The 115,343-nt window shown below is 33.4% G+C and carries 104 protein-coding genes and 1 tRNA gene (1 of these 105 only partly in view); 42 read left to right on the top strand and 63 right to left on the bottom strand.

Annotation, left to right across the window (positions count from 1 at the left end):
• Positions 1-1,375 carry the 3' portion of a phosphoenolpyruvate carboxylase gene (locus DKT72_RS11985; protein ID WP_111308979.1) on the top strand. 1,217 nt of this gene lie to the left of the window's left edge, so 1,375 of the gene's 2,592 nt are visible here — the last part of the coding sequence; the start codon falls outside the window, past its left edge; the stop codon is at positions 1,373-1,375.
• Positions 1,376-1,463: 88 nt separating this feature from the next.
• Here DKT72_RS11985 and DKT72_RS11980 read toward each other — a convergent pair whose 3' ends face one another.
• The 7 genes from DKT72_RS11980 to DKT72_RS11950 all read right to left on the bottom strand — a co-directional run bounded on the left by DKT72_RS11980 (position 1,464) and on the right by DKT72_RS11950 (position 7,924).
• On the bottom strand, positions 1,464-1,802 hold the full coding sequence (locus DKT72_RS11980; protein WP_111308978.1) for a P-II family nitrogen regulator: 339 nt from the start codon (positions 1,800-1,802) through the stop codon (positions 1,464-1,466).
• A gap of 140 nt (positions 1,803-1,942) precedes the next feature.
• A complete protein-coding gene (locus tag DKT72_RS11975) occupies positions 1,943-3,166 on the bottom strand; it encodes an ammonium transporter (RefSeq protein WP_111308977.1) in 1,224 nt (407 codons plus the stop codon).
• A gap of 23 nt (positions 3,167-3,189) precedes the next feature.
• The gene (locus DKT72_RS11970) at positions 3,190-3,528 is read right to left on the bottom strand and encodes a P-II family nitrogen regulator (RefSeq protein ID WP_111308976.1); all 339 of its coding nucleotides are present in this window, start codon (positions 3,526-3,528) and stop codon (positions 3,190-3,192) included.
• 158 nt (positions 3,529-3,686) lie between these two features.
• The gene (locus DKT72_RS11965) at positions 3,687-4,928 is read right to left on the bottom strand and encodes an ammonium transporter (RefSeq protein ID WP_111308975.1); all 1,242 of its coding nucleotides are present in this window, start codon (positions 4,926-4,928) and stop codon (positions 3,687-3,689) included.
• Positions 4,929-4,954: 26 nt separating this feature from the next.
• Positions 4,955-5,293 carry a P-II family nitrogen regulator gene (locus tag DKT72_RS11960; protein ID WP_111308974.1) on the bottom strand — a complete coding sequence of 113 codons (339 nt, stop codon included), beginning with the start codon at positions 5,291-5,293 and terminating at the stop codon, positions 4,955-4,957.
• 164 nt (positions 5,294-5,457) lie between these two features.
• On the bottom strand, positions 5,458-6,744 hold the full coding sequence (locus tag DKT72_RS11955) for an ammonium transporter (RefSeq protein WP_111309005.1): 1,287 nt from the start codon (positions 6,742-6,744) through the stop codon (positions 5,458-5,460).
• 109 nt (positions 6,745-6,853) lie between these two features.
• The gene (locus DKT72_RS11950) at positions 6,854-7,924 is read right to left on the bottom strand and encodes an outer membrane beta-barrel protein (protein ID WP_111308973.1); all 1,071 of its coding nucleotides are present in this window, start codon (positions 7,922-7,924) and stop codon (positions 6,854-6,856) included.
• A gap of 475 nt (positions 7,925-8,399) precedes the next feature.
• Between DKT72_RS11950 and gltB the strand changes: the two genes are divergently transcribed.
• The 6 genes from gltB to DKT72_RS11920 all read left to right on the top strand — a co-directional run bounded on the left by gltB (position 8,400) and on the right by DKT72_RS11920 (position 17,746).
• Complete coding sequence (gltB, locus tag DKT72_RS11945; protein ID WP_220628120.1) at positions 8,400-12,899, top strand: glutamate synthase large subunit; 4,500 nt, start codon at positions 8,400-8,402, stop codon at positions 12,897-12,899.
• 7 nt (positions 12,900-12,906) lie between these two features.
• A complete protein-coding gene (locus DKT72_RS11940) occupies positions 12,907-14,373 on the top strand; it encodes a glutamate synthase subunit beta (protein ID WP_111308972.1) in 1,467 nt (488 codons plus the stop codon).
• 79 nt (positions 14,374-14,452) lie between these two features.
• Positions 14,453-14,746 (top strand): hypothetical protein, encoded by a 294-nt coding sequence (locus DKT72_RS11935; RefSeq protein ID WP_235841697.1) that lies wholly within the window; start codon positions 14,453-14,455, stop codon positions 14,744-14,746.
• Between the two features lie 86 nt (positions 14,747-14,832).
• Positions 14,833-16,431: a SulP family inorganic anion transporter gene (locus DKT72_RS11930; protein ID WP_111308971.1), complete on the top strand. Its 1,599-nt coding sequence runs from the start codon at positions 14,833-14,835 to the stop codon at positions 16,429-16,431.
• A 7-nt stretch (positions 16,432-16,438) separates the two neighbouring features.
• Positions 16,439-17,068 carry a carbonic anhydrase family protein gene (locus DKT72_RS11925; protein ID WP_111308970.1) on the top strand — a complete coding sequence of 210 codons (630 nt, stop codon included), beginning with the start codon at positions 16,439-16,441 and terminating at the stop codon, positions 17,066-17,068.
• 24 nt (positions 17,069-17,092) lie between these two features.
• Positions 17,093-17,746 carry a DUF2490 domain-containing protein gene (locus tag DKT72_RS11920; protein ID WP_111308969.1) on the top strand — a complete coding sequence of 218 codons (654 nt, stop codon included), beginning with the start codon at positions 17,093-17,095 and terminating at the stop codon, positions 17,744-17,746.
• A 34-nt stretch (positions 17,747-17,780) separates the two neighbouring features.
• Here the strand turns inward: DKT72_RS11920 and fbp are convergent, their stop codons facing one another.
• Complete coding sequence (gene fbp, locus DKT72_RS11915) at positions 17,781-18,785, bottom strand: class 1 fructose-bisphosphatase (RefSeq protein WP_111308968.1); 1,005 nt, start codon at positions 18,783-18,785, stop codon at positions 17,781-17,783.
• A gap of 119 nt (positions 18,786-18,904) precedes the next feature.
• Here fbp and DKT72_RS11910 point away from each other — a divergent pair, with 119 nt between their 5' ends.
• The 3 genes from DKT72_RS11910 (at position 18,905) to DKT72_RS11900 (ending at position 22,582) form a co-directional block, all read left to right on the top strand.
• Positions 18,905-19,384 carry a GNAT family N-acetyltransferase gene (locus tag DKT72_RS11910; protein ID WP_111308967.1) on the top strand — a complete coding sequence of 160 codons (480 nt, stop codon included), beginning with the start codon at positions 18,905-18,907 and terminating at the stop codon, positions 19,382-19,384.
• 1 nt (position 19,385) lies between these two features.
• Positions 19,386-20,636 (top strand): aspartate kinase, encoded by a 1,251-nt coding sequence (locus tag DKT72_RS11905; RefSeq protein WP_111308966.1) that lies wholly within the window; start codon positions 19,386-19,388, stop codon positions 20,634-20,636.
• 113 nt (positions 20,637-20,749) lie between these two features.
• Positions 20,750-22,582 carry a GNAT family N-acyltransferase gene (locus tag DKT72_RS11900; protein WP_162623307.1) on the top strand — a complete coding sequence of 611 codons (1,833 nt, stop codon included), beginning with the start codon at positions 20,750-20,752 and terminating at the stop codon, positions 22,580-22,582.
• On the opposite strand, the gene DKT72_RS11895 is transcribed toward DKT72_RS11900, so the two are convergent.
• The 6 genes from DKT72_RS11895 to DKT72_RS11870 all read right to left on the bottom strand — a co-directional run bounded on the left by DKT72_RS11895 (position 22,579) and on the right by DKT72_RS11870 (position 25,692).
• On the bottom strand, positions 22,579-22,998 hold the full coding sequence (locus DKT72_RS11895; protein WP_111309001.1) for an arsenate reductase ArsC: 420 nt from the start codon (positions 22,996-22,998) through the stop codon (positions 22,579-22,581). The genes DKT72_RS11900 and DKT72_RS11895 overlap by 4 nt on opposite strands.
• A 112-nt stretch (positions 22,999-23,110) precedes the next feature.
• Positions 23,111-23,605: a DUF6428 family protein gene (locus DKT72_RS11890; RefSeq protein ID WP_111308965.1), complete on the bottom strand. Its 495-nt coding sequence runs from the start codon at positions 23,603-23,605 to the stop codon at positions 23,111-23,113.
• A gap of 55 nt (positions 23,606-23,660) precedes the next feature.
• Entirely contained in the window at positions 23,661-23,984 is a 324-nt protein-coding gene (locus DKT72_RS11885) for an ArsR/SmtB family transcription factor (RefSeq protein WP_111308964.1), read from the bottom strand.
• A 79-nt stretch (positions 23,985-24,063) separates the two neighbouring features.
• A complete protein-coding gene (locus DKT72_RS11880) occupies positions 24,064-24,396 on the bottom strand; it encodes a TM2 domain-containing protein (protein WP_220628119.1) in 333 nt (110 codons plus the stop codon).
• Positions 24,397-24,462: 66 nt separating this feature from the next.
• A complete protein-coding gene (locus DKT72_RS11875) occupies positions 24,463-25,224 on the bottom strand; it encodes a sulfite exporter TauE/SafE family protein (protein WP_111308963.1) in 762 nt (253 codons plus the stop codon).
• Between the two features lie 12 nt (positions 25,225-25,236).
• The gene (locus DKT72_RS11870) at positions 25,237-25,692 is read right to left on the bottom strand and encodes a DUF1801 domain-containing protein (protein WP_111308962.1); all 456 of its coding nucleotides are present in this window, start codon (positions 25,690-25,692) and stop codon (positions 25,237-25,239) included.
• A gap of 166 nt (positions 25,693-25,858) precedes the next feature.
• Between DKT72_RS11870 and DKT72_RS11865 the strand changes: the two genes are divergently transcribed.
• Together DKT72_RS11865 and DKT72_RS11860 are read left to right on the top strand one after the other, a co-directional pair.
• Positions 25,859-26,959, top strand: coding sequence for a glycoside hydrolase family 43 protein (locus DKT72_RS11865; protein ID WP_220628118.1), 1,101 nt, complete (start codon positions 25,859-25,861; stop codon positions 26,957-26,959).
• Positions 26,960-27,172: 213 nt separating this feature from the next.
• Positions 27,173-28,102, top strand: a complete 930-nt coding sequence (locus tag DKT72_RS11860) for a PD40 domain-containing protein (protein ID WP_111308961.1) — start codon at positions 27,173-27,175, stop codon at positions 28,100-28,102.
• A gap of 195 nt (positions 28,103-28,297) precedes the next feature.
• On the opposite strand, the gene DKT72_RS11855 is transcribed toward DKT72_RS11860, so the two are convergent.
• The gene (locus DKT72_RS11855) at positions 28,298-29,242 is read right to left on the bottom strand and encodes a nicotinic acid mononucleotide adenyltransferase (RefSeq protein ID WP_111308960.1); all 945 of its coding nucleotides are present in this window, start codon (positions 29,240-29,242) and stop codon (positions 28,298-28,300) included.
• 131 nt (positions 29,243-29,373) lie between these two features.
• Here DKT72_RS11855 and DKT72_RS11850 point away from each other — a divergent pair, with 131 nt between their 5' ends.
• Positions 29,374-30,375: an NAD(P)H-dependent glycerol-3-phosphate dehydrogenase gene (locus DKT72_RS11850; protein ID WP_111308959.1), complete on the top strand. Its 1,002-nt coding sequence runs from the start codon at positions 29,374-29,376 to the stop codon at positions 30,373-30,375.
• Positions 30,376-30,453: 78 nt separating this feature from the next.
• Here DKT72_RS11850 and DKT72_RS11845 read toward each other — a convergent pair whose 3' ends face one another.
• From DKT72_RS11845 to DKT72_RS11810, 8 genes are all read right to left on the bottom strand, one after another.
• Positions 30,454-30,849: a hypothetical protein gene (locus DKT72_RS11845; protein ID WP_111308958.1), complete on the bottom strand. Its 396-nt coding sequence runs from the start codon at positions 30,847-30,849 to the stop codon at positions 30,454-30,456.
• A gap of 18 nt (positions 30,850-30,867) precedes the next feature.
• Positions 30,868-31,458 carry a TetR/AcrR family transcriptional regulator gene (locus DKT72_RS11840; RefSeq protein ID WP_111308957.1) on the bottom strand — a complete coding sequence of 197 codons (591 nt, stop codon included), beginning with the start codon at positions 31,456-31,458 and terminating at the stop codon, positions 30,868-30,870.
• A gap of 12 nt (positions 31,459-31,470) precedes the next feature.
• Positions 31,471-32,886: an efflux transporter outer membrane subunit gene (locus DKT72_RS11835; RefSeq protein WP_111308956.1), complete on the bottom strand. Its 1,416-nt coding sequence runs from the start codon at positions 32,884-32,886 to the stop codon at positions 31,471-31,473.
• 4 nt (positions 32,887-32,890) lie between these two features.
• Positions 32,891-36,028, bottom strand: coding sequence for an efflux RND transporter permease subunit (locus DKT72_RS11830; RefSeq protein WP_111308955.1), 3,138 nt, complete (start codon positions 36,026-36,028; stop codon positions 32,891-32,893).
• Positions 36,029-36,040: 12 nt separating this feature from the next.
• A complete protein-coding gene (locus DKT72_RS11825) occupies positions 36,041-37,174 on the bottom strand; it encodes an efflux RND transporter periplasmic adaptor subunit (protein ID WP_111308954.1) in 1,134 nt (377 codons plus the stop codon).
• A gap of 10 nt (positions 37,175-37,184) precedes the next feature.
• Entirely contained in the window at positions 37,185-37,682 is a 498-nt protein-coding gene (locus DKT72_RS11820) for a GbsR/MarR family transcriptional regulator (protein WP_111308953.1), read from the bottom strand.
• A gap of 123 nt (positions 37,683-37,805) precedes the next feature.
• Complete coding sequence (locus tag DKT72_RS11815) at positions 37,806-38,825, bottom strand: phenylalanine--tRNA ligase subunit alpha (RefSeq protein WP_111308952.1); 1,020 nt, start codon at positions 38,823-38,825, stop codon at positions 37,806-37,808.
• A 98-nt stretch (positions 38,826-38,923) separates the two neighbouring features.
• Positions 38,924-39,280, bottom strand: a complete 357-nt coding sequence (locus DKT72_RS11810) for a hypothetical protein (protein ID WP_111308951.1) — start codon at positions 39,278-39,280, stop codon at positions 38,924-38,926.
• A 58-nt stretch (positions 39,281-39,338) separates the two neighbouring features.
• Here DKT72_RS11810 and DKT72_RS11805 point away from each other — a divergent pair, with 58 nt between their 5' ends.
• Entirely contained in the window at positions 39,339-39,878 is a 540-nt protein-coding gene (locus tag DKT72_RS11805; RefSeq protein ID WP_111308950.1) for a CvpA family protein, read from the top strand.
• Here DKT72_RS11805 and DKT72_RS11800 read toward each other — a convergent pair.
• Together DKT72_RS11800 and DKT72_RS11795 are read right to left on the bottom strand one after the other, a co-directional pair.
• Entirely contained in the window at positions 39,865-40,212 is a 348-nt protein-coding gene (locus DKT72_RS11800) for a DUF6686 family protein (protein WP_111308949.1), read from the bottom strand. The genes DKT72_RS11805 and DKT72_RS11800 overlap by 14 nt on opposite strands.
• Before the next feature lie 38 nt (positions 40,213-40,250).
• The gene (locus DKT72_RS11795) at positions 40,251-41,156 is read right to left on the bottom strand and encodes a DUF6607 family protein (RefSeq protein ID WP_111308948.1); all 906 of its coding nucleotides are present in this window, start codon (positions 41,154-41,156) and stop codon (positions 40,251-40,253) included.
• Positions 41,157-41,260: 104 nt separating this feature from the next.
• Here DKT72_RS11795 and DKT72_RS11790 point away from each other — a divergent pair, with 104 nt between their 5' ends.
• The 3 genes from DKT72_RS11790 to DKT72_RS11780 are packed head-to-tail and all read left to right on the top strand — an operon-like array spanning position 41,261 to position 44,427.
• The gene (locus tag DKT72_RS11790; RefSeq protein WP_111308947.1) at positions 41,261-43,345 is read left to right on the top strand and encodes a TonB-dependent receptor plug domain-containing protein; all 2,085 of its coding nucleotides are present in this window, start codon (positions 41,261-41,263) and stop codon (positions 43,343-43,345) included.
• 12 nt (positions 43,346-43,357) lie between these two features.
• Positions 43,358-43,975 carry an HmuY family protein gene (locus tag DKT72_RS11785; protein ID WP_111308946.1) on the top strand — a complete coding sequence of 206 codons (618 nt, stop codon included), beginning with the start codon at positions 43,358-43,360 and terminating at the stop codon, positions 43,973-43,975.
• 2 nt (positions 43,976-43,977) lie between these two features.
• Complete coding sequence (locus DKT72_RS11780; RefSeq protein ID WP_111308945.1) at positions 43,978-44,427, top strand: DoxX family membrane protein; 450 nt, start codon at positions 43,978-43,980, stop codon at positions 44,425-44,427.
• A gap of 33 nt (positions 44,428-44,460) precedes the next feature.
• Here DKT72_RS11780 and DKT72_RS11775 read toward each other — a convergent pair whose 3' ends face one another.
• The 9 genes from DKT72_RS11775 to DKT72_RS11735 all read right to left on the bottom strand — a co-directional run bounded on the left by DKT72_RS11775 (position 44,461) and on the right by DKT72_RS11735 (position 54,351).
• A complete protein-coding gene (locus tag DKT72_RS11775; protein WP_111308944.1) occupies positions 44,461-45,087 on the bottom strand; it encodes a carbonic anhydrase in 627 nt (208 codons plus the stop codon).
• 38 nt (positions 45,088-45,125) lie between these two features.
• The gene (locus DKT72_RS11770; RefSeq protein WP_111308943.1) at positions 45,126-45,875 is read right to left on the bottom strand and encodes a tetratricopeptide repeat protein; all 750 of its coding nucleotides are present in this window, start codon (positions 45,873-45,875) and stop codon (positions 45,126-45,128) included.
• 1 nt (position 45,876) lies between these two features.
• Entirely contained in the window at positions 45,877-47,649 is a 1,773-nt protein-coding gene (locus DKT72_RS11765) for a BatD family protein (protein WP_111308942.1), read from the bottom strand.
• A gap of 85 nt (positions 47,650-47,734) precedes the next feature.
• Positions 47,735-48,553, bottom strand: a complete 819-nt coding sequence (locus DKT72_RS11760; RefSeq protein WP_111308941.1) for a tetratricopeptide repeat protein — start codon at positions 48,551-48,553, stop codon at positions 47,735-47,737.
• Between the two features lie 86 nt (positions 48,554-48,639).
• Positions 48,640-49,683 carry a vWA domain-containing protein gene (locus DKT72_RS11755; protein ID WP_111308940.1) on the bottom strand — a complete coding sequence of 348 codons (1,044 nt, stop codon included), beginning with the start codon at positions 49,681-49,683 and terminating at the stop codon, positions 48,640-48,642.
• A 22-nt stretch (positions 49,684-49,705) separates the two neighbouring features.
• Positions 49,706-50,713, bottom strand: a complete 1,008-nt coding sequence (locus tag DKT72_RS11750; RefSeq protein WP_111308939.1) for a vWA domain-containing protein — start codon at positions 50,711-50,713, stop codon at positions 49,706-49,708.
• On the bottom strand, positions 50,713-52,398 hold the full coding sequence (locus DKT72_RS11745; RefSeq protein ID WP_235841696.1) for a BatD family protein: 1,686 nt from the start codon (positions 52,396-52,398) through the stop codon (positions 50,713-50,715). The genes DKT72_RS11750 and DKT72_RS11745 overlap by 1 nt, the downstream gene beginning before the upstream one ends.
• Before the next feature lie 7 nt (positions 52,399-52,405).
• Positions 52,406-53,272 carry a DUF58 domain-containing protein gene (locus tag DKT72_RS11740; RefSeq protein ID WP_111308938.1) on the bottom strand — a complete coding sequence of 289 codons (867 nt, stop codon included), beginning with the start codon at positions 53,270-53,272 and terminating at the stop codon, positions 52,406-52,408.
• Between the two features lie 77 nt (positions 53,273-53,349).
• Positions 53,350-54,351, bottom strand: a complete 1,002-nt coding sequence (locus tag DKT72_RS11735) for an AAA family ATPase (protein ID WP_111308937.1) — start codon at positions 54,349-54,351, stop codon at positions 53,350-53,352.
• Positions 54,352-54,629: 278 nt separating this feature from the next.
• On the opposite strand from DKT72_RS11735, the gene DKT72_RS11730 reads away from it, so the two are divergent.
• Both DKT72_RS11730 and DKT72_RS11725 read left to right on the top strand, forming a co-directional pair.
• Complete coding sequence (locus DKT72_RS11730) at positions 54,630-55,382, top strand: SDR family NAD(P)-dependent oxidoreductase (RefSeq protein WP_111308936.1); 753 nt, start codon at positions 54,630-54,632, stop codon at positions 55,380-55,382.
• Between the two features lie 33 nt (positions 55,383-55,415).
• Entirely contained in the window at positions 55,416-56,549 is a 1,134-nt protein-coding gene (locus DKT72_RS11725; protein ID WP_111308935.1) for an ATP-binding protein, read from the top strand.
• Positions 56,550-56,703: 154 nt separating this feature from the next.
• On the opposite strand, the gene amaB is transcribed toward DKT72_RS11725, so the two are convergent.
• Positions 56,704-58,257 carry an L-piperidine-6-carboxylate dehydrogenase gene (amaB, locus tag DKT72_RS11720; protein WP_111308934.1) on the bottom strand — a complete coding sequence of 518 codons (1,554 nt, stop codon included), beginning with the start codon at positions 58,255-58,257 and terminating at the stop codon, positions 56,704-56,706.
• A 226-nt stretch (positions 58,258-58,483) separates the two neighbouring features.
• Here amaB and DKT72_RS11715 point away from each other — a divergent pair, with 226 nt between their 5' ends.
• The 4 genes from DKT72_RS11715 to pbpC all read left to right on the top strand — a co-directional run bounded on the left by DKT72_RS11715 (position 58,484) and on the right by pbpC (position 67,656).
• Positions 58,484-64,054, top strand: coding sequence for an Ig-like domain-containing alpha-2-macroglobulin family protein (locus DKT72_RS11715; protein WP_111308933.1), 5,571 nt, complete (start codon positions 58,484-58,486; stop codon positions 64,052-64,054).
• A 48-nt stretch (positions 64,055-64,102) separates the two neighbouring features.
• Complete coding sequence (locus tag DKT72_RS11710; protein ID WP_111308932.1) at positions 64,103-64,891, top strand: hypothetical protein; 789 nt, start codon at positions 64,103-64,105, stop codon at positions 64,889-64,891.
• 11 nt (positions 64,892-64,902) lie between these two features.
• Positions 64,903-65,214, top strand: coding sequence for an antibiotic biosynthesis monooxygenase family protein (locus tag DKT72_RS11705; RefSeq protein WP_111308931.1), 312 nt, complete (start codon positions 64,903-64,905; stop codon positions 65,212-65,214).
• Positions 65,215-65,304: 90 nt separating this feature from the next.
• On the top strand, positions 65,305-67,656 hold the full coding sequence (pbpC, locus tag DKT72_RS11700) for a penicillin-binding protein 1C (protein WP_111308930.1): 2,352 nt from the start codon (positions 65,305-65,307) through the stop codon (positions 67,654-67,656).
• 4 nt (positions 67,657-67,660) lie between these two features.
• On the opposite strand, the gene DKT72_RS11695 is transcribed toward pbpC, so the two are convergent.
• The 3 genes from DKT72_RS11695 to DKT72_RS11685 are packed head-to-tail and all read right to left on the bottom strand — an operon-like array spanning position 67,661 to position 69,278.
• On the bottom strand, positions 67,661-68,194 hold the full coding sequence (locus DKT72_RS11695) for a YciI family protein (RefSeq protein WP_111308929.1): 534 nt from the start codon (positions 68,192-68,194) through the stop codon (positions 67,661-67,663).
• A gap of 17 nt (positions 68,195-68,211) precedes the next feature.
• Positions 68,212-68,679 carry a CYTH domain-containing protein gene (locus tag DKT72_RS11690; RefSeq protein WP_111308928.1) on the bottom strand — a complete coding sequence of 156 codons (468 nt, stop codon included), beginning with the start codon at positions 68,677-68,679 and terminating at the stop codon, positions 68,212-68,214.
• Positions 68,676-69,278, bottom strand: a complete 603-nt coding sequence (locus tag DKT72_RS11685) for a DUF2238 domain-containing protein (protein ID WP_111308927.1) — start codon at positions 69,276-69,278, stop codon at positions 68,676-68,678. Before DKT72_RS11685 ends, DKT72_RS11690 begins: the two co-directional genes overlap by 4 nt.
• A 77-nt stretch (positions 69,279-69,355) precedes the next feature.
• Here DKT72_RS11685 and dinB point away from each other — a divergent pair, with 77 nt between their 5' ends.
• Positions 69,356-70,453 (top strand): DNA polymerase IV, encoded by a 1,098-nt coding sequence (gene dinB / locus DKT72_RS11680; RefSeq protein ID WP_111308926.1) that lies wholly within the window; start codon positions 69,356-69,358, stop codon positions 70,451-70,453.
• 186 nt (positions 70,454-70,639) lie between these two features.
• On the opposite strand, the gene DKT72_RS11675 is transcribed toward dinB, so the two are convergent.
• Positions 70,640-71,236, bottom strand: a complete 597-nt coding sequence (locus DKT72_RS11675; RefSeq protein ID WP_111308925.1) for a riboflavin synthase — start codon at positions 71,234-71,236, stop codon at positions 70,640-70,642.
• A gap of 65 nt (positions 71,237-71,301) precedes the next feature.
• Between DKT72_RS11675 and pdxA the strand changes: the two genes are divergently transcribed.
• The 9 genes from pdxA to DKT72_RS11630 all read left to right on the top strand — a co-directional run bounded on the left by pdxA (position 71,302) and on the right by DKT72_RS11630 (position 78,802).
• Entirely contained in the window at positions 71,302-72,366 is a 1,065-nt protein-coding gene (gene pdxA / locus DKT72_RS11670; protein WP_111308924.1) for a 4-hydroxythreonine-4-phosphate dehydrogenase PdxA, read from the top strand.
• Positions 72,367-72,507: 141 nt separating this feature from the next.
• Positions 72,508-73,050: a YceD family protein gene (locus DKT72_RS11665; protein WP_111308923.1), complete on the top strand. Its 543-nt coding sequence runs from the start codon at positions 72,508-72,510 to the stop codon at positions 73,048-73,050.
• 10 nt (positions 73,051-73,060) lie between these two features.
• Positions 73,061-73,264, top strand: a complete 204-nt coding sequence (gene rpmF / locus DKT72_RS11660) for a 50S ribosomal protein L32 (protein WP_111308922.1) — start codon at positions 73,061-73,063, stop codon at positions 73,262-73,264.
• 180 nt (positions 73,265-73,444) lie between these two features.
• A complete protein-coding gene (locus DKT72_RS11655; protein ID WP_111308921.1) occupies positions 73,445-74,446 on the top strand; it encodes a beta-ketoacyl-ACP synthase III in 1,002 nt (333 codons plus the stop codon).
• Between the two features lie 30 nt (positions 74,447-74,476).
• Positions 74,477-74,959, top strand: a complete 483-nt coding sequence (accB, locus tag DKT72_RS11650; protein WP_111308920.1) for an acetyl-CoA carboxylase biotin carboxyl carrier protein — start codon at positions 74,477-74,479, stop codon at positions 74,957-74,959.
• 86 nt (positions 74,960-75,045) lie between these two features.
• Positions 75,046-76,398, top strand: coding sequence for an acetyl-CoA carboxylase biotin carboxylase subunit (gene accC / locus DKT72_RS11645; protein WP_111308919.1), 1,353 nt, complete (start codon positions 75,046-75,048; stop codon positions 76,396-76,398).
• 140 nt (positions 76,399-76,538) lie between these two features.
• Positions 76,539-77,651 (top strand): NAD(P)/FAD-dependent oxidoreductase, encoded by a 1,113-nt coding sequence (locus tag DKT72_RS11640; RefSeq protein ID WP_111308918.1) that lies wholly within the window; start codon positions 76,539-76,541, stop codon positions 77,649-77,651.
• A gap of 1 nt (position 77,652) precedes the next feature.
• Entirely contained in the window at positions 77,653-78,351 is a 699-nt protein-coding gene (gene mtgA, locus DKT72_RS11635; protein WP_111308917.1) for a monofunctional biosynthetic peptidoglycan transglycosylase, read from the top strand.
• Positions 78,341-78,802: a 3-oxoacyl-ACP synthase gene (locus DKT72_RS11630; protein ID WP_370445574.1), complete on the top strand. Its 462-nt coding sequence runs from the start codon at positions 78,341-78,343 to the stop codon at positions 78,800-78,802. Before mtgA ends, DKT72_RS11630 begins: the two co-directional genes overlap by 11 nt.
• Here DKT72_RS11630 and DKT72_RS11625 read toward each other — a convergent pair.
• The 10 genes from DKT72_RS11625 to DKT72_RS11580 all read right to left on the bottom strand — a co-directional run bounded on the left by DKT72_RS11625 (position 78,799) and on the right by DKT72_RS11580 (position 92,028).
• Positions 78,799-79,704 (bottom strand): ABC transporter ATP-binding protein, encoded by a 906-nt coding sequence (locus DKT72_RS11625; protein WP_111308915.1) that lies wholly within the window; start codon positions 79,702-79,704, stop codon positions 78,799-78,801. The two genes, DKT72_RS11630 and DKT72_RS11625, sit on opposite strands and share 4 nt — an antisense overlap.
• Positions 79,705-79,777: 73 nt before the next feature.
• Positions 79,778-81,199 (bottom strand): TolC family protein, encoded by a 1,422-nt coding sequence (locus DKT72_RS11620; RefSeq protein ID WP_235841695.1) that lies wholly within the window; start codon positions 81,197-81,199, stop codon positions 79,778-79,780.
• A 19-nt stretch (positions 81,200-81,218) separates the two neighbouring features.
• The gene (locus DKT72_RS11615; RefSeq protein WP_111308913.1) at positions 81,219-84,467 is read right to left on the bottom strand and encodes an efflux RND transporter permease subunit; all 3,249 of its coding nucleotides are present in this window, start codon (positions 84,465-84,467) and stop codon (positions 81,219-81,221) included.
• 25 nt (positions 84,468-84,492) lie between these two features.
• Positions 84,493-85,575 carry an efflux RND transporter periplasmic adaptor subunit gene (locus tag DKT72_RS11610; RefSeq protein ID WP_111308912.1) on the bottom strand — a complete coding sequence of 361 codons (1,083 nt, stop codon included), beginning with the start codon at positions 85,573-85,575 and terminating at the stop codon, positions 84,493-84,495.
• A gap of 142 nt (positions 85,576-85,717) precedes the next feature.
• Positions 85,718-86,116 carry a hypothetical protein gene (locus DKT72_RS11605; RefSeq protein WP_111308911.1) on the bottom strand — a complete coding sequence of 133 codons (399 nt, stop codon included), beginning with the start codon at positions 86,114-86,116 and terminating at the stop codon, positions 85,718-85,720.
• Between the two features lie 228 nt (positions 86,117-86,344).
• Entirely contained in the window at positions 86,345-88,501 is a 2,157-nt protein-coding gene (locus tag DKT72_RS11600; RefSeq protein WP_111308910.1) for a prolyl oligopeptidase family serine peptidase, read from the bottom strand.
• Between the two features lie 87 nt (positions 88,502-88,588).
• A complete protein-coding gene (locus DKT72_RS11595; RefSeq protein ID WP_111308909.1) occupies positions 88,589-89,578 on the bottom strand; it encodes an aspartate-semialdehyde dehydrogenase in 990 nt (329 codons plus the stop codon).
• Between the two features lie 224 nt (positions 89,579-89,802).
• Positions 89,803-90,210 (bottom strand): large conductance mechanosensitive channel protein MscL, encoded by a 408-nt coding sequence (gene mscL / locus DKT72_RS11590; protein ID WP_220628116.1) that lies wholly within the window; start codon positions 90,208-90,210, stop codon positions 89,803-89,805.
• Between the two features lie 68 nt (positions 90,211-90,278).
• Positions 90,279-91,388: an alanine racemase gene (gene alr / locus DKT72_RS11585; RefSeq protein ID WP_111308908.1), complete on the bottom strand. Its 1,110-nt coding sequence runs from the start codon at positions 91,386-91,388 to the stop codon at positions 90,279-90,281.
• Positions 91,381-92,028, bottom strand: coding sequence for a thymidine kinase (locus DKT72_RS11580; protein ID WP_111308907.1), 648 nt, complete (start codon positions 92,026-92,028; stop codon positions 91,381-91,383). The genes alr and DKT72_RS11580 overlap by 8 nt, the downstream gene beginning before the upstream one ends.
• 198 nt (positions 92,029-92,226) lie before the next feature.
• Here DKT72_RS11580 and DKT72_RS11575 point away from each other — a divergent pair, with 198 nt between their 5' ends.
• From DKT72_RS11575 to DKT72_RS11550, 6 genes are all read left to right on the top strand, one after another.
• Positions 92,227-92,964: a DUF8457 domain-containing protein gene (locus DKT72_RS11575; protein WP_111308906.1), complete on the top strand. Its 738-nt coding sequence runs from the start codon at positions 92,227-92,229 to the stop codon at positions 92,962-92,964.
• A 3-nt stretch (positions 92,965-92,967) separates the two neighbouring features.
• Positions 92,968-93,642 carry a 16S rRNA (cytidine(1402)-2'-O)-methyltransferase gene (rsmI, locus tag DKT72_RS11570; RefSeq protein WP_111308905.1) on the top strand — a complete coding sequence of 225 codons (675 nt, stop codon included), beginning with the start codon at positions 92,968-92,970 and terminating at the stop codon, positions 93,640-93,642.
• 27 nt (positions 93,643-93,669) lie between these two features.
• The gene (locus DKT72_RS11565) at positions 93,670-94,014 is read left to right on the top strand and encodes a HopJ type III effector protein (protein WP_111308904.1); all 345 of its coding nucleotides are present in this window, start codon (positions 93,670-93,672) and stop codon (positions 94,012-94,014) included.
• An 831-nt stretch (positions 94,015-94,845) separates the two neighbouring features.
• A complete protein-coding gene (locus tag DKT72_RS11560) occupies positions 94,846-95,268 on the top strand; it encodes an OsmC family protein (RefSeq protein ID WP_111308903.1) in 423 nt (140 codons plus the stop codon).
• A gap of 28 nt (positions 95,269-95,296) precedes the next feature.
• The gene (gene recJ, locus DKT72_RS11555; protein ID WP_111308902.1) at positions 95,297-96,991 is read left to right on the top strand and encodes a single-stranded-DNA-specific exonuclease RecJ; all 1,695 of its coding nucleotides are present in this window, start codon (positions 95,297-95,299) and stop codon (positions 96,989-96,991) included.
• A gap of 33 nt (positions 96,992-97,024) precedes the next feature.
• Positions 97,025-98,290, top strand: coding sequence for an MFS transporter (locus tag DKT72_RS11550; RefSeq protein WP_111308901.1), 1,266 nt, complete (start codon positions 97,025-97,027; stop codon positions 98,288-98,290).
• Here DKT72_RS11550 and DKT72_RS11545 read toward each other — a convergent pair.
• On the bottom strand, positions 98,287-99,039 hold the full coding sequence (locus tag DKT72_RS11545) for a UDP-2,3-diacylglucosamine diphosphatase (protein ID WP_111308900.1): 753 nt from the start codon (positions 99,037-99,039) through the stop codon (positions 98,287-98,289). The genes DKT72_RS11550 and DKT72_RS11545 overlap by 4 nt on opposite strands.
• A 27-nt stretch (positions 99,040-99,066) precedes the next feature.
• Positions 99,067-99,519: a 6-pyruvoyl trahydropterin synthase family protein gene (locus DKT72_RS11540; protein WP_111308899.1), complete on the bottom strand. Its 453-nt coding sequence runs from the start codon at positions 99,517-99,519 to the stop codon at positions 99,067-99,069.
• 113 nt (positions 99,520-99,632) lie between these two features.
• Here DKT72_RS11540 and DKT72_RS11535 point away from each other — a divergent pair, with 113 nt between their 5' ends.
• Positions 99,633-100,274, top strand: coding sequence for a 2OG-Fe(II) oxygenase (locus DKT72_RS11535; protein ID WP_111308898.1), 642 nt, complete (start codon positions 99,633-99,635; stop codon positions 100,272-100,274).
• Positions 100,275-100,400: 126 nt separating this feature from the next.
• Here DKT72_RS11535 and DKT72_RS11530 read toward each other — a convergent pair whose 3' ends face one another.
• The 8 genes from DKT72_RS11530 to DKT72_RS11500 form a co-directional block, all read right to left on the bottom strand.
• The gene (locus DKT72_RS11530; RefSeq protein ID WP_111308897.1) at positions 100,401-101,336 is read right to left on the bottom strand and encodes a 2-hydroxyacid dehydrogenase; all 936 of its coding nucleotides are present in this window, start codon (positions 101,334-101,336) and stop codon (positions 100,401-100,403) included.
• Positions 101,336-102,709 carry a magnesium transporter gene (mgtE, locus tag DKT72_RS11525; protein ID WP_111308896.1) on the bottom strand — a complete coding sequence of 458 codons (1,374 nt, stop codon included), beginning with the start codon at positions 102,707-102,709 and terminating at the stop codon, positions 101,336-101,338. The genes DKT72_RS11530 and mgtE overlap by 1 nt, the downstream gene beginning before the upstream one ends.
• Before the next feature lie 11 nt (positions 102,710-102,720).
• Positions 102,721-103,515 (bottom strand): 16S rRNA (adenine(1518)-N(6)/adenine(1519)-N(6))-dimethyltransferase RsmA, encoded by a 795-nt coding sequence (rsmA, locus tag DKT72_RS11520; RefSeq protein WP_111308895.1) that lies wholly within the window; start codon positions 103,513-103,515, stop codon positions 102,721-102,723.
• A gap of 68 nt (positions 103,516-103,583) precedes the next feature.
• On the bottom strand, positions 103,584-103,907 hold the full coding sequence (locus DKT72_RS11515) for a DUF4286 family protein (RefSeq protein ID WP_111308894.1): 324 nt from the start codon (positions 103,905-103,907) through the stop codon (positions 103,584-103,586).
• Positions 103,908-103,945: 38 nt separating this feature from the next.
• Positions 103,946-105,700, bottom strand: coding sequence for a tetratricopeptide repeat protein (locus DKT72_RS11510; protein ID WP_317048438.1), 1,755 nt, complete (start codon positions 105,698-105,700; stop codon positions 103,946-103,948).
• Positions 105,701-105,890: 190 nt separating this feature from the next.
• Positions 105,891-106,013, bottom strand: coding sequence for a hypothetical protein (locus tag DKT72_RS18615; protein WP_262510074.1), 123 nt, complete (start codon positions 106,011-106,013; stop codon positions 105,891-105,893).
• A gap of 163 nt (positions 106,014-106,176) precedes the next feature.
• Positions 106,177-107,448 carry a serine--tRNA ligase gene (gene serS / locus DKT72_RS11505; protein ID WP_111308892.1) on the bottom strand — a complete coding sequence of 424 codons (1,272 nt, stop codon included), beginning with the start codon at positions 107,446-107,448 and terminating at the stop codon, positions 106,177-106,179.
• Positions 107,449-107,532: 84 nt separating this feature from the next.
• The gene (locus DKT72_RS11500) at positions 107,533-108,468 is read right to left on the bottom strand and encodes a bifunctional riboflavin kinase/FAD synthetase (RefSeq protein WP_111308891.1); all 936 of its coding nucleotides are present in this window, start codon (positions 108,466-108,468) and stop codon (positions 107,533-107,535) included.
• A gap of 169 nt (positions 108,469-108,637) precedes the next feature.
• On the opposite strand from DKT72_RS11500, the gene DKT72_RS11495 reads away from it, so the two are divergent.
• Entirely contained in the window at positions 108,638-111,412 is a 2,775-nt protein-coding gene (locus tag DKT72_RS11495; protein ID WP_111308890.1) for a zinc-dependent metalloprotease, read from the top strand.
• Between the two features lie 5 nt (positions 111,413-111,417).
• On the opposite strand, the gene pth is transcribed toward DKT72_RS11495, so the two are convergent.
• The 3 genes from pth to DKT72_RS11480 all read right to left on the bottom strand — a co-directional run bounded on the left by pth (position 111,418) and on the right by DKT72_RS11480 (position 113,753).
• Positions 111,418-111,984 (bottom strand): aminoacyl-tRNA hydrolase, encoded by a 567-nt coding sequence (gene pth, locus DKT72_RS11490; RefSeq protein ID WP_111308997.1) that lies wholly within the window; start codon positions 111,982-111,984, stop codon positions 111,418-111,420.
• A 136-nt stretch (positions 111,985-112,120) separates the two neighbouring features.
• Positions 112,121-112,747 (bottom strand): 50S ribosomal protein L25/general stress protein Ctc, encoded by a 627-nt coding sequence (locus DKT72_RS11485; protein ID WP_111308889.1) that lies wholly within the window; start codon positions 112,745-112,747, stop codon positions 112,121-112,123.
• A 64-nt stretch (positions 112,748-112,811) separates the two neighbouring features.
• Positions 112,812-113,753, bottom strand: a complete 942-nt coding sequence (locus tag DKT72_RS11480; RefSeq protein WP_111308888.1) for a ribose-phosphate pyrophosphokinase — start codon at positions 113,751-113,753, stop codon at positions 112,812-112,814.
• A 145-nt stretch (positions 113,754-113,898) separates the two neighbouring features.
• Between DKT72_RS11480 and DKT72_RS11475 the strand changes: the two genes are divergently transcribed.
• Positions 113,899-113,978 (top strand) — tRNA-Leu (locus DKT72_RS11475).
• A gap of 113 nt (positions 113,979-114,091) precedes the next feature.
• Here the strand turns inward: DKT72_RS11475 and DKT72_RS11470 are convergent.
• Positions 114,092-115,234, bottom strand: coding sequence for an ImmA/IrrE family metallo-endopeptidase (locus tag DKT72_RS11470; protein ID WP_111308887.1), 1,143 nt, complete (start codon positions 115,232-115,234; stop codon positions 114,092-114,094).
• Positions 115,235-115,343 lie beyond the last annotated feature (109 nt).

Genomic DNA, 115,343 nt, shown 5'->3' with positions numbered 1-115,343 from the left:
AACTAACCTCATCGATATTGATGTTTTTGAAGATGAAATGGTTAGCAACACATTAAAAACCATTAAATCCCTGAAACAAATACAAGAATCCAATGGAGAACAAGGTGCCAATCGTTACATTATAAGTAATAACCAAACCGCTCTTAACATGATGCAGCTATTTGCTATGCTTAAAATGGTAGCCTTTGATGATGCCTTACCCGTAGATGTGGTACCTCTTTTTGAAACAATAACCGACTTAGAAAATGCACCAAAAGTCATGGAGCAATTGTATTCAAATCCTGTGTATATGGCTCATTTAAAAAGTCGCGGCATGAAACAAACCATCATGCTTGGTTTTTCTGACGGCACAAAAGATGGCGGTTATTTAATGGCAAACTGGGGCATTTATACCGCTAAAGAAAAGTTAACTGAAATGTCTAGAAAATATGATATTACAGCTATATTTTTTGATGGGCGTGGTGGCCCTCCAGCTAGGGGTGGTGGAAAAACACACCAATTTTATGCATCGTTAGGACCAACTATTGAAGACAAAGAAGTACAGCTTACTATTCAGGGACAAACCATAAGTTCTAATTTCGGGACACATGATTCATCACAATACAATTTAGAACAATTGATTAGTTCTGGTATTTTTAATCGTATGGCAAAAGACCAACATGCTATGTCTGAAGATGATAGAGTGGTGATGAATGATTTAGCCGAAATGAGTTACGAAGCCTATAAAGATTTTAAAAATCATCCCATGTTTATTCCTTATTTGGAGCGTATGAGTACTTTAAAATATTATGCTAAAACTAATATTGGTAGTAGACCTTCAAAACGAGGCAGTTCAGACAAACTGGTGTTTTCAGATTTAAGAGCCATTCCTTTTGTAGGTTCTTGGAGTCAATTAAAACAAAATGTACCTGGTTTTTATGGTGTGGGAACAGCTTTAAAAGCTTATGAAGACAAAGGGGAATTCCATAAAGTAGAACACCTTTACAATAACTCAAAATTCTTTAAAACATTATTGGAAAACAGTATGATGGCATTAACAAAATCATTTTTTGATTTAACCATGTATATGTCTAAAGACGAAGAATTTGGCGTATTTTGGAAAATTATTTACAATGAATACCTTACAACCAAATCTTTATTGTTAAAGCTTACTGGATATAAAGAACTTATGGAAAATGAGCCTTCTGGTAAGGCATCTATTGAAGTTAGGGAATCTATTGTACTTCCATTATTAACCATTCAACAATACGCATTGAAAAAAATTCAAGAATTAAATAAAGCTGACGTTAAAGACACGGCAATGATCGAGATTTATGAAAAAATCGTGACGCGCTCTTTATTTGGTAATATTAATGCTAGTAGAAATTCCGCGTAAATTAAAATACTATCATATTTAAAATAAAAGCTGTCTAAAAAATTATGTTAGACAGCTTTTTCGTTATAAAACTTTATACAATACTTAGTTATCTTAATGTATCGCCGCCTTTTTCCCCTGTTCGTATGCGGTAAGTTTCTTCTACATGTGACACAAAAATTTTTCCATCACCCACATCGCCAGTCGCTGCAGATTTAAGAATGGCTTGTATAGTTGCTTCTTCAAAATCATCATTTACCACAATGGATAAATATCTGCGTTGAATATCGCTCGTACTATAAGATATACCTCTATATACATGACCTTGCTTTTCATTACCAATACCGGTAACATCCCAATAAGAGAAAAAATTCACCCCAACTTCATGCAAAGCTTCTTTTACCAAACTAAATTTAGATTTTCTAATAATTGCTTCAATTTTCCTCATAATGACTTCATTTAAAAATTCACGTCAAAATTAAATAAAATATTGGCAGTATTTTTAGACTAATCTATTTTATAATTAAAAAGAGAAGCTTTGCCAAACGACAAAGCCTCTCTTTTAATGTTTCTATTTAATAGTATGGATTAATGCTCATTTAATCTAAAATCAGGATACGCATCCATACCATGTTCATGGCCATCCAACCCTTCTAATTCTTCTCTTTCAGAAACACGAATACCCATAGTTATTTTAAGTACATACAGTATAATGAACGAAGACACAATGCACACTACGGCATAACAGGCAACCCCTATCAACTGTATTAAAAAAGTATGTTCAGGGTTTGTAGAAAACAACCCTACAGCTAAAGTTCCCCAGACACCACAAACAAGGTGTACGGCAATAGCTCCAACAGGATCATCTAATTTAATTTTATCGACAAACGCTACGGCAAATACAATAAGAATTCCTGCAATGGCACCTATTAATACCGCACTTGTTGGAGTTACTACATCGGCACTTGCAGTAATACCAACCAAGCCTCCAAGAATACCATTTAAAAACATGGTTAAGTCAAGATTTTTATCTTTAATAGCCGATGCTAACATGGCTACCACACCCCCTGCAGCTGCTGCCAAACAGGTTGTTACTAATACTAAAGATGTTAGAGCCGGATCTGCAGAAAGGACAGAGCCACCATTAAATCCGAACCATCCTAACCATAATATTAACACTCCAGCTGTTGCTAAAGGCAAATTATGTCCAGGAATAGCCTGTGGTTTACCATCTTTAAATTTACCTATTCTAGCTCCGAGCAGCCATACGGCCACTAATGCTGCCCATCCACCAACAGAGTGAACTAATGTAGAGCCCGCAAAATCATAAAAGCCCATGTCTTGTAAAAATCCACCTCCCCATTTCCAAGAACCAGCGATTGGATAAACCAATCCTACATAAAAAACCGTGAATATCATAAAAGGCACAATTTTAACACGTTCTGCCACGGCACCAGAAACAATAGTTGCCGCTGTCGCTGCAAACATGCCTTGAAATAAGAAATCTGTCCAATAAGTATAGCCCTCATTGTAGGTTAAATCTAAAGCACCTTCAGCTGTTAAAGGCGCATTTAAACCAAATCCTGAAAACCCTAAAAAGCCATTAAATTCTCCAGGGTACATTAAATTAAAGCCTACTAGACAATATAAAAGCAGTCCTATAGTAATTATAAAAATATTTTTAAAAAGAATGTTTACTGTGTTTTTTTGTCTTGTTAATCCAATTTCCAAGAACGAAAATCCTAGATGCATAAAAAACACAAGAGCCGTACAGATCATCATCCATACATTATTAGTTGTTAGTAATTCCATAATGGTTATTTAGTTAATTAATATTATTTTAAAGTGTCCCCTCCTTTTTCTCCAGTTCTAATTCTATAGGTCTCATCAACTTGCGATACAAATATTTTACCGTCACCTACTTCGCCAGTACCAGCTGAATTGATAATAGCTTTAACGGTAGCTTCTGCAAAATCATCATTAACAACAATGGATAAATGTCTACGCTGAATATCACTCGTACTGTATTTAATACCTCTATAAACATGTCCTTCTTTTTCATTGCCCAAACCAGTCACATCCCAATAAGAAAAGAAATTAACCCCAACAGCATGTAAAGCCTCCTTTACCTCTCTATACTTGGATTTTCTAATAATTGCTTCGATTTTTTTCATGATACCATATTTAAAATTAGAGGCCAAAAATATAAAAATTAATTTAAAACACTTTTTAATTCAAGGGGTCTATTGTCAAAAAATGATAAAACAACAAAAGGACCCCTAAAAATTTAGGGATCCTTTTATAAAAAACACTTTATTTATTGAATATAATATTAATGCTCGTTTAACCTGAAATCTGGATAAGCTTCCATACCATGCTCATGCATATCAAGACCATCAACTTCTTCTTTTTCAGAAACCCTTAATCCCATGGTTTTCTTAAGGATAAATAATATAATGAATGATGTTACTATAGCCCATGCAGCAATTCCAAAGACTCCAGCAGCTTGAACTCCTAGTTGATGAAATCCACCACCATACAACAAACCTCCATCCGTAGCAAATACCCCTACAAGCAATGTACCAACGGCACCGCAAACTCCATGTACAGAAACAGCACCCACTGGATCATCTATTTTTAATTTTTTATCTACAAACTCAATTGATAAAACAACTAATATCCCACAAATAACACCAATAGCTGTAGCACCAAAATTGTCAACAGCAGCACAGCCAGCAGTTACACCAACTAATCCAGCCAGCACTCCATTCAATGTCATAGACGCATCTGGTTTTCCATATTTAATCCAAGTAAAAAACATAGCCGCAAGAGCACCCGCTGCACCGGCCAAATTGGTGGTAATTATAATGTTAGAAACCGCATTTGCACTATCTCCTGAAATTGCTAACTGAGACCCCCCATTAAACCCGTACCAGCCTATCCAAAGAATGAATACACCCAATGCTCCAAATAATATACTGTGCCCAGGGATGGCATTTGATTTACCATTTGTATATTTTCCAATTCTTGGTCCGACTAAAGCTGCGGCAACTAAAGCAGCCCATCCACCAACAGAGTGCACCACTGAGGAACCCGCGAAATCAATAAACCCCAAATTTGTTAACCACCCATCACCTTGCCATACCCAATGCCCTGATACTGGATAAATAAGCACTGTCATTAGCAAAGAAAACACCAAGTAAGTTGTAAATTTAGTTCTTTCTGCAATAGCCCCAGACACTATGGTTGCTGCCGTTGCACAAAACACTGTTTGGAAAAACAAATTATGCATTTCCCCTGCATCATTAAAAAATAATTTTGGCGTCCCTATAAATGTACTTATATCATCACCGTACATAAGCGAATAACCTATTAACCAAAACCCAACAGATCCAATACAAAAGTCCATTAAGTTTTTCATGATAATGTTTACTGTATTTTTAGATCTTGTAAAGCCCGTTTCTACCAATGTAAACCCTGCCTGCATAAAGAAAACCAATGCGCCTGCAATTAATATCCACATAATATCTAGCACACCATTAATGTCTGCCATTCCTTTTACTACTTCTTCCATGATTAAATATTTTTAATGATTGATTATTATTTTAGGGTGTCTCCACCTTTTTCACCTGTTCTTATTCTGTAACATTCTTGCACATCGGATACAAAAACTTTACCGTCACCCACTTCTCCCGTTCCCGCAGAACTGATAATAGCCTTTACAGTAGCTTCTGCAAAATCATCATTAACAACAATAGACAAATATCTACGTTGAATATCACTAGTACTATATGATATCCCCCTGTAAACATGCCCTTCCTTTTCATTTCCCAAACCGGTTACATCCCAATAAGAGAAAAAATTAACCCCAACAGCGTGAAGCGCTTCTTTCACTACACGATATTTAGATTTCCTAATAATTGCTTCAATTTTCTTCATAATAAAATAAAAAATTTAATATTAATTTAATCCGTTATAATTTCAATTCAATTAATTTTTAGAAGCTAGGTTTGGGAGCCCTAAAATTCATTCTTTTATAGTCCAAAAAAGCCTTATTAAAAATTAATAAGGCTTTTTTTGGATTCTTGTATATAATTAAGAAATTATTCCATTTCTCTTTGTCTTTTTCCTGGATAAGCAATAGTTCCATGTTCAGAAATATCAAGACCCGCAATTTCTTCAGCTTCAGTTACTCTTAATCCACATATTTTTTTCAATATGAATAAGAAAATGAATGATGTACCAATTGCCCATGCAGCATAAGCTAAAACTCCAATAGCTTGAGCTCCTAACTGAGCAGCACCACCACCATTAAAAATACCAATACCAGTATCACCATCTATTCCCCAAAGACCAATTACTAAAGTTCCCCAAGCACCAGCAATACCGTGTACAGATATAGCACCTACAGCATCATCAATTTTTAATGTTTTTTCAACAAATCCAATAGCATATACAACAAGAATACCACCTATTAAACCTGCCAACACAGCCCCACCTTCGCTCATATTACCACAACCAGCAGTAATGCTAACAAGACCAGCTAAAGCTCCATTTAAAGTCATTCCTAAATTTGGTTTGCCGTTTTTAACCCAAGTTAACAATAAAGCACCGCAAGCACCAGCAGCAGCAGCTAAATTAGTTACAAGTACAACTTGGGAGGCAGCTATGGCATCATCACCACCCCAAGCTAATTGAGAACCACCATTAAATCCGAACCAACCTAACCAAAGGATAAACACACCTAAAGTAGCATACATTTGGTTGTGTCCATGCATTTCAATTGGCTTACCATTAAGGTACTTACCAATTCTTGGTCCTACCATCCAAGCAGCAACAAGTGCAGCCCATCCACCAACTGAGTGAACAATTGAAGACCCTGCGAAATCGATAAACTCAGCAGGCATAATACCATCTGTATTGTTTAACCATCCACCATTCCATTCCCAACCACCAGCGATTGGATAAATTAAAGCGGTCATTATTATACTAAATATGGCATAGGTAGTATATTTAGTTCTACCTGCAATAGCACCTGAAACAATAGTTGCAGCGGTTGCAGCAAATACCGTTTGGAAGAATAAATCGGCAGCACCTTGAGAGAAAATAAATCCACCCCAGTGAAAGAATCCGCCACCCATATCAGCGCCATACATCAAAGAATATCCAACGAACCAAAAGGCTAGCGAACCTACTGCTACATCTAGGAAGTTTTTCATGGCGATGTTAACAGCATTTTTAGAATCCGTCATTCCAGATTCAACCAAGAAAAATCCTGCTTGCATAAAGAATACCAAGATACCAGAAATAAGCATCCATAGCATTCCCATATCGCCTTCAATAGCGGCAGTGTCCTGCAGTAAGATAAGGGGAGTGTTTAAAATAGACATAATCATTTAGTTTTAAGGGTTAGTTAAGAGAATAAAGCAATCTGTTTATGTCGGCAATTGCTTTATCCCCTTTGGAAAATTAGTTTTTGAATCTTTCTGTTTCTTAGAATTAGAAAGAGTATATAGCAGCTAATACAAATGAGCCTAAACTTTTTGTAGGAGCTAAATCGTTATCAATAAATGCATCATCAGAAGCTGAATCTAATCTAATCTCTGGTTTTATAGTTAAGTTATCAATAGCAAAACTCCCTGTTAAAGTAGCAGCAATTACAGATCCATCCCCATTGGCATCATATCCTCCAATTGCTCCTGCCCCAAAATCTGTTTCAGAGAAATATTCCGCTCTTAAACCAAGCGTAAATGTATCAGACAATCCTACTTGTGGATATAAAGCAACCCCATAAAATGAAGGATCACTAGGAGCATCGTACACTAAATAAGCCGCATTAATTCCTAAGAAAAAAGAATCAGACACATCAAATCCACCTGTAAAATCAAATTCAGTGAAAGTAGGGTCTACTAATACATTTAAAAATTGACCAGAATATCCTAATTGTGCACCGAATGCATAATCACCAGTTGCATTATACTCAGTGAAATCTGTATTGTTCATTACTCCTAACATTAAACTAAAATCTTCAGATAAAGTAAAATCTGCCTTTAAGCCTGTATGACTAAATGGTCCGTAAGAAAACAAATAGGATGTACTGTAGTTAAAGTTAGCCACAGGAGAAATAACTTCATATCCTAAAAAGGTATTAAAGTTACCCAAAGTCAATTTAACACTTTCACTCACATTCCAATAGGCATATAATTGGTTTATAATATTCCCTGTACCTGCGAAAGAAACACCTCCATCCGCATTAACATATGGTGTACCATACATTGGAGAATTAAAAATAGCATCCGTACCTCTTGGCCCAAATACCAAATCTGCAACAAAACCTACTTTTTCGCCCTCGTAAGAAGCAACCACATTTGCCATACCTAAAGCAAAACCAGGCAAATTAGCAAATGATGATCCAGGCGCAATAGCGTTTTCATCATTAGGAGCTGTAAAATTAGCTCTATAGTAAGCATCTACACTCCCACTAAGAGTAAATTTCGGTGCTTCTGGTTCTTCTTGAGCAAATAAAGCCGTTGCAACAAAAAGCATTGAAAGAGTAATAATTTTTTTCATAATGTTTGAATTTTGGTTATTAAATGTTTAAAGTTTGAGTTAATATTTTATTCTAGCACTGACGTAAAACTATACAAAAAAGTTTTAACCCCTTAAAAAAAAGGGGGTAACATGATTACTTTTATCAATATTAGAATTTTTACCCTATTTTTTTATAGGTATGTTGGTAAATTTTATTTTTTCTGCATTTTTCACAACTTCATTATTTTAATTATTAATAAGGTTTTAAGATGTTTAATTGCATTATTTCTATTAAAAGGCTGTTTTGTTGATATTAATTCATAAATCCTTAAATTATATTAATTATTAGCAATTGAATATTTATTAAAATATCTCTTAATAATTGATATAATACTATTTTTATAATGAGTTAGCTTCTAAAATCGAAATAATGAAATATGCATTGTTATTATTTAAAATCTAGTGCATATCTTCGCTAATCGAGTCACTTTTTAAATCAAAATATTTGTTGATTATGCTGAAGAAACAAGGAATGTATTTACCTGAATTTGAACACGATAATTGTGGAGCAGGTTTTATTTGTAGTCTTAAAGGAATTAAATCTAATGATATTATACACAAAGCATTAGAAATTCTTGAAAAACTAGAACACAGGGGCGCGGTAAGTGCTGATGGCAGAACTGGAGATGGCGCTGGTATTTTAATTGATATTCCCCACGATTTTTTTGTTGCTAATTGTAAATTTAAACTTCCAGAAGCGGGCAGCTACGCCGTTAGTAATGTGTTTTTACCTAAAAAGATAAATCAACAAGTATATTCAATTGGTATTCTTGAAAAACATATCAAAGAACAAAGCCTAAAAGTAATTGGCTGGAGAGATGTGCCTCTTGATGAATCTGTATTAGGTGAAATTGCTGCAAAAACGCAACCGGCCGTTAAACAGATATTTGTTGGAAAGGAAAATGATGCTCAAGATGAATTTCAGTTCAACTTAAAAATATTTATTGCTAGAAAAAAAGCCGAACACGAAATTTACAGTTCTAAGCTTTCGGAAAGTTCTTATTTTTATCTCCCTAGTTTATCAACCAAGATTATTATATATAAAGGCCTCTTAGTTCCTGAGGATATTAAGCTTTTCTATAAAGATTTAAACGATCCATCTTTTGTAACTAGATTGGCTTTAGTTCATCAACGTTTTTCAACCAACACATTCCCAACTTGGGATTTGGCGCAGCCCTTTAGATATATGTGCCATAATGGAGAAATAAATACCTTAAGAGGGAACATTGCCCGAATGTTTTCGCGTCAGGAACTCATGGAAAGCAAATGGTTTGGTAGTGAAATAAAAAATATTTTACCTATTGTACTCCCAGGAAAATCAGATTCAGCTTCTATGGATATGGTGGTGGAATTATTAATAATGACTGGTCGTTCTTTACCAGAAGTTATGATGATGCTTGTTCCAGAAGCTTGGGAGAAAAACCCTGACATGTCTGAGCCTAAAAAGGCATTTTATGAGTTTAACTCTTGCCTAATGGAACCTTGGGATGGCCCCGCATCTATACCATTTACTGATGGAACTTTTATTGGAGCAGTTTTAGACAGAAATGGTCTTCGCCCTTCTAGATATACTGTAACCAAAGACGGTTATGTAATCATGTCTTCAGAAACTGGAGTGATTGAAGTAGAACCAAAAAACATACAACATCATGGTAGATTAGAACCAGGAAAAATGTTTTTGGTAAACATGAACGAAGGCCGTATTGTTAATGACGAAGAGATAAAAGAAAATATTGCTTCAAAGCATCCTTATAAAGAATGGTTGGACAACAATTTAGTGCATCTTAGAAACATTCCTTATAATGATTGCCCTGTATTCTTCAACGAAGAAAACTTAACAAAAAGACAGGTTATTTTCGGATATACAGAAGAAGATATCAATACGATTATTTTACCAATGGCAAAAAGTGCTTACGAGCCTATTGGGTCTATGGGTACAGATACACCTATTGCTGTTCTTTCTGAAAAACCTCAATTAATTTATAACTATTTTAAACAATTATTTGCTCAAGTTACCAATCCGCCTTTAGATGGAATTCGTGAAGAGTTGATAACTGATATTAGTTTAACATTGGGTAGTGACACTAACATTTTTGATGTTAATGAAAAACATGCCAGAAAATTAAAGATTAAAAACCCTGTAATCTCTAAACAAGATTTAGACAAAATAAAAAGCTTTACTAAAAACGGTTTTAAAGCTACCTCTATCTCCATTTTATACGATGTAAAAAGAGGTCATAATGGTTTAGAAGAAGCTTTAGAAAAGGTTTTAGATGCTGTTTCAAAAGCTATTGATGAAGGATCAAACATTGTAATTTTATCTGATAGAGATGTTAACAAAAACCAAGCACCAATACCAGCACTATTAGCCTGTTCATTTGTAAACAGTGCTTTAAGAGGCCTCGGTAAACGTTCTAAAGTAAGTATTATTGTTGAATCTGCTGAGCCTCGTGAAGTTCATCACTTTGCTTTATTATTCGGCTACGGTGCAAGTGCTATTAACCCATATATGGTTAATGAAATCATTGAAGATAAAATCAATGAATTTGATGCCACAATAGATGCTGAAAAAGCTGTTGAAAACTACAATAAGGCTGTCGGGAAAGGTATCTTAAAGGTTATGAATAAAATAGGAATCTCAACCCTTAATTCATACAGAGGTTCCCAATTATTCGAATGCATTGGTATCAATACGAACGTAGTAAACAAATATTTCCCAAATACAGCAACCAGAATTCAAGGGATTGGTTTGCATGAAATTGAAAAAGAGATTAACAAACGCTATTCAAACGCCTTTAAAGAAAGAGAGATTGCTGCTGATTTAGATTTAGAAGTTGGTGGGCAATACAGATGGAGACGTAATGGCGAGGCACATATGTTTAATCCATTAACCATCGCTAAACTTCAAGAATCTGTAAGAGACAATAAACCGACGTCTTTTAAAGAATATTCTGATTTGGTAAACAATCAAGCTAAACAGTTAATGACTATTAGAGGCCTGTTTGAATTTACAAATTATGACCCTATTTCTATTGATGAAGTTGAACCTTGGACCAACATCGTAAAGCGATTCAAAACAGGTGCTATGTCTTATGGCTCTATCAGTAAAGAAGCCCACGAGAATTTGGCAATTGCCATGAATAGAATTGGTGGTAAAAGTAATTCCGGCGAAGGTGGAGAAGATGAAGAGCGTTTTTACAAAGATGCCAATGGCGATTGGAAAAACAGTGCTATCAAACAAGTAGCATCTGGTAGATTTGGAGTGACCTCAAATTACCTGACCAACGCTTCTGAAATACAAATTAAAATGGCTCAAGGAGCTAAACCTGGGGAAGGTGGACAATTACCGGGTCCAAAAGTAAATCCAAGTATTGCTAAAACCAGAAATTCAACACCTTATGTTGGGTTGATTTCGCCACCACCTCATCATGACATCTATTCTATTGAAGATTTATCACAATTAATATACGATTTAAAATCAGCTAACAGAGAAGCTAGAATTAACGTAAAATTAGTATCAGAAGTTGGTGTTGGTACTGTTGCTGCTGGTGTTGCTAAAGCAAAAGCCGATGTCGTATTAATTTCTGGACACGATGGTGGTACTGGAGCGTCTCCTTTAACCTCTTTAAAACATGCGGGATTACCTTGGGAATTAGGTCTAGCCGAAGCTCAACAAACTTTGGTAATGAACAACTTAAGAAACCGTATTGTTGTTGAATGCGATGGTCAATTAAAAACAGGTAGAGATGTAGCCATTGCATGTTTACTAGGTGCCGAGGAATTCGGTTTTGCTACCGCACCTTTAGTAGCTTCTGGCTGTATTATGATGCGTGTCTGCCATTTAAATACCTGCCCGGTTGGTATTGCAACTCAAAACCCAGAATTACGTAAAAAATTCAAAGGGCAACCAGAGCATGTCGTTAACTTCATGTACTTTGTGGCTCAAGAACTAAGAGAAATTATGGCTCAACTCGGCTTTAAAACCGTTGATGACATGGTAGGACAAGTTCATAAATTAAATAGAAATAAAACGATACAGCACTACAAAGCGTTAGGAATTGATTTATCCCCTATTTTATATCAAGTGCCCGTCTCAAAAGACACGGTACTTTACCAAACAGACCAACAAGATCATCAGTTAGAAAAAGCTTTGGATTTTAAAATTATAGACCAAGCACATCCTGCTATTTTCAGAAAAGAAAAAATAGTTATAGATTCTAAAATAACCAATTTAGATCGTGCTTTTGGTGCTATTTTAAGTAACGAAATATCAAAAATTTACGGAGCACAAGGCCTACCTGAAAACACCTTAAAAGTTAATTTCACAGGTTCTGCTGGTCAAAGTTTTGGAGCTTTCGCTACCAATGGATTAACTTTAGTAGTGAGTGGAAATACAAATGATTATCTTGGTAAAGGGTTATCTGGTGCCAAATTAATTGTTAAAGTACCTGAAGAAGCAACTATTGTTCCAGAAGAGAATGTTATTATTGGCAATGTTGCTTTATACGGAGCTACGTCTGGTGAAATTTACATAAATGGTAAAGCTGGCGAACGTTTTTGCGTAAGAAACTCCGGCGCAAAAGCCGTTGTTGAAGGTATTGGAGATCATGGATGTGAATACATGACAGGTGGTATGGCTGTTATACTTGGAGAAGTAGGTAGAAACTTTGGAGCTGGTATGAGTGGTGGTATTGCTTTTATATACGACTCAAAAAACACATTCAAAAAGAATTGTAACGCTGATGGTTTAAATTTAGACCCCGTTACCGAACCTGCGGACATTGTAGCATTAAAGGAATTAATTGAAAATCATTATAATTATACTTTAAGTCCTTTAGCGCAACGTATTCTTGAAAACTGGGAAACTGAATTACCTAAATTTATAAAAGTCCTTCCAGAAGAATACAGACAGGCTTTAATAAGATTAGAAAAAGAAAACCTTATAACACTTTAATAAAGATATGGGAAAGATCACGGGATTTTTGGAATATGAAAGAGAGGTTGAACAGTATGATGCTGTAGAAAACAGACTTAAAAATTATAAGGAATTTACCATTCCTATGGATGAGAAGTCCTTGAAAAATCAAGGAGCTCGTTGTATGGATTGCGGTATTCCATTTTGCCATAGTGGTTGTCCATTAGGGAATTTGATTCCAGATTTTAATGACAACGTGTATAAGGGTAAATGGAAAGAGGCTGCTAAAATATTGCATTCAACTAATAATTTTCCAGAGTTTACAGGAAGATTATGCCCTGCACCATGTGAAGAAGCATGTGTGTTAGGTATCAATGAAGACCCTGTAACAATTGAAAATATAGAAAAAAACATTGTTGAAACCGCTTTCAAAGAAGGTTGGATTACTGCAAATCCACCGCAAACCAGAACAGGAAAATCTGTAGCGGTTATTGGTTCTGGTCCTTCTGGTTTAGCTGCCGCTCAACAATTAAACAGGGCAGGGCATTTAGTAACTGTTTTTGAACGCGACGCCAAAGTTGGTGGTTTATTACGCTATGGCATTCCAGATTTCAAAATGGAAAAACATGTTATTGATAGAAGAATTGCGGTTTTAGAAGAAGAAGGGATTACTTTTAAAACAAATACTCATGTTGGTGTAGATATAGATGCAAAAACATTAAAAGAAGAATTTGATGCTATTGTACTTTGTGGTGGCGCTACGGTAAGAAGAGGGATGCCAATTAAAGGTTCCGATCTAAAAGGTGTGCACCAAGCTATGGACTTCTTGAAACAAAACAATAAACGTGTTGATGGTATTACCGAGTTTGATGAAGTTTTAACAGCCAAAGATAAAAACGTTATTGTTATTGGGGGTGGAGATACAGGTTCAGATTGTATTGGTACCTCTAATAGACATGGTGCTAAATCGGTAGTTAATTTTGAAATTCTTTCTAAACCAACTACAGGAAGACCTGCTAATCAACCTTGGCCTTATTGGCCTATGCGTTTACGTACTAGTTCTTCGCATAAAGAAGGTGTAGAACGTTTCTTTAGTATTTCTACCAAAGAATTTTTAGGCGATAAAAATGGTCATTTAAAAGGTTTGGTTACGACTGAAGTGGAATGGATTTTTAAACCTGGCGAAAGACCTGAATTAAAAGAAATTCCTGGAACTGAGAAAACTTGGGATTGCGAATTAGCTTTATTAGCTTTAGGTTTTACTGGTGCTGAAAAAACCATAGCGGAACAACTTGGTCTAGAAATGGATTTTAGAACCAACATTCAAGCGTCAACTAAAGACTATGCAACCAATGTGCCTGGTGTTTTTGCTGCTGGTGATATGCGACGCGGACAATCATTAATTGTTTGGGCTATTTCTGAAGGAAGACAAGCAGCACATCATATAGACACCTATTTAATGGGATATTCTAATTTGCCTTTAAAAGACAACAACGATTTACCTAGAGTTTAATTTGTTTAAGGACTTTTAGATAATATTTAACATTTTAAAAAATGTTAAATATTATCTTTGGTCAATATTGAAAACATAGATGTACAAAAAAACAATTGCAATATCTTTTATGGTAATATTCATGGCACTTATTACTGCGCCATCAATCATTGCTGTTTTAGATAATTCTATTGATACATCTGTTTTTTATTCTTTAAATGAAGAAGAAGAACACAGCAAATCAAAAATAGTGCCCCCTTTTTCTTTACAATTGAATGATTATATTACTTATATCGATTTAAAAAACCATCAGGCTTTTAGTTATCAGTTCAAAAACTACCCAAAGCCTCATCTCAATTTAATTTCTCCCCCTCCCGACCAAAACATATTATAATTTCGGTTTAACAGGCTTTATAAAAGTCTATTAATTAAGTTTAACAACTCTTGGTTATACAACCATGAGTAAATTAATATTATAATATGTTTAAAACTATTAAAAACGACCTACCTGCGAGTATAGTCGTGTTTTTTGTCGCTTTACCATTATGTTTAGGTATAGCATTGGCTAGTGGTGCTCCTTTGTTTTCAGGTGTTATTGCTGGTATAATTGGAGGTATTGTTGTTGGAGGTCTTAGTGGATCCAAAGTTGGAGTCAGTGGTCCTGCTGCAGGATTGGCTGCTATTGTATTGACCGCTATTGGTACGTTGGGAGGTTATCAAAACTTTCTTGTTGCTGTGGTTTTAGGAGGTATAATACAATTACTCTTTGGTGTTTTAAAAGCCGGAATTATAGGGTATTATTTTCCTTCATCAGTTATTAAAGGCATGCTTACTGGCATAGGAATTATTATTATTTTAAAACAAATCCCTCATTTTTTTGGATATGATGCCGAACCAGAGGGGGCTGACAGTTTTAATGAACTATCAGGAGAAAATACATTTTCAGCTATCCTCCACGCTATGGACAATATCACCTTAGGCTCTATGATTATTGGATTTATTGGGCTAGGAATTATTATTTTATGGGATAAAGTTCTTTCAAAAAAGGGAAAAATATTTCAAATTATTCAAGGGCCATTTGTTGCTGTAGCTATTGGTATCATTTATTTTATGATTACTAGTGATAATGAAAACTTAGCCATTTTACCAAAGCATTTGGTAAGTGTTCCTATTCCAGAGGATACGGCTTCATTTTTAGGTCAGTTTAGTTTTCCTAATTTTTCGGCTATTACAAATCCATCTGTCTGGGTTACGGCTTTTACAATTGCTTTAGTGGCAAGCCTAGAAACACTTTTATGTGTGGAGGCTACTGACAAAATAGATCCTGATAAAAATGTAACGCCTACCAACAGAGAGCTTTTAGCACAAGGAACAGGAAACATTGTTTCTGGTTTAATTGGAGGTTTGCCTATTACACAGGTTATTGTTAGAAGTTCAGCGAATATTCAATCGGGGGGGAAAACTAAGCTATCCGCTATTTTGCATGGTTTTTTACTTTTAATATCCGTTATTTTAATTCCGCGCCTTCTTAATATGATTCCTTTATCTGTTCTGGCTGCCATTCTATTAATTGTGGGCTTTAAATTAGCTAAACCAGCATTATTCAAAAAAATGTATGATTTAGGATGGAAACAATCCATTCCGTTTTTTGTAACCGTCATAGGCATTGTCTTTACTGACTTATTAGTGGGTATTAGTTTAGGACTTTTGGTGGGCATTGTCGTTATTTTAATAAAAAGCTACCAAAACTCATATTTTCTACACAAAGAAGGTGAAGATATAGATGATGGAAAAATAAAGATGACATTGGCAGAAGAAGTCACCTTCTTTAACAAAGGAGCCATTTTAAAAGAATTGGATAAACTCCCTAACAATTCGTTTTTAGAACTTGATGTTAGAAAAACCAGGTATTTAGATAATGATATTATTGAAATTCTTGATGATTTTGCATTTAAAGCAAAAGACCGAAACATTACTATAAAATTAGTTTCAGAACGTGGAACTGTAGAAAATCCCCCTAGCTATATTGAGTTTTTTAGACTAAGACCCAAATTAGAAGAATTAAAATATAAAGCATAAAAAAGGCATGAAAGCACATACAAGAGAAACACAAGCCACAATGACGCCTCAAAAGGCATTACAATATTTAAAAGAAGGAAATCAAAGATTTCAAAATAATTTAAAGGCTAATCGTAATTTATTAGAACAAGTTAACGATACTAGCGATGGACAGTTCCCCTTCGCAACAATTTTAAGCTGTATTGATTCCAGAGTATCGGCAGAATTGGTTTTCGACCAAGGCTTAGGTGATATTTTTAGTGCTCGTATAGCAGGAAACTTTGTAAACGAAGACATTTTAGGGAGTATGGAATTTGCAAGTAAGCTAGCTGGTACCAAACTTATTGTTGTTTTAGGACACACGAGCTGCGGTGCCATAAAAGGAGCCTGCGATGATGTTAAGCTAGGTAATTTAACAGCCATGCTTAGTAAAATAAAACCCGCTGTTAATGCCGTAATGGAACCATTGGATGTGAGCTTAAGAAATTCTAAAAATTTAGAGTTTGTTGACAACGTATCACACATGAATGTGAAATTAACTATTGATAGAATTCATGCCGAAAGTCCCATACTTTCTGAGATGGAGAAAAATGGTGAAATCATGATAATTGGTGGCATGTATGATATCAATACTGGTGAAGTAACATTTTTTGAATAAAGTGAAAGTACATTGAAGCATATTATGAAAAAGAAAATAGGTATGGTAGCGTTAATAGTATGTTTAACGCTACCTAACTTTTTAAATGCTCAAGACAGTAATTTTGGAAACTGGCTTATATATATTGGAAATAAAAAATTAAATCCGAAATGGAATATCCATAACGAAGTTCAATACCGTAATTACAATGCTATTGGAGATTTAGAACAACTGCTTTTAAGAACAGGTTTAGGATATACTTTTAATGAAGGTAAAAATAATGCGTTGCTAGGATATGGTTATGTTTTATCTAAAAATTACATAACTGACAATGATAAAATTAGTATTAATGAACACAGAATCTTTCAGCAATTTATTTCAAACCAACGTATTGGCTCTATTAAATTAAGCCACAGATACCGTTTTGAACAACGTTTTGTCGAAGATGATTTTAAAATGCGTTTTCGTTATTTTCTAAGCTTAAATATTCCGTTGAAAAATTCGAGTCCTTTTTATTTTTCCGCATACAATGAAATCTTTTTAAATACAAAAAGTTCTGTTTTTGATAGAAATAGATTATATGGTGGTATTGGTTTTAATTTAAACAGTAATGTAAGATTGGAAACAGGATATATGAATCAGTTTTTTGAAAATACCAGTAGAGATCAACTAAACCTCATGGCATTTGTAACTCTCTAATAATAAAAGCGAACTAAAAAGTTCGCTTTTATTATTAAGCTTCTCGCATAAATTCTTCACATTTTTCAACCATATTTTTACTTCCACAAATAAAAGGTACACGTTCGTGTAATTCGGTTGGTTGAATATCTAAAATTCTATTGAATCCATCACTTGCTTTACCTTTAGCTTGTTCTGCTAAAAAAGCCATGGGGTTACATTCATATAATAAACGTAATTTACCATTCGGGCTTTTAGAACTTTGTGGATACATATAAATACCCCCTTTAATCATATTTCTATGAAAATCGGAGACTAAAGACCCAATATATCTCGAAGTATAAGGCCTATCTTCTTCATCTTTTTGGCAGTATTTAATATAGCTTTTTATACCTTGGGGAAATTGAAGATAATTCCCTTCATTCACGGAATAAATATGTCCATCTTCTGGAAATTCCATGTTTGGATGCGACAAATAAAAAGAGCCTATTGCAGGATTTAAAGTAAATCCATTTACACCATCGCCAGTCGTATAAACAAGCATGGTTGATGTTCCATAAACAATATAGCCCGCCGCCACTTGTTTATTACCTTTTTGTAAAAAATCTTGAAGAGTTACTGGTGTTCCAACTGGCGTGATACGTCTATAAATTGAAAAAATAGTACCTACAGATACATTAACATCAATATTTGAAGAACCATCTAATGGGTCAATTAAAACAACGTATTTATTTTGATGGTTTTCATCTTGGCTGTTTACCGAAATGAAATCATCTTCCTCTTCACTGGCAATACCGCAAACTATATTTCTTTTTATGAGGGTTTGAATAAACTTCTCGTTAGCATAAACATCTAGTTTTTGTTGGTTTTCCCCTTGAACATTAATCTCCCCAGCAGCACCAATAATATCAACCAATCCTGCCTTATTAACATCATGATTTACTATTTTTGCAGCTAACCGAATGGAATTAAGAAGGCTAGATAATTCACCTGAAGAATATTTAAAAGATGTTTGATTTTCAATAATAAATTCTCCTAAAGTTTGTATTTTTTGAGACATACACTAGCTTTTAATACTACAAATATCTATTATTTTTTTACAAACTACAACGTTTTCGATATAGATTCCCCTCTAAACTATTCAACTTTAAACTATCTTTGAAATAATTTAAAAATATTATGAGTTTCACAATAAGAAAGGCTAAAAAAGAAGATATGCCACAAGTATTGCAATTAATAAATGAATTGGCAATATTTGAAAAAGAACCTGATGCCGTAGAAATTTCAGTAACGGATTTGGAACATGATGGCTTTGGCGAATTTCCTCAATTTGAATGTTTTGTTGGCGAAATAGACTCTAAAATTGAAGGGATTGCTTTGATTTATAATAGATACTCTACTTGGAAAGGCAGAGCTATTCATCTTGAAGATTTAATTGTTCGAGAAGCTTTTAGAGGTAAGGGTCTTGGTACCGCCCTTTTAAATGAAGTTATTAAACACGGTCATAATTTAGGTGTCAAACGGATTAATTGGGAAGTATTAGATTGGAATGAACCTGCCATAGCATTTTATGAAAAAAAAGGCGCTAAGGTTATGCGCGATTGGGATGTGGTTCAACTTAGTAAACAAGGTATAAAAGAATATATATCAAAATTATAATATGCAAGTATTTAAATTTGGTGGCGCATCTATAAAAGATGCCAATGGCGTAAAAAATGTGGCTTCTGTATTGCACAAAGTAGGTTATAAAAACACATTAATTGTTGCTTCTGCTATGGGGAAAACCACCAATGCTTTAGAAGTTGTTATTAATAATTATTTTAACAATAAAAAGGAGCTTCAAAGTTCCATTCAAGATGTTAAAAAATATCATAATGCCATTTTATTAGATTTATTTGACGATGAAAACCATGCTTCATTTAAAAAAGTAGCCACTCTTTTTGATGAATTGAGTAGCTTTTTAGACATTAATAAATCCCCTGATTACAACTTTGTTTATGATCAGATTATTGGTTATGGCGAATTGGTTTCTACGGTTATTATAAGTGAGTATTTCAATAATATTGGAATAAAAAATAATTGGATTGACGCCAGAGAACATATTAAAACCGATAATTATTATAGAAGAGGCAATGTAAATTGGGAAGAAACCCAAACCTTAATTACAAATAATTTTAACAAATCTATTTTAAACATTACACAAGGGTTTTTAGGCAGTGACGCCAATAATTTCACCACAACATTAGGCAGGGAAGGCAGTGATTATACTGCGGCTATTTACGCCTACTGCTTAAATGCCGATAGTGTAACTATTTGGAAAGACGTACCTGGTGTATTAAATGCAGATCCTCGCTATTTTGAAAATGCCCAGCTGCTTAACAAAATATCTTATAGAGAGGCTATAGAATTGGCCTTTTATGGTGCTTCTGTTATTCACCCAAAAACATTACAACCTTTACAACAGAAAGAAATACCTTTATATGTGAAATCATTTTTACAACCAGATGAACCTGGTACTATGGTTGGTAAAGACCTTATTCTTGAGCCTAATATTCCTTGTTTTATTGTAAAAAAAAATCAAGTTTTAATTTCTTTGTCATCCCTAGACTTTTCATATATCGTTGAAGAAAATATTAGTGATATTTTCAATAAGTTACATACGTATAAAATGAAGGTAGATGTCATTCAAAATTCTGCTATTAGTTTTTCTGTTTGTGTCGATAATATTTATAATAATCTTGAAAAATTATTACTTGATTTAAAGGCTAAATTTAAAGTTACTTGCCATGAAAATGTATCACTTTACACCATAAGGCATTATAATAAAAACGCTATCAGTCAATTAGAAAAAGGCAAAACTATTTTGTTAAAACAATTAACGGAGGGCACTGTTCAAATGGTTACTAAATAAATAATTTTCTAATTTTTATTCTTTAAAAACAGACTAAGTATTTTAAAGTTTAAACTAGCTGAGGACAGCCCATAAAGTGAGAAAAATGAAAAAAATTGATTAGGTTTGTACCCATGTCTAAAAAGGAAGATATAGGTTTAGTTTCGGCAAAAGAAATAGCCAAGGTCATAAACGTTGACAACTATGGTTTTATAGGAACGTTTATTGGTTGGATATTAATGAAGGTTTTAAAAATATCTACAATCAATAAATTCTACACAAGAAATAAGCATTTAAAAGATGTTGATTTTTTGGATAGTATATTAGATGAGTTTCAAATTAAATTTGAAATACCAGAAGAAGATTTAAAACGATTACCAAAAGATGGCGCTTACATCACGGTCTCCAATCATCCACTTGGTGGTATTGACGGTATTTTACTTTTAAAATTAATGCTAGAGCAGCGTAAAGATTTTAAAATTATAGCCAATTTTTTACTGCATCGTATTGAGCCATTAAAGCCTTACATCATGCCTGTAAATCCTTTTGAGGATAGAAAGGACGTAAAATCTAGCATTTCGGGCTTTAAAAATGCTATTGTGCATTTAAAAAATGGTTGCCCATTAGGCATTTTTCCAGCTGGTGAAGTTTCTACCTATAGAGATGGTAAATTAATGGTAGATAGACCTTGGGAAGAAGCTGCCATGAAATTGGTAAAAAAAGCTGAAGTCCCGGTGGTTCCTATTTATTTTCACGCTAAAAACAGTCGTCTATTTTACAAACTATCTAAAATTAGTGACACGTTAAGAACTGCTAAATTACCATCGGAAGTATTAACACAAAAACGTCGGGTCATTAAAGTTAGAATAGGAAGACCTATTTCGGTTGCCGATCAAAAAGAATACCCGACTCTTGATGAGTTTTCAGAATTTTTAAGGCGTAAAACCTATATGCTTTCTAATTCCTTTGAAGAAAAATCAAAAATTTTAGATAATATATCTTCTACCTTAAAAACACCTAAAATACCAAAGCGAATAGTCACTCCCGTAAATGTTGCTATTATGGAAAAAGAAGTAGAAGTGCTTCGAAAAAATGATTCCAGACTTTTACAAAGCAAAAACTTTGAAGTGTTTTTTGCTAAACCAGACGACATACCAAGCATATTAAGAGAAATTGGCAGATTACGTGAAATCACCTTTAGAGAGGTTGGAGAAGGCACTAATGAAGCGATAGATTTAGACGCGTTTGATACTTATTATCACCATATGTTTCTATGGGATAATGAGAGTAAGTTAATTGCAGGCGCTTACAGAATGGGCTTAGGCTCCAAAATTTTTGAGCGTTACGGGATTGACGGTTTTTATTTGCAAGATTTGTTTAGGTTTGAACCCGAACTTTATAAAATGATGAGCCAATCCATAGAAATGGGCCGTGCCTTTATCATTAAAGATTACCAACAAAAACCCATGCCTTTATTTTTGCTTTGGAAAGGTATTGTTCACATTACGCTGCGACATCCTGAACATAAATTTTTAATTGGTGGCGTAAGTATAAGCAATCAGTTTTCAAATTTCTCAAAATCGTTGATGATTGAGTTTATGAAATCGCATTATTACGACCCTTATATTGCCCAATATGTCCATCCTAAAAAAGAATTCAAGGTTAAATTAAAAGATGCCGATAAAGATTTTGTGTTTGATGAAACTGAAGCCGATTTAAACAAATTTGATAAAGTTATTGATGAGATAGAACCAGGAGCATTACGCCTACCTGTGTTGCTTAAAAAATACATTAAACAAAATGCCCGTTTAGTCGCCTTTAATGTGGATCCTTTATTTAATAATTCGGTGGATGGTTTAATGTACATTAAAATAGCAGACTTACCCGAAAGCACCGTAAAACCTGTTATGGAAGAGTTCCAAGCGGAGTTGGAACGTAAGTTTATGGAGAATAATGTAGAGGATTAAAAATGCTCTTCAATAAAATTTTTAAAATACTCTTTAATTTCTTCCCTAGCTATTAAAAAAGCAGCATGTTTTTCTTCATCTGTTCCAACAACTTTTGAAGGATCAAAAAAATTATGATGTAATCGTATAGCATTTTTGCTTGGTATATATGGGCAGTTCTGATGAGCATGGTCACAAACGGTGATGATGTAATCGAAATTCACCTCTTTATATTCATCTACATTATTAGATGTGTGATGGTCTATACTAATCCCATCTTCTTTCATAATAGCTAAAGCTCCCGGATTTAAACCATGTGTTTCAATCCCCGCACTATATACCTTTACTTTTCTAGTATCTAAAAAATGATTTAAATAACCATGTGCCATTTGGCTTCTACACGAATTCCCTGTGCATAACACTAATATGTTTTTCATCGTTTCTGTCATTGACTTCGTCGAATCTTCGATTTCCCTTACAAACAGGAATCTATTTTTATTATCTCAATCTTGTGGATTCCTGCTTTCTCAGAAATGGCAAACATATTGCTTAACAACAATTTCCATCTGGTGAACAACAAGGTTCGTTATTTTCAACAGTCTCTAAAACTTTCGAGACACCACAAATGTCACTGGCTTTACATTGTGTTTTTTCAATAGCCAATTTAAATATAAGTCTCTTGTCTTCTATTTCGAAATCGTTAACAAACAGTTGTGCCGTATGAAATTTGGCATTACCATACTCAAATTTCACTTCAGCATCTAAATCATATGGTTTCATTTTACCGACTTTTTTAAGAATTCCCAAAGCTTTGTAAACCGATAAATAATCCATCTTACCCAATTCATTTGGACTTTCCCAAAGTTGAATGATAGTCTCTTTCCAAGAATCAGTTTGTGAACCACAATCTACAGAATCTACCCTAATATGCTTTACTTCTGTAATATGGTAATTAGCGCCTACAAATTGATTTGCAGCATATTCAAAGAGTAAAGATTTATCTTGATTTTGCTCTAATACTTTAAATAATTCCAGTGTTTTCATACTTAATTTTTTTAAGATTTAGATTTCCGCTTTCGCAAAAATGACGTTTAAAGATCTAACAACATTTTGATTTTGTAGTATTAAAAAATTGGTTTAGTTGACTTTGTATCTCGCTCCAACGCTCAACATTAATACAATAACACATACTTTTCCCTTCTACTTCACCTGTAAGTAACCCAATGCTTTTTAACTCCTTTAAATGCTGGGAAATAGTGGCTTGTGCCAAACCAATTTCATCAACCAAATCATTACAAATACAGGCATTTTGGCTACTTATATATTGCAAAATGGCAACTCGAGCAGGATGCCCAAGCACTTTAAAAAACTGAGCCAAATCATTTTGCTTTTCCGTAAATATTTGTGTTTTTGTAATTCCCATGTTGTTATTTTAATATTGCAATATTACGATATTAAATTTAATTAAAAAAGCCAAAGTTTAATTTTTGGCTTAGTGATTTTTAAAACCAAGGCTTTTTGCCTACTTGGTAAGTTAAGTAAAATTCTTCGTCAGATTTTGTTAGGTATATAATGCCTTCTATAAAAGGTATTATTCCTGCTATCCCACAAGTTACTATACTTATAATAATTTGTATTATTCCTTCTTTAGTATAACCTAAAATAAATTTATGAATTCCTAAAGAACCTATTAAAATAGCAAGAATTCCCGCGACTAATTTTTTATTATCGCCAGAAGCAACACTTTTTGCACCGTCGCTAAACTCTTTAGCAGTTTCTTTGGCTTCATCTGCCATGTTGTTTAGATCATCTTTAAAATTATTTTCGTCAGACATGATTTGTTGGTTTTATAGTTAGAACATAAATGTAATAAAAATTTGAATTAATTTATAAGTAACTCGTTATCTTAATAATAAAATAATGCCTCCAACTACCGTTACCACTATTATAAAACGTCTGTAATTTAAATTCGAAATTAATCTCACTATATAAGCTCCCACAAAAAAGCCAAAAACTACAGCTGGAACTAATATCGAATTCAATGTAAGCGTTTCTGTAGTTATCGTTTTCCAAACGAAAAAGTGAAAAGGCAACTTGAAAACATTAATAATAAAAAACACCCAGGCTGCTGTACCAATAAATTCATTTTTTGGCAACTTAATAGCCAAAAAATAAACATTAGCTATGGGACCTGCCAAATTGCCTATCATAGTAGCAAAACCCGCCATAAACCCAGAAGTGTATGCGAATAATCTGTTATTTGGGATGGTTTTTTTTCTATTTTCAGTATAAATCATGATAAGAACCGAAACAATAATGATAGTGGCCATAATTCTTTTAAAAAGAATTTCGGAAACATCATTTCCCAACCAAACTCCAACTAAAACACCCACAATCATAAATGGGATTAATTTAATTATATAGTTCCATTGCGCATGGCGGTTATAATAAATAACGGCCAATATATCTGCACATACCAACATAGGCAACAAAACACCTGTCGATGCTTTTTCCCCAAAAACAAAAGCTAGTATTAAAACTATAATAATGCTTATACCGCTAATTCCTGATTTTGAAACACCTAATAAGAAACCTGCTAAAGCTATAGCTAGCCATTGAAAAACTGATAAATGAAACGATTGAAGAATTTGTATATATTCCAATATGTCTTGTTTTTATTTTTTAAAAGCTTTTTCGTAAATTGAAATCCATTCCTGTGGGGTTATTTTTTTACATAATTCCGCTATTAAATCATAAGGAATGTCATCAATATATTTAAAACGTATACAGCTTTTACCCATATCTAATTTACGCTTGCTATACTTAATGAATTCAGCCACAAACCAATCGTGTAACTCTGGTTTTGCATACATACCCATATGATAAAAATTAATAGAACTTTTCTGTGAAGCAATATTTAAAAACGGCAATGGTAGTTTAGGGTCGCAATGATACCCATTCGGATAAATTGAATGAGGCACATAAAACCCAATCATACCATAACTTATACCTTCTTCAAAACCTTTGGGTAAATTGGCTTTTATTATATTTCTTAATCTATTTATAGGCTGTTTTCTATCTTCAGGAAGCTGACTGATGTAATGTTCTATAGAATCTGCTTGGTATGGCATTTTTAAAATTTCACTTAAATAATTATAAAAGTAAATATTATAATTATTTAAGATGAATAAACTTATAATATATTGGTATTGAAGCTTTAAATTCTTAACTTTTCTATATATTTCTTATTATATTGCCTAAATTAATTCCAACAACACTAAATATTTTTCTAATATTATGAAATCAAATAATCTATTTATTCTCTTAGCTCCTTATTGTTTCTTTATCTTCATGAATAGTTTCGCACAAGATAAAGAAGCAAGACCATTTACTGGTATCGAGATCGTGTCTAAGCCAGAAATTTATAAAAACAAAACGTTCAAAGAAAAGGATTTGAGCGGTTATTTATTGGTTTATTTTAAAGATCAATCTCAATCGGCTTACATGGCCTTTAGCCCAGATGGCTACTCTTTTACTGATCTTAATAATGGTGAACCCATTTTTATAGGCTCGGAACTTGCGGAACAAAAAGGGGTTCGCGATCCTCATATTACAAGAGGCCCAGATGGTGCTTTCTATTTAGCTATGACCGATTTACATATTTTTGGTAAACGAGCAGGCTTCAGGGAAACCGAATGGCAACGCCCTCAAGAAAAATATGGCTGGGGAAATAACCGTGCGCTGGTTTTAATGAAATCTTATGATTTAATACATTGGTCACATTCCGATTTTCGGGTAGATTTAGCATTCCCTGAATTGGGTGATATCGATTGTTCTTGGGCACCAGAAACCGTGTATGATCCCGTTGCTAAAAAAATGATGGTTTATTTCACCATACGTTATAATAATGATTATGCAAACATTTATTATTCTTATGCTAATGATGATTTTACCAAACTGGAAACAGTACCTAAAAAAATTGAGAACATTGGTGGTATTGATGCCGATATAACCAAGGTTGGTGACACATATCACATGTTTTATGTATCGAAAGCTTCTATTCACCATGCTGTCTCAAACAAAATAAATGAAGGTTATGAACCTGAAGATATACGTATTGATCCTAACACCGTTTCAACCGAAGCACCTAATGTGTTTAAGCGTTTAAGAACCGATACCTATGTATTGATGTATGATGTTTACGGTGCACGCCCCAACAATATGGGTTTTAGTGAAACTAAAGATTTTAAAACCTATACCCATCTTGGTAATTTTAATGATGGCGTGATGAAAACTACAAACTTTGAAAGACCAAAACATGGCGCCATTACTTATTTAACTAAAGCCGAATTAAAAGCTATCGCCGAACATTGGAAAGTTAATATCCCGATGGATTAATTCTAGTTTTTCAAGAATACATTAGAATATTTATTTTTTAGCAGGAATTTCCGATGGATTTTAACAGAAAAGAACTGATTTCTGATCAAAGCATAAAAAAAACAATCGTTTTTTATACTTCAAGAGTACTGTCGTAAAAAAATAAAAAATCTTGATATGATAAAAAATTTTACGTCTTGAAGTAAGCAATAATTCCCTGATAAAACTTTAACAATGAAAAAAATTAGACTCCCCTTTTTATTAATCTTCATTTCAAACTTATTATCAGCACAGAATAAATCTGATATTATTCAATTTGATAATTCACTAAATCAGTTTTATAATGTGCGAGATTTTAATATTTCAAAAGACGGAAATGAAGCATTTTTCACTATACAAAGCCCCAATCAGGAAATTTCGCAACTGGTCTGTATCAAAAAGGAAAATAATAAATGGTCAAAACCAGAATTATTACCCTTTTGTGATTCATATATGTATTTAGAACCATTTTTATCATTTAATAATAACCGATTGTTTTTTGTTTCTAACAGACCATTAAATGACTCTATTAGTACTAAAAAAGATTTTGATATCTGGTATGTAGAAAGAAATAACAAAGAGGATGCATGGTCGGATCCCATTAACATAGGAGACCCCATTAATTCAGAATTGGATGAATTTTATCCTTCCGTTAGTAAAAACAACAATTTATATTTCACAATGGTATCTCCTAAGGGTTTTGGAAAAGATGATATTTATTTTTGTAAATGGGAAGGCGATAAATATTCAAGCCCCGTTTTATTAAACGAAAACATAAATAGTCCTGGTTATGAGTTTAATGCATTTATATCAGAAAAAGAAGATTTTATAATTTTCTCAAAATACAAAGAAGAAGATGGTCAAGGAAGTGGTGATTTATACATTTCCAAAAAGGATGGCAATGGAACATGGAAAAAAGCAACAAATTTAGGGACTCCTATCAATACTGAATATATGGAATATTGCCCATTTTATGATGAGAAAAACCAAATATTGTATTTTACAAGCAAACGAAATGACTTAAAACCAAGAAAATTTAATACTATTTCAGATTTCAATAAATACATTAACGAAAGCAATAACGGTTTAAGTAAAATATATAGGGCCTCTTTTAAAATTGAATAAAACTATTGCCAATATAAAAATGATGCTTCTGTAAGTGTTTAATCAAAGGTTATGGTCTTTCTGATGTTTCTTCCAACATCCTCGCTCACAAACACTCCACTTTCCAAGACATCACTAAGCGTTAAACAAAAAAGAAAACCGCCTAAAGAACGATGTCTTTAAACGGTTTTCAAAACTAAATAACCAACCAAAAATCTATATTTTAACCCTCGTGTTTTCTCTTGGGTTGTCAACTTTATCTTTTCTAAACTTACGTAACTTATCTTTTTGTGTCACAGTTTTATCTTTTGCATTACTTTCTTTTAGATATTGTATATATCCTCTACCTACAAACTCATATACCGTTCCAGAACTTGGATGATATAATTCTATCTTTCCATCATTAATAACGCTCAATTCGAAATGTTCATTGTTGAAGAAATCATAATCTAATGTTAAAGTTTTTAAATAGGCATCTCCACTAATATTACCAACACCATAAACCCCTGTATAATCCCAATATAAATTATTGATATTGCTACCATTAGCATCTTGAGAACTTCTAAACTCACTGTCATTACCGCCAGCTAAAAACTGTAAATAATTTTCATTATCAAACTCATTGATGGCTCCAAAATTACTGGTGTATGTTTTTTCCCAAGCTCCATATTCTTGCAAGAAGTAATGAATGTTATCATAAAATACAAAATCGTAATCGAAATTGCTACGTTGGTAACCATCTAAAAAATAAGACGTATCGTTATTAGGGTTGTACAATTCAATGGTATTATTATCAATTTGATAGACATCAAAAGTTGAAAACCCATCAATATCATGGTTAACATCTAAAATCATATCATAGGCATCATAACTTGCTACATCGATACCAAAACCATTTCCACTGGAACCTATTCCAACCAAATTATTATTAGCATAAAGAACTCCGTTTCTAAAAGATATGGTAAATGCCTTTTGCAAAAACGGCGTGGTTCCATAACCTTGTGTTCTATTAACATCTACATACCACAACTCATAAGAATTCAATAACTGATTTATAGATATAGTCGGTTGTGGTTCATCGTAATCATTAACTTGCACAGAACAAGATGTAAAAAGGGAGGTTACTAATACCACACTTAAAAGTAATTTTATAGTCTTCATAATCAAACATTTTTAGGATTCATACATAATGGATTTCAAAACACGTGCCAAAAAATTTTTGTTAATGTTTTCTTCACCTGCCTTTCAGTAATATTTTATGTATTTTTGAAGTGTTAACAATGACATTATTTATGGATACTCCTTTAAAATATGCTGTTTTTGGTGCAGGTAGTTGGGCAACGGCTATTGTGAAAATGCTTTGCGAAAATTTAAATGAAGTAGGTTGGTATATGCGAAGTGTGTATACAAAAGAGCATTTATTACGAGAACAACATAACCCTAATTATTTAAGTTCGGTTGAATTTCATATGGAACAACTTAAGCTTAGTAATGATATTAATGAAATAGCAACCTATGCCGATGTATTAATTTTTGTAATTCCTTCTGCTTTTATGCATAGCGAATTAGAAAAATTAACGGTTGATATTTCTGAAAAAACCATTGTATCTGCTGTAAAGGGCATCATGCCAGAAACGGGGCTTTTGGTTGGTGAGCATTTTCATGAATTTTATAAAGTCCCTTACGATAATATTGCTGTTATTGCAGGACCTTGCCATGCCGAAGAAGTAGCGTTAGAGCGTTTATCATATCTAACGATTTCATGTTCGGACTCCGTTAAAGCCAAAGCGATTGCTAAAAACTTATCTAGCGACTATATAAAAACCAAGATTAGTGACGATATTATTGGCGTTGAGTATGCCGTCATGCTGAAAAATATTTACGCCATCGCAGCTGGAATTGCACACGGTTTGGGTTACGGCGATAATTTCCAAAGCGTGTTAATGAGCAACTCGATACGTGAGATGAAACGTTTTATTCGCAAAATGCATAAAATGAAACGCAATATCAATAACTCGGCTTATTTAGGTGATTTGTTAGTCACGGGTTATTCCATTTTTTCTAGAAACCGCATGTTTGGTAATATGATAGGGAAAGGCTATACGGTAAAATCGGCTATCATGGAAATGAGCATGGTTGCCGAAGGCTATTACGCTACCAAAAGTGCCCATTTGCTTAATGAAAAGAACAAGCAAAAAACAAAACTTCCTATTATAGATGCGGTTTATGAGGTTTTATACGAAAATAAAAATCCTAAAAAAGTGTTTAAAAAGTTAACGGAGAAGTTGGATTAAAAAACTCTCCTCTAGCTCCTCCAAAGGAGGAGAACTTGCCATTCTTCCCTTTTAGAAAATATCTGCAAGACAATGGCTTTATTTCACCAAAACACCCCTAACTTCCATTAAAGGAATTGGTTGCAATGCCTTTAAGTTAATAGTGTTTTTTCTAAACAAAAAGGTTTTGTCAAACATCTTGTTGCCTTCAAAAAAGGAGACTTTAAAGGTGTTGTTTAATGCAAATAATGCTTCTTGCATCAACTCGATTTTGGCATAACTTTTTTTAGGTAATATATCCAACTTTTTTCTGAATGTAGAGGTTATTTTTTCTTCATTATAACCATTAGTAACGATAAGGACCATCTCTAAATCAATGACTTTATCATTTATAATATAGGCATTCCAATCATTTATTTTGTAAATATCATTGTATTCATAAACAACGGCAACATATACGTCTTCTACCTTGGGAATCTCAATATCTTTTTTCATGTTGTAAAAATAAACAAACTATTCAAAATAAGCATTTGAATAACTATCACTACAAATTCCTTTTAGGTTGTGAATTATTAAATGTTCTAGTAGCTCTTTATTAGAATAAACATCAAAAATGTTGCTTTTTTTATAAGCGATATCATCTATTCTTAAAAAGTACAAATCGCAAACCAATTTTAAGTTAACATGGTCTCTAAATAATCTTTTGCTCTGTGCTTCAAGCAATAAATTATATACTTTTTCATAAACAATGTAATTTCTAAACGTTTCAAACACCTCACTTGCCTTCGGATAGTATTTTTTCAATCCGAATATAAATGAGGGTTTAAAACATTTAAAATAATCAAATCCAATTTTATAAATTTCTATAATCTTAACAATTGGATCGGTATGTTGAAGTACAGCTGAATCCATATCGTTTTTGATTTTTTTAATCAAATACCCAACACTCTCCGACACTAAATCTTCTTTATTCTTAAAATAATTGTAAATCGTTTTTTTAGACATACCCATTTGACTCGCAAGCTCATCTAAAGTGAAACTTTTGCTGCCAAACTTTGTAAAGTTTGTAATAGAACATTCCAAAAGTTCAGATTTACTAATCATTTTCTTTAATTGTTACTTCCAACCACCACCAAGGGCTTCATAAAGGTTTACAACCGATAATAATTGCTGTAATTTACTATCTATAACATTCAATTCAGCACTTAACTCACTTTGTCTAGCTGTTAACAAATCTAAATAATTGGCATAGCCGTTTTTTAACAATTCTTCGGAATTGCTTTCTGCATTTCTTAAAGCTTCAACTTCATTTTGTCTATACTCAAATTTTTTAGTTTCAGCTTTGTAAGTGTACAATGCATTCGAGACTTCGTTACCAGCTACTAAAAGTGATTTTTTAAAATTTAATAAAGCTTCTTCTTGTTGTGCTTTAGCAACTTCATTTTGAGTTTTTATTTTTCGCTGATTGAAAATAGGTTGCGTTAAGCCTCCAACAATAGTGGCAAACAGAGAGTTGGCATTAAGCAATTGATCTAAATCCAAACTTTGAAAACCACCAGTTGCTGTTAATGTTAAGGATGGGTAAAAATTGCTTCTTGCCACGTTAGTTAACTCGAATGACTGAATCAAATTATATTCTGCAGCCATAAGGTCTGGACGATTACTTAACAAGGTTGCGGGTACCCCAAGTTTTAAATCGGACTCCATGACTTGAGCATTTATATCACTTCTTTCAAAGGACTGAGGTGTTTTTCCCAACAAAATGCTTAGGGTATTTTCTGTTTTAAAAATAGCCGTTTCTAAATCCACTTGAAGTGCTTTCGCATTATTATACTGAGCAATATTTTGGTCTACCGCAACTTGATTTACTTGTCCGGCATCTTTTAATGCTTGAATGGTTTCCACACTACTTTCGCGTGTTGCAATGGTTTGTTTTGTTATGGCTAATTGTGCATCTAAAGCCAACAATTGATAATACGTTGATGCAATACTGGATACTAATTGTGTTTTCACAGCTTGATGTGCGGCAACACTTTTTAAATAACTTGCCTGAAATGCTCGTTTATTGCTTCTTATTTTTCCCCAAATATCGGCTTCCCAAGATAGAGCCCCAGATAATTCATATTGGTCTAAAGCACCATTAAAAAAAGAACCAAATTGACTGTTTCTTGCTAATTCTTGATGTGTCATAGCGGCCTTTGCGTTTAATGTGGGCAAGTAACCCGCTTTGCCTTGTTTTAAATAAGCTTCAGCAGCTACTATTTGTTGGATGGCAACTCGAATGTCAATATTATTTTCAAGACCTTCATCAATATAGTCATTTAAATAGGGATCAGTAAACATGCTTTTCCAAGACACATCTGCCATCGATAAACTATCGGTTGGCAAATGGTCTGTTCTGAATAAATTTTGAGTTTCATTCAATGTTGGTCGCTCATAACTCTTGGCTACAAAACAACTTTGTAATGTAAAAGCCATGACGATAATGAGTACTGCTTTACCAAAAAATTTGTGTTTTATTATAGATTTCATAGTGTTATTCTTCAATAGTTTTAATAGCTGGTTTACTTGAAATTCTTTCTTGTAACCATTGAAATAAAATAAATAGAATAGGGATGACAAATACACCCAAAATGGTACCAATAAGCATCCCTCCGGCAGCCCCTGTACCAATGGATCTGTTTCCTGCCGCACCCACACCTTTAGCCAAAGCTAATGGCATCAATCCTAAAATAAAGGCAAATGAAGTCATTAAAATCGGACGTAAACGTGTTTTGGCCCCATGGATAGCGGCACCGACAATGGATTCACCGTTTTCCCTTCTTTGTCGCGCAAATTCAACAATAAGAATAGCATTTTTCGCCAATAAACCAATAAGCATGATTAGGGCGATTTGGAAGTAAATATTATTCTCCAATCCTAAGAACTTTGTGCTTACATAAGCTCCAAAAACTCCAAAAGGTATAGAAAACACTACGGCAAGAGGTAAAATATAACTTTCGTATTGAGCACATAACAAGAAATAAACAAACAGAATACTTAACACAAATATGAACGTTGTTTGGCTTCCTGCATTCACTTCTTCTCGGGTTAAACCCGAATAGGAAACGGTATAATTATTTGGCAACTTTGCAGCTTCTTCTTCAATAACCTTAATAGCATCACCTGTACTATATCCTGGGTTGATAGCACCACTTATGGTTGCGGAATTGAATAAATTAAAACGGGTTACCGATTGTGGTCCATATACACGCTTTAATGTGATGAACTGTGTAATTGGGGTCATCTGCCCAGAATCTGTTCTAACATACATGCCGTTTAATGCATTAACATCTGTTCTATCTTCTGGCAATGATTGAATGTATACTCGAAATTGTTTTCCAAATCTTGAAAAATCTGAAGCATAAACACCTCCTATATATCCTTGTAGGGTAGAAAAAATACTGTTGATAGCCACTCCCTTTTCCTTGGCTAAAGGCACATTGACTTCCATCTCATATTGAGGATAGTTCGTGTTAAAAGGTGACTGCGCATATTGTATTTCTGGATGTTTCATTAGAGCACCCATAAACTGTTGATTATAGCTACTCAATGCTGTAAAATCACCACCAAATTTATCTAGTAAATTAACTTCAAAACCGGCAGAATTACCAAAACCTTGAATACTAGGAGGGGCAAAGAAAACAATAGTGGCCCCTGGAATTGTTGAAGCAATCCCAAATAATTGCCCCGTAATAGCCGTAGTAGATAATGACGGATCTTCGCGCTCTTCCCAATCTTTCAATTTAATAAATCCAATAGCATAATTACTTCCACTACCACTCAACAAACTTCTTCCTCTAACAAACGATACACCTTCTACGCCTGATATATTGTACGTTTTATTATATAATTTCTGGGTTATTTCATTAGTTCTATCTAAAGAAGCACCTGCGGGCAACTCAATATTAGCAAAAATAATCCCTCTATCTTCATTAGGAACAAATCCTGCTGGGGTTGTTTTTGATGCCCAAAAGATACCTACAACTGCTATAATTAATAACACGGCTGAGATCCATTTCTGTTTATAAAGAAACTGGAGTGATCTTCCATACTTTTCAACAGTAGCATTAAATCCACGATTAAAAAGGGCATGAAATCGTTGTATAGGATTTTTACTTTTTAGCTCCTCATCTTCATTATGTGATTTTAAAAGTAACGCACATAAAGCTGGACTTAAAGTTAAGGCATTTACAGCAGATATAAGAATGGCTATAATTAATGTGACCCCAAATTGCTTATAAAAAACCCCGGTAGGCCCCTCAACAAAAGTTACAGGAATAAAAACCGCCGCCATAACCAATGTTATAGATATAATAGCTCCTGATATTTCGTGCATGGCATCCAGTGTGGCTTTTTTAGCATTCTTCTCACCATAGTCTAACTTGGCATGCACAGCTTCAACCACTACAATGGCATCATCGACCACAATACCAATGGCCAAAACAACCGCAAATAAGGTTAACAAGTTTATGGAATAGCCAAATAAGTTTAAGAAGAAGAACGTTCCAATAATAGATACTGGTACAGCAATAGCTGGTATTAAAGTTGACCTAAAGTCTTGTAAAAAAAGAAATACCACCAAGAATACCAAAAAGAATGCTTCAACTAAGGTGCTGACTACTTTATCTATAGAGGCCGTTAAAAACAAACTGGTATCATAAGGAATAAAAATATCCAGTCCTTTTGGTAAGTCTTTTTTAACACCATCTAAAGTGATTTTTATATTTTCAATGATTTCTTGTGCATTCGAGCCTTTTGTTTGAAAAATACCCATAAAAACGGCTGGTTTACCTAAACTCATAGCCCCTGAACCATAAGATTGTGCATCTAACTCAATAGAAGCAACATCACTTAATCGTAACAACTCTCCATTAGGAAGTGCTTTTACAACTATATCAGCGTATTGCTTTTCTTCTTTAAAACGTCCTTTGTATTTCACAACATATGAAAACGCTTCACCACTATTTTCTCCTAAAGAACCAGCGGCAGCTTCTAAGTTTTGTTCTTTTAAGACTCCAGTTATGTCGGAAGGAATTAAGTTATACGCCGCCAATTTTTCTGGTTTCAACCAAATACGCATGGCGTAATCTTGTTGAGAAAATACATTCACATCTCCAACACCATTAATTCGTTGAAGTGCAGGAATCACATTAATTTTTAAATAATTCTGAATAAATGTGGCATCATAGTCTTCATTATCTGAATAAAGGGACAAAAACATCAACGCACTTGTTTGCTGCTTTTGTGTAATGACACCAATTTGCTTTACTTCTTGAGGCAACAAAGAATTAGCTCTCGATACTCGATTTTGAACGTTTACAGCGGCAACATCGGCATCCACATTTTGATTAAAATATACAGTGATATCTGCACCTCCATTATTGGAGGCTGTCGAGGTGATATAGGTCATTCCCTCAACACCATTTATTTGTTCTTCAATGGGAATGATGACACTCTCCAAAACCGTCTCTGCGTTGGCTCCGGGATAGGAGGTTGTTACCTTTATGGTTGGTGGAGCAATATCTGGATATTGTTCTATGGGCAAGCTTGAAATACTTATGAATCCAAGCAATAATATAATGATAGAAATAACTGTAGAAAGTACAGGTCTTTCAATAAATGTTTTTAGCATGATGGAAAGGTTCTAGTTTTTAAATAATGGGCTAATGGGCTTAATAATACTATCGAAAGGAACGTTTTGTGGCGTAATGGGCATGTCATTTCTTAACTTCCCAATACCTGTAACTACAATTTTATCGCCTGCCTTAACGCCAGATTCTACAACATATAAATTATCAACTCGACCTTTAATAGTGATTAAAGCAGATGTAATCGTGTTGTTTTCTCCCACTTTAAAAATCACAATATGACCTTGTTGATCTAGCGTTGCCGCTTGTGGTATTACTATGGCATCTTCATACACAACAGGGATTTTAATTCTACCACTGTTACCATTGGTTAATAATTGATTTGGGTTGTTAAATAGCGCTCTAAAACTTACTGTTCCGGTGCTTCGGTTGATTTGCCCTGTACTTGTTTGGATTTTACCTTTTTCAGGATAGGTATTTCCATTGGCCAATAACAAACTCACTTCTGGAAAATTTTTGATTTTTTCATCCAAATTTTTCCCTTTGGTATTTTGCAAAAAGTTTAAATAATCTGCTTCGTTTAAATTAAAAAATGCATATACTTGTTGTATGTCACTGACAGTGGTCAATGGCGTGGCATCATTCGGACTTACCAAAGAACCTTCTCTAAAATTAATGGCTCCCACATAGCCGTTGACCGGACTCTTTACCGTGGCATAATCAATGTTTGCTGAAATACTACTGTAATTGGCTTTGGCCTGTGCCAAATTAGCTTTAGCCGTTTCCAATTGTACAGGACTGATGATATTTTTTTCAACCAGAGGAATTAATTTATCAACCTCAACTTGTGCAACATTAATTCTTGCTTTGGCTGCACCCGCATCCTGACTTAAAGATTGTGTTTCCAGTTTGAATAATATTTGTCCTTTATGCACTTTCTGGCCTTCATCTACGTATACTTTTTGAACGTAGCCTGTTGCTTTTGCTCGTACATCACTATTTATGATGCCTTCGATATTGGTTGGGTATTCTTGACTTCCCGTTACTGTTTTACTTTCCAATTGCGATACTGGAAAGGCAGCCGCCTGAGTTTGTCCCGCTGGTTGATTGGCATCTTTATTGCCGCAACTTGATAACATAAGCGCTGTTAAACTTGGAATTAGTATTGATTTTAGGTTGATATTTCTCATTATTGATTGGTTAAAATTTATTGTTTTTCTCTGCTATTTTTGTTCGTAATTTTAATACTGCTTTTGTGACTTCTTCACAAAATTCAATGAAATTGTCATGTAATTCTAAATCGAATTTTGAATCGTCGTCTAAAACCCCAGACGCATTCACTTTTTCCTTATATTTTTTAATTTCAAGATGCAACTCCTTTTCATTGTCCCAAGATGCTATCATGGCATCAATGTTTTGACATACAGAATCTTTATTGATAATGAAATATTTCTTTCTATCTCCAAGTTTTGTGAAATAGACAATTTTCTTTAAATCATGTAAATGATTCAAATGGGTAGAAATAGTGCTTTTACTAGCACATAGGTCTGATACCAAATCTTCAAATGTGGTTCCCGATTTTCCTTTAAGAATAATATACGCTTTGATTCGAGCTGCGACAGGTGCCAATTGGTCTTTAGTTTCTAATAAAATTCCCAACTTTTCAATAAGAGCACCTCTATGTTGACAAGTAATCATGTTTAAAAAATTTTCGCAAAAGTACAATTAGTTCGGAACTAACCGAACCAAACGAAGTTAAATAAATGTTAAATAAAAAAACCGATTAAAAATCGGTTGATTTTTATGAACTTCATTTAAAAACTATAGTGCTGATTTAAACTGTTCCAAGAAGCGAACATCATTTTCACTCAACAATCTAATATCGCTTATTTGGTGCAATAACATGGCAATACGGTCTATACCCATACCAAAAGCAAAACCAGAATATTCTTTAGAATCTATTTTACAATTCTCTAATACATTGGGATCCACCATACCACAACCTCCAATCTCTAACCAGCCTGTTCCTTTGGTAATTCGGTAATCCGCTTCTGTACTCAACCCCCAATACACATCTATTTCAGCACTTGGCTCAGTAAATGGAAAATAGGATGGACGTAAACGTATTTTAGATTTTCCGAACATTTCGGTGGTGAAATATTGAAGTGTTTGCTTTAAGTCTGCAAAACTCACATTCTTATCTATGTACAAGCCTTCTATTTGATGGAAAAAACAATGAGAACGCGCCGAAATCGCTTCATTTCTATACACACGACCTGGAGAAATGGTACGGATAGGGGGTTGGTTATTTTCCATATAACGCACTTGAACAGAACTGGTATGCGTTCGCAATAAAATATCTGGATGGGTCTGAATAAAAAACGTATCCTGCATATCGCGTGCTGGATGATACTCAGGTAAGTTTAAAGCAGTAAAGTTATGCCAATCATCTTCAATTTCTGGTCCCTCACTTACATTAAATCCAATATTTGAAAAGATATCAATGATTTGATTTTTAACTATAGAAATAGGATGTCTTGCTCCAATTTGAATGGGTTCACCAGGACGAGATAAATCGTTGTAAATACCTTTTACGACTTCTTTGCTTTCTAACTCTTCTTTTAGGGCATTCACTTTATCTTCAGCCGTTTTTTTAAGCGTATTGATAACTTGACCAAATTCCTTTTTTTGTTCGTTTGCTACATTTTTAAACTCGGCAAAATAGTCATTAAGCAATCCTTTTTTTCCTAAATACTTTATTCTGAAAGCTTCAATCTCTTCTTTGGATTGTGCTTTAAAGGCTTCGGCTTCAGCTATAAGTTCTTTTATCTTATGTATCATAATATCAATTCAAAAATGATGGCAAATTTAATTAAATTATCGTCATTATAAGGAGGAAACGATGAAGTAATCTGTGGAAAATTAAACAGATTGCAAAACTAATTAATGAAATTGGATTCTAAAAAATAGTTAACAATGGCTTCTTTCATTAAAACAGCTTGTTCTCCAGCTTTTAAGTGTGGTAAGGTTGCTAATGCTTTGTAATGTGGCCAACCTTCATTATCTACAAAATCCAATTCGTAATAACCGTAAGGCTTTAGCAACTTACAAATGGCAATATGCATTAAATCTAACTTTTGGTCTTTTTTAAATGTTTTGTCTAATTGCCCAAGTTCTTGTATACCTATTAAATAAATAATAGCATCCAAATCTAAAGTATCTCCATCTGCAAATTGATTGGATAGTTTTTTTACTACCAAATCCCAGCGTTCTTTTAATTGTTCGTCTCTAGCCATTTTATTGCACTTTATAAAGTGGCAAAGTTAACTTATATTTGATAAAAATATTTATAATATGAGTGTTTTAGATATTGGCTTACTTGCTTTGTTGATTTTAGGACTGATACGTGGTTTTATACGTGGTTTTTTTGTTGAATTGGCCTCTCTTGTTGCTTTAATTGCCGGAATATATGGGGCATTCCATTTTAGTAATTTTACAGCTTCATTTTTAAAAGATAAAGTGGAATGGGAGGAAAACACCGTTAATATTGTGGCTCTTATATCGACTTTTGTAATCATTGTTTTAATAATTTCTTTAGCGGGCAAAGCTTTAACAAAATTAGCGGATTTTGCTATGTTGGGCTTAGTCAATAAAATATTTGGAGCTGCTTTTGGTGGTTTAAAATTAGCATTAATATTAAGTGTGTTCTTAATTGTTTTAGATAAAATGCATGCTAATATTATGTTTGTAAATGATAATGACAAAGACCAATCTGTGCTTTACAACCCTATAAAATCTTTAGTCCCCATGATTTTTCCTAATATTATTGTTAACGGTAAACCAATAGGTGAAGAATTAAATGAAGACGAATTAGAGGACACTAATTCAAAATAAACTGATAATCTATATCGTCAACATTTAAAAAAAGAGCTGTTTTCTTTTTTAAAACCAATGTTTTTAACTCTTCTATTTCCTGTCTATTAAACATTAAGACAATGTTTTGATTCATGGAAGTAATGGGTATTTTTCGTTTAAATCCTGTATGGGCATAATTAATTTCCCAATATGCAATATCAATTTCTAAAAGGAAATTTTTCAATTTTATAAATTGAATGGAATTAAGCTCAAAATATAGATTATTAAATTCTAAATGATAGCTGTTACAAGTGTTGCAGAATGTAAGTTCACCGCTTTTTACTTTTGAAATTGTTACAAGACTATGGCACATATGACATTTATTTTGAGCTTAATTCATTCATTTTAAACCTATTTTATAAAGGCATCAATGGTTTTATTTATATCATCTTCTTTATTTGAGAAATCATCAGAGAACAAATAATCATATAAAGGTTTTCCATCAACGGCGGTTTCTAAACTTATATCTTTGTTTCTGTTAAAAACACCATCCCATTTGGCTCTTACTTTTGCCCAAGTAGATTGATTTTCTTTCCACCAGTTTTGAGCTGCTTTGCAATAACTATCATCAACTTTTCTGTAGTTATCAAATCCTTTTTCTTCAGCTAGAACAAAATCGTTCTCTCCTTCTTTTCTTACTACCTTGCTGTTATCTTGATCATGAATCCAGCCTTCTTTAACAATTTCATGTTTATTTGTTCTTACAATCACATTGTAATCGTTGCGTATGGTGTGTTCGCGTCGTGGCAATGGGGCATCGGTTGTATTTTCCCAATAGCTTTTACCATCGGCGTGTATCCAAGTTGCTGAACCTTCATACCTTGGGCTGTCATCTACTTGAAATACTTTCTGTGTCCACTGTCCTTTTACCCGCTCTTTGGGAAGGCTTATATATTTCCATGTATTATTAACATTATATATATACAAATCGGTATTTTCATAAAGCCAATCCTGTCTCCAATGCTTTACAATGTATGGATTATCTGCTTTTCCAACGATTAAGAGATGTTGCATCACTATTTTGTTGTCTGAATCTTCTACTAATTGTACCCACTCTAAACCTTTATCATGTTTCACTGGGGATGGTTTGTAGTTAGGGTCGTTGGAATATTGAAATGTTTCAGCAAAATTGAAGCTTACATCATAACATCCACACATACTTTTAATGGCTTTCTGATCTTGTTTTTTTTTGTTTTGGGCATGGCTATTACTAATGAATGCTAGTGCAAAAACAGCTAAAAGTGTTACTCGTTTCATTCTTTTTTAAGGGTTTGATTATGGTTGTTAAAATTTAAAATTTATTTTGTTCTTATTTAGATTAAATAAAAATAACTTATATATTTGCGACAAATTTATATAGAATGAGTCTAAATAAAAATAATATTTTAATATTTTTTCTGTTTTTTTTTAGTTGCCTATTATTTTCACAAGAAAAGAATACAATCATTCAAGACTCAACTAAAACAGAAAAATTAGAAGACGTTATTATTACTGCTACAAGAACCAAAAGACAATTATCTTCTTTACCATTGCCAGCCCTATTAATATCTAAAAAAGAAATCCATAGCATTAATTCTCTAAGGCTAAATGATATTTTAAACGAGCAAACTGGACTTATAACTGTTCCCGATTTTGGGGGCGGAGAAGGTATCCAATTGCAAGGTTTGGACGCTCAATATACCTTAATACTTATTGACGGTGTGCCTCTTATTGGGCGCTCTGCTGGCACTTTAGACATTAGTAGGATTACCGTAGGGAACATAAAACAAATTGAAATTGTTAAAGGAGCCTCTTCAAGTTTGTATGGTAGTGATGCGCTTGGTGGTGTTATAAATATCATTACTGAAAATCCTAAAAATGGATTTAATGCTGATTTAAACTCTAGATCGGGATCATTTGGCACCTATGATAATAGCATGAACTTAGGTTATAAAAAAGAAAAAATGTCAATAACTAGTTTTATTAATGGTTTTCAGAGCGGTGGATATGATTTAAATACCGAAGATGAATTAAAAACCGTTGAACCTTATTCCAATTACACATTTAATACAAAACTTGATTTCAATTTTAATGATAAGACAAATTTGTTTATCTCAGGGAGATATTATACCCAAAATCAAGATTATGTGGCTTCGGAAAACTTAAAAGGAGAAAGCAAAATAAACGAATGGAATACCCATTTAAAATTAAGCCATACTTACAACAAAAAGTGGAGCAGTTATTTTGAGTTTTATGCAACGAGATATAAAGCAAATGAGTTTTTAAACAATCCTGACAATTCCAGGTTTAGTGAAACTGATTTCAACCAATTATTAATTCGTCCAGAAGCTAGGGGCATTTATATACCTTCTGAAAAAAGCACTTTTATTGGTGGTTTAGGCTGGAATCATGAGACCTTAATTAGAACTGATTTTTCTTCGCAACCTGAATTTAATTCACCTTATATATATTTACAATACGACACGAATCCGAATGACAAATTAAATATCATTCTTGGTGCTCGTTTTGATAACCACAATAAATATAAATCGCAATTCAGTCCTAAAACAGCATTACGTTATGAATTATCAAATAAAATTGCTGTAAAAGGATCTGTGGGCTATGGTTTTAAGGCTCCCGATTTTAGACAATTATATTTTGATTTCAGTAATGCCATTGTAGGTTACACAGTTTTAGGCTATAACGCCGTAACTACAAAACTTCCTGAAATGGAAGATGAAGGGCAAATTGCTAATATTATTGTTCCTCTTTCTGAATTTGAAGATGAATTAAATCCGGAAAATTCAGTAAGTATTAATATAGGTATCGATTATACTCTTTATTCAAATTTAAAATTCAATTTAAATATTTTCAGAAATAACATTCACGATTTAATAGATACGCGCGTAGTAGCCAACAAAATCAATGGGCAAAATGTATTTAGTTATTATAATGTTCATAAAGTTTACACACAAGGCGTTGAGCTTAACACGCTTTGGAAACCAGCAACTAACATAAAAATTTCAGGTGGCTATCAATTATTATTTGCAAAAGATACAGCTGCTGAAGATGCCTTTAAAAATGGGAACGTATATGCGCGATTAACTCCTAGCTCTTCTTCTTTCCAACTAAAAGAACAAGACTATTTCGGATTGTATAATCGCTCAAGACATATGGCAAATTTTAAAATCTTTTATACTGTAGAAAAATGGCATTTAGATGCCAATATCCGGGGTACTTACCGAAGCAAATATGGTTTGTATGATACCAATGGAAATTCTTACCTAGATACTTATGACGAATTTATAAAAGGCTATAGTATTTGGGATTTTGCAATAAACAAAACCTTCTTTAAAAACTACCAATTAGGGTTAGGAATTGACAATGTTTTAGGATTTACCGACACACAAAACATAAGTAACATTTCTGGTAGAATTTTCTATGGCAAATTGAATATTAATTTTTAACCAATATATATTATGAGAACAATCAAATTTTTCACATTAGCAGTACTTTTTATTAGCATATTATCGTGTAGTGATGATAACGACGACGCCCCTTTTTTAGTGATAGAATCTGAAACGATATCAAATTTACATGCTCCACAATCTGGTGGTCAAGGATCTGGAGAGGATATCTCAGGTGCTTTCACAAAGTTTAGTTTTTCAACAGGGCAAGCAACCACAAGTGAAACTGAATGGGATATTGCTTTTAGAGGAACCTCAATAATCTTAAATGGTGGTACTTCATTAGGGACAACTGATGAACCCGATAGAACTGGTGAGGCATCTGGCTATATAGCTGATAGCACATTAGGAGGAATTACAAAAGTGAATACCGCTTTATTAAAAGAGGATTCAGATAAAGGCTATGTCATAACTGGATGGTATACATATTCTGGACCACCAAAACATGTAATTACACCAACTCCAGGTAAAGTATTAGTTATTAAAACACATGATGGTAAATATGCAAAAGTTGAAATATTAAGTTATTATAAAGATGCTCCTGAGAATCCTGACGGATTAACTGATGAATCTAGATACTTTACATTTAAATATGTATATCAACCAAATGAAGGCATTACAACATTTTAATCATGAATAAATACATTAGTATCACATTTATAATATTTCGTTTGATATTAGGCGGATTTATGATCTATGGAGGCGTGCAAAAATTCCAATCGCCTCCCATTACACCTATTGAAGTATTGGGAAAGGCCAATAAATTTTCAACGCCCGAAAAAGAATCTACACTTCAAAAAATATTATATATAAGCGGTGCCAAACAAACAGGCTATTTTTGGCAGGTTCTTGGCTTTTGCGAACTTCTTTTTGGATTGCTTATAATAATTCAATACACATCTTTAATAGGTTCCCTTTTTTTGCTCCCAATTACATTACATATTTTTCTATTTCATTTATTCCTTGAAGCAGATGATATTAATGAGTTAATTTTAACAAGCTCATTATTTGGAATAAATATGGCCCTTGTTTTAAAAGAAAAAGAAAAATGGAAGCACTTACTTTGGATGAAACCTATATAATAAAAAAGACCACTTTAAAGTGGTCTTTTTTATTTAATCTAAATGATAAATCTCCATAATGTCTTGTAAATACTTCACAAAATCTATTTTTAAATCGATGAGTTTTCCTGTATGAACATCAAACACCCAGCCATGTACCTGTAATCCTCTAGATCTAATGGCTTTTTGAACAGCCGCCGTTTTAATAAGGTTTACGCATTGCTCTTTTACATTAAGCTGAACTAAGCGGTCGTATTTTTTTTCCTCATCATCAATATTGTTCAATTCATTTTTATGAATTCTATACACATCTCTAATATTACGCAGCCACGGATTTAAAATCCCCAAATCTGCAGACTGCATAGCTGCTTTAACGCCCCCACATCCATAATGCCCGCAAACCACTACATGGTTTACCTTAAGAAAATCTACGGCATAATCAACAACAGACATGGCATTCAGGTCTATACTGATAACCATGTTGGCGATGTTGCGGTGCACAAATACATCTCCAGGACCAAGTCCCATAAGTTCTTCAGCCGTAACTCGACTATCTGAACAGCCAATAAATAAAAGTTCTGGATTTTGGCCTTTACCTAAATCCTCAAAATAATTTTTGTCATTATCTAGCTTTTCTTTAATCCAAGCTTCGTTGTTTTCGAATACTTTATTTAAATTCATTCATATAAAATTGTATGAGTTAAAGATAGCTAAAATAATTAAAGAGCTTTAATATCTTCTTTAGGAATCCAACCTGTTTTTCCATCAGGCAATTTAATTTTTTTCCAACTTTTTACGGTATCTAAAACCTGTACTTTAGTACCCTCGTGTAATATAAACGCTTCTTCGCTTCTTAAATTAGGCTCTGCTTTTACTTTGCTTTCTTGTGAAAAAACAATAGCGGGTTTATTACTTTTATCTAAATTGAATTTATGAAACGCTAATGATAGTACAATAGCCAATAGAGATAATGATACCATGCTAGCCATAAAAGCTAATCGTTTTCTTAATGTAGAATATGCAAAATAGTAGATTAAAAATAAAACTACAAAACATAGAACCAAAACAATAGATGTTTTTGCCCAGCCATCAAACGTCATATAATTGGTTGTGCTTTTTATGAATTTTGACACCCCTCCTTCTGGAATAGCATCAATAGCATCAATAGTCATGTTTTTAGCAAAGGCTAAATTGTTTTTTATATCTGCATCATTTGGTGCTAACTGCAACGCCTTTTCATAATAATAAATACTAGGTGCCACTTCATTTAATTTGTAATAGGCGTTACCTAAATTATAATATAATTCTGCTGAATGATTTTTTGAATCTAAAATCGTTTTATAAGCATCAATGGCTTCATTGTATCTCCCTTGATTATACAGTGTATTACCTTTTTCAAACAAGGCATTATTTTGAGCAAAATTAATGGTGCTAAACAATAGGGCCATAATGTAAAATAGGTGCTTCATTTTATCGGGCTTGTTTATCAATTAATGAAATGGTTTTTGCTGCTTTCTCATAATCTTCTTGCATGGTTACCGCAGTAATGGGCGTATATCTAGCTAAATCGCAGTTTTGCATTATATGATTAAAATCTGCCATCGTTTCCGCTTCAACCCCTCTTTCTAAAAGTAATTTGTTGATTCTATCTTTACTTAATTCGCTAGTTTCTATATGTAATTTAGCTTTTAAATAGTTGTGCAACGCTTTTTCCATAGCAATGTAAAACTCTTCTTTTTTACCCAGTGCTTTTTTAGCATTGCTTAAATATTTTTTAGCCAATTTATCTGCCATTCGTATTCTATTCCCATAAACATCGGCATCTCTATCTGCTTTTTTCCTTCTTATAACAATCGCTAACGGAATCGCTAAAAAAGGCAATAACAAAGTGCTCCAAAACAAAGGTGTTTTAAAAAAATAACTTGAGGTCGTAGATGAAAAATCGGCATTCGTTTTTATATATGCAAATTGGTCTTTATTTAAAACAACCTGTTGCTTTGTGTTTGCCGGATTTTGATTGCTGCTAACAACAGAACCCGATGCAGGTCCATTTAAAACATCAATAACAATTTCATCAGAATTTAAGGTTTTATAACTTTCTGTTTTTAAATCGAAATACGAAAACGAAATACTTGGAATAGGATATTTCCCTTTGTATTGAGGCACTATGGTATAAGTATCTGCAATGCTTCCTTGCATACCTGCCAAATCAGTTCTAACATTTTCATTATGCTCAGGTTCATAAACCTCTAGAGAGCTTGGCAAGGTTAGTTTTGGCAAATTAAATAATTTTAAATTTCCATTTCCTGTTACTTCAACTTTAGCTTGTAAAGATTCTGTGGCATCCAACTGTGTTTTTGTAGTAGACACTTTGAAACTAAAATTTCCAACAGCACCTGTAAAATTAAGTGGCTTGCCCGTTTCCGGTAATGGCTTAACATTAATGGTTTTACTCCCTGCAGATATGGTTCTGTTTACTCGAGCCATCATTCTCCCCCCAAAAATGTCTCGCCTATTTGTTGGTACTTGAACTCCAATATCAAGCGTTAAAGGTTCAATATCTAACTTGCCTGTTTTTTGAGGATATAATATAGTTTTACGTAAAATTATATAACGATATTCCTCACCATTATAGGTACCCATTTGAAATCTTTGATCTTGTGTATCAATATTCTGACTCCAAAAATCATTATACCTAGGACTGTCTATTTCATGAGAGTTTTCAACCCCTGTATTTGGTGACACAAAAAGTTTATAAACAACTGTAATGGCTTCGTTTAGATATGGATCTGATTTTGAAACTTCGGCTACTAAATGTATTCCTTCCTGCGCTAAATAGTTTGGGTCATTAGGATCTTTAGGAATTTCAACCGCAGAAGTCACCTCAATTTTTATGGGAGTTGTTTTATACGTCTGTCCATCTATATTTATTGTGGCCTGATTAATAGTAAAACTTCCCTGCCTTTTTGGTGATAAAAAATAACTATATGTTTTATTAAAAGATCGCACCCCATTAATCCATGAATTACTGACCGATTGATTGGGGCCGCCAATAACTGTAAAATCTGAAAAACTAGGAGGATTAAAATTATCGCCGTCTTGATTCATTTCAAAATCAATTCGTAATCGCTCATTAACACCAAGCCTATTTTTACTGACTTTTGCTTCAAATTTTATTTGAGCAGACGTAATACTCGTTGCAAGTATTATGAGTAATAATGATATGTGTTTTGTTAGTTTCATCATACATTTACGATTTTTGAATTACGAATCACGAATATAACTTATAGTAAAATCTCAATTCGTGGTTTGTAAATCCTAATTCGTTTTACCAATCTTTATCTGTTTTTACTTTAACACCTTTTTGTTTTTCCGCATTCACTTTTTCCTGAACTTTTTGTTCTTGGTTGTTCATGGCCTCTAAAATATTTTTTATTTGCTGAGGAGACAGTTGTCCTGGTTGTGGCTTAGGTTGCTGTTGGTCTTTCTTATCTTCGTCTCCTTTACCTTTGTTGTCTTTCTCATCTTTAGGCTTTCCATCCTCATCTTTTTTGTCGTCGCCTTCTTTTTTATCTTTGTCGCCTTTGTCTTTGTTATCGTCTTTATTATCTCCTTTATCTTTATCGTCCTTTTTGTCTTGATCCTTTTTATCTTTATCGTCTTTGTTTTGGTCGTCTTTATTTTGATCTTTTTGTTGCTCTGCACATATTTTTGCTAAACCTAAATTATAGCGTGTTTCTTCATCTGTAGGATCATTTCTTAAGGCATTTTTATATGCTTCAACAGCTTCTTTGCACTTTTTATTTTCCATTAAAACATTTCCCATATTATGAAAAGCTTTGTGCTTTTCATCTTTGGAAGTAGCGTTTTTAGCAGCTTGCTCTAGACGATAGAATGCTTCTTCGTAATTTTTTGTTTTGTAATAGGAATTTGCTAGATTATAGATTCCTGCCGTGGTATTTGGCTGCTCTGAAATAGCTTTTCTATAGGCCATCTCAGCGGAAACAAAATCATCTTTATCAGCTAATAGTGTATTGCCTTCATACACATAATTATTGGCTTTTCTTATCGCCTTCACGTCTTCCTTTTCTTGTGCAAAAGAAAACGACGTTATCATTAATACTAATATAAAAATTGATTTGTTCATTATTCTTTTATTCATTATACCAAGATATAAAACATTGGTTTTTTGTTAGTTAAAAATTTTATAAAATCTGATAGCATTTATAGAGTCTAAAAATTCTCATTGAATAAATTCAATTTTTTTAACCAACCTGTTTTTCGTTCTAACAAGAAAATATCTAAAAACAAAAAGAAAATACCAAAGCCTAAAAACCATTGAAACTGACTTTTAAAATCGGCGTATTGTTTGGTTTCAAACTCTGTTTTATCCATTTTATTTAAGATGTCTCCAATACTTTTTACAACATCACTGGTGTTTTTTCCATTAATGTAAATCCCGTTAGCTGCAGCGGCAATACCCTGAAGTGTTTCTTCGTTTAATTTTGTAATAACCGTTTCGCCATTATTGTCTTTCTTATAATTTAAAACAATACCATTCTTTTTTTCTGGAATAGGGCCTCCTTTTAAATCACCCACACCAATAGTGAAAATGCGAATACCTTCTTTACTTGCTTCTTCTGCCATAGCAACAGCTTCTTCGCTATGATCTTCACCATCAGAAATAATGATGAGCACTCGATTGGTCTGCTCTTCATTATCAAAATAGGTTTCCGATAATTTAATAGCTTCGTTTATGGCGGTTCCTTGAGAGGACATCATGTCTGTATTCATGTTACCTAAAAACATTTTTGCTGCTGCATAATCTGTTGTTATTGGCAATTGTGGGAACGCTTTAGCTGCGTAGGCAATAATACCAATACGGTCGCTTGCTAAATTATTTATAATCTGAGTAACTAGTTGTTTTGCTTTGTCTAAACGGTTTGGTGCAATATCTTCAGCTAGCATACTTTTAGAGACATCTATAGCAAAAACAATATCAACACCTTCGCGCTTAATGGTTTCTAGCTTAGTGCCTATTTTTGGATTTACAAGGGCGATGGCTAAACATGCAAAAGCCAAACAGAGCACTCCAATTTTTAATATAGATTTGAATGTCGATTTGTTTGGGCTTAGCCTGTTAAGTAATTGCTTATCGGCAAATTTACTTTGTACTCTATATTTCCAAATTTGAAGCAACAAAAAGAATAGGATTATTACTGGAATAATGCCTAAAACCCAAAACCATACTTTTTCGTCTAATTGATATAAGTCCATCCTAATTGTTTGATATTACTATTTACACAAAACTTCTAAATAGTGTATTTCTTAACAGAAATTCTAAAAGCAAGAAACCTAATGCTAAAAACACCAAAGGTCTATACAGTTCTTGATAATTAGAATATTTAAATTCTTCAATCTCTGTTTTTTCCAGCTTGTTAATTTCGTTATATATTTCTTCTAATTTTTGATTATCGGTAGCTCTAAAATAAGTTCCGCCAGTTACTTTTGCGATATCTTTTAATAGCGCCTCATCTATTTCTACTTGTACACGAGCATATTGAAAATCGCCTGTTCTTGGATCTATAGCAACAGGAGAAAGAGCCATTCCGTTAGTACCCAAGCCAATAGTGTACACTTTAATGCCATATTCAACAGCTAATTCACTGGCAATTTTTGGGTCTATAAATCCAGAGTTGTTTACTCCATCTGTTAACAAAATAATGATTTTACTTTTTGCCTTACTGTCTTTTAATCGGTTAACAGCTGTTGCTAGTCCCATGCCAATTGCTGTCCCTCCTTCAATAACCGTATTGTATTTAATCTCACTTAAAGAACGCAGAACAATGGCCTTATCACTTGTAATTGGTGTTTTCGTATAACTCTCTCCAGCATATTCAACCAAACCAATTCTATCATTAGGCCTTCCCTTTATAAATTCTGAGGCTACTTTTTTTAATGCATCTAATCTATTAGGCGACAAATCTTTGGCAAGCATACTGGCAGACACGTCTATTGCCATAACGATGTCTATACCTCGGGTTGTTTTTGTTTTTGTTGATACATCTACCGATTGTGGTCTGGCTAAAGCTGTAATCAATAAAGCTAATGCCAATAAACGCAACGCAAATAGCACATGTTTGAATTTTGGCAATGCCGAACTTGTTATTTTAAAACCCTTTAAACTAGATATTTTAAGTTCTGCTGTTTGTTTTTTATACTTAAGCACATACCAAAGTATGGCTAAGGGTAATGCTAACATCAACCAAAAAAACTGCTTATTTACAAATTCTATTCCTTCAAACATTACTCTTCGGCTTTTTTAAGTTCGACTGAATTTAAAATACGCTCTGCCATATCATCTGAATAATTATCATTTTGCGGCCATGCCATCAATATTTGTTGAATCACTTGATTGTTTGCAACAAAGCTTAACAATATATATTTACCGTCAACAAAATTTTGAGTCCCTTCAATAGGATATTGCATAGTTCCTGTTGTTTTAACACCTTCGGCTCCATTGGGTGTCACAAACTTTTCGTTATGCGATAAAATGTTTCTAGCCCCTTTACTTTCTAATGTTTTTAAACTTCCTTCTATTCCTTTATTTATATCTATACTATCTTGAGCTTGGGCAAGTGTGGTATTAGACACAAACAGGGTGAACTTTTTACTTTTATCTAATCCAAAAGTTGTGAGTTTCATTTTTCCTTTTAACTCATCAGAAAGTGGTGTTTCTAGTCGTTTTAAAACTTTGGGTGTTGAAATTGTTATAGGAGGAAAACCATAGTCGCTTGTAACCCAATCGCCTTCCAACAATTCTTTGGTATCATGACCTAATATGGTATCTTTTACATACCCAAATCCATATTTAATTGAAAATCCTGTGAGGGTAGCTAAAAGCAGAAAAACGCAAATGCCAACCGTTAACCAAATTTTCTTTCTTTTATTTCTACGTTCAAGTTCTTCTTTATATTTAGCATCTAAAAGCTTTTCTTCCTCCGTTGGTTCTGGTAATGCTTCTTTAACATGATCTATCTCAATGTCAATCGTATTTCTATCAAATTTTGCTAGTTCAATATCTGGAGCAGATTTAGCAAACTTAACCAAATCGGCACGTTTTAAAATTCTTTCTAAGTTTATAATGTCTTCTTTACTTAAATCGATTTGGTTTCCTTCTTTTAATAAATTTAATCGATTTATAAGTTCGTCTGTTGTACTTTCTAGAGCTTTATCATAAACTTTTTCATCCAAATATTTTCTGATAATAAAAGTCAGTTCAGAGTAATAATCCTTTATCGCTTCATTCTCTAAATAATTAGCTTCATCTAATTTTTTTAGAGCCAGTTTTGCTCTATCATAAGGCGGAAGTAATGCAATTTGTTCAGCTTCAGTCAAAGGCTTTTTACGCCAAATAAACCAATACAATAAACCGCCAACAATGGCTAAAGCCAATAAGGTATAAAGCAAGTATTTCCACCAATCGCTACCAATTTCTTTAACTTCAATAATGGGTTTAATGTCATACAATCCTTGTTTTGTCGTATCAATAGCAATATTATTAACCTCAACTTTTAAAGAATCTGTGAAGAATGTTTTGTCTCCAACAATAATTTTTTGGCGTGGAATGGTATATGCTCCAGAATCAAATTGTGTTAATCCATATTTTTTAATAAGATTGTATTTGTCTTTGTTTTTGATCGTATCAACCGGATAAGAATCTATCATTTCCAAAGGCATAAACGTTTGTCCTTCTGGAAATACGACAAGTTTACTCGGTGACGTTTCAACCTCAATTTTATATGTGATTTGTTCTCCAATTTTAATTTTTGTAGAATCGATTGAAGATGTTACCTGCGAAAAGGAGGAAAAAGAAAAAAGGAAAAAGAAAATAGACAGAAAGCTGATGATCGATGACCGATAGCCAATACGCAAAAATCCAAAACCGTTCCCAAAAGTTATTTTATTCGTAAATCTAAAATCGTAATTCATAAATCGTTTATCCTCTTCTTTTAAAATATCCTAGCATTTTTTTTACGTAACTTTCATCAACGCGACAATCGATAGTACCTGCACCAGATTTCGTGAAGCTATCTTTAAAATAATCCACTTTTTCTTGATAGTATTTACCGTAATTAAGTCTTACTTTTTTTGATGACGTATTAACAAGCATTAATTCGCCCGTTTCTTCATCTTGCATTTGTACCATTCCTAAATTTGGTATCTCTTCTTCCCGTTGATCATACACCCGAATTCCTGTTACATCATGCTTATTGGATACAATTTTCATAGTCTGTTGATAATCGTCTGCAATAAAATCAGACAGCACAAATACAATGGCTTTCTTTTTCATGACATTCGATAAAAACTTTAAGGCTTCAGCCAAATTGGTTTGTTTGCTTTCGGCTTCAAATTCAATTAGTTCACGAATAATTCGTAGTACATGCGAACGGCCTTTTTTCGGTGGAATATAAAGTTCTACCTTATCTGAAAACAGAATCAATCCTATTTTATCATTATTTTGTGTGGCAGAAAACGCCAGAGTTGCAGCTATTTCGGTAACTATTTCATTTTTAAACTGTTCAACAGTACCAAATAATTCAGAACCCGAAATATCTACCATAAGCATCATGGTAAGTTCCCGTTCTTCTTCAAAAACTTTTACAAAAGGTTCGCTATATCTTGCCGTAACGTTCCAATCAATATTCCGTACATCGTCTCCAAATTGGTACTGGCGTACTTCACTAAAAGTCATACCACGTCCTTTGAAGGTAGAATGATATTCACCTCCAAAAATATGATCAGACAGACGACGTGTCTTAATCTCTATTTTTCGTACTTTTTTTAGTAATTCTTTAGTATCCATTTTTGAATTGTCTATTGAATGTTTATTATTGATTTATTATGACTTAATAATCAATGGTCAATCATCAACTGTCAATTTTAAGGTACTTCTATTTCGTTTACGATTTTATTGATGATATCGACAGAAGTTACGTTTTCGGCTTCAGCTTCATAAGTGATACCTATTCTGTGCCTTAAAATATCATAAACCACAGCGCGAACGTCTTCTGGAATCACATAACCACGACGTTTAATAAAGGCATAACATTTTGCTGCGGTTCCTAAATTGATACTTCCACGTGGAGACGCTCCGAAAGAAATTAATGGTTTTAAATCGGCAAGTTTATATTTCTCTGGATATCTGGTTGCAAAGATGATATCTAAAATGTATTTTTCAATTTTCTCATCCATGTAAACCTCGCGAACAGCTTTTTGTGCATTTATAATTTGTTCTACGGAAACTACTGGATTTACTTTCTCCCAAGCGCCTTTCATATTAGCTCTCATTATTAACTGCTCTTCAGCAATTTTTGGGTAATCAATCACGGTTTTTAGCATAAAACGATCTACTTGTGCTTCAGGCAATTGGTAGGTTCCTTCTTGCTCCACAGGATTCATGGTTGCCATAACCAAAAATGGCTTATCAAGTTTAAAGGTTTCATCCCCAATAGTTATTTGTTTTTCCTGCATGGCCTCTAATAAAGCTGATTGTACTTTAGCTGGCGCACGGTTAATCTCATCTGCCAGAACAAAATTCGCGAAAATGGGTCCTTTCTTTATTGAGAAATCATTAAGCTTCATGTTATAGATTAAGGTTCCAGTAACATCAGCTGGCAATAAATCGGGTGTAAACTGTATACGACTAAAGCTACCATGAACAGCTTGCGCCAAAGTATTAATCGCCAATGTTTTTGCTAACCCAGGAACACCTTCTAATAAAATATGCCCTTGCCCTAATAAACCAATAAGCAATCGTTCAACCATGTGTTTTTGTCCAACAATCACTTTATTCATCTCTAAAATAAGTAAATCAACAAAAGCACTTTCTCTTTCAATTTTTTCGTTAATTGACTTAATATCAATTGTACCTGTATCTTCCATCATTTTTTAGTTTTTTAAAGCCCGAATATACTGACCTTATTCGAGCAATGCAAATTGTTAAAATTTTTCTTCGTTCGCTGTTAATAATTGGTTAAATGTTAAAATTTAACTACGTTAATTATAGGTTAAAAATAATAAAACCGTACAATTGAAACTTCATATAACATTCGATGTAGATAACTTAGCAATAGATTGATAAATTATTAAAACATAATTAGGTATTTTTATAAATGAAATTTAGACATTTAACCTAAATCGAAGTCAAAAAAATACATTAAATGAATAAAACAGCCCTAATAACAGGAGCCACAAGTGGTATTGGTAAAGCGACAGCGTATGAATTTGCAAAGCATCATATCCATTTAATTCTCTGCGGAAGGCGGCAAGATAGATTAAATTCCATTAAAAAAGAACTAGAACCCTTAACACAAATTTATACTTTGTGTTTTGATGTACGTGATAAAGACGAAACATTTACAGCCATTGAGTCACTTCCTGAAGATTTTAAGCACATCGATATTCTGATAAATAATGCTGGAAATGCCCATGGTTTAGATCCCATACAAAGTGGAAATATAGACGATTGGGATGCCATGATAGATATTAACGTGAAAGGCTTGTTATATGTTAGCAAAGCTATCATACCCCAAATGACTGAGCGCAAATCAGGTCATATTATAAACATTGGTTCCTCGGCAGGTAAAGAAGTATACCCTAAAGGCAATGTATATTGTGGCACTAAACATGCCGTGTTGGCAATTACCGAAGGTATGCGAATAGACCTAAATCCTTATGGAATAAAAGTAGGTGCTGTAAGTCCTGGTTTGGTTGAAACCGAGTTTTCTAAGGTGCGTTTTAAAGGGGATAAAATTGCTGATGATGTTTATAAAGGGTTTGATGCATTACAAGCAGAAGATATTGCTGAGATTATTTACTTTGTTATTTCTAGACCCAAACATGTAAATATTGCAGATCTATTAGTGTTTCCAACGGCCCAAGCAAGCTCAACTATTTTGAAGAAGGAATTTTAATTAAGAGATTCCCTCCTTTGCGGAATAACAGCTATGATTAACAAACGCCTCCTTATTAAACATCTTTTAGCTCATAACGATGAAAATAGTTTTTATGATAAAAAACTAAAAATTGATATTAGCCAAAAAGAAGGTAAGGCCAAGTTTTTAAAACATATTTGTGCGCTCTCTAATAGCAATCCTAAAAACAACTCATACATTGTAATTGGTGTAGATGATTCCAATAATGAGATTGTTGGGGTCGATTTTTTTGATGACAGTAAAATACAAAACCTCATCAACGCCTATTTGACCAATGCACCTATAGTGCAGTATGAGAATATTCCGTTTCCTCATTTACCAGACCACAAAGTTGTGGGACTAGTAACTATTAGAGCTACAGGTAAAATAACTTCTTTGAGAAAAAACATTTGGAAGTATTATGGCGGTTCGGTATTCTTTAGAGATGGTAGCATGAGTATGCCCAAAGTATTTGATATTGAAATAAAAGATATCAATTCTAAAATTGTTGAGGCAATTGAAAACAATGCCCAAAACAATATAGAACATACTTTAAATGGGGTATTCGACTTTTTAAAAAAAAGAGTGGATTACAACCCGCAATACAAAGTCTTTAAAGAGTATTTTGTGCTATGTTGGTCTGGACAAAAAAAAGTAGTTAAAAACGATGTTTACTATTCTAGAGTAGATATTGAGCTCATTAATGAACAAGTAAGACTGTTTTTTTCCACGTTAGATGAAGTGTCCATTACGTATAATGAAGATACTTTTAAAATCATTGAATATGTTCAACTTGGATTTCAAAATAATTATAAATTTTACCCTTTAGAGGAAACCATTATTAGTTTTGAAAATAATGCAACATATAATATAGATACCACATTAATATTTGAGCCACCACAATTCGATAAAAAAACATTATTTCATATTTACAACAGCAACAACGCCATCTTAGAAAAACTTAAAAAAGGATTAACTTTAACTGTTACAGAAGAAAATGATTTAAAAAACTTACCACCCACTTATTTAATATGTTATCTTAATTTATTCCATGAAGCCATTGACAAACTTAATGATGTAAGGCCATATATAAAAAATTATGGAGACGAACTATATAGCATTTACAAAGAAACCATGCGAATTTTAAGAAAAGTGAAATACAGCTAATTAAGTTTTATCTTTTACATAAATTTAACTTTAAAGTCCATTCTACTTATCATTCGTGTGAAAATAAAAGTTATTTTTGTATTGCTATTAATCATTTAAATACGACCTTGTCTTTCCCTAAAATAATTGGATTGGAGACAAGGTTTTTTATTTTCTATAAATCAAACTTAATGCCCTGTGCCAAAGGCAACTCTGTTGTATAATTTATAGTATTGGTTTGTCTACGCATATAGACTTTCCAAGCATCAGAACCAGATTCCCTGCCACCGCCTGTTTCTTTTTCGCCACCAAAAGCACCTCCAATTTCCGCACCAGACGTCCCTATGTTTACATTGGCAATACCACAGTCAGAACCTTGAACAGATAAAAACAATTCGGCTTCCCGTAAATTATTGGTCATAATCGCAGAACTTAAACCTTGCACCACACTGTTTTGAATATCAATAGCATTTTCAACACCTCCAGAATATTTCAATAAATACAAAATAGGCGCAAAGGTTTCATGCTGCACTATTTTGAAATCTGGTTTTGCTTCTGCAATGGCAGGTTTTACATAACAACCACTCTCAAAATCTTCCCCAGAAAGTACGCCACCTTCCACAAGTATGTTCCCGCCTTCTTCAACAACTTGCTTTAACGCATTTTGATACATTTTTACGGCATCTTTATCAATTAAGGGACCCACGTGGTTATTTTCATCTAACGGATTTCCAATCTGTAATTGCTTATACGCATCAACAATCGCTTTCTTTACCTTATCATAAATATCTTCATGAATTATTAAGCGTCTGGTAGATGTACACCGTTGTCCGGCAGTTCCAACCGCACCAAATACAGCACCAATAACGGTCATTTTAATATCGGCATCAGGGGTTACAATAATGGCATTGTTTCCTCCAAGTTCCAACAAACTTTTACCTAAACGTGCCGCCACTTCTTGCGCCACTATTTTACCCATTCTGGTAGAACCCGTGGCAGAAATTAAAGGAATTCGAGGGTCTTTCGTCATAAACTCCCCAACTGTATAATCGCCATTAATTAAATTAGAAATACCTTCCGGTAGATTATTTTCAGACAAAACCTCGGCTATTATATTCTGACAAGCAACGCCACATAAAGGTGTTTTTTCGCTGGGTTTCCAAACACAAACATCACCACAAATCCAAGCCAAGGACGTATTCCAGGCCCAAACAGCTACTGGGAAATTAAATGCCGATATGATACCCACCACACCGAGCGGATGATATTGCTCATACATGCGATGCCCTGGCCGTTCACTATGCATGGTGAGTCCATGAAGCTGTCGTGATAAACCGACTGCAAAATCACAAATATCAATCATTTCTTGTACTTCACCCAAACCCTCTTGATAGCTTTTACCCATTTCATAGGACACCAACTTGCCTAAAGCTTCTTTTTTTTGTCTCAATTTATCTCCAAATTGGCGCACAATGTCACCCCGTTGAGGTGCAGGCACAGTTCTCCATGTTTTGAATGCCTGGGTGGCAGCATCCATTACCTTTTCATAAGCTTCTTCATTTGTAATAGTAACTTTCCCGATCAATTGCCCATCAACTGGGGAATAACTTTCTAATAATTCATTTCCAAAAAAACTAGTCAATCCTGTTGAAGTGCCTTCATTTACATCTTTTAAACCTAATATTTTTAAAGTTTTATCTATACCAAAATTGGCGGCTAATGCTTTCATTTCGTTTTAATTTTTACGCTTTTAAAAAATTATCACTAAGATACCAATAAATTAATTAGTTATATTGAATTGTTAGATCCTAGAACCCGTTTGTTAATTTTAATTCATTAATTTAGGACTTATTTAACACAACCCAAAAATCTAAATTTAAAAAATTCCACGTAAATTGTTTAACAAGAAAAAGTCCACATTCTTTTACGCTAATTTCATTAAACATCATTAATCTATGTCTCCAAAAAAACTCCTGGTTTTTCTTGCTATTATAGCACTAGTCAATGCCTGCAAAAAAAAAGAAACTGAAACCGATAACCTATTTAAATTTAAGGAATATATAAGCTATACAACATCTGGTTTGTCATCAGTGGCAAAACCAATCATTATAAATTTAACTAAAGATGTTGAAGGTTGGGATATAGACAAAAATATTTCAGCAGATATAATAAAAATAGAACCTTATGTGCAAGGAACCCTAAAAACGGCAAACAAGCATACCCTGATTTTTACTCCCGATGAGTATCTTAAACCTGCCACCGAATATACTGTTACGGTTAAATTGGAAGATATTTATAAAAATATCCCGAAAGAATTTAGCAACTACACGTTTCAATTTAAAACGATTACGCCAAATTTCAATCTTGTTACCAATAATCTACAATCCTACAGTAGAGAATGGCAATATGTTGAAGGTGTTATAAAAAGTGCCGATATTATCTCTTTGGAACAAGCCAAACAATTAGTCGAAGCCTATCAGAATAAAAAGAAATTATCGATTGTTTTCAATGAACTGAATAAAAAGGGTGAGGCTTTTGACTTTAAAATTGATAGTATTCATCGTCAAATTGAAGACACAGACATTCTTGTAACATGGAATGGCGATGCCATTACATCGGATACTAAAGGTGAAAATAAACTAACTATCCCGGGTATTAACAACTTCACTATTGTAAATGTAAATGTGGTTCAAGTACCAGAGCAATATCTATCCATAAACTTTTCTGATCCTTTAAAAAAACAACAAAATTTTGATGGATTGGTGACGCTTCAAAATGTAAAAAACCCCAAATATATTGTGGATGGCAATGTGCTTAAAGTATATCCAGATTCTAAATTGGTGGGGAATATTCAGGTTGATGTATTTGAAGGCATTACAAATACTGAAGGTTATAAACTTAAAAAACCATTCTCTGAAACCATTGCATTTGAAGATTTAAAACCACAAGTACGTTTAATTAGTAATGGGAGTATTTTACCAAATTCCAAAGAATTAAAATTCAATTTTGAAGCGGTTAATTTAAAAGCGGTTGATTTTAGAGTAATTAAAATATTTGAAGATAATGTCCTCCAGTTTTTACAAGACAGTGATTTATCTAACGCCAATAGTTACGACATTAAAAAAGTAGGCAGACGCATTGCCAAACAAACCATTCAATTACAAACTGAAGCCGAAAATACAGGCAAATGGAAAGCTTATAGTATTGATTTATCTAAGTTTTTTAAAGCTGATCCAGGAGCGATTTATCGTGTAGAATTAAGTTTTAATAAAAGTTATTCTTTATATAATTGTGATGCGAATTCTAAAACAACAAACTTAGAAAACAATGAAGATTATTATGATGACGAATACTACGAAGGTGATGATTATATAGAAACCGATGAATACGACGATGATGATTTACGCGAAGAAGCCTATTGGGATAATTTAACTTACCAATATAAAAACTATACCTATAATTGGCGTGAAGAGAATAATCCTTGCCATGATGCTTATTACAATCAAGAGAAAATAGTGTCTCAAAATTTATTGGCATCAAACCTTGGTGTTATCGCAAAACAAGGTGCCAATAACTCCTATTATTTTGCTGTTACCAATATTTTAACCACCAATCCAGAAGCAGAGGCTACTGTAAAACTTTATAATTTTCAACAACAAGAGTTAGCAAGTAAAACAACCGATGAAGAAGGTTTAACCTTATTCGATTTAAATAAAAATGCTGCTTTTGCCATTGTTTCTAAAGGAAAAAACACCACCTATATAAAGCTGGCAGACGGCAACTCTTTATCGTTAAGTAAATTTGATGTATCTGGAAATAAATTACAACGCGGACTTAAAGGATATATTTATGGTGAACGTGGGGTTTGGAGGCCAGGAGACACCCTTCATTTAACATTTATATTGAATGATTTTTCGAATCCGTTACCAAAAGGGCATCCTATAAAATTGCAAATAACCGATCCGAATGGCAAGTTGGTTTATAACAATGTAACTTCAAACAACCTCAACAATTTCTATACATTTACCGTTCCTACATCTCCAGAAGATAAAACTGGCACTTACAACGCAAAAATATCGGTTGGTGGAGCCACTTTTTATAAAAGTTTAAAAATTGAAACCGTAAAACCAAATCGCTTAAAAATAAAAATCGATTTTGAAAACGATATCATTACGGGAGCAGAACCTTTAAACGGAACTTTGGATGTAAAATGGTTGCATGGTGCGCCTGCCAAAAATTTAAAAACTGAAATTAAAGCGAAGTTTTCTTCTGCAAATACCAGTTTTAAAAACTATAAAGATTACACCTTTAACGATCCAACCAGACAATTTGAAACTGAAGAAATCAATGTTTTTGAAGGCATGATAAATGAAGAAGGGAGCGCAAAAATCAATAAAAAACTAGAAGTTGGCAAAAATGCGCCTGGGATGTTGAACGTACAATTTTTAGTAAGAGCTTTTGAAAATGGCGGTGATTTCTCTATGGATGCTTTCACTAAACAATATGCCCCATACAAATCTTTTGTAGGTATGCGTTCCCCTAAAGGAAATGCCTATGATTCATTTTTTACAGATGAGAATCAAACCTTTGATGTGGTAGTAGTTGATGCCAATGGCAAACCCATAAAACGAAATAATTTAGAGGTTAAAGTGTATAAAATTGAATGGCGTTGGTGGTGGAATTCTTCTTATGATGATTTAGCAAGTTACACATCCAGCAGTTATCACAGACCTTATTTAGATAAAAAAATAAATACCGATGCTCATGGAAAAGGCAGTTTTACTTTAAATATTCCAGATGATGAACGTGGACGTTACCTCATTAGAATTTCAGACCCTGTAAGTGGTCATGCCACAGGAAGAACGGCCTATTTTTATAAAAACTGGTGGCAAAAATCGCCTTCGGCAGATAAAGAAGCTGCTAAAATGTTGATTTTTTCAGCAGATAAAGAACAGTATAATGTTGGCGAAACTGCTAAAATAACATTTCAATCTGGTAGTGAAGGTCGCGCTTTGGTAAGCATAGAAAATGGTACTGAAGTGTTGGATTACCATTGGGTAAAAACCAACCAAGGAGAAACCACTGTTAATATCCCGATAACCTCAGAAATGGCTCCCAATGTGTTTGTGAATATTTCATTGTTACAGCCACATGCCATTACAGCCAACGATTTACCAATCCGTTTATATGGCATCATTCCCATTATGGTAGAAGACCCAAATACCAAATTAGAGCCCCAATTAAAAATGCCAAATACCTTGCGCCCAGAACAAGCCTTTGACATTGTGGTTTCAGAAAAAAACAAGAAGCCCATGACCTATACTGTTGCTGTTGTGGAAGAAGGTTTGCTCGATTTAACACGTTTTAAAACACCAAATGCTTGGGACGAGTTTTATGCTCGTGAAGCTTTAGGTGTAAAAACCTGGGATATTTTTGATGATGTTATTGGAGCCTATTCTGGAAGTGTGGATCAAGTATTTGCTATTGGTGGTGATGGTAATGCTGCCGCTGGAAAAAACAAAAAAGCCAATCGTTTTAAACCGGTGGTAATTTATTTAGGCCCTTTTTCTATTAAGGCTGGCGAACAAAAAACCCATAAAATTAAATTGCCAAATTATATTGGTGCAGTTCGTACCATGGTCGTTGCTGGAAATAAGGAAAAAGAAGCTTACGGCAGTACAGATAAATCGGGGGAAGTAAAAAAACCATTAATGGTATTGGCGACGCTTCCGCGGAAATTAAGCCCTGGTGAAAAAGTAACACTTCCTGTAACCCTATTTGCCATGGAACCTAAAGTAAAAGATGTTACTGTTAATTTGAAATTAAGCAAAGGTATTTCTGTAGTTGGGAACGCATCTAAATCTGTTCATTTTGACAAACCAGATGAAGAAATGATGTATTTTGAACTGGATGTTAGTAAAGCAAAAGGCATCAATACTGTTGAAGTTGTGGCTACAGGAAATGGTGAAACATCAAGCTATAAGGTGGAAATAGATGTCGAAAACCCGAATCCGATATCTTCAAAATCAATAGATAAAACCTTAGAGGCAAAAGCATCAGAAAGCATGGATTTTGCAACCTTTGGTGTATATGGCACCAATTCTGCCACAATAGAATTTTCAACGATGCCTCCTATGGATTTCTCACGTAGATTACAGTACTTAATTCAATATCCGCATGGTTGTGTTGAGCAAACCACGTCTAGTGCGTTCCCTCAGTTATTTTTAAATGACATTTTCGATTTAACTTTTGATAAAAAACAAGACATTCAAAAAAACATTGAAAAAGCCATTAAACGTTTAGGGTATTTCCAAAAAGCAAATGGTGGATTAAGTTATTGGATGGGAGAAAATTCTGTGGATGATTGGGGCACAAGTTATGCTGGGCATTTCCTGTTAGAAGCAGAAAAGAAAGGATTTGTATTGCCTTTAACTTTTAAAAGTAATTGGATAAACTATCAAAAAGAAGCTGCTAGAAATTGGCGACCTAGTTACAAAACCTATAATTCAGATTTAGCACAAGCCTACAGACTTTATACGTTGGCTTTAGCCGGAAGTCCAGATTTGGCAGCCATGAATCGATTAAGAGAATTTACTGAAATTTCCAACGAAGCCAAATGGCGATTGGCTGCGGCTTATGCCTTAGCTGGACAAAAAGAAGCGAGCAATAATATTTCCAAATCGGCTAATATTAATTTCACGCCATCAAATTATAACTATTACACGTATGGGTCGGTAGATAGAAATCGTGCTATGGCATTAGAAACTATGGTGCTTACTAAAAATCCGAAAATGCGTGAATTGGCACAATACATTGCTAAAGACTTATCAAGCAATAGCTGGATGAGTACACAAACAACCGCTTACAGTTTACTGGCCATGGCAAAAATGGTACAAGCTAATGGCGGAAAAGAACTCAATATTAGTTATACATTAAATGGCAAAACGATGTCCATCAATACTAAAAGTGCTTTGGCGCAAAGAGACTTGCTAATTGTAGATGGAAACAATACATTATCATTTACTAACAATAAAGATAATGTGGTGTATGTCCGTGTTTTAAACTCGGGTAAATTGCCATTGGGAGAAGAATTTGCAGAACAACGTGGTTTGAGTTTATCAGTAGTTTATAAAGATTTGAAAGGCAACACAATAGACATCTCAAAATTACAACAAGGACAGGATTTTGTAGCCACGGTAAGTGTTAGTAATCTTAAAGACCAGGCTGTAAATGATGTGGCTTTAACCCAGATTTTTCCCTCTGGTTGGGACATTGTGAATACACGTTTTACCGATTTTGGTGACACAACAACCAGTCAAGCACGATTTACTGATATTAGAGATGATCGTGTAAACTTCTATTTTGATATGCCAAAAAAAGGAAATTACGGTACAAAAACCTTTAATGTCATGCTAAATGCATCATATTTAGGAACCTATTATCTGCCAGGTATTCAAGCAGAAGCTATGTACGATCATGAGTATTTAGTAAGAACTAAGGGACAATGGGTTACTGTTGAAAAGTAATTATCATCTTTGTAAATACAGGAAGCTTATAATTGAAAGCTTAATATTATGGAAGAAACAACAGAATCATTAAAAGATGCAATAAAAGAAAGGGTTAGTAATCCTTTTATTGGAAAATTACTTTTAGCTTGGATTATCTGGAATTGGAAAATAACTTACGTTACTTTTTTTGTAAGTGAGGAAAGACTTTCTGTTAATAGATTAGATTTTGTATCAAAATATCTTAACCCCCATTCAATTTTCAATTTTCTTAATATTTATTTTGTACCTCTATTAATTACTGCCTTTCTAATTTGGGTTGCTCCTTGGATTTCTAATGTAGTCTATTATGTTTCCGAAAATAGAAGAAGAGATAGAGAGATAAAAAAGAAAAAAATTAATAATGAAATATCGGGTTATAAAGAAATTGAAATAAAAAGACTTGAGTTAGAAATATCAACTTGCAAGAAACAGTTAAAAAAAGAGTCTGAAAAATTTAAAGAATTAAGTCTTATGGCTGAATACTTATCCGAAGAGCCAAATTTGATTGCCGAAAAAAAGTATGAAAAAACCAGAACATCTTACTTGAATAAATTCAGGAATGAAATTTTAGAAAATAAAAAAGGGGATAAAGTTTCTAAACTTCTTTATGGGTTTCATATTAGAGATTCGGAAAATTATTTTAATGAAATAGACCAGAAAGATTTAACTTTTTTAATCACAAATGATATTGTTGAAAAAGAAGGACATATGTACTACTTAAGTAGTTATGGAGAGTTCATTTCAAAAAATATTCTTTACGAAAAATATAGTAAAAGTATTCCCAATTTTAATCATTATACAGATATAAATAATTAGGAAAACTATAGATGGACAAAAATTTCAAACCCTATTATGCTGTCATTTTCACCTCAACACAAAGAGAAACTCTTGAAGGCTATAATGAGATGGCTGAAAAAATGGAAGCCCTCGCCAAAACACAATCTGGTTTTTTAGCAATGGATAGTGCCAGAAATGATGTTGGCATCACTGTAAGTTATTGGGACAATTTAGAAGCCATAAAAAACTGGAAACAACAAAACGACCATTTGCAAGCACAACTAAAAGGACAAAAAGATTGGTATAGTTGGTATAACGTAAGAATTTGCAAAGTAGAACGTGAGTATGAGTTTAGTATTTAGCTGTCATTGCGAAGGAAGCATGACTGAAGCAATCTTTTTAAATGGAACAGATGACTTCGTTCTACTCGCAATGACGTTTTACCAAAAAGTTTGAAACAAATAATAAATTACATAAAACGTCATAAAATAAAGTCGGCAATTATCGCCGTTGTCTTAGTTATTTATTATTTTTCTTTACCAAGGCAACTTTTTAAAGAACCAACGGCAACCGTTATTACGAGTTCCAATAACGAATTGTTAGGGGCTCAAATTGCAAAGGACGGTCAATGGCGATTTCCTCAAAACGATAGTGTTCCAGAAAAATTTAAAACCTGCATCATTCAGTTTGAAGATGAATATTTTTATAAACATCCAGGTTTTAATCCAGTGTCTATTTTTAAAGCCTTACGAGATAATCTTAAATCTGGGGGTATTAAGCGCGGTGGAAGCACCATTACTCAGCAAGTAATCCGCTTATCACGAAAAGGACAATCAAGAACCTATTTTGAAAAGTTAAAAGAAATTATTTTAGCTACCAGATTAGAGTTTAGAACTTCAAAAAGCAAAATTTTATCTTATTATGCCAGCAATGCGCCTTTTGGTGGAAATGTTGTGGGGTTAGATGCGGCATCTTGGCGTTATTTTAATAGAAATGCAAAGGAACTGTCTTGGGCAGAAAGTGCCACACTGGCGGTTTTACCAAATGCTCCTAGCCTTATTTATCCGGGTAAAAACCAAGAAGATTTATTAATTAAGCGAAATAATCTTCTTAAAAAATTATTGGAAAATAACAAGATAGATGCTTTAACCTATAAATTATCAATCGCAGAAAGTATTCCTGAAAAACCATATGCTATTCCACAAATCGCTGCACATTTATTACAAAAAGTTTCAAAAACTAATGAAGGTGAAAGAGTAAAAACCACCATTAGTATAAAATTACAAGAGCAAGTAAATGGCATTGTTAAAAATCATTACAATCAATTAAGTCAGAATGAAATTTACAATATGTCTGTTTTGGTTTTAGATGTAAAAACGAGACGCGTAATGGCTTATGTAGGAAATTCACCAACCGATAAAGCCCACCAAAAAGATGTAGATATTATAGACAAACCCAGAAGCACTGGCAGTATTTTAAAGCCTTTTTTATATGCTGCCATGTTGGATGCTGGCGATATGTTGCCCAATACATTGGTTGCCGATGTACCCACACAATTTGGAAGTTATAATCCTGAAAATTACAATAAAACCTATGATGGTGCTGTACCCGCAAGTAGAGCTTTATCTAGGTCTCTAAATGTGCCAGCTGTTAGAATGTTACAAGAATTTGGATTGGATAGATTTCATCATTATTTAAAAGCACTAAATCTTAAAGACTTAAAATATAATGCCAATCATTATGGACTCTCTTTAATTCTTGGTGGTGCCGAAAGTAATTTATGGGACTTATGTAAAAGCTATGCGGCATTGTCTTCAACCTTAAATCATTTTTCTGAAACCTCAAGTGAATATTTTACCAATGAATTTTGCGAACCTACGTTTTTAGATTCTGAAATTATTGATTTTGGAAAGAAAACATCTGATAAAACATTATTTGATGCCGCGTCCATCTATTTAACTTATGAAAGTTTGAAAGAAGTGAACAGACCCGAAGGCGACGAAAGCTGGGAGTTTTTTGATTCTTCAAAACAAATAGCCTGGAAAACAGGTACCAGTTTTGGTTTTCGTGATGCTTGGGCGATTGGTACCACCAAAGATTACGTCGTTGGTGTATGGGTTGGAAATGCTGATGGTGAAGGCAGACCCGGGTTAGTTGGCGTTCAAACCGCCGCACCTATTTTATTTGACGTCTTTAGCTTATTACCCAATAGTCCATGGTTTTTAAAGCCTTTTGACGACATGCAGGAAGTTGATATTTGTAAAAAAAGTGGTTATAGAGCTTCTCCAAACTGTCCTGATATTGAGACCCAATTTATTCAATTAAGCGGGTTGAAAACAAAACCTTGCCCATATCATATTTTAGTGCATTTAGATAAAACAGAAATATACCAAGTCAATTCGTCTTGTGACGATTTAAGTACTATGGTTCACAAATCTTGGTTTGTTTTGCCTCCTTTAATGGCATATTACTATAAAACAAAAAATCCTTTTTACAAATCCTTACCAAAATTTAGAAGTGATTGTTTAGGTGAAAACACTATTACCATGCAATTTATTTACCCAAAGGAAAATAACACTATGTTTTTGCCTAAAGATTTTGACGGAAAAACGAATGAGCTCATTTTAAAAATAGCACACTCAAAACCAGAGTCCACTTTGTTTTGGTATTTAGATGACACTTTTATTGGAACCACAAAAGACATTCATGAGCTTGCTATCCTTCCAAAAGAAGGAAAACATAGTATCACCGTTGTAGATGAATTTGGAAATGAAGCCAAACGTTTTATTGAGATTTCACAGTAATTTATTATCTTAAAGGAAACCCTTTTGCTGCCCACCAAGGATGTATTTCAACAATTAAATTTCCTTTTTTTACCATAGGATCAGATTTAGCTAAACTATCTGCCATTTTAAGTGTTGGTACATTGTAAATAGTAATGCCTCGAATATCACCATTATCTCCAAAAGGCCCTGAAATATCTGCATATCCCAACTCATACATTCTATTTAAATGTGCTAAATGTTCCGTTTGTGACAGTTCTGCCTCTTCCTCATTTTGTGACCTAATTGGACCTGACTTTAAAAACGCTATGAAATATTGCTGCATTAAAATGGTGTCTTTTGTTTTTTCATCAATATAATCATACGTTTCAAATCCATTTGCTGTAAGTTCAGCCTTAATCTCTTTAATCGATTTTTTATGGGCAGTCTCTAAATCTAATGTATCTATATCTTTCACTTCTAAGCTATCTAAACGATCTTCCAAATGTTTAAGTTCAGATTCCTTTTTACAAGAAAAAAGAAATGTTATAAGTAATATCGACAAAATTAATTTCTTCATATTTATATTTTAAATGATTACCAAGTTTTAAAAGGCTGTTTGCTCAATTGAGAATTATAATAACGTATATCTCCCGTAACTTCCTGACCAAGCCAATTTGGTTTTTCATAGGCCTCAGTTTCATTTGTTAACTCCACTTCCGCCATCACTAAACCTTCATTATCTCCATAAAATTCATCTATCTCAAAAATATGGTCTCCTATCTTGACTTCATAACGTGTTTTTTCAACAATTCCTTTTTCGCATATTTTTAAAAGATTTTCAGCATCTATCAGTGATATTTCTTTTTCCCATTCAAATCTAGACAATCCATTATTACTAGATGCTCCTTTTATTGTTAAAAAGCCTTTATCTCCTTTTATCCTTACTCTTACAGTTCGTTCTTTATCGGTATTTAAAAATCCTTGAACTATTCTAGACTGTTTAAATGCTTCTTTTTTATATAAACTTGAAGTTACTAAAAATTTACGTTCTATTTCAATCATTTTTTCAATTTTGATAATTTTTCATTATGGACTTTAGATAAGGTTATTAAAGCAGTAATAGCTCCTATTGTGGCAAATAGCATATCCGATTGTGTGTCCCAAATGTATCCTTGTGTTCCCAAAAAAGAATCACCACCATCTCCCGTTATAATGGAAACTCCCCATTCAATAAATTCATAAGTAACGCTAATTGCCATAGCAATGCAAACAATAATAAAATTTAGCCAATTTTTACTTAACACGATTTTTTTTCTAATTAGCAACTCTCTTGTTATCATAGCGGGAACAAATCCTTGAGCAAAATGTCCTAATTTATCATAGTTATTCCTAGATTGATTAAAAATGTCTTCTAACCAATTAAACCAAGGAACTTCAGCATAAGTATAATGTCCTCCAATAATTAAAATGGTACAATGAATAAAAACAAGAAAATATATTAGATTAGTAAATCTAAATTTTTTGAATGTTATTATTAAAATAACAGTACCCATTATAGCTGGGATAATTTCCAAAAACCATGTAAAATATTCCAGGGGGTTAATAGCCGACCAAATTAATAGTAAGCATATTAAAAACAACAAAGAGTAAATAAACTTCATTGGCAAAGATTAGTAAATTTCAATCAAAAGCTATTTACTCAAATATATAGTATTTTTGGGGAACACATTCCATAATTATGTCAACTGATTTACCAATTAGAAAAATTATTCATATTGACATGGATGCATTTTATGCATCTGTAGAACAAATGGATAATCCAGAACTTAAAGGCAAACCTATAGCTGTAGGTGGTGGCGGTAAACGTGGGGTAGTAAGTGCTGCTAGCTATGAAGCTAGAAAATATGGTGTAAAAAGCGCGATGGCCGGAAACTTAGCCGCAAAATTATGTCCAGAACTTATTTTTATAAGGCCAAATTTTGAAAGATATACTGAAATTTCTAAAAAAATTAAAAAAATATTTTATGATTATACCGATTTGGTCGAACCTCTTTCTCTTGATGAAGCCTATTTAGATGTTACCCAAAATAAAAAGGGAAACCCTAGCGCTTCATTAATTGCAAAAGAAATACGGGAGCGCATATTCAATGAAATTGGATTAACGGCTTCCGCTGGAATTTCCATCAATAAATTTATAGCTAAAGTTGCCAGCGATTATAACAAGCCCAACGGACAAAAAACAGTGAACCCCGAAGACGTTATTGGCTTTTTAGAACAATTGGATATTCGAAAATTCTATGGGGTTGGGAAAGTGACTGCTGAAAAAATGTACCAATTAGGAATATTTACTGGGTTGGATTTAAAATTAAAATCCATGGAGTATTTAGATGAGCATTTTGGGAAATCTGGAAGGTATTATTACTATGTCGTTAGAGGGATTCATACCAGTGATGTTAAGCCTAATCGGATTAGAAAATCATTAGCCGCCGAACGTACTTTTGGAGAAAACCTATCCAGTGAAATTTTTATGTTAGAAAAACTCGAACATATTGCAGATGAAGTCTCAAAACGTCTTATAAAAAGCAATGTATCAGGAAAAACCGTCACTCTTAAAATTAAATATAGTGATTTTACACTTCAAACCAGAAGTAAAACTTTGCCCTATTTCATAAGCGATAAATCGATAATTCTTGAGACAGCAAAAGATCTATTATTTCAAGAAAAATTAAATAATTCTGTTCGATTATTGGGCATATCTATGTCAAATCTAAATACAGAGGCTATTAAAAAACCAGAAAGTAAAAGTATAAGCGTACAGTTGAAATTTGAATTTTAGTTATCCTCTTATAAAAAATCCTCTTAATATTTTTGTTTTTTTGAACTATGAAATAAAAAAGCATCCATTCTATTTGTACTAATAACTGTGTATGCTTTGCTCAAGAGCTAGACTCACTGTCGTCAGGTTGCATGGTCTTCCTATGGTAGTGTTCCGTTGTTTTATGGTACTAAAAACGATAAAAGCTTAGTTATTCGCTTTTAAACTTAAAAGTTTAGCTACATACTTTCCTAAAACATCAAATTCTAAATTTACCATGGTTCCCACTTTAAACGTAGAGAAGTTAGTATGATTATAAGTATATGGTATAATGGCTACACTAAAGCTATCCGTTTTAGAATTAACAACCGTTAAACTTGTTCCATTTACGGTTATGGAGCCTTTTTCAATGGTTATATTATTAAGCGAAGCATCATACTTAAAAGTAAATACCCAACTCCCATTAGCCCCTTCAATATGTGTACAAACAGCGGTTTGATCGACATGTCCTTGTACCATATGCCCGTCCAGCCTATCGCCAAGTTTCATGGCTCGTTCAAGGTTCACGCTATCATTAATTTTTAAAGTTTTTAAATTTGTTTTATCTAAAGTTTCCTTTATGGCCGTAACTGTATATTGGTCGTTATCTATACCAATCACTGTTAAGCAAACACCGTTATGGGCTACACTTTGATCTATTTTTAATTCTGAGGTTAAAACACTTTTTATAGTGATGTGAAGATTATCAAACTCTTCTTTTAAATTAGACACAACTCCTAAATCCTCAATTATTCCAGTAAACATATTATTATCTGTTTATTTAGTTAAATTTGCATCATCAAAATTACAAACTAAAGTTATCATTTTTAATGAAGAAAACAGAAAATATAGTTGTAGGAATATCAATTGGTGATTTAAATGGCATTGGTAGCGAAGTAATTTTAAAAACCTTTGAAGATGATAGAATCTTAGAATTTTGCACACCTGTTATTTTTGCGGCATCTAAAACAATAGCTTATTTAAAAAACCATTTTAAATCTGAAATAAAATTTAATGATCTAAATAAAATCAATGAGTTAGCTTATGGAAAAGTTAATGTGTTTAACTGTTGGAATGAAACGGTCACTATTGATTTTGGAAAAGAAGATTTAAAAATTGGTGAATACGCCATCAAATCCTTACAAGCAGCTACTAAAGCTTTAAAAAATGGTGACGTTGACGTCTTGGTAACAGCCCCAATTAATAAGCATAATATTCAATCTAAAGCATTTCATTTTCCTGGGCACACAGACTATTTAGCAAAAGAATTAGAAGGAGAAAGTTTAATGTTTATGGTTTCAGACTCCTTAAGAATAGGGTTATTGACCGATCACGTTCCCGTTAAAGATATTGTAGAACACATCACTCCTCAATTAATCGAAAAAAAAATAAACACTGTTTATAATTCCCTTCAAAAGGACTTTAACATAATTAGACCAAAAATTGCGGTTTTAGGCATTAATCCACATACTGGAGACCATGGTGTTATAGGTAATGAAGATGATACCATTATGAGACCTACACTTAACAAACTGAAAGAAAGTGGCCAATTAGTGTATGGGCCTTATGCTGCGGATAGTTTTTTTGGTTCTAATAATTATAAAAACTTTGATGCCATTATAGCATCCTATCACGATCAAGGATTAATACCTTTTAAAACACTTTCTTTTGGACAAGGTGTAAATTATACTGCTGGATTGAACAAAGTAAGAACCTCGCCAGACCATGGAACCGCATATGAAATTGCAGGAAAAGGAATGGCTGACGAAAATTCTTTTAAAGAAGCTGTTTTTATGGCCATTCAAATATTTAAAAATAGATTGGATTATAATGAACTGACTTCCAATACCTTAAAAAAAGGAACTAGAAGTAGCAGAAAAGACTATGACAATTAAATCTGTCGTACCTTTTAGAGCCATTTTAAACCCAAAAACATTAAAAAATAAGCTACTGAATCAGATAAATAAAAAAAAGTTTATATGTGATGTGGCTTAAATAAAAATTTATATATTTGCAGGCTCAAAATAGATGTGATTATGAAGCCATTAAAAGAATTCACAATCCCTTTTGTAGGATTAAAAATAGCCTCACATCACTTTGATTATGACATTGAGAAAACGTTCTTTGAATATTTTGAGTATGAAGATTTTAATGATGTAAACATTCATGTTAAAGTTGATCTTACCAAAAAGACAACATTAATGGAATTACATTTTAAAATTTCTGGAATTGTTAATGTTAATTGCGATTTAACAAATGAGCCATACGATCAAAAAATTAAAAATGAATTTGATTTGGTGGTTAAGTTTGGAGATGAGTATAACGATGAAGATACAGATATTCTGATTCTTCCACACGGGGCTTATGAAATTAATATTCAACAATATATATATGAATTAATTGTACTTGCAGTGCCAATTAAACGCATTCATCCAGGAGTAAAAGATGGCACATTACATTCAGATATACTTAAAAAATTAGAAGAACTAAGTCCTAAAATTGACTTAGAAAAAGAAGTGAAAGAGGATGATATAGATCCTCGTTGGAATACATTAAAGAAACTATTAACGGATAAATAAATAATAGAAAATGGCACATCCTAAGAGAAAAATCTCTAAAACAAGAAGAGATAAAAGAAGAACTCATTACAAAGCAACTGCGCCACAGATTGCTACCTGTCCTACAACAGGTGAAGCTCACTTATACCACAGAGCTCACTGGCATGAAGGAAAACTTTATTACAGAGGTCAAGTTTTAATTGATAATTCTGAAGCTGTAGAAAATTTAGCATAATTATTATGCTTGCATATAACAAAACGCTCACATGTGAGCGTTTTTTTTATGATATGTTTTTATAACAGTTCAAAAACCACTTAATTTGTATAATATTAGACCAAATTTCACTAATTTGAACAAATTTTGAGCATTTTAGTGAATTTTTTATGATTTTTTGGTCGAATTAACTATAAAGTTATGAGTAAAATCTCTGCGGCAATTACAGCTGTAGGTGCCTATGTACCAGAATATATATTAACCAATCAAATCCTTGAAACAATGGTTGATACTAACGACGAATGGATAACTTCTAGAACAGGAATTAAAGAACGTCGAATTCTAAAAGATGATGGTAAAGGAACCTCTTACTTAGCTATAAAAGCTGCCCAAGATCTTATTAACAAAACAGGAATAGACCCTAAAACTATTGAAATAGTTATTGTTGCCACGGCAACACCAGATATGAAGGCTGCTTCAACAGCTGCTTACACGGCTTCTGAAATTGGAGCAACAAATGCGTTTACATTTGATATGGACGCTGCGTGTTCAAGTTTTTTGTACGGTATGTCTGTGGCTGCCGGATACATAGAATCTGGAAGGTATAAAAGCATTCTATTAATTGGAGCGGATAAAATGTCTTCAATTATTAATTATAAAGATAGAGCAACTTGCATTATCTTTGGTGATGGTGCAGGAGCCGTTTTATTTGAACCTAATAACGAAGGGTTAGGCTTGCAGGATGAATATTTAAGAAGTGACGGTACAGGAAGGGACTTTTTGCAAGCTACTTATGGAGGTTCATCATATCCTATCTCTGTAGAGGCTATAGAAAAAGGTGGTCAATATGCATTTCAAGAAGGAAAAACAGTTTTTAAAAATGCAGTTTTTAATATGGCAGATGCGACAATAAAAATCATGAACAAAAATAATTTAACCAAAAATGACGTTTCATGGTTGGTAGCGCATCAAGCTAACAAACGTATTATTGATGCTACTGCTCAGCGAATAGAGCTGGAAGACGAAAAAGTAATGACCAATATAGAAAAATATGGCAATACCACGTCTGCTACGTTACCTTTATTATTAAATGATTACGAGTCCAGATTGAAAAAAGGAGACAATTTAATATTTGCCGCTTTTGGAGGCGGATTTAATTGGGGTTCTATTTATTTAAAATGGGCATATAATTCAGTAAACTAACCAAACCAAAAAATAATTAATTAGCAAATTATGGATATAAAAGAGATTCAAAACTTAATCAAGTTTGTTGCCAAATCTGGTGCAAGTGAGGTTAAATTGGAGATGGATGATATCAAAATCACCATTAAAACCGGACCAGATCCAGATACTGCAGCTGTACATTATGCTCCAGTAGCAACGCAACCACAAGCAACATATGCTCCTGTGAGTGAAGTAAAACCCGTTGTCGATTCAACACCAACGGCAACTCCCGCAGCAACAGAAAATTCAAAATATATAACAATAAAATCGCCAATTATTGGAACTTTCTACAGAAAACCATCACCAGACAAACCTTTGTTTGTGGAGGTTGGACAAACAATTGCAGAAGGCGATGTGCTTTGTATTATTGAAGCTATGAAACTTTTCAACGAAATTGAATCTGAAGTTTCAGGAAAAGTAGTAAAAATATTGGTTGATGATTCTTCTCCAGTAGAATTTGACCAACCTTTATTTTTAATAGACCCATCATAACCAGTTAAAAATTCCAATACACAAATCCCTAAATCCATTATCTGGAATTTGGAGATTGGAATTTGTAATTTTTAATTTTTAAAGTTATGTTTAAAAAAATATTAGTTGCCAACAGAGGCGAAATAGCACTGCGTGTTATTAGAACCTGTAAAGAAATGGGCATTAAAACCGTAGCTGTTTATTCTACTGTAGATGCAGAAAGTTTACATGTTAAATTTGCAGACGAAGCCGTATGTATTGGTCCTGCTTCAAGTAAAGATTCTTACCTTAAAATTTCAAATATTATAGCTGCTGCAGAAATTACCAATGCAGATGCTATTCACCCAGGCTACGGCTTTTTATCTGAAAATGCTAAATTTTCAAAAATATGTGAAGAACATCATATCAAATTCATTGGTGCTACAGCGGATATGATTGATAGAATGGGAGATAAAGCCAATGCAAAAGCAACCATGAAGGAAGCAGGTGTGCCCTGTGTTCCTGGTAGTGATGGCATCATACTAACGTACGAAGAATGCGAAAAAATAGCTAAAAAAACAGGCTACCCAGTCATGTTAAAGGCCTCTGCTGGTGGTGGTGGAAAAGGTATGCGTGCTGTTTGGAAACCAGAAAAGCTTAAAGATGCTTGGGATTCTGCTAGACAGGAAAGCAAAGCTGCCTTCGGAAATGACGATATGTACATGGAAAAACTTATAGAAGAACCCAGACATATTGAAATTCAAATTGTTGGAGACTCTACAGGAAGAGCATGTCATTTATCTGAAAGAGATTGCTCCATTCAGCGTCGTCATCAAAAATTAACCGAAGAAACCCCTTCGCCGTTTATGACTGACGAACTAAGAGAAAAAATGGGAAATGCCGCAGTTAAAGCTGCTGAATACATTAAATACGAAGGTGCTGGAACCATCGAGTTTTTAGTTGACAAGCATCGTAATTTCTACTTTATGGAAATGAATACTCGTATTCAGGTAGAACACCCTATTACAGAACAAGTGATTGATTTCGATTTAATACGCGAACAAATATTGGTAGCGGCAGGTGTACCTATTTCAGGTAAAAACTACACCCCTAAGTTGCACTCTATAGAATGCCGTATAAATGCTGAAGATCCATTTAATGGATTTAGGCCATCACCTGGTACAATTACCACATTACATGCGCCTGGAGGTCACGGTGTGCGTTTAGATACGCACGTCTATGCTGGTTATACCATTCCGCCAAATTACGATTCTATGATTGCCAAGTTAATAACCACTGCTCAAACTAGAGAAGAAGCGATTAATAAAATGAAACGTGCTTTGGATGAGTTCGTTATAGAGGGTGTAAAAACCACTATTCCATTCCACAGGCAGTTAATGGAAAACCCTGATTATTTAGCTGGTAATTACACCACTAAATTCATGGAAGATTTCGTGCTTGAAAAGCCAACAGAAGAATAAAAAAAAAAGTCCCAATTAAAATTGGGACTTTTTTTTTTGGGGACAATATGACGATAAAATTCGTTCAAACGGGGTCTTATATCTTTTTAAAAACAAAAGTACAAATTCACTATTTTTGCTAATCACTAACATTCAAACCCTTGAACTTTTCTTATTGGGAAATAAAAAGCTGGTTTACCAATATAGATTTCACTATAGTTGGTAGTGGCATTGTTGGTTTAAGCTGTGCCTTACATTTAAAAAGACGCTTTCCTAAATCTAAAATTTTAATACTAGAAAAAGGTATGCTCCCGCAAGGTGCTAGTACAAAAAATGCTGGTTTTGCATGTTTTGGTAGTTTAAGTGAAATTTTAGACGATTTAAAATCACATTCTGAAAAAGAAGTTATTGATCTTGTTAAAAAACGATTTAATGGCTTGCAATTATTAAGGGAAACCTTAAATGATAAAAAGATTGGGTATAAAAATTATGGTGGGTATGAACTATTTGATAAAAACGATGTCCTTTTTCAAGAATCTTTAAGTAAAATAGATATCATAAATCGTATGCTCTTCCCGATTTTTCGGGCGGATATATTTAGTATAAAAAATAATATTTTCAATTTTAAAAATATAGAAAATCAATGTGTTTTTAATCCTTTTGAAGGTCAAATAGATACTGGGATGATGATGGAAGCTTTACTTAAAAAAGTGCAATCAAAAGATATAAAAATTTTAAATAATGTTACCGTTGAACATTTTGAAGAAATTCAAAATTCAGTAAAAATAAAAACAAATTGGCTTGAGTTTTCAACGTCTAAATTATTAATAGCAACAAACGGTTTTGCTTCACAACTAATTAACGAAGAGGTTAAACCGGCACGTGCTCAAGTGTTAATTACAAAACCCATAAAAAATTTACAACTAAAAGGGACCTTTCATTTAGATAAAGGTTATTATTATTTTAGAAATATTGATAATAGAGTTTTAGTTGGGGGTGGTAGAAACCTAGATTTTAAAAGTGAAGAAACGACAGAGTTTCATCATACACAACTTATTCAAGATGCATTGGAATCCCTCTTAAAAACCTCTATTTTGGCAGAAACCCCTTTTGAAATTGAATATAGGTGGACTGGTATTATGGGTATGGGCAATCAAAAAAAAGCCATTGTAAAACAACTAAGTAACCATGTGTATTGTGGTGTTCGTCTTGGAGGTATGGGCATCGCAATTGGAAGTTTAATTGGAAAAGAATTATCTCAAATATTAGATTAGTATGATTAAAAAAATATTTAAACTTTTATTAAAAACGATTGGTTGGTTTTTCGTCATTTCTATTGCCTTAGTTATTATCTTTAAATGGGTTCCTGTTCCTGCAACCCCATTAATGGTGATTCGAACTGTACAACAAGCTACAAGTGGTGAAGACATTGTTTGGAAACATGATTGGGAGTCTATTGACAATATTTCTAAAAATTTACAATTGGCGGTAATTTGCAGTGAAGACCAAAACTTTTTAAACCATTACGGCTTTGATATGAAAGCTATTGAAAAGGCTATTGAGCATAATAAAAAAAGTAAACGTACCAGAGGAGCAAGTACCATTAGTCAGCAAACAGCCAAAAATGTTTTTTTATGGCCACATCGCAGTTGGTTACGTAAAGGATTAGAGGTTTATTTTACTTTTTTAATAGAACTTATTTGGTCGAAAGAACGCATTATGGAAGTATATCTTAATAGTATTGAAATGGGCAATGGTATTTACGGTGCTGAAGCAGCAGCACAATATTGGTACAAAAAACCAGCCTCAAAACTAACAAGCTATCAAGCGGCTGCCATAGCTGCCGTATTGCCTAATCCTAAAAGGTATAGAGCTAATCCTGCTTCGGCATATATACAAGGCAGGCAAGCTTGGATTGTAAGACAAATGGGCTTTTTCGGCAAATTAGATTATAACAAAAAGAATGATGAATGATTTAAAACTCAAGCAAACTTTATATAATCAATGCTTAGAGTTTATTGAAAATAGATTTAAAACAGTTCAAAATTCTATAAAGGAGATTGAAAACTCTTTATTATCTGAAACTAAAAGTAGCGCTGGAGATAAGCATGAAACAGGAAGGGCCATGTTACAATTAGAACGCGAAAAATCCGGGAATCAATTAGCGGAAATCCAAAAATTGAAAGAATCATTTTCTAAAATTGATATCTCTAAAAGTTCTGAAACTGTTGGTTTAGGCAGCGTTGTAATGACTTCTCAAAACAATTATTTTATAGCTATAAGTGCGGGAGAAATAAAAATTGATACTATCATTTTCTATGCCATTTCCCCCAATACACCCATCGGACAATTACTTTTAGGCAAACAAAGTGATGATGAAGTGATTTTTAGGGAACTAAAATTAAAAATTGAAGAGGTTTTCTAAATAGAAAGATAAACACTTCGTCTATTTTCCATTCTTTCAGGATGCTCAACAAATACCTTCCCTCCATTTAAATCTGCTTCAATCAAATAATAATGCCCTTTAAAATAACTTTTTATAACGGTTGCTTTTAAATTGGAATGTTCAACTATTTTTAATTGATGTGCATAAATGATGCCACCATTTATCACATTAAATTCACCAAAAAAAGAAGCTATTAAAGGTGTTTTTGGATTGCTGTACAAACGTTTTGGACTGTCATTTACAGCTATTTCATTATTGTTTAAAACAATCATAGTATCAGCAAAACCTAAGACATCTTCTTTATCGTGTGTGGCAACTATACAGGTAATGTTTTTTTCTTTCAAGTATTTAAAAACGCTCCGTCTTAAGCTTTGTTTTTTAAAATTATCGATGTGGCTAAAGGGCTCATCCAATAAAATAATTTCGGGTTGTTTTGCTAATGCACGTGCCAAGGCAACACGTTGTTTTTGCCCGCCGCTTAGTGTTTTTACTTTTACGTTTGCAAATTCCGTAAGCTCTACAACATTCAAAAGTTCTTCTGTACGTTCTTTTTTTTCTTCGGGGAAGAAGTTCGATAAATGCTTTCCTATGTTTTCTGCTACGGTTATAAATGGCATCAAATCGAATTCTTGAGATACATATTTCATAAATTCATAGCCAACAACTAAATTGTATTTGGGACCTAAAATTTCGTGGTCTTTCCAAAAAATGTTGCCTTCATCTATATCAAATTCCCCAAAAATAAGCTTTAATAAGGTGCTTTTTCCTGAACCGCTTTCTCCAGTAATAGCCAAATTTTCGCCTGGTTTAACTTCAAAAGAAATAGCTTTTAAAACAGGCGTTTTTTGATATGAAAATGTTAGGTTTTTTACTTGTAGCATACTGTTGCAAAAATAGCATAAAAAAACCGCTCATATTATTGAACGGTTTTTAAATTTTAAAGAATCTATGATTCTAATTCCAACCACCACCAAGGGCTTGATACAATTTTACATGAGCCAACAATTGATCGCGTTTAGTTTCTATAATTTCAATTTTAGAATCTAAAGCCTCTCTTTGGGTTAACAACACTTCTGTATATTCCGCTCTTGCCGATTTAAAAAGTTGAATTGATAAGTCAATCGACTCTGTAAGTGCCTCTACTTGTGCTTCTTTCAGAAGGTAACTTTTTTTAAGGTTTTGAACATTTGATAGCTGATTTTCTACCTCGATGTAGGCATTTAATATGGTTTTTTCGTATTCAAAAACAGCCTGTAATTGTCTGTTATTTGCTGTGCTATATTCTGCTTTAATCGCATTTCTATTGATTAATGGGGACACAATGTCTCCAACTAAAGAATAGGCTAACGACTCTGGTGTGTCCGTTAAAAATTTAGGTTTAAAAGCTTCCAAGCCTACACCAGCCTTAATTCCTATGGAAGGGAAAAAGTTAGCTTTTGCAACCTTAACATTCAATTTTGCTGCCGATAATTCAAATTCAGCTTGTCTAATATCAGGTCGATTAGCTAATAATTGTGAAGGCAATCCAGAAGTAATGGTATCGACCTTTGTTGTAATAAACTCCTGAGAACTTCTTTGAATAGTTTGAGGATAGCGTCCTACCAAAAAGTTAATTAAATTCTCAGTTTCCACAATTTTTTGCTGAATTTGAAATTTATTGCTTTGGTTTTTATAGACTTCGGCTTCAAAACGTCTCACTGCTAATTGTGTTGCACGCGCCGCTTCTTTTTGAATCTTTACCATTTTTAAAGCATTTTGCTGAATGTCTAAATTCTGCTCGATAATTGTTAATTGATTGTCTAAAGCCATGAGCTCGTAATACGCACTCGCAATTTCTGAAACTAATTGTGTTACCATGAAATTTTTACCTTCAACAGATGCTAAGTATTCTAAAACTGCTGCTTTTTTGCCGTTACGAAGCTTTTTCCATACGTCTAATTCCCAAGAAGCAGAAAGACCTGCTGAAAAATTGGTTAATGGCTCTGGAAACGCTTCATCTTCACGAATATCTAGATTTTTTTCTACGGCACCATTTCGGGTAAATTCACCAACTTTTTCAACTTCTGCCCCAGCATAAAAACCTACAAAAGGCAAGTATTCACCTTGCTTTGCTTTTATCTCATTTTTAGACATTTGTACTTTTTGCAACATCATATTTAGCTCTTGATTATTCGCTAAAGCACTATCAATTAAGATGACTAAATTAGGGTCTGAAAAAAAGTCTTTCCAATTTACAGTTGCTGTATTAACGGTATCTGTAGACTGATTTTTATATTGCTCTGGAACCGCTTTATTTTCCTCTCTTATGTTTTTGGTTGGCACACAGGAATACAGAGACACTATAGACAAAACACCAATCAAACAGAATTTTATCATCTTTATATGTGTTTTAATATTATTCATCTTGGTTGTTTTTACGAAGTTTTTTTAACAATTTTTTTAATTTGCTAATGCTATCGGTATTAATTTTTGTTTGGTTTTCCACTTCATTATGTCTAATAAACTCTTCAGAAAGTGGTTCGCTTGCCTCATCACTAATAAGGTTTCGACCTTCAGCCATTTTAGCAAAAATGTAGTAAAGACCAGGTATAATTAACACCCCAAAAAGTGTCCCAATGAGCATTCCCCCTAAAGAAGACCCTCCAATAGTTCTATTACCTATGGCACCTGCACCAGTTGCGACAACTAACGGTATTAATCCTGCTATGAAGGCAAAAGACGTCATTAAAATAGGTCTAAAACGTGCTTTTGAGCCTTCGATCGCTGCTTCTAAAATGGTGGCACCCTGTCTGTGTTTTTGTACCGCAAACTCCACAATTAATACGGCATTTTTACCCAATAAACCAACCAGCATAATCACACCAATTTGGGCATAGACATCATTAGCTAATCCCATGGCTTTTAAAAGAATGAAAGACCCAAAAACCCCAACGGGAAGTGATAAAATTACTGCAAATGGTAATAAGAAACTTTCATATTGTGCAGCTAACACAAAATAAACAAATACTAATACGACGATAAAAATGTATAACGATTCGTTACCTCTATTGGCCTCATCAAAAGACAACCCTTCCCAAGCAATGTCGTAGCCTTTTGGTAACTTTTGTGCTGCCACTTCTTTAATGGCATTAATAGCATCACCACTAGTAAAACCTTCAGAAGGAAGCCCTCTAATAGAAGCCGAATTATAAAGGTTATATCGGGTAATTTCATTCGGTCCTAATTTTTTTTCAATAGTCATAAATGCTGAATAAGGGACCATTTCGCCAGCTTCATTTTTAACAAATAACTTTTCAAGGTCAGATGGTAAACGTCTGTATTCTGGTGCCGCTTGCGTATATACTTTAAAAAATCTACCAAAACGAATAAACCCTTGTTCGTAAGTACTACCTATTAAGATATTAAGGTTTTCCATAGCATTTCCTATGGTAACACCTTTTTGCATTGCAATTTTGTTATTGATTTTTAATTCATATTGTGGATAGTTTGCAGAAAAGAAAGTGAATAATCCAGTCAATTCCTTGCGCTTAGATAACGCCTCCATAAAATCACTATTAACCTTTTCAAATTGGTGATAATCAGTCGAGTTTGTTTTATCTAATAAACGTAGGGAGAATCCACCAGAGGATCCAAATCCAGGTACTGCTGGCGGTTCAAAATACTCGATAACAGCTCCTAAATTTTTGGTTTCCTCTTCCAATTCTTCCATAATTTCGTGAACCGAATGATGACGTTCAGACCAAGGCTTTAAGTTTATCAAACAGGTACCGGCGTTAGAGCCACGACCTTCGGTCATAATTTCGTAACCTGCTAAAGATGACACAGATTCTACACCTTCCATTTCTTCACAAATCTTTTGAAGTTTTCTAGCCACATCATTGGTGCGTTCTAAAGTGGCACCCGGTGGAGTTTGTATGATGGCATAAATCATCCCTTGATCTTCATTTGGTATAAAACCAGCTGGCAACACGCGATTTGTTAAATAAATTCCGGCACAGAATGCCGCTAAAATTCCGAACGTCACTATGCGCCTTGCCACAATTTTATTTAGAATATTAACATATTTTCCTGTTAAGCGTTCAAACCCTTTATTAAACCAATTGATAAATCGGTCTACAGGTGATTTTTTAATTTTCCCGTGGTTGTTTTTAAGCAATATAGCACATAAAACAGGCGTTAATGTTAAGGCTACAATAGCAGAAATTATAATAGACCCAGCCATCGTGATAGAAAACTGACGGTAGAACACACCCACAGGCCCTGTCATAAAAGAGATAGGTATAAATACCGAAACCATAACTAACGTTATGGCTATAATGGCACCTCCAATTTCGCCCAATACTTCAGACGAGGCTTTGTATGGCGTGAGATGTTCTTCTTCCATTTTAACATGGACCGCCTCTACCACAACAATAGCATTATCTACCACAATACCAATGGCAAGTACAAGCGCAAAGAGGGTGATTAAGTTGATAGAAAGTCCAAACAACTGCATCACAAAAAAGGCACCAATTAAAGATACAGGCACTGCTATAATAGGAATTAATGTTGAACGCCAATCACCCAAAAACAAGAATACTACAATAGCTACCAGAATAAATGCATCTCTTAGCGTATGTAATACTTGCTCTATCGAGGCATCTAAAAAGTTAGAGACATCATAACTAATTTGAAAATCCACATCTGGAGGCAAATCGACTTTTAGCTCATCTAGCTTTTCTTTTACCGCTTTTATAACATCGCTACCATTACTTCCAAAAGTTTGCTTTAAAATGATGGAGGCCGAAGGTTTTCCGTCAAGATTAGAATATATATCAAAAAATTCGCTTCCTAATTTTACATCTGCTATATCTTCTAGTTTGATGATTTCACCATCTTCATTAGCTCGAATAATAATCTCTTTATACTGTTCAGGTTCATTATATCGATCTTGATATGTTAATACATATTCCAAGGACTGTGATGTTATTCCTGAACTTTGCCCTAAACGTCCTGGTCTTGCCAAGAGACTTTGTTCTTCCATAGCCTTTAAAACTTCTTCTGCAGAAATATTATAGGCTCGCATACGGTCTGGTTTTAACCAAACTCTCATCGCATATTTTCTACTACCTAAAATTTGTGCACTTGCAATACCATTAATACGTTGAATTTCTGGAATAACCTTCGTGTAAGCATAGTTGTAAAGAAACTTTTCATCATTATTTTTATCTGAACTAGAAAGGTTAACGTACATTAACATACTAGGTTGTACAGGTGTAATAACGACCCCCTCACGTTGCACTAATTCTGGTAGCAAAGGCATCACTTGGTCTACGCGTGTTTTTACCCTAACTACGGCTTCATTAGGATCTACCCCTGGTTCAAAAATAACACGTATAGTAGCTTCTCCAGCACTTGTAGCATCAGACGCTATATAACGCATATCTTGCACACCATTTATGGCTGTTTCTAAAGGAATTAACGTGGAATTAACCAATACCTCAGAACTAGAACCTGGATATGCAATAAAAATATTGACAGTAGTAGGGGCTATTTGAGGAAATTGTGAAATAGGTAATTGCTTTATGGCAAGTACTCCTATAAATACAATGATGACCGAAATGACAATTGCCAAAACGGGTCTTTTTATAAATTTTTTAAACATGTCTTCTGTAGATTAAATTCTAAAATTATTCAGCATATAGGTCTAAATCAGACAATACTTTATTTGGTTCTAAAAACTTAGTACGGATTTTTTCGTTGTTTTTTACCATTCTAATGCCTTCCAATAAAATGGTATCTTCTTCTGTTAGTCCTTTACTAACTATATATAAGTGTGGTAATTCTGCACCAATTGTGATTTCTCTTTGTTTTACAACATTGTCTTTACCTATTACAAAAACATAGGTTTTGTCTAAAATCTCAAACGTGGCTTTTTGAGGTATAATGATAACATCTTTAAAAGGCACATTCATTAAAACGCTGCCTGTTTCTCCATGTCTTAAAATACCATCAGGGTTTGGAAATGTTGCTCTAAAAGCAATGTTCCCTGTTTCGCTATTGAATTCGCCTTCTATAGTTTCTACAATTCCTTTTTGGTTAAAACGCTTGTTGTTTGCCATTAAAAGACCTACTTCTTTTTTTGAGCCTTTATCTGCGCTTATTATATAATCAAGATATTCTGCTTCGGGAACATTAAAATACACCCACATTTTACTGTTATCTGATAGCGTCGTTAATAGTTCACCTTCATCTAAAAGGCTTCCTTCTCTTGCCTCTAAATGGTCCATAATACCATCAAAAGGGGCATTAATTTTTGTAAATCCTAAGTGGGTTTGTGCTAATGCTACTTCCGCATTTGCCTTATCATAATTGGCATTAGCTAAAGCTAATTCGTTTGGAGACACCACGTTACCATCGGATAACAACTTGGTATTTTTTAGCTCAATTTCAGCAGCGTTAGATTCTGCTTTTGCTTTTTGTAATTCGGCTTGATAAATATTTGGCATTATTTGAAACATGACTTGTCCTGTTTTAACATGTTGGCCTTCATCTACAAATATTTGTTTTAGATACCCTTTCTCTAAAGCTCGTATTTCTATATGCTTACTGGAATGGATTTGACTCACATAATCTTTGGTTATTATGGTGTCTTTGCGAATGGGGTTAGTAACCAGAAAGGCTGTTTCCTCTTTTTTTTCTTCTTTTTTTGTTTGACAACTTGTGTGAATTAAAAGCACAAGCAAGCCTATTAAAACAACTGTTTTTTTCATAAAATTTTTGATTAAAATAATTCGGAATTAAATGGAATATATAGTAGACATAACTTAGTTATTATGACTAATCAATTAATGATATTAAGATTTGATTAAAATGGGCAAACCAAAAAGAATGGTTTACTAGGTGAGCTGTTTATCAGATAATAAACACTTGAAGTCTTACATGAAGTTTTGTCGTAGACTTGTCAAAATAATTTTTATAACGTTGTATAACATTATGTAGTTTAAATGACAATTCATTAAATAATTGTGCATTTAAATAAGATAGATAACAATAGGTAAAAGGTAGAAGGTCATGTCCTCCTGAAGATTCCTCGTTTTCTATTTCTTGAGTTTCGGTAATTTCAAAAAGAAACTTGCTTTCGCTTTTTTTCCTGGAAGCATTATAAGTGATGCTATTTAAATGAGTATCAACAGAAGGTGTATTAGTAGTAGCCCCCATGCCTTCAATTATAGAATTTGCATGAAGATTTATCCCACTTGTTAAAAGCAGAATACCTAAAAACAATAAATAATTGTTGAAAATTTTGCTCATTTCGGAGACCAAATTATAGCAAAAGCTTTTTAAAAACAAATAATGATAGTTGAAAATTTTAGTCGGAATAATAAATACATTTTTAATGAAAAAGACCGTTTGATTTTATTAAAATACCAAAAAACTACATCTGTATTTAGTTTCTTTTTATGATAAAAACCACTTAATTAGTTAAGTGGTTTTTATCTTTTACTCTTTTGCATTTAAAACGAACAGAAAAAGTGGCATCTAATTTTTAAAACTTTCAATCTTTTTAGGTAACGCATCGAATCCCATGTTATATAGTGTAAATCCAAATATGTCAGCATATTGCTCAATCGTTTTACTTACAGGTGTTCCTGCACCATGACCCGCATCGGTCTCAATTCTAATTAAAACTGGGTGATTCCCAGATTGCTTACTTTGTAATTCAGCTGCGAATTTAAAACTGTGTGCCGGCACCACACGGTCGTCATGATCGCCTGTTGTTATTAAGGTTGCCGGATATTCCACCCCTGCTTTTACATTGTGAACAGGAGAATAGCCTTTTAAATATTCAAACATGTCTTTACTTTGTTCTGCTGTACCATAATCATATGCCCAACCTGCTCCAGCTGTAAATGTATGATAACGTAACATATCTAAAACACCAACTGCAGGCAAGGCCACTTTTGCTAAATCTGGTCGCTGTGTCATAACGGCACCAACCAATAAACCTCCGTTAGAACCACCTCGTAATGCTAAATAATCTGAAGACGTGTACTTGTTATCTATTAAATATTCCGCAGCAGCAATAAAATCATCAAACACATTTTGTTTTCTCATTTGTGTACCAGCATCGTGCCAAGAGCGACCATATTCGCCACCGCCCCGTAAATTTGGAACTGCTAAAATGCCACCCTGCTCCATCCAAATGGCATTTGTAATACTAAATGATGGTGTTAAACTAATATTGAACCCTCCATAGCCATAAAGTATTGTAGGGTTTTTTCCGTTGAGTTCTATACCCTTTCTATAAGTAACCATCATGGGGACTTTTGTTCCATCTTTTGAATTGTAAAAGACTTGTTTGCTTTCATAATCATTACTATTAAAATCTATTTGAGGAAACCAATATAAATCTGTTTCACCAGTTTTAGGATGTAACGAATAAATACTTGAAGGGGTATTGTAATTGGTAAATGAATAATATAAAATGTGGTCATCTTTTTTTCCAGAAAAACCACTTGCCGTCCCTAATCCTGGTAATTTTATCTCTCTTATTAACTTACCGTTATAATCGTATTGTTTTACTTTGGATATGGCATCTACCATATATTCAGCAAAAAAATAGCCACCTCCAACAGATGGGTTTAATACATGTTCTGTTTCTGGAATAACATCAACCCAATTTTCTGGAATAGGGTTTGAAGCATCTACTTTAACAATTCTTTTGTTAGGCGCATTTAAATTTGTTACTAAATATAAAATGCTTCCATCATTTTCAATAATAGAGGTATCGCTTTCGGCATTATTTAAAACAGGAATAAATTTATTGTTATTGTCCGATAAATCTTTGATAAAAAGCTTGTTTCCAGATGTTGAAATTTGGGGCGATACTATTAAATATTTATCATCTTCAGTAACATACGCATATATATAGCGGTGTTTTTGCTCTGCAGTACCTCCAAAAATTAATAAATCACTTTTCTGAGGTGTTCCTAGTTTATGATAATATACTTTGTGCTGATCTGTTTTTGCTGAGAGTTGGCTTCCTTTAGGTTTATCGTAACTGGAATAGTAAAACCCTTCATTTTTGTACCATGATATTTGAGTGAATTTTATATCAATCAGCGTATCTTCAATAATTTTTTTTGTTTCGGTGTTCATGATTAGAATTTTTCTCCAATCACTACCGCCTTCAGAAATAGAATATGCTAAAATGCTACCATCTTTTGAAAAACTTAAAGCATCTAATGATGTGGTACCATCTTTTGAAAACGTGTTTGGATCCAAAAATAGTTCTTCGCTATTGGAATCCACCTTTTTTCTATAAACAACATATTGATTTTGAAGGCCATCATTTTTTGAAAAATACATATAGCTCCCTTCTTTAAAAGGGGCTCCTATTTTTTCATAATTCCATAATTTTGAAAGACGTTCCTTAAGTTCGTTTCTAAAAGGAATCTTTTCAAGATAGCTATTGGTAACTTTATTTTGAGCTTTTACCCAAGCTTCGGTTTCTTTACTTCGGTCATCTTCTAACCAACGGTAAGGGTCGTTAACTTTAACACCAAAATAAGTGTCTACACTATCTACTATTTTTGTTTCTGGGTAGTTTACTTTAATCACTTTTTCTTTTGAAATTTCTTTATTACAAGCTAATAACATTACAAGGGCTAAAACAGACAGATGTATCTTTTTCATGATTTTAATTTATCTAACAAAAATAATAAAAAAAAGCTCCTACACTAAATGTAGAAGCCTAATAGATAAATGGTTTAGTTGATAAAGTTATACCAAATCATTTTCAATTAAGTATTCAGCAATTTGAATGGCATTTGTTGCAGCTCCTTTACGTAAATTATCAGCAACAATCCACATGTTTAATGTATTGGGTTGCGTTTCATCTCTTCGCAAACGACCCACAAAAACCTCATCTTTATCATGCGCAAACATGGGCATTGGGTATGAATTGATTGCCGTATTGTCTTGTAAGACAACACCAGGCGTTTCACTTATAATTTGTCGCACATCTGCTAAATCAAAATCATTTTCAAACTGAACATTTACAGCTTCTGAGTGCCCTCCAGAGGTTGGTACACGAACAGCCGTTGCTGTTACCGAAAATGTTTTATCATTAAATATTTTTTGGGGCTCTCTAGCCAGTTTCATTTCTTCTTTAGTGTACCCATTTTCTAAAAACACATCGCAATGTGGCAGTACATTTCTACTAATTGGATATGGATATGCCATTTCTCCTTCTATACCTGCAATTTCATTTTCTAACTGCTTAACTGCTTTAACGCCCGTTCCAGAAACAGATTGATACGTAGAAACCACCACACGTTTCATTTTATATTTTTTATGAAGTTGGGATAATGCCAAAACCATTTGAATGGTTGAACAATTTGGATTTGCAATAATCTTATCGTCCTTTGTTAATTCATGAGCATTAATTTCTGGAACTACTAATTTTTTTGTAGGATCCATTCTCCAAGCAGATGAATTATCAACTACGGTTGTACCAACTTCAGCAAATTTTGGCGCCCACTCTAAAGACGTATCTCCTCCCGCGGAAAAAATAGCAATTTGCGGTTTGGCAGCAACTGCATCTGCTAAACCAATAACAGTATATTCTTTATTTTTATAAGTTAATTTTTTTCCAACAGAACGTTCTGAAGCCACCAACAACAATTCCGTTACAGGAAAATTACGTTCAGCTAACACTTTTAACATCACTTCGCCCACCATTCCAGTGGCGCCAACTACAGCTACTTTCATTTGCTTTTATTTATTGTTTTTTGGGTCAAATGCAACATTCAAATAATCATTTTTAATTCTGATTAAATTTTAACTTTTGAATGTTTCATTTATTTATGTTTTAATAAAATTATTGGGCAAAACTAATTATTAATTCCATTTTAAAAGAATAAAAAAGCCCTTGTTTACTGAAAACAAGGGCTTTTTAACAACAAATAACGCGATGTTATATATTTAACAATATGTTATTTTTTTAACAAATCTCTTATTTGAATTAATAGTTCTTCTTGTGTTGGACCAGCTGGTGCTGCAGGTGCAGGCTCTTCTTTCTTTTTCATTTTGTTAATTCCTTTAATAATCATGAACATGACAAATGCCACAATAATAAAATCTATTAAGCTTGTTAGAAAACTTCCATAAAGAACAGCTATTTCTCCCGTTAAATTTCCAGATTCATCAAGGGTACCTGGAGTAATAACATATTTTAAATCATTGAAATCGGACTGAAAAATCAATCCAGCTAACGGAGATACTACACCCCCAGTAAATGTTGTTACCACCTTATTAAAAGCAGCACCCATAACAAAAGCAACGGCAATATCTACCAAGTTGCCTTTCATAGCAAATTCCTTAAATTCTTTTAACATTCCCATAATTAAAAATAATTTTATAGTTAGTGAAGAACTAAATTAAGTAAAAAAAATAATAAATGTTAATCTTATTATTTTAACAAAACACGTTTAACACGTTGTGATATGGAGGTAATAAGTTCATAAGAAATGGTACCTGCAGATTCTGCTAATGTTTCAGCGGTGGTAAAATCCGGCCCAAAAATGATGACCTCATCTCCTTCTTTACATTCTATATTGGTAACATCAACCATAATCATATCCATACACACATTTCCAACTATTGGTGCTTTTTCTCCATCTATGGTTACAAACCCTTTTCCTTTCCCATAAATTCTATTAATCCCATCGGCATGACCTATAGGAAGTGTTGCGGTTCTAATTTTTGTTGTACTTTTAAAAGCACGGTTATAACCAACAGACTCTCCTTTTTCAATAGTATGGATTTGTGAAATAATGGTTTTTAGGGTCGCAATAGGTTTTAGGTTTTTGCTTTCTTTTTCAGAATTGCCGAAACCATACAATCCAACACCTGTTCTCACCATATCAAAATGTGCTTCTGGATAATTTAAAATTCCAGAGGTATTACACATATGTCGTAGAGGCTTATATCCTAGTAAATCGATAAGTTTTTCAGAATAGTTTTTAAATGTATTGATTTGTGTTAATGTAAAATCTCTTTCGTTTAAATCTTCACTGGCCGCCAAATGCGAGAACACAGTCTTGACCTTTACAACAGAGGTTTCTTTAAGTTTATTTGCAATAAATTCAATGTCATTTTCATCAAAACCTAATCGATTTAAGCCTGTATTGAACTTTATATGGATTGGGTAATTCCTTTGATTTTCTTGGGTAGCTATTTCAATAAAAGCTTCTAAAATTTTAACACTATATAAATTGGGTTCTAAACAATGTTCAATTAAAGTTTTAAAATTGATGGCTATAGGGTGTAAAACTAAAATAGGTTTGGTAACACCGGCTTGTCTTAGAGTAACACCTTCATTCACATAAGCGACTGCAAAATAATCTGCATCCAGATTTTCTAAATATTTAGCAATTTCACACGAATCATTTCCATAAGCAAATGCTTTAACAACAGCTAAAATTTTGGTGTTATCTTTTAATTTAGATTTAAGGTAGTTAAAATTTTGTTTTAGGGCATTTAAATCTATTTCTAAAACAGTTTCTTGGGCTTTAGGCATTCGGATCTTTTGGTTTAGTAGGTAATTCTTCTGGCTCATTAACTTTCATGTTTCTAACTTTATCACGCATCATGGCTTTATAAAAAGCGGCTCTACTTAAAGGCTCATATTCATCTGTTTCTCCTAAAAGTACCAAATTATCGTTTTTGGATTTTCTATAACTATATTGTGCCAAATTCCCAGTTCTCGTACAAACGGCATGTACTTTGGTAACATAATCAGCTGTAGCCATTAAATAAGGCATGGGACCAAAAGGGTTTCCTTTAAAATCCATATCCAAACCTGCAACAATTACTCGAACGCCTTTATTGGCTAAATCGTTGCAAATACGAACAATTTCATCATCAAAAAACTGCGCCTCATCAATACCAACCACATCGCAACCATCTGCTAAAATAGGAATGTTTGCAGCCGCAGGAACCGCTGTAGAACGTATCTCATTGGCATCATGCGACACCACTTTATCTTCATCATAGCGTACATCAATTGCGGGTTTAAAGATCTCAACTTTCTGCTTAGCAAATTGTGCACGCTTCAGTCTACGGATTAATTCTTCGGTTTTTCCAGAAAACATGGAGCCACATATAACTTCAATCCAACCAAATTGTTCTTTATGATTTACTGTATTTTCAAGAAACATTTCGTAATTTTAACACTAAAACAAAGCCTTTTTTCGTTCCTATAAAGGTGACGTAAATTTATTAAAAATCAAAAGCACAAATAGCATTAATTTAAAAATTAAAAATAATAAACCATCTATTACTAAAAGCAGCGAATTACTTGTGAAATTTGTATAGATGTAGTCGGGTGACCATTAAAAACAATAAATAAAAAAAACATGAAAAAGAAGCTGGAATCTGAGCTTGTTAGTATTGCACACAGAATTCTTAAACTAAAAGGAAAAGAAGATGTTATAAAAATGCATGATGAAGCCAAAGTACTTTTTGAAAAACTATCCGTTTTAAAATTTGCTTATGAAAATTTTGAGGACGACATGCCAACTATTGGAAGCGATTCCTCTTTTTTTGATATGTTAGATGAATCTTTTAATAACAAAATAAGCGACTCTATTGAAGTAGAAGATAGAATATATATTAATTTAGATGATGTTGAAGATGATAATATTATGGAACGGGGCATGGAAACCATTAAAGATATGGTTGCACATATGCCCGATAAATCTGAAGACATCATTGACCCCGTAATAGAATCGTTTACTCAAAAAAAAGACTATTTAAAAAACGATTTTGAAGCTATCACATCAGGTTTTGAAAATATGCCCATTTTTGACCCTGTTTCTAAAGTCCAAAACGGTATAGATAAAAAATCGCTAAACGACAAGCTAAAAATAGGTGGTATAAACATTGGTCTTAATGATAAAATTGCGTTTATTAAGCATTTATTTAATGGAAAACATGAAGATTATGAACGCGTTATGTCGCAACTAAACACGTTTCATTCTTTTGAAGAAGCATCCCATTTTATTCAAGATATCGTCAAACCAGATTATAATAATTGGATTGGAAAAGAAGACTTTGAAATACGTTTAATGGACATTGTAGAAAGGAAGTATTAACGGATGAGTAAACTTTACCTTGTTCCAACGCCTATTGGAAATTTAAAAGACATCACCCTTCGTGCATTAGATGTTTTAAAAGAAGTTGATTTAATTCTTGCGGAAGACACTAGAACATCAGGGAAACTTTTAAAGCACTTCGACATTTCTACACATATGCAATCACATCATATGCATAATGAGCATAAAACGGTTGAAAATCTGATTAATAAATTAAAAAGTGGCACTTCTGTTGCTTTAATCAGTGATGCTGGAACACCTGCTATTTCTGACCCTGGATTTTTATTAACCCGCGCTTGCATTGAACATGGGATTGAAGTCGATTGTTTACCAGGAGCTACAGCCTTTGTGCCTGCTTTAGTGAATTCTGGTTTACCAAACGATAAGTTTGTTTTTGAAGGTTTCTTACCTGTGAAAAAAGGAAGACAAACCCGATTGTTGTTATTAGCTGAAGAAACAAGAACCATTATTTTTTATGAAAGTCCACATAAATTAATTAAAACCTTAGCTCATTTTTGTGAATATTTTGGAGACGACAGACAAGTATCCGTTTCTAGAGAATTGACAAAACTATACGAAGAAACCATTCGAGGCACAGCCAAAGAGGTTTTAGAATATTATACCACCAAGCCTCCAAAAGGGGAAATTGTGATTGTGGTTTCAGGCAAAAACAAGTAACCTCAATATTTCTACAAAGTTTTAAAAATGACATTAGAAACATTCCTAAACAAATTAAAACAGACTCCTGAAGCCATCGAGTTTCATGAAACTATAAACATTATTGAATCTCATTACGAATTTACACCAACTGGGTTTAAAAATGGCGAGTTATATAATAATGTAGGTGAAAATTCAGGGTCTTGTAAATTATTGGCATTTGCGAAACTACAAGGCTTTACTAAAAACGAGACTTTGGCTTGTTTTGGCAAATACTATTTTGAAGAGGTATTAAACGACCCTAATGGCAGCGGCCATCAGAATATTAGAAACTTTATGAAAACAGGATTTGAGAGTTTGGTGTTTGATGATATGCCTCTTAAAGAGAAGTAGTGTTTTTAAGCTTGACGAGGTGAACATCCAAATATCAAACCATTAAACGAAGACATCTTTATACCTTCATTAGAAATTCTCCACTGCCGCAAAAAAAATCTATTATATCATAAGACCTGAATAAATTTTGTTACTTTCTCAGTAAAAAAAATAATAAGAAGAGCCAAAATAACTACAATAATAACAACAGCAATTGTTATACATAAAATGCTTTTATGAAAATATTTTCCCTTTAACTTTGATAGTATGTTGACGTCAATATTAATCATCAGTGACAAATTAAAGTGTTATTTAAGTTGGTAAGAAGAAGTCATTTATTTATAGTTTTTAATAAATTCCTTTAGTATTTCATATCCATTATTAGGATCTAGTTTACAAGCTAATATAATTAATACAATAGCTATAATTAACCTCCAAGTAAACTTTGGAATTGGAATGTGAATAGAGACTTTATTTTCCATAATTTCTAATATTTTAATTTAAAGCAACTCAGTCCTTTGGATTGTTTTAAGACATGAAATGAACTCTGCCTCGAAAATTAAAAAAAACCGCTTTAATTTTTTCTCTACACCGTTCTAAATGTCCTAAGGCTGACTTCTTTAATCAAAAATATTACACATACAAATATTTTTTCACCTTTCTAATGCACAGTTTCGGTAGTTTCCAACGATTATGAGTTTGACTAAAAAAACCGCACACTTATAATAAACTTCTTAACATTTCATTCGTGTATTCGTGGCGAAAAAAGGATTCCTACCTTCGCAGGAAAGACAAATCAATTATTCCCAATTAATCCGTAATTTTGTTTTACAATCATCAAAGCATTTTAACATGACAAATCTTATTACAACAACCTGGTTGGGCAACATGAAGTTTGAAAGCACCAACCCGTCTGGACATAATTTATTTATTGATGCTGGTCCAGAAAATGGTGGCAACAGCGAAGGCTACAGACCAAAAGCCTTAATGCTTTCTGCATTGGCAGGTTGTTCAGGATTGGATGTGGCATCACTAATTAAAAAAATGAAACTCGAGGTTGATGATTTTAAAATTGAAATCGATGCCAATCTTACCGAAGAAGATCCAAAATACTACGACAATGTGGCTATGCACTTTCATTTTTCAGGACGTGATTTAAATGAAAAAAAACTACAACGCGCAGTCGATTTATCAGTAGAAAAATATTGCGGTGTTATGGAAATGTTCCGCCAGTTTTCTGAGTTAAACGTAGAAACGCATTTTCATAAAAAATAAGTTTTCTTTAAGTAAATAACTAGGCAAAATGCGTTGGACACTTAAACCAAAACCAGATTCCGATAAATTGAAGTCTTTAAAATCATCGCTACAAGTAGATGATATTATTGCTACGTTGTTATTGCAACGCGGTATAGACACCTATGAAGATGCTAAACGATTTTTTAGACCTAGTTTGAGGGATTTACATGATCCATTCTTAATGAAAGATATGGATAAAGCCGTTGCGCGCATTGAAAAAGCCATTACCAATAAAGAAAACATTTTGGTCTATGGCGATTATGATGTCGATGGCACAACATCTGTTGCCTTAATGGCATCCTATTTAAAAACCATTCATCCATTAGTATATACCTATATTCCCAATAGATATGATGAAGGTTATGGAGTTTCTTATAAAGGCATCAACTTTGCTTTAGAAAATGATTTCACATTAATTATAACCTTAGATTGTGGTATAAAAGCCGCTGAAAAGGTAGAATATGCCAAAAATCTAGGGATCGATTTTATAATTTGTGACCATCATCGACCATCGGCCGAACTTCCGAATGCTGTGGCAGTTTTAGATCCAAAACGGGACGATTGCACCTATCCATATAAAGAATTATGCGGTTGTGGTGTTGGCTTTAAATTAATTCAAGCATTAGCCTCTAAACAAGGAAAAACAGCCGAAGATTTGACAGAATATTTAGATTTAGTGGCTATTGCCATTGGAGCAGATATTGTTCCTATTACAGGGGAAAATAGAGTGCTAACTTGTTTTGGTTTAGAAATAATCAATACAAATCCAAGACCCGGTATTAAAGCTATTTTAAATCAAATTGAAAAAACCGAACTCACCATCACCGATGTTGTTTTTGCTATCGCACCAAGAATCAATGCGGCCGGACGTATGGAACACGGTAATTTCGCAGTGGCTTTATTAACTGAAGAAGATGGAACATTAGCCGCTAAATACGCCTTACAAATCAACTCCTATAATCTAGATCGCCGTGAAACAGATAAGCAAATTACAGAAGAAGCTCTTAAGCAAATTGAAGAACAAAAAGAACAGAACCGCCTTACTACTGTTGTTTACAATAAAAATTGGCATAAAGGTGTTATTGGTATTGTGGCTTCTCGATTAACCGAAACGTATTATAGACCCACTTTGGTTTTTACCAAAAGCGGGGATGTACTAGCCGCTTCTGCTCGTTCGGTAAAAGGTTTTGATGTTTACAATGCCTTGGAAAATTGTAGCCAATATATTGAACAGTTTGGCGGACATAAGTATGCTGCTGGATTAACATTGAAAGAAGAAAACTATGAAGCGTTTAAACAAGCTTTTGAAGATGAGGTTACCAAAACCATTGATAAAACGCTATTAATTCCTGAAATTAAAATAGATACTCAAATTGATTTAGACGACATCACACCAAAATTTTATAGAATTTTAAAACAATTAGCCCCTTTTGGCCCAGAAAACATGACACCTTTGTTTATGACCGAAAACTTAAAAGATACGGGTTATGGAAAATGTGTTGGCGAAGATAAAACCCATTTAAGGATTACCGTTGAACAACCTCAATCAAACAAATTAGTCGCTATTGGATTTGGCTTGGGAGACAAATTAGATATTATTTCAGGGGGTAAGACGTTCAAGGCTGTTTATTCTATTGATGAAAATGAATGGCAAGGAAATGTATCTCTTCAGCTTAAATTACGGGATATTGAAACTCAATAAAATTATAATAATTCCCAAATTTTTAAGATATATATGGCAAAAACAGATCCCTACGCGGCTCTAAGGTTTAGAGAATTCAATATTTTTTTATTAGTACGTTTTTTACTCATATTTGGATGGTCCATGCAATTTGTTATTATAGAATGGGAAGTTTATAGTTTAACCAAAGATCCCTTATCGTTAGGCGTTATTGGCTTAATGGAAATAATCCCAGCTTTTACTATGGCATTATTCGCAGGACACATTGTAGACCAGAAAGAAAAACGAAATCTTTTAGCTTTGTGTATAGGTGCTTTTTCATTCATAAGTTTTGGTTTGTTTTTACTTACTTGGCCAATAATAGTAGCCGATTGGTCAACAAAAACCATTTTATATAGTGTGTATGCTTTGGTTTTTTTTGGTGGATTTTTGCGTTCCTTTTTTGGTCCCACTATTTTCTCTTTAGTTGCTTTAATTGTTCCCAAAAAAGCGTATCCCAATGCTGCTACCTGGAACAGTTCTACATGGCAAATGGCATCGGTTTTAGGCCCTGCATTTGGAGGTTTTTCCATTGGCTGGATAGGTGTGCATTGGTCGCTTTGCATTATTTTCGGATTGATTGTTCTATCGTTAATGATATTGCTTCAAATAAAACGCAAACCTATTTTAAACCCTAAAATTGGAGAACCAATTGTTGAAAGTTTGAAAGAGGGTGTACGGTTTGTTTTTAAAACCAAAGCCATTTTAGGAGCCATGACATTGGATATGATCGCCGTTTTATTTGGAGGAGCCATCGCTCTTTTGCCTGTTTTTGCCCAAGATATTTTAAAAGTAGGCAGTGAAGGCTTTGGAATATTACGTGCTGCACCAGCTGTGGGTGCTTTTATAACCTTAATGATTACCGCCCATATTCCCATTAGCAAAAATGCAGGCATGAAATTATTGGTGGCCGTTTTTGGGTTTGGCCTTAGCATTATTGTATTTGGATTGTCTTCTATCTTTTGGATTTCGGTTATTGCCCTCTTTTTTAGTGGTGTTACAGACGGTGTATCTATGGTGGTACGACAAACCATTTTACAAATTAAAACACCAGACCATATGCGCGGACGAGTTTCATCTGTAAATTCCATGTTTGTAGGTTCATCAAATGAATTGGGTGCTTTTGAAAGTGGCTTAACCGCCAAACTTTTTGGAACGGTAACCGCAGTAGTTTTTGGAGGTACTATGACTTTGATAACTGTTGTAACAACAGGTATAGTATCGCCATCTTTCAGGAAATTGGATTTAACTAAAGACATGGAAGACCATGAGAATTCTTAAAACTTTTTAAGTTCAAAAGTCTCCCCATCAAAAACACCGTAAGTGTAATAGGAAATCCAATCGCCAAGATTAATGTATTTCGAAGTCGTGTTTAATTGAATTTCTAAAGGTAAATGTCGGTGACCAAATACAAAATAATCGCGATGCTTATCTTCTAGTTTCTTTTTACTGTACTGCACCAACCATTCATTATCTTCTCCTAAAAACGTCGCATCGTCATCCCCAGAAATCAATTTGTTTTTAACCGAAAGATATTGAGCAATACGCATCCCAATATCAGGATGTGACCATCTAAACAGCCATCTGAAAAAGGGATTGGTAAATACTTTTTTCATGCGCTTGTAACCTTTATCTCCAGGGCCTAAACCATCACCATGACCGATAAAAAAAACCTTGTCGTTAAAGGTAAATTCTTTTGGTTTATGATAAACAGGGATATTCAATTCTTCTTCAAAATAGCCATGCATCCATAAATCGTGATTACCAACAAAATAATAGATGGGAATTCCAGAGTCTGATATTTCAGCAAGTTTGCCAAGTGTTCTGGTGAAGCCTTTAGGCACTACTTTTTTATATTCAAACCAAAAATCGAATAAATCTCCTAAAAGGAATATAGCAGCGGCATCTTCTTTTATCGTATCTAACCAAGCTACAAACTTTTGTTCACGAGGACGTGATGCTTCAGTTGTTGGTGCTCCCAAATGATTATCGGATGCGAAGTATATTTTTTTTCCTTTTGGAATTTGCATGTTGTAAATATAGAAAATGTTTATTGCCTAAACGTTATCATAAGAAAACCATTCAGCAAAAGAACTATCGGTTTCCTGAAGTTTTAAAGAATGTAACTCTATATGGCTAGGCAATCGTTTTTTTATTTTCTCTGAAAAATCAATCACCATCATTTCACTTGTTGGTTGGTAATTTACCAATAACACATTATGTCCTCTATCTTCAAGTGCTTTAGCAAGTTCTACATGTGGTGTGTTTTTATTAAAAACAGTGGCATGGTCAAACACATCTACAATTTCTTCTTTTACAATTTTCTTTAAATCCCCAAAATCAATCACCATTCCAAACTTCACATTTTTATCATCCATAATAGGCGTTCCTATTACTGTTACCGACAGTTTATAGCTATGTCCGTGTACATTTTTACATTTACCATCGTAGCCATAAAGGGCATGCCCCGTTTCAAAAGAAAATTGTTTTGTAATGCGTATGTTACTCATTAAAGTTGTATTTATTCTGCAAAGATATTCATTTTGTAAAAGCAATTCGTTTTTAGATTACATTTGCGCACTTTTGTTCATGGTGGACTTAAGACATTGGTGTTTTATCTTTTATGGAATCCATTTTTGAGAATATTGATTTTGTTGAAAATCCACTTTACGAAACTATTATTGAAGATATTTTATCAAAAAAATATAGTGTAGTCGAAGATTTTTTTTCTGCGGAAGACGTTGCTATTTTAAGACAGTCTTTGCTCAATAAACATGAAGAAAATGCTTTTAAAAAAGCCGCTATTGGCAATCGCTTTGAAGAAACCATTATAAAGTCTATCAGAGGTGATGTGATTTTGTGGATGGAAGAAGCAAAAGCCGATACTTCTGAATTATTATTCTTCAGTAAGATAAATAGCCTAGTAAACTATCTTAATAAAACATGCTTTTTAGGTATTTTACATAAAGAGTTTCATTATGCTTTATATCCTAAAGGCACTTTTTACAAACGACATATTGATACATTCCAAAATGATGACAGGCGCAAATTATCATTTGTCTGTTATTTAAATGAAGATGGTTGGTTGCCAGAAAATGGCGGTGAATTGGTATTATATTTAAATGAAAATGGTGAAGAAACCGAAAATATTATTTATCCGTTTCCAGGCAGGGTCGTTATTTTTGAAAGTCAGGTTATTGAACATGAAGTGAAACCTGTTAATAAAGAGCGATTAAGCATTACCGGTTGGTTAAAAACCCGCTAATTATTTCTTGTTTTTTCTTTTAAAATAAACAATAATAAGAGCCAAGCCTAATAGCAAAAAAACACCTCTGCTGCTTATAAATCTTAAAGTTTCCATAATTGATTTTAATTAATTGGTTGAGCAAAGTTAACAAAACTTAGCCTTGATTTTATCTACAATCGTTTGGGCTAGTTTTTCTTTACTTTCTATAGTCCAGCCCGCTACGTGAGGGGATAAAATAACATTTTGTGCGTTTATTAAATATTGAAACGCTTCTGGCATTTCAGAAGAAAATAATGCTTCAAACGATGCTTTTTCATATTCTAACACATCCAATCCAGCTCCAAGAATTTTTCCAGACTTTAAAGCGGAAACTAAATCTGAGGTTACCACACTTTTGCCACGTGCTGTATTTATAAACCAAAATGGCTTTTTAAATGCGTTGATAAAGTCAGCATGTATCATGTTCAAGGTTAATGGTGTTTGTGGCGTATGCAAACTCAACACCTCTGCTTTTTCTTGAAATTCTTGTAAGGATACTTGTTTGGCATTCTCATCTTCTACATTATCCAAAATATCAAAACATAATACGTCAACATCAAATCCTTTTAACTTTTTGGCAAAAGCTTTACCCATATTACCGTAACCGATAATACCAACGGTTTTTCCATCAAGTTCAATGCCTCGATTATTTTCTCGCAACCATTTGCCCTGTCTTACTTCAACATCTGCTTTATTAAGTTTATTGAAAAGCGACAACAACATCCCTAAAGCATGTTCGCCAACGGCATTTCTGTTGCCTTCGGGCGCAGCAATTAATTCCACACCTATTGTTTTGGCGTATTCACCATCAATATTTTCTAAACCAGCCCCTACACGGCCAATAAACTTTAGGTTTTTTGCAGCATCCAAAAATTGTTTGTCTATAGTGAATCTGCTTCTTAAAATGATGCCTTCGTAATCTGAAATTTTTGCTTCAATGGCTTCTTTTGATGAGGTATAGTCCTCATGATTGATAAATCCTAAATCATTAAGTTGATTTATCAGAAGCTCGTGATTGGTATCTAGATGGAGGATTTTCATTAGAATCCAAGAATCAATTTAGCTATCAAGAAGTAAATTAATATGCCAAAAACATCATTGCTTGTCGTAATGAATGGACCTGTGGCTACAGCCGGATCTATACCGCGTTTGTCTAAAAAAATAGGGATAAATGTGCCTATTAAAGCAGCTATTATTATTACTGCTATTAAAGCAACACCAATAGTTAAAGATACGGCATAAATAGTATGAAAAAAGAAATGGCTAATTACAATGGCAACTAATGAAATGGCTATACCATTTACCAAGCCAAGTAAAAACTCTTTAAACAATCGATGTATAATTTCTCCTTTTATGGTATCGTTTGCCAACCCTTGCACCACAATGGCTGACGATTGCACCCCAACATTTCCTGCTGTTGCTTGTATTAAAGGCACAAAACATAAAAGAATACTATAATTATTTAAAACTGCTTGAAAACTTGTAATAATTGTTGCTGCCCCAATACCACCAAACATTCCAATAAGCAACCATGGCAAACGTGCTTTTGTAAGTTCCCAAATAGTATCATCGGCTTCTACATCGGCTGTGATCCCCGCTGCTAATTGATAATCTTTTTCGGCTTCTTCTTTCATGACATCCACAATGTCATCAATAGTAATTCTACCTAAAAGTTTTAGATCATCATCTACTACCGGAATGGCTTCTAAATCATATTTTGCCATCACTTTTGCAACATCTTCAACATCGTCATGAACGTTCACATAATCTACACTGGGGATATATATTTCTGATATTTTTTGGTCGCTTTTAGCAACTATTAAATCCTTTAAGGATAGTCGCCCTATCAATTTATTTTTTTTATTGACAACATAAATAGAATGTACTCTAGTGACTTCTTTGGCCTGCCCTCTAATTCTTCGCATACATCCGGCAACCGTCCAAGTTTCATAAACTTTTACCAGCTCTTTTGCCATGAGTCCACCTGCCGTGTCTTCATCATAAGCTAATAACTCACGGATTTCTGCTTTATGCTCTTCATCTTCAATATGTGAAATAACTTCAAGTTGGCGCTCTTCTGAAAGTTCCGAAATAATATCAGCCGCATCATCGGTATCTAATTCTTCAATTTCTTCGGCTATTTCTTTTGAAGACAGGTTTCTTAAAACCTTTTCCCTATTATCCTCATCAAGTTCCATTAAGATTTCCGAAGTCGTTTCAGAATCCAGTAACTTAATAATATACACAGCTTCTTCTAGATTGAGTTCATCTAGAATTTCAGCAATATCGGCATAATGAAAATCATCCAATAGCTTTTTGAGTTCCTTATCTTTTTTTGCTTCGATAAGTTGCTCAACTTGTTCAATGAGTTCATTGGTAAGCTCGAACTGTATATTTTCTTTTTCTTCAGACAAATTGAAAGATTTTAAAGGTCTTTTTCAATACGTGTTATAAGTTCAATAAATTCCTGAACACTTAACTGTTCCGGCCGCTTGTCAAAGATACTATCTTCTCTTAAATTATCACTTAAATTGAATGTTTTTAAACTGTTACGAATTGTTTTTCTTCTTTGCTGAAAAGCTGCCTTTACCACTTTAAAAAACAAACTAACGTCGCATGGCAACGCATAGTCTTTTTTTCTGGTAAGCCTTAAAACTCCTGAGTCTACTTTTGGCGGCGGACTAAACACATCTGGCGGTACTGTAAACAGATACTCAGCATCATAAAAAGCCTGTGCTAAGACCGATAAAATACCGTAAACTTTGCTGCCTTCTTTAGAGCAAATACGTTCGGCGACTTCTTTTTGAAACATGCCAGAAAATTCTGGAATTTGATCTCGCATGTCTAACACTTTAAAAACTATTTGTGTCGAAATATTATAAGGAAAATTACCAATAATAGCAAATGGTTGTCCTTTAAAAATAAGATTTAAATCGTATTTTAAAAAATCTTTTTCTATAATTCTAGGTGCTAAACTAAGATAGCTTGTTTTAAGGTATTCAACCGATTCTGAGTCTATTTCAATAACATGTGTAATAACATCTTTTTCTAATAAATACTTGGTTAAAACACCGGTACCTGGACCAATTTCTAAAACTGCTTTATAGCCATTTAAGGTTAGGGTATCAGCAATTTGCTCGGCAATACTTTCATCATTTAAAAAATGTTGACCAAGGTGTTTTTTTGCTTTTACTTGATGTTGATTGGGTTTATTTGACACGAATTCATGAATTTATATGCTAAATTACATTTAAAAATGGATTCCTACCTGTACAAGAATGACAAAACCTATTTAAAGGCTACAGAATACTCATCTAAAATTTCCAACTCAGTTCTAAAAGCCAACATTTTGTCTCCAAATTTTTTCGAAATTTCACTTCTAAACGCCGGAGCATTTTCTTTATAAAAAGCATCTAAAGCTTCTCTTGAAAAGGCTTTATATTGAACCGAATATGTTACACCACCCATATCTTCTTCTACCAAAACCTTAGTTAAGGTGGCTTTTTCAAACTTTCCTGTTGCTAATACTTGTGGAATGTGTTCTTTAATCCACACTAACCATTCGTCGTGAATGGTTTCATCTATATTGGATGTGACGTTGTATATAATCATGTTTTTTGGTTGATGGTTAATGGGCTTTGGCTAAGAATCTAATTGATAGCATCGCCTCGTAAAGCCCTATACTTTTTTCTAGCTTCTACAAAGTAAATACTATCTTGATGATTAAAAATAATTTGTTCGTATAAATCTTTTGCCTTTTCTGGTTGGTTTAATTCATTGGCATATAATTCTGCTAAGGCATATTCGGCATTATCGATTAGAATACCATCCTTATAATTTTGTATGATAGCATTGTAATTAACTTCTGCTTTGATATAATCTTTTTTAACTTCAAATAATTGCGCTTGTTTAAATAAGGCTTGAGCGACGATAGGCTCTGTTTTGTGTTCTTGTAATACCCTATCTAAAAGCGCAATAGCATCCTCATTTCTATTCTGAAAGGCTAGCAAATCGGCTTTCGAATAAAGCTTTAAGGCCGTTTGAAGTGAATCTTCATATTTATAATCTGTTATAAGCAATTTTAAATCCAATGCATCATTGGCCATAAGCTGAGACGTTGACGCTTTTAATATTTTAAGCTGAGATTCTGCCCATTTAAAATCGCCTTTATAATAACTAGCTTTGGCTACTTTAAAGCGGGCTTCCTGAGAAATGGTGCTGTTCTTTAAATTTCGCTGAATTTGGGTGTAATAAATTAAAGCTTTATTGAATTTTTCTTGTAAAACCAGAATATCTCCCAATTCTAATTTTACATTGGCTTGCTCTAATTCCGTTATAGGAAGTTCTAAGGTTTTCTCTAAAAAAGCAATAGCCTTGTCTGTTTCATTCATATTAAACGCTAAAAAATGACCATAAGCAATTTGAATATTTAATGTTTGACCAAAGGTTCCAAACTTTTTAAATAAATCCAAGTATTGATTATTAATGGTTTGATAATCATCTTTTGAACTTGTTTTAGTTTCTAATTGAAGTAAATTATAATGAGCATTCAGCAAGGTATCTGTGTCTTGTGCTGTATTTATAATATATGTTAAAATCTCTATAGCAATATCGTTTTGATTGTCACTAACGGCAATTTGTGCCAGTTCTTCAATTCTACTTAAACTTTCTGGTTGCCTATTAAAAATCGCTTTTTCTTGAATAAATGCTTTTCCAAGTTCTTTCTGCTGAATAAATAACCAACTTAATAAATCGTTCCATACTAAATTTGGTTCTTGTTGCAGGTTTTTAAGTAAAATTTTTCTAAGCAACACATTGTTTTCATTAGTGCTATTTTCACTTATAAAATCGTTGATATATCTTTTTATATTACTTAAGGCTATTTGATTGTTTTTTGCAAAATCGATGTAGCTAGTAAACATTTTTTCCATATTACCTTGTTCACCATAAATTTGTGCCAATTGCAATTGAAAATTAAGTTCTGACTTTAAAGCCATAGCTTTTTCATAGGCTGCTATGGTTTCGTTTAAAAGTGTGTGGTTTTGAAAACTTCTTGCTACCGAAAAAACATTGTTAACGTTGCTGTCTAGGCTTGCTAGTGCTTGATTATAATAATAGGTAGCTTTTTGTAAATCGTTTTTTAACTGATAATTATAGCCTAACTCCACCAAAAACGCAGGATAATTTAACCGTTCTAAGAGTTTTAAAAGAAAGGTTTCTACTTCATCGTACTGTTCTAACTGTTGTTGGGTTTCAATGAGTTGGTTTATATAATTAATGTTTGAAGGCGATTGTGCATAAAGCTTTTTATATTCCAATAATGCTTTCTCAAAATCACCATTTTTATAATATTCGTTTGCCAAAGCATCATTTTGTGAAAATGCATTGCTACAACATATTATCAAACATATTATTAAAATAACCCTCATGTTGTAAATATAAGAAATGTGATTTGTAGAAATTGTGAATACTTTTATAAAAAAATGCCCGAATAAAAATCCGGGCACTAACCAACCAAAATAAATGTCTATTAACTATGAGCCATTATTAAATAATAACGGCACAAATCGATTGGGGACAACCTTCAAATAAATATTATTTACTTACAATTGCAGCTGTTTTATTTTCGGTTTTAGTGATTTCAAAATCTGAAAATAGAACTTTGCTAGCGAAGAAAATTAAGGTAATTAAAAGGATGATGCGCTTAAGATTTTTCATAGTTAGCCAGGTTGATAGATTTGTTCCTGCTAACTTGAGAAATATATATTAAAACGCAAAGAAAAGAAAAGAATAATCGTTAAAAAACGTTAAAAACAAACACTTTATCGATTATTTTAACTTAAGACCAGCGAAACTGTAAGATTTTTTTCTTTTTAGTTATTTAATCAATTATTTCAAAACCCGTATAAGGTTGCAAAACTTCGGGTATAAGGATGCCTTTTTCCGTTTGATAATTCTCTAAAATTCCTGCTAAAACTCTTGGCAATGCCAAAGAGCTTCCGTTAAGTGTATGCGCCAATTCGTTTTTGCCTTCACTATTTTTAAAACGCAACTTTAAACGGTTCGCTTGAAAGGTTTCAAAGTTTGAAACTGAAGAGATTTCCAACCATCTGTCCTGTGCCGTAGAAAACACCTCGAAATCGTAGGTTAAAGCAGATGTAAACCCTAAATCGCCACCACAAAGCCTTAATATCCTATAAGGTAATTTGAGTTCCTGCAAAATGGTTTTTACATGGTTTACCATACCATCAAGTGCCTTGTAAGATTGGGTTGGATGTTCTATTCTTAATATTTCCACTTTATCAAATTGATGCAATCTATTCAATCCTCTTACATGCGCTCCATAACTTCCTGCCTCTCTACGGAAACAAGGTGTATATCCTGTAATACCTATGGGCAAATCGCTTTCATTAAGCAGCACATCTCTAAAAATATTGGTTCCGGGAACTTCTGCAGTTGGTATTAAATATAAATTATCTTCAGTCACATGATACATTTGTCCTTCTTTGTCTGGCAACTGACCTGTACCAAAACCTGAGGCTTCGTTTACTAAATGCGGCAATTGATATTCGGTATATCCTGCGGCCGTATTTTTATCTAAAAAGTAAGTAATTAACGCACGTTGTAATTTGGCGCCTTTACCTTTATACACAGGAAAACCTGCCCCGGTAATTTTATTCCCAAGTTCAAAATCTATAATGTCATATTTTTTTGCTAATTCCCAATGGGGTAATGCGCCAGCATATAAAACCGGAACATCGCCTTCTTTATAGACTTCTTCATTATCTGTCTCTGAACTTCCTTTAGGAACAAGACTATTTGGAACGTTTGGTATTTTATACAGCAATTGGTTTAATGCATCCACTTTACTATTAAGAGCATCATTAAGATCTTTTGAAACCTCTTTTAACTGAACTGTTTTTTCTTTTAAAATATTGGCTTTTTGGGTTTCGCCAGATTTGTACAAGAGGCCTATTTCTTTTGATAGCATATTAGATTCTGCCAAAGTATTATCTAACTCTGTTTGAATGCGTCTTCTATCTTCATCTAAGGAAATAACTTGATTAATGATACTGCTAGCATCTATATTTCTTTTTGCCAAACCAGCAATTACCAAATCTTTATTCTCTCTTATAAAAGGAACTTGTAACATGTATTGAAATTTTAAGCGACAAATTTAATGAATTACCAATATAATTGGTCGTATTTTATATGTAAAATAGAATTGATACAGAAGTTAAATATCTTGAGCATTTATATAATCCAAAGAGGTTTGTTTATCGATGCGCAATTGGTTTTTTAAAGCATCAACCGATTCGAATTTTTGTTCATCTCTAATTCGCGTTAGCAAATTAATTTGAATTTTTTTGTTGTAAATATCTTTGTCAAAATTGAAAAAATGAACTTCTATACTTTCATTTTCGCCATTAACCGTTGGATTTACACCAATATTCATCATACCGTAAACCAACTGATTACTAATTTTAGAACTCACAACATACGATCCATATTTAGGAATAAGTTTATAATCTTCTTCAATTTTTATATTGGCTGTAGGAAATCCTAATTGTTTACCCAAACCTCTTCCTTTGTTGATCACACCTGTAATCATGAAGTCATACCCTAAAAACGCATTGGCTTTGGCAATATCTCCTTCGCTTAAAGCGGCTCTTATTTTGGTTGAACTAACAGCAACATCGTCAATATCTTTTGCTGAAATTTCTTCTACTTCAAAACCATATGTTTCACCAAATAATTTTAAATCTTCAATGTCTGCATTTCTATTTCTTCCAAACCTGTGGTCGTAACCTATAATGACTTTTTTTGCATGTAGTTTATCAAGCAAAACTTTTTTTACAAAATCTTCTGCCGATAATCTAGAAAACTCTTTGGTAAATTTTTTAACAAGCAGATAATCTAGCCCTAATGTGTTTAAAATATCGCTACGCTCATCAATAGTATTGATAAGTTTTATGCTAATATCTTTTTGCAAAACCATTCTTGGATGTGGAAAAAAAGTAAGAATTACAGATCTTAAATTGCTCTTAATGCCTGCACTAACCAACCGTTTTATTATTTTTTGATGCCCTACATGAACACCATCAAATGTTCCTATAGTTACTACCGTTGGCTCTTTAGAATTGTATGTTTCAATGTTTTGAAGAATGCCCATGTAAAAGAATAAAATTGCTAATCTGAATTAAAAAAATTAGATTTGTTTGACAAAGATTATAAAGTTGCCCTAATTATTTTTATGAAATCGCCCTTAACAACCATTTAAAAAAACTCCAGCACATAAAAGACGATACCATATAATCTTTGAAAAACAATAATTTCTACTTATGAAAGCAAAACTACATTATGTTTTTTCAATAGCAATGTTTTTGTTTGTCTTTTCAGCTATAGCTCAAAATTCTTCTTGGAAAAAATTACAAAGCATTAAAAATTCTGATAAAATTTCTAAATATCAACTAAACAAAAATGAGGTTGATTTTTTTGAACTCGATGCTATTTCGTTGAAAAAAAACATAGTAAATGCTTCTTTAAGAACCTCTAAAACAAAACGACACCATACGATTATAAATATTCCAGGAAAAAATGGCAACATAGAATCGTTTAACATTTTTGAAGCCCCCGTCTTTTCTTCTGAATTAGCTAAAAAATATCCCGACATCAAATCGTATGTTGGTTATAGTATCAAAGACCCAACAACCAGATTACGTATGAGTGTCTCGCCTTTAGGTGTTCAAACGATGATTTCTTATGCTGGAAAACCAACTGTTTTTATGGAGCCAACTTCCAGGAATTCCAATCAATACATATTATACAGCAATCGCTCAAAAGACAACTTTCGAAATAAATTCGAATGCTCCACAATTGATGAATTGAACAAAACTCTTAATAAAAACAGTAATGCTTTAAAAACAACTATAAATGAAGGTGGCGCCAATAATAAAACCTTGCAAAAATTTAGAATCGCCATTTCTGTAACAGGAGAATATACTGCTTATTTTGGTGGAACCGTAGCTGGTGCCTTAGCGGGCATTAATGCCACTTTAAATCGGGTTAATGAGATTTTTGAAACCGATATGGCTATTACTTTTGAGCTGGTAAATGCCACACAATTAATTTATATTGACCCTGATACCGACCCTTACTCTGATTCGGATATTGGCGCAGATTCTGATAATTATTCTGAAAGTTTAGAAGGATGGAGTCTTCAAGTGCAAAATACCTTAACCAACACTATTGGAAATACCGCCTATGATATTGGACATTTGTTTGGAGCTAGTGGTGGTGGTGGGAATGCTGGGTGTATTGGTTGCGTATGTGATAATGATACTGCTTCAACAACAGATAAAAATAAAGGTGCAGCATTTACGTCGCCAGCAGATAATATCCCAGAAGGTGATACTTTCGATTTAAATTTCGTGGCTCATGAGATAGGCCATCAGATGGGTGCTAGTCATACTTTTTCTTATAAAAATGAAGGTTCAGGTGTACAATCAGAACCAGGAAGCGGCAGCACCATTATGGCTTATGCTGGAGTTGGTGATGCAAATGATATTCAATTAGATAGCGATCCATATTTTCATTACCAAAGTATCAAACAAATATTGAATAATTTAACGAATAAAAGTTGTCAAACCACTACTGCAATAAGTAATAATCCACCAATTGCGAATGCTGGAAATAATTACACCATCCCAAAAGGAACTCCTTATATTTTAAAAGGAAGCGCAACCGATAGTGATAGTGGCGACAACCTAACCTATTGTTGGGAAGAAACTGATAATGGTGTTGTAAACAGTGCTAATTTTGGTTCCAATTTAACGTCTGGTTCCATTAACCGTTCTTTGCCGCCAACTACATCACCTAATAGATATATCCCATCTCTTAAAAATGTTCTTAATGGAAAATTAACTGAAAATAATCCAACCATTGGAAGTGCTTGGGAATCTGTATCTTCAGTGTCAAGAACCCTTAATTGGGCTTTAACGGTTCGTGATAGAGACCCGCTAACCGTTCTTCAAAATGGTCAAACAAGTTATGATACCATGCGTATTACTGTTGATGGTAGTTCTGGACCTTTTAAAGTAACATCACAACAGGTTGCCAATTTAAACTTAACACCAGGAACTATAGAAACAGTAACTTGGGATGTTGCTAATACCAATACTGGCACTGTTAATACAGCCAATGTTAATATTCTTTTATCTACAGATGGAGGCATGACATTTCCAACCATTTTATTAGCCAATACCCCCAATGACGGCAATCAAAACATTAGCGTTCCTTTTATGGATGCGCCACATTGTAGAATCATGGTTGAAGCGGTAAACAATATTTTTTATGCTGTAAACGATAAAGATTTTGCCATTAATTATACTATAAATACCACTTGTCACCCAACATATGCTTCTGCTTTAAACTTAAATTTACCAGTAAGCGATACTCAAGAAGCTAACAACATTATTAATGTTCCTGATTTGGGTATTATTAGCAACGTAAAAGTAAATGTAGACATTTCCCATACTTACGTGGAAGATTTGGTTGTTACAGTAACGCATCCTAATGGAACCTCATCATCTAAACTTTGGAATAGAAACTGCTCTTCTCAAAGCAACATTGTCATGACATTTGATGATTGGACGAATACTATAAACTGTAATTCTACAGGAGCAGGAAACACGTATGCTCCCACAGAATTATTGGATGTTTTTAATGGATTGAATGCAGTAGGAAACTGGAAAATCAATGTAAAAGATTTGGACGCAATAGGAGATAATGGAGTCTTAAATTCATGGTCTTTAGATATTTGTACTCAAACATCTTCTATAACCAATCCAAATATTGAAGAAAATATAATAGGCATGAATATTTTCCCTAATCCCACAAATAGTAACTTTTGGATAGCTTTCAAATCTGAAACGAATAAAGACGTTCATATTATGCTATTTGATATTAGAGGTCGATTAGTTTTTAATAGTCTTTATCCCAACTTAGGAGGTGTTTTTAGAAAAGAGATAAAACCTATTGGTCTTCAATCAGGCATGTATATATTGACTATTAATGATGGAAATATAGCAACCAAACGGAAAATTATTATTGAATAACAGTCCTACTTACCATTAAACGTATTCATGGTGTTATTTATTCCTGCAAGTGCATAAGATTTGATAAGTTCTGTAGACTTATCAAGGCGTTCTTTAAGGTTTTTTGTTTCTTCTTCTGTCCATTCCCCTAAAACATAATCGATTTGTTTTCCTTTACTAAAAGCATCGCTTATTCCAAATCTAAACCGGTTATAGTTTATGGTACTGAGTTTGTCTTGAATATCTTTCAGTCCATTATGGCCACCGTCACTTCCTTTGGTTTTAAGACGAATACTTCCAAACGGCAAGTTTAAATCATCTGTAATAACCAATACATTTTCCAGTGGAATGTTTTCTTTTGTTAACCAATATAGAACAGCTTTCCCACTTAAATTCATATAAGTACTCGGTTTTAAAAGAATAAGAGTTCTTCCTTTTAATTTATAAGTAGCTATGTCTCCTAATTTTTGAGTTTCAAATATCAGATTTTCTTGCTCAGCTAAATGATCTAAAATTTTGAAGCCTATATTATGACGCGTGTTCTTATAATCGTCTCCAATATTTCCTAAACCCACTATCAAATATTTTTTCATAGAATTATTAAAGTCTGTTTTGGTTTTCCTATTAAACAATTTGTTTATGACACTAAACATTCAAGTCCGTTTTGGTAAAAATAAAAAAGCATCCCGAATAATACAGGATGCTTTTTATAATTAATTTGAATAATTTTTATTCTTGAGTAGCTTCAGCAGCTGGAGTTTCCGCTCCTTCTGCAGCTTCTAATTCGTCATCATCATCTTCTGTAACAGCAGCTCTTGAACGTCTTACTTGACAAATAACCGTGTTATCTGGATGCATAAATTTATAAGCCTCATTTTCTAAAGCAGTAATATAAAGCTTACTTCCTATTTTAAGAGGAGTAATATCTGCCTCAATAAAATCTGGTAAATTAGCAGGTAGTGCTTTTACTTTTAAACTACGGTAGTTTTTACGTAAAACACCACCATTTTTAACACCTCTTGAATTACCTACAAATAAAACAGGTATTTCCATAGCAATTTCTTTGTTTTCAAATAACTGATAGAAATCTATGTGTAAAATTCTATCTGTTACTGGGTGAAATTGAATGTCTTGTAAAATGGCATTGTATGTTTTACCATTTTCTATAGCAATCACAACTGTATGCGCATTTGGTGTGTATACAAGTTTAGAGAACGCTAATTCGTTTGCTGAGAAATGAACTGGTGTATCTCCTCCGTATAATACGCAAGGAACCTGACCAGCATTACGTAAGGCTTTTGTTGCTTTTTTGCCCACGCTTTCTCTTTGAGATCCGTTGATTGTAATTGATTTCATTTTTCTATTTATATGTTAATTAATATTCATTCATTTTATATCCCTCTAAAAATTAAAGGATATTTTACATTACAAATTTTGAACTTATGGATTTATTATTGTGTACTTTATGCATAACATCAGCAAATAAGTTGGCACAACTTAAAACCCTCAGTTTATCGCTATGTTTTTTTAACGGAATAGAATCTGTAATGATTAATTCCTCCAGTTTAGATTTTTCAAGCTTTTCATAAGCTCCTCCAGATAATAGTGCATGTGTACAAATCGCTCTCACGCTTAATGCACCTCGCTCCATCATTAAATCTGCTGCTTTGGTTAATGTGCCAGCGGTATCCACCATATCGTCTACCAACACGACATTTTTACCTGTAACATCTCCAATAAGCTCCATATGTGAAATGGTATTGGCTACTGCACGTTGCTTATAACAAATAACAACATCACTTTCTAAGGCCTTTGAATAGGCATAAGCTCTTTTAGAACCACCCATGTCTGGCGATGCAATAGTTAAATTATCAAGATTCAAACTTTGCAAATAAGGAAGAAAAATAGTCGATGCAAATAAATGATCTACGGGTTTTTCAAAAAAGCCTTGAATTTGATCGGCGTGCAAATCCATGGTAATGATTCTTGTCGCACCTGCCGTTTCCAACATTTTTGCAACCAATTTAGCTGCAATGGGCACTCTTGGTTTGTCTTTTCTATCCTGTCTTGCCCAACCAAAATAAGGTAATACTGCTGTAATATGTCTTGCAGATGCACGCTTAGCAGCATCAATCATAAGCAACATTTCCATTAAATTCTCTGGCCCTGGGTTTGTAGAGCCAATAATAAAAATTCTGGTTCCGCGAATAGACTCTTCATAAGATGGTTGAAATTCACCATCGCTATAAGTGGATGTAATCACATTACCTAATGTCGCACCAAAAGCTTTGGCGATTTTTTCGCCAAGCACTTTACTTTGAGTACAAGCAAAAATTTTAGCTTCGGTTATCACAATGGGCATAGTTAACTTGTTGTTTAGTAGCGTAAAACGCTGCCTGATTTTAAACGAGGTGCAAATTTATACATTTATTTTAACCTGAAAAGGATATTGTCTTGTATTTTTATGTGAATTAAAGAAAATATTCTATTTTTGCTGTCGCAAATAAGCTCAAGTGGCGGAATTGGTAGACGCGCCGGATTCAAAATCCGGTTCTTCGGAGTGTGGGTTCGATTCCCACCTTGAGTACAATAAAAAACCGTAATTACTTTATTTTTAAAGTGTTACGGTTTTTTTAATGCATATTTTGTACGGTTTATGTAAGGCTAAGTAGTGGTTGACTTCTTCAAACTTTAATAGAACTAAAGTAATTCAGCTCTATATTTATTTGGTATTTTATCCCTTACCGACTCTTTAAATCGGTGCAATGTAGAATAAGAAACTTTTTCATTGAATGCTAATATGCCTACGACAATAGAAGGATGTATTTTGTACAAAGATGAAAACTCTCCAACTTTATCATCTGTAATATAACCGATGTATTCTTCAAAAAATTCTAAAATTTGCTCTTGTAAAAGCATTTTTTCTGCCAATTGATTAGCTTCTAATTCTTTTTTAGAGTCAATAATTCCACTATTAGTGTCATCCATGAAAACCATATTAGTCATTTTGTTTTTATGCAAATGAAGTATAACATGAGAAATCTCATGGGCAAGAGTAAACCAAAAATTATCTACTCTATCATATCTTCCAGTTAACGTAACAACAGGATTGGTATTTGACAAAAATGCAGCTCCATCTAAATAAGTTTTTGAAAGATGAGAAAGAAAGACAAATTTCACCCCAACTTTGGCTAAATCATTTAAGAACTTACTTATTCCATCTTGCTTAATAGTATATTTATGTAGGTTAGAAAATAATTCTTTTAACCCCTCTACATCATATGATGCTACATTTAATTTATTTGAATGATTAAGAGCCATTTGATACCAAGCTTTAGCATTAACTTCATTTGAAGAATCTTTATATGCTTCAGATTTTCGGTATTCAATATTGATACCATTTAGCTTAAGAGAAGAAAAATCCAAAGGTTTATCTTTTGGCAGCCCCCAAAATGAATGTAATTGTTTATTCAAACTTTCAATATTATCATAAGGTTGCAACCAACCTTTCTTTAATAGCTCATTAATGGGCAAGTATTTATAAACTTCTACTTGACGTTCAACGAGTTGTTCTTTCGTCTGCTCTTTCTTTTGCTCTTTCTTTTTTAACAGTTGAAATTTTGTGTCTAGCATGACCCATTCGTAAGCATCTAATTCAAAAACTTTTCCTAAAAGTATAGCTATGTCAATTGAAATTGATTTCTTATCCTTAATTAACTCGTTTGTATGCTTTAAAGAAATAGTTAAAATATGAGCCAAATCTTCTTGAGTCCAATCGTTCTTTACTAAGTAATATTTTAATGCTTGGCCTGGGGATTGAAATTTAGGTTTTGTTTTTGCCATAGATAGTTTCTAGCTGAATAAAGATTAAATCTATAATCAGGAAGTCTAATTGCCTGTTATTAAAGTTCAGAAAAAATGTTTTGATTGACAAATAATAATGTAAATATAA

Source organism: Confluentibacter sediminis, assembly GCF_003258355.1.
GTDB classification, from domain to species: domain Bacteria; phylum Bacteroidota; class Bacteroidia; order Flavobacteriales; family Flavobacteriaceae; genus Confluentibacter; species Confluentibacter sediminis.
The sequence above is the reverse complement of the archived record's forward strand: the minus strand, read 5'-3'. Positions and strand labels throughout refer to the sequence as shown.

Bases quoted from the DNA above. Each gene is read 5' to 3' on its own strand.
- DKT72_RS11810 (WP_111308951.1), bottom strand. From the start codon at position 39,280: ATGGCTAGAGACGAACAATTAAAAGAACGCTGGGATTTGGTAGTAAAA.
- DKT72_RS11860 (WP_111308961.1), top strand. From the start codon at position 27,173: ATGAAAAAAATTAGACTCCCCTTTTTATTAATCTTCATTTCAAACTTA.
- DKT72_RS11480 (WP_111308888.1), bottom strand. From the start codon at position 113,753: ATGCCCATTGTGATAACCGAAGCTAAAATTTTTGCTTGTACTCAAAGT.
- DKT72_RS11920 (WP_111308969.1), top strand. From the start codon at position 17,093: ATGAAAAAGAAAATAGGTATGGTAGCGTTAATAGTATGTTTAACGCTA.
- pdxA (WP_111308924.1), top strand. From the start codon at position 71,302: ATGAAGAAAACAGAAAATATAGTTGTAGGAATATCAATTGGTGATTTA.
- DKT72_RS11710 (WP_111308932.1), top strand. From the start codon at position 64,103: ATGGAAGAAACAACAGAATCATTAAAAGATGCAATAAAAGAAAGGGTT.
- DKT72_RS11595 (WP_111308909.1), bottom strand. From the start codon at position 89,578: ATGAAAGTAGCTGTAGTTGGCGCCACTGGAATGGTGGGCGAAGTGATG.
- DKT72_RS11690 (WP_111308928.1), bottom strand. From the start codon at position 68,679: ATGATTGAAATAGAACGTAAATTTTTAGTAACTTCAAGTTTATATAAA.
- DKT72_RS11540 (WP_111308899.1), bottom strand. From the start codon at position 99,519: ATGAGTAACATACGCATTACAAAACAATTTTCTTTTGAAACGGGGCAT.
- DKT72_RS11605 (WP_111308911.1), bottom strand. From the start codon at position 86,116: ATGAGCAAAATTTTCAACAATTATTTATTGTTTTTAGGTATTCTGCTT.
- DKT72_RS11765 (WP_111308942.1), bottom strand. From the start codon at position 47,649: ATGAAACTAACAAAACACATATCATTATTACTCATAATACTTGCAACG.
- serS (WP_111308892.1), bottom strand. From the start codon at position 107,448: ATGTTACAAGTTCCTTTTATAAGAGAGAATAAAGATTTGGTAATTGCT.
- DKT72_RS11825 (WP_111308954.1), bottom strand. From the start codon at position 37,174: ATGAGAAATATCAACCTAAAATCAATACTAATTCCAAGTTTAACAGCG.
- DKT72_RS11580 (WP_111308907.1), bottom strand. From the start codon at position 92,028: ATGTTTCTTGAAAATACAGTAAATCATAAAGAACAATTTGGTTGGATT.
- DKT72_RS11615 (WP_111308913.1), bottom strand. From the start codon at position 84,467: ATGTTTAAAAAATTTATAAAAAGACCCGTTTTGGCAATTGTCATTTCG.
- DKT72_RS11895 (WP_111309001.1), bottom strand. From the start codon at position 22,998: ATGAAAAACATATTAGTGTTATGCACAGGGAATTCGTGTAGAAGCCAA.
- DKT72_RS11750 (WP_111308939.1), bottom strand. From the start codon at position 50,713: ATGTTTGAAGGAATAGAATTTGTAAATAAGCAGTTTTTTTGGTTGATG.
- DKT72_RS11900 (WP_162623307.1), top strand. From the start codon at position 20,750: ATGTCTAAAAAGGAAGATATAGGTTTAGTTTCGGCAAAAGAAATAGCC.
- DKT72_RS11735 (WP_111308937.1), bottom strand. From the start codon at position 54,351: ATGGAAGATACAGGTACAATTGATATTAAGTCAATTAACGAAAAAATT.
- DKT72_RS11925 (WP_111308970.1), top strand. From the start codon at position 16,439: ATGAAAGCACATACAAGAGAAACACAAGCCACAATGACGCCTCAAAAG.
- DKT72_RS11785 (WP_111308946.1), top strand. From the start codon at position 43,358: ATGAGAACAATCAAATTTTTCACATTAGCAGTACTTTTTATTAGCATA.
- DKT72_RS11935 (WP_235841697.1), top strand. From the start codon at position 14,453: ATGTACAAAAAAACAATTGCAATATCTTTTATGGTAATATTCATGGCA.
- DKT72_RS11655 (WP_111308921.1), top strand. From the start codon at position 73,445: ATGAGTAAAATCTCTGCGGCAATTACAGCTGTAGGTGCCTATGTACCA.
- amaB (WP_111308934.1), bottom strand. From the start codon at position 58,257: ATGAAAGCATTAGCCGCCAATTTTGGTATAGATAAAACTTTAAAAATA.
- DKT72_RS11550 (WP_111308901.1), top strand. From the start codon at position 97,025: ATGGCAAAAACAGATCCCTACGCGGCTCTAAGGTTTAGAGAATTCAAT.
- DKT72_RS11755 (WP_111308940.1), bottom strand. From the start codon at position 49,683: ATGGACTTATATCAATTAGACGAAAAAGTATGGTTTTGGGTTTTAGGC.
- mtgA (WP_111308917.1), top strand. From the start codon at position 77,653: ATGATTAAAAAAATATTTAAACTTTTATTAAAAACGATTGGTTGGTTT.
- DKT72_RS11975 (WP_111308977.1), bottom strand. From the start codon at position 3,166: ATGGAATTACTAACAACTAATAATGTATGGATGATGATCTGTACGGCT.
- DKT72_RS11740 (WP_111308938.1), bottom strand. From the start codon at position 53,272: ATGGATACTAAAGAATTACTAAAAAAAGTACGAAAAATAGAGATTAAG.
- mscL (WP_220628116.1), bottom strand. From the start codon at position 90,210: ATGGGAATGTTAAAAGAATTTAAGGAATTTGCTATGAAAGGCAACTTG.
- DKT72_RS11675 (WP_111308925.1), bottom strand. From the start codon at position 71,236: ATGTTTACTGGAATAATTGAGGATTTAGGAGTTGTGTCTAATTTAAAA.
- DKT72_RS11805 (WP_111308950.1), top strand. From the start codon at position 39,339: ATGAGTGTTTTAGATATTGGCTTACTTGCTTTGTTGATTTTAGGACTG.
- DKT72_RS11965 (WP_111308975.1), bottom strand. From the start codon at position 4,928: ATGGAAGAAGTAGTAAAAGGAATGGCAGACATTAATGGTGTGCTAGAT.
- DKT72_RS11830 (WP_111308955.1), bottom strand. From the start codon at position 36,028: ATGCTAAAAACATTTATTGAAAGACCTGTACTTTCTACAGTTATTTCT.
- DKT72_RS18615 (WP_262510074.1), bottom strand. From the start codon at position 106,013: ATGAAAAATCTTAAGCGCATCATCCTTTTAATTACCTTAATTTTCTTC.
- DKT72_RS11890 (WP_111308965.1), bottom strand. From the start codon at position 23,605: ATGAAAACACTGGAATTATTTAAAGTATTAGAGCAAAATCAAGATAAA.
- DKT72_RS11955 (WP_111309005.1), bottom strand. From the start codon at position 6,744: ATGTCTATTTTAAACACTCCCCTTATCTTACTGCAGGACACTGCCGCT.
- DKT72_RS11630 (WP_370445574.1), top strand. From the start codon at position 78,341: ATGATGAATGATTTAAAACTCAAGCAAACTTTATATAATCAATGCTTA.
- DKT72_RS11760 (WP_111308941.1), bottom strand. From the start codon at position 48,553: ATGAACAAATCAATTTTTATATTAGTATTAATGATAACGTCGTTTTCT.
- DKT72_RS11795 (WP_111308948.1), bottom strand. From the start codon at position 41,156: ATGAAACGAGTAACACTTTTAGCTGTTTTTGCACTAGCATTCATTAGT.
- dinB (WP_111308926.1), top strand. From the start codon at position 69,356: ATGTCAACTGATTTACCAATTAGAAAAATTATTCATATTGACATGGAT.
- DKT72_RS11535 (WP_111308898.1), top strand. From the start codon at position 99,633: ATGGAATCCATTTTTGAGAATATTGATTTTGTTGAAAATCCACTTTAC.
- DKT72_RS11855 (WP_111308960.1), bottom strand. From the start codon at position 29,242: ATGAAGACTATAAAATTACTTTTAAGTGTGGTATTAGTAACCTCCCTT.
- DKT72_RS11865 (WP_220628118.1), top strand. From the start codon at position 25,859: ATGAAATCAAATAATCTATTTATTCTCTTAGCTCCTTATTGTTTCTTT.
- pth (WP_111308997.1), bottom strand. From the start codon at position 111,984: ATGAAAAAATATTTGATAGTGGGTTTAGGAAATATTGGAGACGATTAT.
- DKT72_RS11565 (WP_111308904.1), top strand. From the start codon at position 93,670: ATGACATTAGAAACATTCCTAAACAAATTAAAACAGACTCCTGAAGCC.
- DKT72_RS11725 (WP_111308935.1), top strand. From the start codon at position 55,416: ATGATTAACAAACGCCTCCTTATTAAACATCTTTTAGCTCATAACGAT.
- DKT72_RS11835 (WP_111308956.1), bottom strand. From the start codon at position 32,886: ATGAAATCTATAATAAAACACAAATTTTTTGGTAAAGCAGTACTCATT.
- DKT72_RS11515 (WP_111308894.1), bottom strand. From the start codon at position 103,907: ATGATTATATACAACGTCACATCCAATATAGATGAAACCATTCACGAC.
- accB (WP_111308920.1), top strand. From the start codon at position 74,477: ATGGATATAAAAGAGATTCAAAACTTAATCAAGTTTGTTGCCAAATCT.
- DKT72_RS11470 (WP_111308887.1), bottom strand. From the start codon at position 115,234: ATGGCAAAAACAAAACCTAAATTTCAATCCCCAGGCCAAGCATTAAAA.
- DKT72_RS11885 (WP_111308964.1), bottom strand. From the start codon at position 23,984: ATGGGAATTACAAAAACACAAATATTTACGGAAAAGCAAAATGATTTG.
- recJ (WP_111308902.1), top strand. From the start codon at position 95,297: ATGCGTTGGACACTTAAACCAAAACCAGATTCCGATAAATTGAAGTCT.
- DKT72_RS11840 (WP_111308957.1), bottom strand. From the start codon at position 31,458: ATGATTAGTAAATCTGAACTTTTGGAATGTTCTATTACAAACTTTACA.
- DKT72_RS11560 (WP_111308903.1), top strand. From the start codon at position 94,846: ATGACAAATCTTATTACAACAACCTGGTTGGGCAACATGAAGTTTGAA.
- gltB (WP_220628120.1), top strand. From the start codon at position 8,400: ATGCTGAAGAAACAAGGAATGTATTTACCTGAATTTGAACACGATAAT.
- rpmF (WP_111308922.1), top strand. From the start codon at position 73,061: ATGGCACATCCTAAGAGAAAAATCTCTAAAACAAGAAGAGATAAAAGA.
- DKT72_RS11665 (WP_111308923.1), top strand. From the start codon at position 72,508: ATGAAGCCATTAAAAGAATTCACAATCCCTTTTGTAGGATTAAAAATA.
- DKT72_RS11905 (WP_111308966.1), top strand. From the start codon at position 19,386: ATGCAAGTATTTAAATTTGGTGGCGCATCTATAAAAGATGCCAATGGC.
- DKT72_RS11880 (WP_220628119.1), bottom strand. From the start codon at position 24,396: ATGTCTGACGAAAATAATTTTAAAGATGATCTAAACAACATGGCAGAT.
- DKT72_RS11960 (WP_111308974.1), bottom strand. From the start codon at position 5,293: ATGAAGAAAATTGAAGCAATTATTAGGAAATCTAAATATCGTGTAGTG.
- DKT72_RS11545 (WP_111308900.1), bottom strand. From the start codon at position 99,039: ATGCAAATTCCAAAAGGAAAAAAAATATACTTCGCATCCGATAATCAT.
- DKT72_RS11770 (WP_111308943.1), bottom strand. From the start codon at position 45,875: ATGAAGCACCTATTTTACATTATGGCCCTATTGTTTAGCACCATTAAT.
- DKT72_RS11530 (WP_111308897.1), bottom strand. From the start codon at position 101,336: ATGAAAATCCTCCATCTAGATACCAATCACGAGCTTCTGATAAATCAA.
- DKT72_RS11575 (WP_111308906.1), top strand. From the start codon at position 92,227: ATGAAAAAGAAGCTGGAATCTGAGCTTGTTAGTATTGCACACAGAATT.
- DKT72_RS11495 (WP_111308890.1), top strand. From the start codon at position 108,638: ATGAAAGCAAAACTACATTATGTTTTTTCAATAGCAATGTTTTTGTTT.
- DKT72_RS11730 (WP_111308936.1), top strand. From the start codon at position 54,630: ATGAATAAAACAGCCCTAATAACAGGAGCCACAAGTGGTATTGGTAAA.
- DKT72_RS11620 (WP_235841695.1), bottom strand. From the start codon at position 81,199: ATGATAAAATTCTGTTTGATTGGTGTTTTGTCTATAGTGTCTCTGTAT.
- DKT72_RS11930 (WP_111308971.1), top strand. From the start codon at position 14,833: ATGTTTAAAACTATTAAAAACGACCTACCTGCGAGTATAGTCGTGTTT.
- DKT72_RS11800 (WP_111308949.1), bottom strand. From the start codon at position 40,212: ATGTGCCATAGTCTTGTAACAATTTCAAAAGTAAAAAGCGGTGAACTT.
- DKT72_RS11685 (WP_111308927.1), bottom strand. From the start codon at position 69,278: ATGAAGTTTATTTACTCTTTGTTGTTTTTAATATGCTTACTATTAATT.
- DKT72_RS11715 (WP_111308933.1), top strand. From the start codon at position 58,484: ATGTCTCCAAAAAAACTCCTGGTTTTTCTTGCTATTATAGCACTAGTC.
- DKT72_RS11775 (WP_111308944.1), bottom strand. From the start codon at position 45,087: ATGAATTTAAATAAAGTATTCGAAAACAACGAAGCTTGGATTAAAGAA.
- DKT72_RS11870 (WP_111308962.1), bottom strand. From the start codon at position 25,692: ATGCCATACCAAGCAGATTCTATAGAACATTACATCAGTCAGCTTCCT.
- DKT72_RS11625 (WP_111308915.1), bottom strand. From the start codon at position 79,704: ATGCTACAAGTAAAAAACCTAACATTTTCATATCAAAAAACGCCTGTT.
- DKT72_RS11950 (WP_111308973.1), bottom strand. From the start codon at position 7,924: ATGAAAAAAATTATTACTCTTTCAATGCTTTTTGTTGCAACGGCTTTA.
- DKT72_RS11970 (WP_111308976.1), bottom strand. From the start codon at position 3,528: ATGAAAAAAATCGAAGCAATTATTAGAAAATCCAAGTATAGAGAGGTA.
- DKT72_RS11600 (WP_111308910.1), bottom strand. From the start codon at position 88,501: ATGAAAAAGATACATCTGTCTGTTTTAGCCCTTGTAATGTTATTAGCT.
- DKT72_RS11745 (WP_235841696.1), bottom strand. From the start codon at position 52,398: ATGAATTACGATTTTAGATTTACGAATAAAATAACTTTTGGGAACGGT.
- alr (WP_111308908.1), bottom strand. From the start codon at position 91,388: ATGCCTAAAGCCCAAGAAACTGTTTTAGAAATAGATTTAAATGCCCTA.
- DKT72_RS11815 (WP_111308952.1), bottom strand. From the start codon at position 38,825: ATGATACATAAGATAAAAGAACTTATAGCTGAAGCCGAAGCCTTTAAA.
- DKT72_RS11850 (WP_111308959.1), top strand. From the start codon at position 29,374: ATGGATACTCCTTTAAAATATGCTGTTTTTGGTGCAGGTAGTTGGGCA.
- DKT72_RS11485 (WP_111308889.1), bottom strand. From the start codon at position 112,747: ATGAAATCAATTACAATCAACGGATCTCAAAGAGAAAGCGTGGGCAAA.
- accC (WP_111308919.1), top strand. From the start codon at position 75,046: ATGTTTAAAAAAATATTAGTTGCCAACAGAGGCGAAATAGCACTGCGT.
- DKT72_RS11980 (WP_111308978.1), bottom strand. From the start codon at position 1,802: ATGAGGAAAATTGAAGCAATTATTAGAAAATCTAAATTTAGTTTGGTA.
- DKT72_RS11910 (WP_111308967.1), top strand. From the start codon at position 18,905: ATGAGTTTCACAATAAGAAAGGCTAAAAAAGAAGATATGCCACAAGTA.
- DKT72_RS11845 (WP_111308958.1), bottom strand. From the start codon at position 30,849: ATGAAAAAAGATATTGAGATTCCCAAGGTAGAAGACGTATATGTTGCC.
- DKT72_RS11705 (WP_111308931.1), top strand. From the start codon at position 64,903: ATGGACAAAAATTTCAAACCCTATTATGCTGTCATTTTCACCTCAACA.
- DKT72_RS11940 (WP_111308972.1), top strand. From the start codon at position 12,907: ATGGGAAAGATCACGGGATTTTTGGAATATGAAAGAGAGGTTGAACAG.
- DKT72_RS11695 (WP_111308929.1), bottom strand. From the start codon at position 68,194: ATGAAGAAATTAATTTTGTCGATATTACTTATAACATTTCTTTTTTCT.
- rsmI (WP_111308905.1), top strand. From the start codon at position 92,968: ATGAGTAAACTTTACCTTGTTCCAACGCCTATTGGAAATTTAAAAGAC.
- DKT72_RS11500 (WP_111308891.1), bottom strand. From the start codon at position 108,468: ATGGGCATTCTTCAAAACATTGAAACATACAATTCTAAAGAGCCAACG.
- fbp (WP_111308968.1), bottom strand. From the start codon at position 18,785: ATGTCTCAAAAAATACAAACTTTAGGAGAATTTATTATTGAAAATCAA.
- DKT72_RS11820 (WP_111308953.1), bottom strand. From the start codon at position 37,682: ATGATTACTTGTCAACATAGAGGTGCTCTTATTGAAAAGTTGGGAATT.
- DKT72_RS11610 (WP_111308912.1), bottom strand. From the start codon at position 85,575: ATGAAAAAAACAGTTGTTTTAATAGGCTTGCTTGTGCTTTTAATTCAC.
- DKT72_RS11790 (WP_111308947.1), top strand. From the start codon at position 41,261: ATGAGTCTAAATAAAAATAATATTTTAATATTTTTTCTGTTTTTTTTT.
- DKT72_RS11780 (WP_111308945.1), top strand. From the start codon at position 43,978: ATGAATAAATACATTAGTATCACATTTATAATATTTCGTTTGATATTA.